Source organism: Methylorubrum rhodesianum (assembly GCF_014199985.1).
Taxonomy (GTDB): Bacteria; Pseudomonadota; Alphaproteobacteria; order Rhizobiales; family Beijerinckiaceae; genus Methylobacterium; species Methylobacterium rhodesianum.
This window is the reverse complement of the sequence record NZ_JACHOS010000013.1, coordinates 1-110,745: the sequence shown is the minus strand read 5'-3', so window position 1 is coordinate 110,745 and position 110,745 is coordinate 1. Positions and strand designations below refer to the sequence as shown.

Annotated in this window: 111 protein-coding genes (1 of these 111 only partly in view); 52 read left to right on the top strand and 59 right to left on the bottom strand. The window is 68.3% G+C overall.

The features are described from left to right. Positions 1-54: the beginning of a S1C family serine protease gene (locus HNR01_RS19155; protein ID WP_026105347.1), read on the bottom strand. 1,092 nt of this gene lie to the left of the window's left edge; 54 of the gene's 1,146 nt are visible here — the first part of the coding sequence; the start codon lies at positions 52-54; the stop codon falls past the left edge of the window. Between the two features lie 561 nt (positions 55-615). Between HNR01_RS19155 and HNR01_RS19150 the strand changes: the two genes are divergently transcribed. Further along, positions 616-831 (top strand): hypothetical protein, encoded by a 216-nt coding sequence (locus HNR01_RS19150; protein WP_017483284.1) that lies wholly within the window; start codon positions 616-618, stop codon positions 829-831. Between the two features lie 8 nt (positions 832-839). Here HNR01_RS19150 and HNR01_RS19145 read toward each other — a convergent pair whose 3' ends face one another. Then, complete coding sequence (locus HNR01_RS19145) at positions 840-1,775, bottom strand: DUF817 domain-containing protein (protein ID WP_183669145.1); 936 nt, start codon at positions 1,773-1,775, stop codon at positions 840-842. A 116-nt stretch (positions 1,776-1,891) separates the two neighbouring features. Here HNR01_RS19145 and HNR01_RS19140 point away from each other — a divergent pair, with 116 nt between their 5' ends. The 3 genes from HNR01_RS19140 to HNR01_RS19130 all read left to right on the top strand — a co-directional run bounded on the left by HNR01_RS19140 (position 1,892) and on the right by HNR01_RS19130 (position 6,280). After that, positions 1,892-2,392, top strand: coding sequence for a hypothetical protein (locus HNR01_RS19140; RefSeq protein WP_183669143.1), 501 nt, complete (start codon positions 1,892-1,894; stop codon positions 2,390-2,392). 104 nt (positions 2,393-2,496) lie between these two features. Further along, on the top strand, positions 2,497-4,662 hold the full coding sequence (scpA, locus tag HNR01_RS19135; protein WP_183669141.1) for a methylmalonyl-CoA mutase: 2,166 nt from the start codon (positions 2,497-2,499) through the stop codon (positions 4,660-4,662). A 184-nt stretch (positions 4,663-4,846) separates the two neighbouring features. Continuing rightward, positions 4,847-6,280, top strand: coding sequence for a mannose-1-phosphate guanylyltransferase/mannose-6-phosphate isomerase (locus tag HNR01_RS19130; protein WP_183669139.1), 1,434 nt, complete (start codon positions 4,847-4,849; stop codon positions 6,278-6,280). On the opposite strand, the gene glpD is transcribed toward HNR01_RS19130, so the two are convergent. From glpD to HNR01_RS19110, 4 genes are all read right to left on the bottom strand, one after another. Further along, positions 6,268-7,782 carry a glycerol-3-phosphate dehydrogenase gene (gene glpD / locus HNR01_RS19125; RefSeq protein WP_183669137.1) on the bottom strand — a complete coding sequence of 505 codons (1,515 nt, stop codon included), beginning with the start codon at positions 7,780-7,782 and terminating at the stop codon, positions 6,268-6,270. The two genes, HNR01_RS19130 and glpD, sit on opposite strands and share 13 nt — an antisense overlap. Continuing rightward, a complete protein-coding gene (locus HNR01_RS19120) occupies positions 7,779-8,087 on the bottom strand; it encodes a hypothetical protein (RefSeq protein WP_183669135.1) in 309 nt (102 codons plus the stop codon). Before HNR01_RS19120 ends, glpD begins: the two co-directional genes overlap by 4 nt. An 8-nt stretch (positions 8,088-8,095) precedes the next feature. Beyond that, positions 8,096-8,281, bottom strand: coding sequence for a hypothetical protein (locus HNR01_RS19115; RefSeq protein WP_017483291.1), 186 nt, complete (start codon positions 8,279-8,281; stop codon positions 8,096-8,098). Between the two features lie 105 nt (positions 8,282-8,386). Then, positions 8,387-8,596: a hypothetical protein gene (locus HNR01_RS19110; RefSeq protein ID WP_183669133.1), complete on the bottom strand. Its 210-nt coding sequence runs from the start codon at positions 8,594-8,596 to the stop codon at positions 8,387-8,389. A gap of 331 nt (positions 8,597-8,927) precedes the next feature. Between HNR01_RS19110 and HNR01_RS19105 the strand changes: the two genes are divergently transcribed. After that, the gene (locus HNR01_RS19105) at positions 8,928-10,571 is read left to right on the top strand and encodes an inorganic phosphate transporter (RefSeq protein WP_183669132.1); all 1,644 of its coding nucleotides are present in this window, start codon (positions 8,928-8,930) and stop codon (positions 10,569-10,571) included. 12 nt (positions 10,572-10,583) lie between these two features. On the opposite strand, the gene glcE is transcribed toward HNR01_RS19105, so the two are convergent. Together glcE and HNR01_RS19095 are read right to left on the bottom strand one after the other, a co-directional pair. Continuing rightward, a complete protein-coding gene (gene glcE / locus HNR01_RS19100; protein WP_183669131.1) occupies positions 10,584-11,774 on the bottom strand; it encodes a glycolate oxidase subunit GlcE in 1,191 nt (396 codons plus the stop codon). Between the two features lie 98 nt (positions 11,775-11,872). Then, positions 11,873-13,333: a lipopolysaccharide biosynthesis protein gene (locus HNR01_RS19095; protein ID WP_183669129.1), complete on the bottom strand. Its 1,461-nt coding sequence runs from the start codon at positions 13,331-13,333 to the stop codon at positions 11,873-11,875. A gap of 211 nt (positions 13,334-13,544) precedes the next feature. Here HNR01_RS19095 and HNR01_RS19090 point away from each other — a divergent pair, with 211 nt between their 5' ends. Further along, positions 13,545-14,186: a MarC family protein gene (locus tag HNR01_RS19090; protein WP_183669127.1), complete on the top strand. Its 642-nt coding sequence runs from the start codon at positions 13,545-13,547 to the stop codon at positions 14,184-14,186. A 42-nt stretch (positions 14,187-14,228) separates the two neighbouring features. Here HNR01_RS19090 and HNR01_RS19085 read toward each other — a convergent pair whose 3' ends face one another. Continuing rightward, complete coding sequence (locus HNR01_RS19085) at positions 14,229-15,233, bottom strand: magnesium transporter CorA family protein (protein ID WP_153873259.1); 1,005 nt, start codon at positions 15,231-15,233, stop codon at positions 14,229-14,231. Between the two features lie 214 nt (positions 15,234-15,447). Between HNR01_RS19085 and groES the strand changes: the two genes are divergently transcribed. The 3 genes from groES (at position 15,448) to HNR01_RS19070 (ending at position 17,960) form a co-directional block, all read left to right on the top strand. Beyond that, positions 15,448-15,738 (top strand): co-chaperone GroES, encoded by a 291-nt coding sequence (gene groES / locus HNR01_RS19080; protein WP_012457015.1) that lies wholly within the window; start codon positions 15,448-15,450, stop codon positions 15,736-15,738. 84 nt (positions 15,739-15,822) lie between these two features. Beyond that, positions 15,823-17,463, top strand: a complete 1,641-nt coding sequence (gene groL, locus HNR01_RS19075) for a chaperonin GroEL (protein WP_017483299.1) — start codon at positions 15,823-15,825, stop codon at positions 17,461-17,463. Between the two features lie 218 nt (positions 17,464-17,681). Beyond that, entirely contained in the window at positions 17,682-17,960 is a 279-nt protein-coding gene (locus tag HNR01_RS19070) for a hypothetical protein (protein ID WP_309236209.1), read from the top strand. A gap of 73 nt (positions 17,961-18,033) precedes the next feature. Here HNR01_RS19070 and HNR01_RS19065 read toward each other — a convergent pair whose 3' ends face one another. Then, positions 18,034-18,567, bottom strand: coding sequence for a hypothetical protein (locus HNR01_RS19065; RefSeq protein ID WP_183669124.1), 534 nt, complete (start codon positions 18,565-18,567; stop codon positions 18,034-18,036). Continuing rightward, on the bottom strand, positions 18,557-19,462 hold the full coding sequence (locus HNR01_RS19060; RefSeq protein WP_183669122.1) for a ParA family protein: 906 nt from the start codon (positions 19,460-19,462) through the stop codon (positions 18,557-18,559). The genes HNR01_RS19065 and HNR01_RS19060 overlap by 11 nt, the downstream gene beginning before the upstream one ends. Before the next feature lie 299 nt (positions 19,463-19,761). On the opposite strand from HNR01_RS19060, the gene HNR01_RS19055 reads away from it, so the two are divergent. Continuing rightward, complete coding sequence (locus tag HNR01_RS19055; protein ID WP_183669120.1) at positions 19,762-20,160, top strand: MAPEG family protein; 399 nt, start codon at positions 19,762-19,764, stop codon at positions 20,158-20,160. Positions 20,161-20,179: 19 nt separating this feature from the next. Here HNR01_RS19055 and HNR01_RS19050 read toward each other — a convergent pair whose 3' ends face one another. Then, positions 20,180-21,247, bottom strand: a complete 1,068-nt coding sequence (locus HNR01_RS19050) for an adenylate/guanylate cyclase domain-containing protein (protein ID WP_017483304.1) — start codon at positions 21,245-21,247, stop codon at positions 20,180-20,182. Between the two features lie 289 nt (positions 21,248-21,536). After that, entirely contained in the window at positions 21,537-23,714 is a 2,178-nt protein-coding gene (locus HNR01_RS19045) for a transglycosylase domain-containing protein (protein WP_183669118.1), read from the bottom strand. A gap of 461 nt (positions 23,715-24,175) precedes the next feature. Here HNR01_RS19045 and HNR01_RS19040 point away from each other — a divergent pair, with 461 nt between their 5' ends. Continuing rightward, positions 24,176-25,468 carry a PepSY-associated TM helix domain-containing protein gene (locus tag HNR01_RS19040; protein ID WP_183669116.1) on the top strand — a complete coding sequence of 431 codons (1,293 nt, stop codon included), beginning with the start codon at positions 24,176-24,178 and terminating at the stop codon, positions 25,466-25,468. A gap of 2 nt (positions 25,469-25,470) precedes the next feature. On the opposite strand, the gene HNR01_RS19035 is transcribed toward HNR01_RS19040, so the two are convergent. From HNR01_RS19035 to HNR01_RS19025, 3 genes are all read right to left on the bottom strand, one after another. Then, positions 25,471-26,253 carry a restriction endonuclease gene (locus tag HNR01_RS19035; RefSeq protein WP_183669114.1) on the bottom strand — a complete coding sequence of 261 codons (783 nt, stop codon included), beginning with the start codon at positions 26,251-26,253 and terminating at the stop codon, positions 25,471-25,473. Between the two features lie 194 nt (positions 26,254-26,447). Then, positions 26,448-26,963 carry a Ros/MucR family transcriptional regulator gene (locus HNR01_RS28165; protein ID WP_017483308.1) on the bottom strand — a complete coding sequence of 172 codons (516 nt, stop codon included), beginning with the start codon at positions 26,961-26,963 and terminating at the stop codon, positions 26,448-26,450. Positions 26,964-27,685: 722 nt separating this feature from the next. Continuing rightward, complete coding sequence (locus HNR01_RS19025) at positions 27,686-28,336, bottom strand: class II aldolase/adducin family protein (protein ID WP_183669111.1); 651 nt, start codon at positions 28,334-28,336, stop codon at positions 27,686-27,688. 325 nt (positions 28,337-28,661) lie between these two features. Here HNR01_RS19025 and HNR01_RS19020 point away from each other — a divergent pair, with 325 nt between their 5' ends. Next, the gene (locus tag HNR01_RS19020) at positions 28,662-31,364 is read left to right on the top strand and encodes a bifunctional acetate--CoA ligase family protein/GNAT family N-acetyltransferase (RefSeq protein ID WP_183669109.1); all 2,703 of its coding nucleotides are present in this window, start codon (positions 28,662-28,664) and stop codon (positions 31,362-31,364) included. A gap of 160 nt (positions 31,365-31,524) precedes the next feature. Here HNR01_RS19020 and HNR01_RS19015 read toward each other — a convergent pair whose 3' ends face one another. Both HNR01_RS19015 and HNR01_RS19010 read right to left on the bottom strand, forming a co-directional pair. Further along, positions 31,525-32,052 (bottom strand): Dps family protein, encoded by a 528-nt coding sequence (locus HNR01_RS19015; protein WP_096487552.1) that lies wholly within the window; start codon positions 32,050-32,052, stop codon positions 31,525-31,527. A 147-nt stretch (positions 32,053-32,199) separates the two neighbouring features. Beyond that, a complete protein-coding gene (locus HNR01_RS19010) occupies positions 32,200-33,984 on the bottom strand; it encodes a L,D-transpeptidase family protein (protein ID WP_183669107.1) in 1,785 nt (594 codons plus the stop codon). Between the two features lie 182 nt (positions 33,985-34,166). Between HNR01_RS19010 and ruvB the strand changes: the two genes are divergently transcribed. The 8 genes from ruvB to tolB all read left to right on the top strand — a co-directional run bounded on the left by ruvB (position 34,167) and on the right by tolB (position 42,095). Continuing rightward, on the top strand, positions 34,167-35,237 hold the full coding sequence (gene ruvB / locus HNR01_RS19005) for a Holliday junction branch migration DNA helicase RuvB (RefSeq protein WP_017483313.1): 1,071 nt from the start codon (positions 34,167-34,169) through the stop codon (positions 35,235-35,237). Next, positions 35,230-36,210, top strand: a complete 981-nt coding sequence (locus HNR01_RS19000) for a metallophosphoesterase (RefSeq protein WP_183669105.1) — start codon at positions 35,230-35,232, stop codon at positions 36,208-36,210. The genes ruvB and HNR01_RS19000 overlap by 8 nt, the downstream gene beginning before the upstream one ends. 284 nt (positions 36,211-36,494) lie before the next feature. Further along, entirely contained in the window at positions 36,495-37,211 is a 717-nt protein-coding gene (locus HNR01_RS18995) for a DUF4142 domain-containing protein (RefSeq protein ID WP_183669103.1), read from the top strand. A 132-nt stretch (positions 37,212-37,343) separates the two neighbouring features. Then, on the top strand, positions 37,344-37,775 hold the full coding sequence (ybgC, locus tag HNR01_RS18990) for a tol-pal system-associated acyl-CoA thioesterase (RefSeq protein ID WP_026105354.1): 432 nt from the start codon (positions 37,344-37,346) through the stop codon (positions 37,773-37,775). 313 nt (positions 37,776-38,088) lie between these two features. After that, the gene (tolQ, locus tag HNR01_RS18985; protein ID WP_026105355.1) at positions 38,089-38,805 is read left to right on the top strand and encodes a protein TolQ; all 717 of its coding nucleotides are present in this window, start codon (positions 38,089-38,091) and stop codon (positions 38,803-38,805) included. A 34-nt stretch (positions 38,806-38,839) separates the two neighbouring features. Next, a complete protein-coding gene (locus HNR01_RS18980) occupies positions 38,840-39,289 on the top strand; it encodes an ExbD/TolR family protein (protein ID WP_012456993.1) in 450 nt (149 codons plus the stop codon). Positions 39,290-39,303: 14 nt separating this feature from the next. Further along, positions 39,304-40,680, top strand: a complete 1,377-nt coding sequence (gene tolA / locus HNR01_RS18975) for a cell envelope integrity protein TolA (RefSeq protein ID WP_017483318.1) — start codon at positions 39,304-39,306, stop codon at positions 40,678-40,680. Between the two features lie 74 nt (positions 40,681-40,754). Next, positions 40,755-42,095: a Tol-Pal system beta propeller repeat protein TolB gene (gene tolB / locus HNR01_RS18970; RefSeq protein WP_183669101.1), complete on the top strand. Its 1,341-nt coding sequence runs from the start codon at positions 40,755-40,757 to the stop codon at positions 42,093-42,095. Positions 42,096-42,769: 674 nt separating this feature from the next. Here tolB and HNR01_RS18965 read toward each other — a convergent pair. Both HNR01_RS18965 and HNR01_RS18960 read right to left on the bottom strand, forming a co-directional pair. Further along, positions 42,770-43,279 carry a DUF3280 domain-containing protein gene (locus HNR01_RS18965; RefSeq protein WP_375373201.1) on the bottom strand — a complete coding sequence of 170 codons (510 nt, stop codon included), beginning with the start codon at positions 43,277-43,279 and terminating at the stop codon, positions 42,770-42,772. Between the two features lie 350 nt (positions 43,280-43,629). Next, the gene (locus tag HNR01_RS18960; protein ID WP_183669099.1) at positions 43,630-44,265 is read right to left on the bottom strand and encodes a glutathione S-transferase N-terminal domain-containing protein; all 636 of its coding nucleotides are present in this window, start codon (positions 44,263-44,265) and stop codon (positions 43,630-43,632) included. A gap of 364 nt (positions 44,266-44,629) precedes the next feature. On the opposite strand from HNR01_RS18960, the gene HNR01_RS18955 reads away from it, so the two are divergent. From HNR01_RS18955 to gltX, 6 genes are all read left to right on the top strand, one after another. Continuing rightward, a complete protein-coding gene (locus HNR01_RS18955; RefSeq protein ID WP_153873247.1) occupies positions 44,630-44,908 on the top strand; it encodes a hypothetical protein in 279 nt (92 codons plus the stop codon). 174 nt (positions 44,909-45,082) lie between these two features. Next, on the top strand, positions 45,083-45,517 hold the full coding sequence (locus HNR01_RS18950; RefSeq protein ID WP_183669223.1) for a DUF4345 domain-containing protein: 435 nt from the start codon (positions 45,083-45,085) through the stop codon (positions 45,515-45,517). After that, positions 45,514-47,550, top strand: a complete 2,037-nt coding sequence (locus HNR01_RS18945) for an FUSC family protein (protein ID WP_183669097.1) — start codon at positions 45,514-45,516, stop codon at positions 47,548-47,550. Before HNR01_RS18950 ends, HNR01_RS18945 begins: the two co-directional genes overlap by 4 nt. 8 nt (positions 47,551-47,558) lie before the next feature. Further along, positions 47,559-47,753, top strand: a complete 195-nt coding sequence (locus HNR01_RS18940; RefSeq protein WP_017483325.1) for a DUF1656 domain-containing protein — start codon at positions 47,559-47,561, stop codon at positions 47,751-47,753. Continuing rightward, positions 47,750-48,829, top strand: coding sequence for an efflux RND transporter periplasmic adaptor subunit (locus HNR01_RS18935; RefSeq protein ID WP_183669095.1), 1,080 nt, complete (start codon positions 47,750-47,752; stop codon positions 48,827-48,829). The genes HNR01_RS18940 and HNR01_RS18935 overlap by 4 nt, the downstream gene beginning before the upstream one ends. Before the next feature lie 56 nt (positions 48,830-48,885). After that, a complete protein-coding gene (gene gltX / locus HNR01_RS18930) occupies positions 48,886-50,235 on the top strand; it encodes a glutamate--tRNA ligase (protein ID WP_183669093.1) in 1,350 nt (449 codons plus the stop codon). On the opposite strand, the gene HNR01_RS18925 is transcribed toward gltX, so the two are convergent. The 5 genes from HNR01_RS18925 to HNR01_RS18905 form a co-directional block, all read right to left on the bottom strand. Continuing rightward, positions 50,232-51,011 (bottom strand): class I SAM-dependent methyltransferase, encoded by a 780-nt coding sequence (locus HNR01_RS18925; RefSeq protein WP_183669091.1) that lies wholly within the window; start codon positions 51,009-51,011, stop codon positions 50,232-50,234. The two genes, gltX and HNR01_RS18925, sit on opposite strands and share 4 nt — an antisense overlap. Continuing rightward, positions 51,008-51,496, bottom strand: coding sequence for a VOC family protein (locus HNR01_RS18920; protein ID WP_153873244.1), 489 nt, complete (start codon positions 51,494-51,496; stop codon positions 51,008-51,010). Before HNR01_RS18920 ends, HNR01_RS18925 begins: the two co-directional genes overlap by 4 nt. 84 nt (positions 51,497-51,580) lie before the next feature. Next, positions 51,581-52,795 (bottom strand): MFS transporter, encoded by a 1,215-nt coding sequence (locus tag HNR01_RS18915; protein ID WP_153873243.1) that lies wholly within the window; start codon positions 52,793-52,795, stop codon positions 51,581-51,583. A gap of 76 nt (positions 52,796-52,871) precedes the next feature. After that, positions 52,872-54,965, bottom strand: a complete 2,094-nt coding sequence (locus HNR01_RS18910) for an OmpA family protein (RefSeq protein ID WP_183669089.1) — start codon at positions 54,963-54,965, stop codon at positions 52,872-52,874. Between the two features lie 159 nt (positions 54,966-55,124). After that, the gene (locus HNR01_RS18905) at positions 55,125-56,129 is read right to left on the bottom strand and encodes a DUF2865 domain-containing protein (RefSeq protein WP_183669087.1); all 1,005 of its coding nucleotides are present in this window, start codon (positions 56,127-56,129) and stop codon (positions 55,125-55,127) included. Between the two features lie 164 nt (positions 56,130-56,293). On the opposite strand from HNR01_RS18905, the gene HNR01_RS18900 reads away from it, so the two are divergent. After that, complete coding sequence (locus HNR01_RS18900; RefSeq protein WP_183669085.1) at positions 56,294-56,839, top strand: CreA family protein; 546 nt, start codon at positions 56,294-56,296, stop codon at positions 56,837-56,839. A gap of 28 nt (positions 56,840-56,867) precedes the next feature. Here HNR01_RS18900 and HNR01_RS18895 read toward each other — a convergent pair whose 3' ends face one another. After that, the gene (locus HNR01_RS18895; RefSeq protein WP_183669083.1) at positions 56,868-57,194 is read right to left on the bottom strand and encodes a hypothetical protein; all 327 of its coding nucleotides are present in this window, start codon (positions 57,192-57,194) and stop codon (positions 56,868-56,870) included. 329 nt (positions 57,195-57,523) lie between these two features. Between HNR01_RS18895 and cysS the strand changes: the two genes are divergently transcribed. After that, positions 57,524-58,912: a cysteine--tRNA ligase gene (gene cysS / locus HNR01_RS18890; RefSeq protein WP_183669081.1), complete on the top strand. Its 1,389-nt coding sequence runs from the start codon at positions 57,524-57,526 to the stop codon at positions 58,910-58,912. A gap of 4 nt (positions 58,913-58,916) precedes the next feature. Here the strand turns inward: cysS and HNR01_RS18885 are convergent, their stop codons facing one another. Both HNR01_RS18885 and HNR01_RS18880 read right to left on the bottom strand, forming a co-directional pair. Beyond that, positions 58,917-59,708 (bottom strand): class I SAM-dependent methyltransferase, encoded by a 792-nt coding sequence (locus HNR01_RS18885; RefSeq protein ID WP_183669080.1) that lies wholly within the window; start codon positions 59,706-59,708, stop codon positions 58,917-58,919. After that, positions 59,708-60,310, bottom strand: coding sequence for an LOG family protein (locus HNR01_RS18880; protein WP_017483337.1), 603 nt, complete (start codon positions 60,308-60,310; stop codon positions 59,708-59,710). The genes HNR01_RS18885 and HNR01_RS18880 overlap by 1 nt, the downstream gene beginning before the upstream one ends. 228 nt (positions 60,311-60,538) lie before the next feature. On the opposite strand from HNR01_RS18880, the gene HNR01_RS18875 reads away from it, so the two are divergent. From HNR01_RS18875 to HNR01_RS18855, 5 genes are all read left to right on the top strand, one after another. Then, the gene (locus HNR01_RS18875; protein WP_183669078.1) at positions 60,539-62,101 is read left to right on the top strand and encodes a LysM peptidoglycan-binding domain-containing protein; all 1,563 of its coding nucleotides are present in this window, start codon (positions 60,539-60,541) and stop codon (positions 62,099-62,101) included. Between the two features lie 108 nt (positions 62,102-62,209). Continuing rightward, on the top strand, positions 62,210-64,144 hold the full coding sequence (locus HNR01_RS18870) for an ABCB family ABC transporter ATP-binding protein/permease (RefSeq protein ID WP_183669077.1): 1,935 nt from the start codon (positions 62,210-62,212) through the stop codon (positions 64,142-64,144). Between the two features lie 75 nt (positions 64,145-64,219). Beyond that, the gene (locus HNR01_RS18865) at positions 64,220-64,930 is read left to right on the top strand and encodes a phosphatidylserine decarboxylase (protein WP_017483340.1); all 711 of its coding nucleotides are present in this window, start codon (positions 64,220-64,222) and stop codon (positions 64,928-64,930) included. A gap of 50 nt (positions 64,931-64,980) precedes the next feature. Continuing rightward, positions 64,981-65,823 carry a CDP-alcohol phosphatidyltransferase family protein gene (locus HNR01_RS18860; protein WP_153873233.1) on the top strand — a complete coding sequence of 281 codons (843 nt, stop codon included), beginning with the start codon at positions 64,981-64,983 and terminating at the stop codon, positions 65,821-65,823. A gap of 101 nt (positions 65,824-65,924) precedes the next feature. Next, on the top strand, positions 65,925-66,977 hold the full coding sequence (locus tag HNR01_RS18855) for an NAD(P)H-dependent flavin oxidoreductase (protein ID WP_183669076.1): 1,053 nt from the start codon (positions 65,925-65,927) through the stop codon (positions 66,975-66,977). A 66-nt stretch (positions 66,978-67,043) separates the two neighbouring features. On the opposite strand, the gene rpsD is transcribed toward HNR01_RS18855, so the two are convergent. Continuing rightward, the gene (rpsD, locus tag HNR01_RS18850; RefSeq protein WP_017483343.1) at positions 67,044-67,661 is read right to left on the bottom strand and encodes a 30S ribosomal protein S4; all 618 of its coding nucleotides are present in this window, start codon (positions 67,659-67,661) and stop codon (positions 67,044-67,046) included. Between the two features lie 286 nt (positions 67,662-67,947). On the opposite strand from rpsD, the gene HNR01_RS18845 reads away from it, so the two are divergent. After that, the gene (locus tag HNR01_RS18845; RefSeq protein WP_183669075.1) at positions 67,948-69,144 is read left to right on the top strand and encodes a lytic murein transglycosylase; all 1,197 of its coding nucleotides are present in this window, start codon (positions 67,948-67,950) and stop codon (positions 69,142-69,144) included. 29 nt (positions 69,145-69,173) lie between these two features. Here the strand turns inward: HNR01_RS18845 and HNR01_RS18840 are convergent, their stop codons facing one another. The 7 genes from HNR01_RS18840 to HNR01_RS18810 all read right to left on the bottom strand — a co-directional run bounded on the left by HNR01_RS18840 (position 69,174) and on the right by HNR01_RS18810 (position 74,950). Next, positions 69,174-69,575 (bottom strand): HEPN domain-containing protein, encoded by a 402-nt coding sequence (locus tag HNR01_RS18840; RefSeq protein ID WP_309236210.1) that lies wholly within the window; start codon positions 69,573-69,575, stop codon positions 69,174-69,176. Then, a complete protein-coding gene (locus HNR01_RS18835) occupies positions 69,572-69,937 on the bottom strand; it encodes a nucleotidyltransferase domain-containing protein (RefSeq protein ID WP_043376547.1) in 366 nt (121 codons plus the stop codon). The genes HNR01_RS18840 and HNR01_RS18835 overlap by 4 nt, the downstream gene beginning before the upstream one ends. 223 nt (positions 69,938-70,160) lie before the next feature. Beyond that, positions 70,161-70,553, bottom strand: a complete 393-nt coding sequence (gene rplS / locus HNR01_RS18830; RefSeq protein WP_012456963.1) for a 50S ribosomal protein L19 — start codon at positions 70,551-70,553, stop codon at positions 70,161-70,163. Positions 70,554-70,683: 130 nt separating this feature from the next. Continuing rightward, a complete protein-coding gene (ppk2, locus tag HNR01_RS18825; RefSeq protein WP_183669074.1) occupies positions 70,684-71,574 on the bottom strand; it encodes a polyphosphate kinase 2 in 891 nt (296 codons plus the stop codon). 157 nt (positions 71,575-71,731) lie between these two features. Further along, positions 71,732-73,126, bottom strand: coding sequence for a L,D-transpeptidase family protein (locus HNR01_RS18820; protein WP_183669073.1), 1,395 nt, complete (start codon positions 73,124-73,126; stop codon positions 71,732-71,734). Between the two features lie 148 nt (positions 73,127-73,274). Then, on the bottom strand, positions 73,275-74,000 hold the full coding sequence (locus HNR01_RS18815; RefSeq protein WP_183669072.1) for a DUF1796 family putative cysteine peptidase: 726 nt from the start codon (positions 73,998-74,000) through the stop codon (positions 73,275-73,277). Beyond that, entirely contained in the window at positions 73,997-74,950 is a 954-nt protein-coding gene (locus HNR01_RS18810; RefSeq protein WP_183669221.1) for an acetyl-CoA carboxylase carboxyltransferase subunit alpha, read from the bottom strand. Before HNR01_RS18810 ends, HNR01_RS18815 begins: the two co-directional genes overlap by 4 nt. 215 nt (positions 74,951-75,165) lie before the next feature. Here HNR01_RS18810 and HNR01_RS18805 point away from each other — a divergent pair, with 215 nt between their 5' ends. Continuing rightward, positions 75,166-75,951 (top strand): 3-hydroxybutyrate dehydrogenase, encoded by a 786-nt coding sequence (locus HNR01_RS18805; RefSeq protein ID WP_017483351.1) that lies wholly within the window; start codon positions 75,166-75,168, stop codon positions 75,949-75,951. A gap of 48 nt (positions 75,952-75,999) precedes the next feature. Here HNR01_RS18805 and HNR01_RS18800 read toward each other — a convergent pair whose 3' ends face one another. From HNR01_RS18800 to HNR01_RS18790, 3 genes are all read right to left on the bottom strand, one after another. Further along, on the bottom strand, positions 76,000-76,356 hold the full coding sequence (locus HNR01_RS18800; protein ID WP_153873227.1) for a CsbD family protein: 357 nt from the start codon (positions 76,354-76,356) through the stop codon (positions 76,000-76,002). A gap of 136 nt (positions 76,357-76,492) precedes the next feature. After that, the gene (locus HNR01_RS18795; RefSeq protein ID WP_183669070.1) at positions 76,493-77,902 is read right to left on the bottom strand and encodes a malonyl-CoA decarboxylase; all 1,410 of its coding nucleotides are present in this window, start codon (positions 77,900-77,902) and stop codon (positions 76,493-76,495) included. Positions 77,903-78,090: 188 nt separating this feature from the next. After that, positions 78,091-78,294 (bottom strand): hypothetical protein, encoded by a 204-nt coding sequence (locus HNR01_RS18790; RefSeq protein WP_017483354.1) that lies wholly within the window; start codon positions 78,292-78,294, stop codon positions 78,091-78,093. A 328-nt stretch (positions 78,295-78,622) separates the two neighbouring features. Between HNR01_RS18790 and HNR01_RS18785 the strand changes: the two genes are divergently transcribed. After that, positions 78,623-79,807, top strand: a complete 1,185-nt coding sequence (locus tag HNR01_RS18785; protein ID WP_183669068.1) for an MFS transporter — start codon at positions 78,623-78,625, stop codon at positions 79,805-79,807. Here HNR01_RS18785 and cobD read toward each other — a convergent pair. Further along, complete coding sequence (gene cobD / locus HNR01_RS18780) at positions 79,800-80,792, bottom strand: threonine-phosphate decarboxylase CobD (protein WP_183669066.1); 993 nt, start codon at positions 80,790-80,792, stop codon at positions 79,800-79,802. The genes HNR01_RS18785 and cobD overlap by 8 nt on opposite strands. A gap of 26 nt (positions 80,793-80,818) precedes the next feature. Between cobD and cbiB the strand changes: the two genes are divergently transcribed. Continuing rightward, complete coding sequence (gene cbiB, locus HNR01_RS18775) at positions 80,819-81,817, top strand: adenosylcobinamide-phosphate synthase CbiB (RefSeq protein WP_183669064.1); 999 nt, start codon at positions 80,819-80,821, stop codon at positions 81,815-81,817. Positions 81,818-81,891: 74 nt separating this feature from the next. After that, positions 81,892-82,995, top strand: coding sequence for a DUF3616 domain-containing protein (locus HNR01_RS18770; RefSeq protein WP_183669062.1), 1,104 nt, complete (start codon positions 81,892-81,894; stop codon positions 82,993-82,995). A gap of 26 nt (positions 82,996-83,021) precedes the next feature. Here the strand turns inward: HNR01_RS18770 and HNR01_RS18765 are convergent, their stop codons facing one another. Together HNR01_RS18765 and HNR01_RS18760 are read right to left on the bottom strand one after the other, a co-directional pair. Then, positions 83,022-84,479, bottom strand: a complete 1,458-nt coding sequence (locus tag HNR01_RS18765; protein WP_183669060.1) for a cobyric acid synthase — start codon at positions 84,477-84,479, stop codon at positions 83,022-83,024. A 71-nt stretch (positions 84,480-84,550) separates the two neighbouring features. Then, positions 84,551-85,372: a cobalt-precorrin-6A reductase gene (locus HNR01_RS18760; protein WP_183669058.1), complete on the bottom strand. Its 822-nt coding sequence runs from the start codon at positions 85,370-85,372 to the stop codon at positions 84,551-84,553. Between the two features lie 54 nt (positions 85,373-85,426). Between HNR01_RS18760 and HNR01_RS18755 the strand changes: the two genes are divergently transcribed. After that, a complete protein-coding gene (locus HNR01_RS18755; protein WP_183669056.1) occupies positions 85,427-86,704 on the top strand; it encodes a DNA polymerase IV in 1,278 nt (425 codons plus the stop codon). A 55-nt stretch (positions 86,705-86,759) separates the two neighbouring features. Here HNR01_RS18755 and HNR01_RS18750 read toward each other — a convergent pair whose 3' ends face one another. From HNR01_RS18750 to HNR01_RS18740, 3 genes are all read right to left on the bottom strand, one after another. Next, a complete protein-coding gene (locus HNR01_RS18750; protein WP_183669054.1) occupies positions 86,760-87,287 on the bottom strand; it encodes a DUF421 domain-containing protein in 528 nt (175 codons plus the stop codon). Between the two features lie 117 nt (positions 87,288-87,404). After that, positions 87,405-88,175, bottom strand: a complete 771-nt coding sequence (locus HNR01_RS18745; RefSeq protein WP_183669052.1) for a potassium channel family protein — start codon at positions 88,173-88,175, stop codon at positions 87,405-87,407. 111 nt (positions 88,176-88,286) lie between these two features. After that, entirely contained in the window at positions 88,287-89,153 is an 867-nt protein-coding gene (locus HNR01_RS18740; protein WP_183669050.1) for a cell envelope integrity EipB family protein, read from the bottom strand. A gap of 527 nt (positions 89,154-89,680) precedes the next feature. On the opposite strand from HNR01_RS18740, the gene HNR01_RS18735 reads away from it, so the two are divergent. Then, the gene (locus tag HNR01_RS18735) at positions 89,681-90,223 is read left to right on the top strand and encodes a GcrA family cell cycle regulator (RefSeq protein ID WP_183669048.1); all 543 of its coding nucleotides are present in this window, start codon (positions 89,681-89,683) and stop codon (positions 90,221-90,223) included. A gap of 280 nt (positions 90,224-90,503) precedes the next feature. On the opposite strand, the gene phoB is transcribed toward HNR01_RS18735, so the two are convergent. The 6 genes from phoB to pstS form a co-directional block, all read right to left on the bottom strand. Beyond that, complete coding sequence (gene phoB / locus HNR01_RS18730) at positions 90,504-91,208, bottom strand: phosphate regulon transcriptional regulator PhoB (RefSeq protein WP_017483366.1); 705 nt, start codon at positions 91,206-91,208, stop codon at positions 90,504-90,506. A gap of 97 nt (positions 91,209-91,305) precedes the next feature. Continuing rightward, complete coding sequence (gene phoU / locus HNR01_RS18725; RefSeq protein ID WP_017483367.1) at positions 91,306-92,019, bottom strand: phosphate signaling complex protein PhoU; 714 nt, start codon at positions 92,017-92,019, stop codon at positions 91,306-91,308. A gap of 132 nt (positions 92,020-92,151) precedes the next feature. After that, complete coding sequence (gene pstB, locus HNR01_RS18720; protein WP_017483368.1) at positions 92,152-92,967, bottom strand: phosphate ABC transporter ATP-binding protein PstB; 816 nt, start codon at positions 92,965-92,967, stop codon at positions 92,152-92,154. Positions 92,968-93,003: 36 nt separating this feature from the next. Then, a complete protein-coding gene (gene pstA / locus HNR01_RS18715; RefSeq protein ID WP_096487498.1) occupies positions 93,004-93,897 on the bottom strand; it encodes a phosphate ABC transporter permease PstA in 894 nt (297 codons plus the stop codon). 56 nt (positions 93,898-93,953) lie between these two features. Further along, positions 93,954-94,928 carry a phosphate ABC transporter permease subunit PstC gene (gene pstC, locus HNR01_RS18710; RefSeq protein ID WP_017483370.1) on the bottom strand — a complete coding sequence of 325 codons (975 nt, stop codon included), beginning with the start codon at positions 94,926-94,928 and terminating at the stop codon, positions 93,954-93,956. 109 nt (positions 94,929-95,037) lie between these two features. Further along, a complete protein-coding gene (pstS, locus tag HNR01_RS18705; RefSeq protein WP_183669046.1) occupies positions 95,038-96,078 on the bottom strand; it encodes a phosphate ABC transporter substrate-binding protein PstS in 1,041 nt (346 codons plus the stop codon). A gap of 333 nt (positions 96,079-96,411) precedes the next feature. Between pstS and HNR01_RS18700 the strand changes: the two genes are divergently transcribed. Continuing rightward, positions 96,412-96,687 carry a hypothetical protein gene (locus HNR01_RS18700; protein WP_017483372.1) on the top strand — a complete coding sequence of 92 codons (276 nt, stop codon included), beginning with the start codon at positions 96,412-96,414 and terminating at the stop codon, positions 96,685-96,687. 47 nt (positions 96,688-96,734) lie between these two features. Here the strand turns inward: HNR01_RS18700 and HNR01_RS18695 are convergent, their stop codons facing one another. The 5 genes from HNR01_RS18695 to HNR01_RS18675 form a co-directional block, all read right to left on the bottom strand. Beyond that, entirely contained in the window at positions 96,735-96,941 is a 207-nt protein-coding gene (locus HNR01_RS18695) for a hypothetical protein (RefSeq protein ID WP_017483373.1), read from the bottom strand. Positions 96,942-97,481: 540 nt separating this feature from the next. Further along, a complete protein-coding gene (locus tag HNR01_RS18690) occupies positions 97,482-97,655 on the bottom strand; it encodes a hypothetical protein (RefSeq protein WP_183669045.1) in 174 nt (57 codons plus the stop codon). A 223-nt stretch (positions 97,656-97,878) separates the two neighbouring features. After that, positions 97,879-98,130 (bottom strand): PilZ domain-containing protein, encoded by a 252-nt coding sequence (locus HNR01_RS18685; RefSeq protein WP_183669043.1) that lies wholly within the window; start codon positions 98,128-98,130, stop codon positions 97,879-97,881. A 209-nt stretch (positions 98,131-98,339) separates the two neighbouring features. After that, positions 98,340-98,702 carry a hypothetical protein gene (locus HNR01_RS18680; protein ID WP_017483376.1) on the bottom strand — a complete coding sequence of 121 codons (363 nt, stop codon included), beginning with the start codon at positions 98,700-98,702 and terminating at the stop codon, positions 98,340-98,342. An 80-nt stretch (positions 98,703-98,782) separates the two neighbouring features. Continuing rightward, on the bottom strand, positions 98,783-99,073 hold the full coding sequence (locus tag HNR01_RS18675; protein ID WP_183669041.1) for a hypothetical protein: 291 nt from the start codon (positions 99,071-99,073) through the stop codon (positions 98,783-98,785). A 227-nt stretch (positions 99,074-99,300) separates the two neighbouring features. Here HNR01_RS18675 and HNR01_RS18670 point away from each other — a divergent pair, with 227 nt between their 5' ends. From HNR01_RS18670 to HNR01_RS18640, 7 genes are all read left to right on the top strand, one after another. Then, positions 99,301-100,179: an NAD(P)H-hydrate dehydratase gene (locus tag HNR01_RS18670; RefSeq protein ID WP_183669039.1), complete on the top strand. Its 879-nt coding sequence runs from the start codon at positions 99,301-99,303 to the stop codon at positions 100,177-100,179. Positions 100,180-100,266: 87 nt separating this feature from the next. Further along, entirely contained in the window at positions 100,267-100,434 is a 168-nt protein-coding gene (locus HNR01_RS18665; RefSeq protein ID WP_183669037.1) for a hypothetical protein, read from the top strand. Positions 100,435-100,867: 433 nt separating this feature from the next. Then, the gene (locus HNR01_RS18660) at positions 100,868-101,122 is read left to right on the top strand and encodes a hypothetical protein (protein WP_026105362.1); all 255 of its coding nucleotides are present in this window, start codon (positions 100,868-100,870) and stop codon (positions 101,120-101,122) included. A gap of 25 nt (positions 101,123-101,147) precedes the next feature. Then, positions 101,148-101,423 carry an adenylosuccinate synthase gene (locus tag HNR01_RS18655; protein WP_153873214.1) on the top strand — a complete coding sequence of 92 codons (276 nt, stop codon included), beginning with the start codon at positions 101,148-101,150 and terminating at the stop codon, positions 101,421-101,423. Positions 101,424-101,450: 27 nt separating this feature from the next. Then, positions 101,451-101,693: a hypothetical protein gene (locus tag HNR01_RS18650; RefSeq protein ID WP_183669035.1), complete on the top strand. Its 243-nt coding sequence runs from the start codon at positions 101,451-101,453 to the stop codon at positions 101,691-101,693. Between the two features lie 177 nt (positions 101,694-101,870). Next, a complete protein-coding gene (locus HNR01_RS18645) occupies positions 101,871-102,245 on the top strand; it encodes a DUF4440 domain-containing protein (RefSeq protein WP_183669033.1) in 375 nt (124 codons plus the stop codon). 1,027 nt (positions 102,246-103,272) lie between these two features. Next, positions 103,273-103,698, top strand: coding sequence for a hypothetical protein (locus tag HNR01_RS18640; RefSeq protein ID WP_183669032.1), 426 nt, complete (start codon positions 103,273-103,275; stop codon positions 103,696-103,698). On the opposite strand, the gene HNR01_RS18635 is transcribed toward HNR01_RS18640, so the two are convergent. Beyond that, positions 103,678-105,009, bottom strand: coding sequence for a Y-family DNA polymerase (locus tag HNR01_RS18635; RefSeq protein WP_183669030.1), 1,332 nt, complete (start codon positions 105,007-105,009; stop codon positions 103,678-103,680). The two genes, HNR01_RS18640 and HNR01_RS18635, sit on opposite strands and share 21 nt — an antisense overlap. Then, complete coding sequence (locus HNR01_RS18630; RefSeq protein WP_446685699.1) at positions 105,006-105,461, bottom strand: LexA family protein; 456 nt, start codon at positions 105,459-105,461, stop codon at positions 105,006-105,008. Before HNR01_RS18630 ends, HNR01_RS18635 begins: the two co-directional genes overlap by 4 nt. A gap of 124 nt (positions 105,462-105,585) precedes the next feature. Between HNR01_RS18630 and HNR01_RS18625 the strand changes: the two genes are divergently transcribed. From HNR01_RS18625 to HNR01_RS18610, 4 genes are all read left to right on the top strand, one after another. Continuing rightward, positions 105,586-105,852: a hypothetical protein gene (locus tag HNR01_RS18625; RefSeq protein ID WP_183669028.1), complete on the top strand. Its 267-nt coding sequence runs from the start codon at positions 105,586-105,588 to the stop codon at positions 105,850-105,852. 10 nt (positions 105,853-105,862) lie between these two features. Next, on the top strand, positions 105,863-106,114 hold the full coding sequence (locus tag HNR01_RS18620) for a hypothetical protein (protein ID WP_183669026.1): 252 nt from the start codon (positions 105,863-105,865) through the stop codon (positions 106,112-106,114). A gap of 495 nt (positions 106,115-106,609) precedes the next feature. Beyond that, the gene (locus HNR01_RS18615; protein WP_183669024.1) at positions 106,610-108,034 is read left to right on the top strand and encodes a glycosyltransferase family protein; all 1,425 of its coding nucleotides are present in this window, start codon (positions 106,610-106,612) and stop codon (positions 108,032-108,034) included. 47 nt (positions 108,035-108,081) lie between these two features. Next, positions 108,082-108,792, top strand: coding sequence for a methyltransferase (locus HNR01_RS18610; protein WP_183669022.1), 711 nt, complete (start codon positions 108,082-108,084; stop codon positions 108,790-108,792). A 19-nt stretch (positions 108,793-108,811) separates the two neighbouring features. Here the strand turns inward: HNR01_RS18610 and HNR01_RS18605 are convergent, their stop codons facing one another. After that, positions 108,812-110,134, bottom strand: coding sequence for a hypothetical protein (locus HNR01_RS18605; protein WP_183669020.1), 1,323 nt, complete (start codon positions 110,132-110,134; stop codon positions 108,812-108,814). Positions 110,135-110,745: the final 611 nt, after the last annotated feature.

Sequence of the window (110,745 nt, the reverse complement as noted above, 5' to 3'; positions counted from 1 at the left end):
GATCAGCAGCCCCAGAGTCACGCCCAAGGCGATCCGCACAAAACGATCCGGCACCGACAACCCCAACCGTTGACCCACGCCTCGCGCGAGCGCCTGCCCGCCGCTCAGGCCTTCTTCGTCCGACCCTCGCGCGTCCGTCGCCCGCACCGAACGTATGGGCCGCGTTCAGACAGAGGCCGCCATACTCCCCGGCATCCGGTTCCTGGCGACGAAGATCGCGGGACCCCGAAGAATGAGACTTAGCTGTGTCCGGTGTGGCCTCCGGTCAACAAATCCCCGCTTTTCCGCACAGGCAGGCTGGGTGCGGCATCGCACGGTCAAGCCTGCTTACCGAGAGTAACCAATTGCATACTGTTTCGTACGCAGTGTCACCCTACTGATGAGAAGGCATCCGTGGGTGGGCCTGAACCAATCTTGGCAAAACCAAGGCAAGGGTACAGGCGAGGAATTGCGACGACGCAGTGTCCGATTGGCCATCGAGCACTCGAATTGATCGCAAAGCCGCCCCAGAGATGCTTCGATCGCCCTTGAAACTTTGAACATACCGTCCCGGCGGCCCCAGTCGTCGCGGTGTCCTTCCACGGACGATGACGGTTCGAACAGGAAGAACCAGAGATGGAAACCGAAGCTCTCGAACGTCCTGCCGACCTCACCATTTGGCGCACGCTGCCGGCCGCCTCTCCGCTGGCGCAGCCGGCGCGTTACGACACCCTGCGCGAGGCGCTTGCCGCCGCGAAGGGCGCGCTCGGTGATCCCTCGCAGCAGCCCTGGATCATCACGGAAGAGGGCGAGATCCTCTCCCCGAACTGGATCCGCACCTACGTCAACTGACCGCGTTCTCAGCGTGCGGGACGCGCCGCGTTCGAACCGGTGGGCCGTTCGGGGGCCAAGGCGGCCTCAGGCGCCGGCTCCGGTCGGTTCACCAGCGTGACCAGCACGTAGGACACGATCATCAGCAGGAACCACGAGCCGAGCTTGGCCGCCGAGACCGGCGACCAGCCGGCCGCCTGGTTCGGATAGAGCCAGACGCGGGTCGCCGTGCCGATGTTCTCGGCGAGCCAGATGAAGAGCGACACGAGAACGAAGCCGAGCAGAAGCGGCATCTGACGATGCACGTGCCAGACCTTGAAGTGCACGACGGTGGCGCCGAACAGCACGCCGGTCGCGATGAACAGCATCGCGCGTAAGTCCGCCATGTAGTGGTGGCTGAAGAAATTGATGTAGATCGCGCCCGCCAGCGGCAGCGTGAGGGCCAGCGGCGGGTGCCGCGTGAAGCGGAAGTCGAACAGGCACCAGACGCGGGCGATGTAGGAGCCGATGCTGGCATACATGAAGCCTGTGAACAGCGGCACGCCGGCGATGCAGAGCCAGCTCGCCTCCGGATAGATCCACGACCCGACACCGGTCTTGAAGATCTCCATCGCCGTTCCGACGACGTGATAGAGCGCGATGACTTTGGCCTCCTCCCAGGTCTCCATGCCGAGCGCCAGCAGCGTGATCTGAATCAGCACGGCCGCGAGCGTGAGGAAGTCATAGCGCGAGAGCGGTGCGTCGGCCGGGTAGAACAGGTGCGTTGCGATCAGCAGGGCGCAGATCAGGCCGCCGAAGAGGCAGGCCCAGCCCTGCTTCACCCCGAACCGGAGGAACTCGTAGACGAAGGCCGGCAGACGGCCCGCGGCGCGGGCACGCTCGCCGACCCGGCGCTCGGCCGCGACGAAGCCCGCCAGGAAGGGCCAGATCCGTGCCGCACTCGGCGCCGCTCGCCCCGTCGTCATCCCAAACTCCGTCGCGCCCGCCGCCTCCCGCGACACGGGGTCGGAAAACGGCGGTTTGACGGTCGCGCTTGCCATGTCCCACACTTCGACCGGTCGAACGCGGGCGAGGAGGGGGCGTGCAGGCGGCAGAGGTGGAGGATCGGGCCTGCGCCCGACGACGGCTGGAACGCGAGTTGCGCCGGCTCGAAGCGCTGGCGGCGCGCAAGCGCTTCCGCAGGCGGAGCCTGAGAGCCCTGCGCGGATCGGCCGGGGCCGCAGCGACCTTCGCCGCTCTCCTGAAAGTGAAGCTGATCGGAACCCTGGCGGGCAAGGCCGCCATCGCCGTCCTCGTCGGCCTCGGCCTCGCGTGGCCGACCCTGGTCATCGGCATCGTCGGCCTCATCGGGATCGTGCTGGCCTTCGTCAGCCTGTTTTCCGGTGAAGGCGGCTCGCATCACCTCGCTTGCGATTGCCCCTGCGACTGCGCCGGCCGCGAGAAGCGGGCCGAGCGGCTCAAAGCCCTGATCGCGCAGCGCCGGGCCTGGCTCGCGGCACCGTCGGGACCGGCCCCGAGCGTGCGCTGGGACGCGCGGGGGCGCCGTCACGTGACAGAAGCCCGGCGCAAGCGCGGCCGGTGAGACCGGCCTTATGGACAGTAGCCGCGTTTGGTGGCTTGCCTATAATGCTCAAAAAAATCATCGTCTCGGCCGAAGCCGAGACCGACGCCAGGAACAGCCGCACGATGAGCTCCCGGATCCCCGATTTCGCCTCCGTCGCCTACGCGACCGACGGCTTCAAGGCGCCGCCTCCGCCGGCCGGGGAGCCGTGGATGACACCCGAGGGCATTCCGGTGAAGGGCTTCTACGGCCCTGAGGATCGCGAGGGTTGCGAGGGGATCGCCTCGTTTCCCGGTCTGCCGCCCTACCTGCGCGGCCCCTATCCGGCGATGTACGTCACCCAGCCCTGGACGATCCGGCAATATGCCGGCTTCTCCACGGCCGAGGATTCCAACGCCTTCTACCGGCGCAACCTCGCCGCGGGTCAGAAGGGCCTCTCGGTCGCCTTCGACCTCGCGACCCACCGTGGCTACGACTCGGACCACCCGCGCGTCTCGGGCGATGTCGGCATGGCGGGCGTGGCGATCGACTCGATCTACGACATGCGCACGCTGTTCTCGGGGATCCCCCTCGACCAGATGACCGTGTCGATGACGATGAACGGCGCGGTGCTGCCCGTGCTGGCCCTCTACATCGTCGCGGCGGAAGAGCAGGGCGTGCCGCCGGAAAAGCTCGCCGGTACGATCCAGAACGACATCCTGAAGGAGTTCATGGTCCGCAACACCTACATCTATCCCCCCAAGGGATCGATGCGGATCATCTCCGACATCTTCGGCTACACCTCGAAGAACATGCCGAAGTTCAACTCGATCTCGATTTCCGGCTACCACATGCAGGAAGCCGGGGCGACGCAGGATCTCGAACTCGCCTACACGCTCGCCGACGGCGTCGAGTACATCAAGGCGGGCCTCGCCGCGGGCCTCACCATCGATCAGTTCGCACCGCGCCTGTCGTTCTTCTGGGCGATCGGGATGAACTTCTTCATGGAAATCGCCAAGATGCGGGCCGCGCGCCTGATCTGGGCGAAGCTCGTCAAGGAGTTCGAGCCGAAATCCGACAAGTCGCTGCCCCTGCGCACCCACTCGCAGACGAGCGGATGGTCGCTGACCGCGCAGGACGTGTTCAACAACGTCACCCGCACCTGCATCGAGGCGATGGCGGCCACGCAGGGCGGGACGCAGTCGCTCCACACCAACGCGCTTGACGAGGCGCTGGCTCTGCCGACCGACTTCTCCGCCCGCATCGCCCGCAACACCCAGCTCTTCCTGCAACAGGAAAGCGGCACCACGCGGATCATCGATCCGTGGGGCGGCTCCTACTACGTCGAGCGGCTGACCCACGACATCGCCGCGCGGGCCTGGGAGCATATCCGCGAGGTCGAGGCGCTCGGCGGCATGGCCAAGGCGATCGAGGCCGGCATTCCGAAGCTGCGCATCGAGGAGGCGGCGGCCCGCGCCCAGGCGCGGATCGATTCCGGCCGCCAGACGATCGTCGGCATCAACAAGTACAAGCCCGACGACGAGATGAAGATCGACCTGTTGCGGGTCGACAATGCCGACGTGCGCGCCAAGCAGATCGACAAGCTCAAGCGCCTGCGCGCCGAGCGCAACCAGGCCGAGGTCGATGCGGCGCTCGCCGCGCTGACGACGGCCGCCGACGGCGAGGGCAACCTGCTCGAACTGGCGGTGAACGCGGCACGGGCCAAGGCCACGGTCGGCGAGATCTCGGAGGCGCTGGAGAAGGCCTGGGGCCGTCACCGCGCCGAGATCCGCTCGATCTCGGGCGTGTACAAGCGGGAGGTGGGCGGCATGTCGCCGGTGGTGGAGAAGGTCCGCGGCCTCGTCGAGGCTTTCGAGGAGAACGATGGCCGGCGCCCGCGCATCCTCGTCGCCAAGATGGGCCAGGACGGGCACGACCGCGGTCAGAAGGTGATCGCCTCGGCGTTTGCCGATCTCGGCTTCGACGTCGATATCGGGCCACTCTTCGCCACCCCCGACGAGGCGGCGCGGCAGGCGGTGGAGAACGACGTGCACATCGTCGGCGTCTCCTCGCTTGCGGCGGGCCACCTGACCCTCGTGCCGGAACTGAAGGCCGCCCTGAAGGCGGAAGGGCGCGACGACGTGATGATCGTGGTGGGCGGCGTGATCCCGCCGGGCGATTACGACGCCCTCTACGCCGCGGGCGCTTCGGCGATCTTTCCCCCGGGCACCGTGATCGCAGAGGCGGCGGTGAAGCTCCTGGGCGAACTCAATGAACGCCTCGGCTACGGCGAGCGGCAGGCGGCCGAGTAAACGGCGCCTCCGGAGGCGGCGGGGACAGCCTCCCCGCCTTCCGTTCCAGTTTACCTGACTCCAAGGCGACGTCGCACCTCGCGTGGTGCCGCCCGGAGAGATCGGCTAAGACGGGGGCATGTTCGCGCCCGCCGGCCGTTCGGCTTTCGGCAGCGCTCCTGTTGTTCTTCGAAGGTGTTGGACGATGGCCGAGGCGGACCGGGAAAAGATCCTGCCCGTGATCCTGTGCGGCGGCTCGGGCACGCGGCTATGGCCGGCCTCGCGGGAGAGCATGCCCAAGCAGTTCACGCCGCTCGTGGATCCCGCGGCCTCGACCTTTCAGGCCACCGTCCGCCGCGTCGCCGATGGGAGCGTGTTCGCCAAGCCGACCGTGATCGCTTCGGCCGAATCCCGCTTCATCGTCGCCGAGCAACTCGCGCAGAGCGGCATCGCCGCCGACATCCTCCTCGAACCCGAGCGGCGCGACTCCGCCGCCGCCGTGGCGGTGGCGGCTCTGCATGGCGCGCGGCGGGGGCCGGAGACGGTGGTGCTGGTGATGGCCGCCGATCACGTGATCGAGGATGCCGCCGCCTTCGCCCGCGCCGCGCTGGAGGCGGCGCTAGGCGCCCGGCTCGGCCAGATCATGACCCTCGGCATCACCCCGACGCGGCCGGCGACCGAGTACGGCTATATCCACAAGGGTGCCGCCATCCCGGACGCGCCGGATCTTCACCGGGTCGAGCGCTTCGTGGAAAAACCCGATGCCGCGGGGGCCGAGCGGCTGATCGGGGAAGGGGCCCTCTGGAATTCGGGCTACTTCCTGTTCCGTGCCGACGTGATGATCGCCGAACTGGAGGCCTACGCGCCGCAGGTGCTGGAGGCCGCCCGCGGAGCGCTCGCCAACGCCGCCATCGATCTCGATTTCGTGCGGCTCCAGGCCGAGTCCTTCGCGCAGGCGCCGAAAACCTCGATCGATTACGCGGTGATGGAGCGCACCACCCGGGCCGGCGTGCTCGCGGTCTCCTTCGCATGGTCGGATGTCGGCACCTGGGACGCGGTCTGGCAAGTGCTGCAGCGCGACGCGCAGGGCAATGCCGTGCGCGGCCGTGTCGAGCTGGTGGAGACGACGGGCAGCCTCGTCCACAGCGAGGGCGACGGGCTCACCACCGTCGTCGGGCTCGACGACGTCGTGGTGGTCGCGACCCCGGACGCGGTGCTGGTCGCCTCGAAGGCGCGGTCAGGCAAGGTCAAGGATCTCGTCGGCGTGCTGCGCGAGAAGGCGCATCCGGAGGCGGATGCGCATCGCCGGATCTACCGTCCCTGGGGCTGGTACCAGCGCATCGATATCGGCGAGCGCTTCCAGGTGAAGCGGATCATGGTGACGCCGGGCGGGCGCCTCTCGCTGCAGAAGCACTTCCACCGGGCCGAACACTGGGTGGTGGTGAAGGGCACGGCCGAGGTGACTCTGAACGATTCAATCATCCTCGTGCATGAGAACGAGGCGGTCTACCTGCCGATCGGCTCGCGGCACCGCCTGACCAATCCCGGCAAGATCCCGCTGGAACTGATTGAGGTGCAGGTGGGCTCCTACACCGGCGAGGACGACATCATCCGCCTGGAGGATGTCTACGGGCGCTGAGCGACGGAACCGACCGGCGCGGCGGTAAGATAGCGCCCGAGCCGTGCGACGCCCTCGCGATCCATGTGGAGGCCGAGTTTCGAGCGGCGCCAGAGGATGTCGTCGGACGCGCGCGCCCACTCGTGTCGCACGAGGTAGTCGACCTCGCGGGCGGTGAGATCGCCACCGAAGATCTCGCCGAGATCGGACGGAGCGCGCGCATCGCCGAGCACGTGGCCGGTACGGGTGCCGTAGGCGCGGGCGAGGCGCCGGGCGGTCGCCGCCGGCAGGAAGGGGTAATCGGCTGAGAGCGTCTCCACGAAAAGATCGAAGTCGGCACCCGCCATGTCGCCGCCGGGCAGGGGCGTCCCTCCCGTCCAGGCCGCCTTCATGTCCGGCAGATGAGGCGTCAGCTTCTCCAGCGCGTGCTCGGCGAGCCGCCGGTAGGTGGTGATCTTGCCCCCGAACACGGAGAGGACCGGCGGCCCCTCGCGATCGAGTTCCAGCACGTAGTCGCGGGTCACCGCCGAAGCGTTCGCGGCCGCATCGTCGTAGAGCGGGCGCAGCCCCGAGAAACTCCACACCACGTCGTCCGGGCCGATCTGCCGCTCGAACGAGCGGTTGATGCAGGCACAGAGATAGCGCGTCTCCTCGCTCGAGATCCGGACCGGGCCGGGGCCGCCCTCATGCGCGACGTCGGTGGTGCCGATCAGGGTGAAATCGCGCTCGTAGGGGATGGCGAAAACGATGCGCCGGTCGGGCTGCTGCAGGATATAGGCCTGATCCCCGTCGTAGAGCCGCCGCACGACGATGTGGCTTCCCTTAATAAGGCGAACCTTCGGCCGGGCCTCGACGGCGAGCGTGCGCAGGAGGGTCTCGCCGACCCAGGGACCGGCGGCATTGACGACGACCCGGGCCCGCACGCTCTCCCGTTGCCGACGCTCGGCATCGTAGAGGGTGACGGTCCAGCCGCCCGCCTCGCGCCGGGCAGATTCCACCGTGGTGCGGGTGCGGATCTCGGCACCGCGCTCGGCCGCATCGAGCGCGTTCAGCACGACGAGGCGGCTATCCTCGACCCAGCAGTCGGAATAGGCGAAGCCCCGCGTCAGCCGCTGCTGGAGCGGCGCTCCGACGCCGGTCCGGTCGAAGCGCAGCGCCTCGGAGCGCGGCAGCGCCTTCAGGCGCGCGAGGTGATCGTAGAGGAACAGCCCGAGGCGCAGCATCCAGGCCGGGCGAAGGCCGGCATCGTGCGGAAGGACGAAGCGCAGCGGCCAGATGATGTGCGGCGCGAGCCGCATCAGCCGCTCGCGCTCGGTCAACGCCTCGCGCACGAGCCGGAACTCATACTGCTCGAGATAGCGCAGGCCGCCGTGGATCAGCTTGGTCGAGGCCGAGGAGGTGTGCTCGGCCAGATCGCCCCGCTCGCACAGCAGCACGCGCAAGCCCCGGCCCGACGCGTCTCGGGCAATGCCGACACCGTTGATGCCGCCGCCGATGACGAGGAGGTCGAAGGGCTGGCTCACAGGCGGCTCGAACCGCTGAGACCGAGACTGACGATGATCCCGATCAGCACGACGGCTCCGAGACAGCGCCGCCACGGATTGACGCCACGGACGATCTCATCGAGCGCCCAGATGGTAAGACTCAGCAGCGCGACGATGCGAAGGCCGGCGAAGACCGGGGCCGGCAGGCCGGGCATCGTGATCTCGAGCAGCCATTCCAGGGCCGAAGCCGCCGCGAAAATCCAGAGCGGCAGGTTCGGCCATTGACCGATCACGACGGCGCCGGTGCGCCGGTCGCGGAAGAACCAATCGAAGGCCTTGTGCAAGCGGCGGCTCAGATCGCGTCCGTGCCCCTTGCGGCACGGATCGGTTCGCAGATCTTCGGGCTGATCTGGTCGAGATGCGGGCAGGCATTGGTCTCGTACCAGCCGCGCAGTTCGGGCTGCTTCGGCGCCACGTACATGGCGGTCAGGACGAAGCCGCCGGCGATGATGACCAGTAAGAGAAGAAGGTTGCGCACGGGATCTCTCCAATCCGGCGGCCCTCGGCGGGGACGCCAGCATCAACGCGGCAGACGCGCGAAGGCCGGGAGAGTTCCCTGGCCGAGCCTCGCCCCAACGCCTCATCAACGGCGCAGATCGTCGACGGTTTGCGGTCGGGTGTGAGTCAGCGGCCCCTGTGAGCCGGGCAGGAGGCCGAGATCCTGAAGCCAGAGCATCGCCAGCAGGGCCGCGAGCAAGCTGCCCACGCTCATCAGGATCGTGAGATTCCGCCTCCGGACGAGGATGAGGACCAGCACGACGAGCAGGGCGAGCGAGAGCGCGAGCGTCAACATGGAGGACGTTGTACGACAATCCGCCCCGCGGCGATCCTCCGGCCACGCGCTTTCGCAAGGGGGACGAGCAGCAATTCATCTCCGAACCGAATCCGATCGAGAGAGAGGCTTATACACCGAAAAGCTGAATTAGCCCGCCGCAAAGCTTGGGGCAGCACCTGTCATCAAAAATTCACGGAACCGCCTGCTGTACCGACATTTGTCAGCTCGGCGGTGGATCGTCGCCGTGGCAGGTCCTGTCAACCGACGTCGGACGATCCGCAGCCGAAAGCCGGCGCGCTCCGCGACCGGGCTGCATCGCTCGCAGCGGTCTTATGTCCTCGGGGTTCACATGTCTGACGCTCTCAGCCTGACGGGCGGCGGCTCGACGCCGACCCGCACCGAAGCGCCCGCCCGAGGCCCGAACCTGGACCGGCGCACCCATCCCGCCGGCATCGGCCTGTTCTTCCTCGTGCTCGCCGGCGGCCTCGGCTACGCGCTCCTCAATCTGATCACCGACATGCGGGCGGCCGGCCAGCCTCCGCTCGCCATCGGCGCGTTCGTGCTGCTCGGGCTCGCACTGCTCATCGCACTCGCCTTCGAGTTCGTGAACGGGTTCCACGACACCGCCAATGCCGTGGCGACGGTAATCTACACGCACAGCCTGCCACCGGTCGTGGCCGTGGTCTATTCGGGCGTCCTGAACTTTCTCGGCGTCGTCGTCTCGACCGGTGCGGTCGCCTACAGCGTGGTGACGCTGCTCCCCGTCGAACTCGTCCTCAAGGCCGGTTCGTCCGCGGGCTACGCCATGATCTTCGCGCTCCTCATCGCCGCGATCATCTGGAATCTGGGCACCTGGGCCCTCGGGCTGCCGAATTCGTCCTCCCACGCGCTGATCGGCTCCGTCCTCGGCGTCGGCCTCGCCAACCAGCTCCTCGCCCCCGAGGGCTCTCAAACGTCCGGCGTGCAATGGGATCAGGCCTGGAGCGTGCTGCGCGCCCTGCTGTTCAGCCCGGTCGTCGGCTTCGTCATGGCGGGCCTGCTGCTGCTGGCGATGCGGCTCCTGATCCGCAACCGAGCCCTGTACCGGGAGCCGGACGGCGACGCACCGCCTCCGCTCTGGATCCGTGCGCTGCTGATCCTGACCTGCGGCGGCGTGTCCTTCGCCCATGGCGGCAATGACGGGCAGAAGGGCATGGGCCTGATCATGCTGATCCTGATCGGTGCCGCGCCCACCGCCTACGCGCTCAATCGCACGATGTCGGAAGCCTCGACGCCCGGCTTCGTTCAGGTCTCCGAGCGCGCTTGGGCGGTTTTCCGGAATCGGGCGGAGACGGCCCCGCTTCCGAGCCCGGCCGCGGCCCGCACACAGATCACCGAGGCCGTGGGCCGAAAGGAGCTCGATCGACCGGAGGTCTACGCCGCCCTGGCCGCGCTCTCGAACGACATTGCCACGCAGGTGAAGGCGTACGGCGCGCTCCGCCACGTCCCGGCGGAAGCGACGCCGAACCTGCGCAACGACATGTTCCTCGCCTCCGATGCCATCCACAGCCTGGCCAAGCGCGAGGGTCTCTTCGCCGGCGCCGAGGCGGAGACGTTGAAGGCCTACGAGAAGAGCCTCAACGACGGCACCCGCTACATCCCCGACTGGGTGAAGGTGTCGGTCGCCCTGGCCCTCGGGCTCGGTACCATGGTCGGCTGGAAACGCATCGTCGTCACCGTCGGCAGCCGGATCGGGAAGAAGCACCTGACCTATGCCCAGGGCGCGTCCGCGGAGATCACGGCGGCCGGCACCATCGGTTTGGCGGAAGCCTACGGCCTGCCGGTCTCGACCACCCACATCCTGTCGAGCGGCGTCGCCGGCACCATGGCCGCCAACGGTTCGGGCCTGCAATGGGCCACCGTGCGCAACCTCGCCGCCGCATGGCTGATGACCCTGCCGGCGGCGATCGTCCTGGCCGGCGTGCTCTACGCCGGATTGCGGTTCGTGTTCTGACGCGGCGTCCCGTCAGACTCCCGCATACATCCGGCCTGGATTGAAGATGCCGGCCGGATCGTGGGCGGCCTTGATGCCGGCGGTGATCCGCATCAGCGGCTCGGGCAGCGGATCGAAGACAGGCACCGCCGCCCGCAGGGTCTCGGGTGCCCGCACCAGCGTCGCGTGGCCGCTGCCGGCCGCCTTCACCGCGGCGCGGATCACGCCGGCACCGGCATCGTCCGCTTCGTCCGTGGCGAGCCAGATCAGGCCGCCGCCCCAATCGTAGAACCAGCGCGCGGCGCGCTCGCCCCCGATCGCCGCGGCGACCGCCGGTCCGCGCGTCGGTGCGGTGGAAATGCGCCAGATCGCGGCGTCCCGCGGCTCGGCGAGCGGGGTCGCGTCGCGCACGGCCCGCCACAGCGCGCCGCTCTCCTCAGCCTCCACGACATGCGCCTCGCCATACCGGCGCAGGAGACGGCGCAACTCGCCGATGCGATAGCTGACCGACTTCGCAAAGCCCTCGACGCGCATCAAGGTGCGCGGTTCCGGGCCGCCGATCCCCGCGGGCAGATGAGCGGCGCCGGTCAGCTCGAACGGCGAGCCGAGGGCCGCGGCGAGCGCTTCGACGGCCGCCGCATCGGCGAGGCCCGGCAGGACCAGGGTCGCGACCTGCTCCTGCACCGGCAGCACCTTGAAGGTCACCTCGGTCAGCAGACCGAGAGTGCCCCAGGATCCGGCCATCAGCTTCACGAGATCGAGACCGGTGACGTTCTTCATCACCCGTCCGCCGGACTTGATCGGCTGGCCGCGCCCGTTGACGAAGCGCACGCCGATCAGACTGTCGCGGGCGGCACCCGCATTGATGCGGCGGGGCCCGGAATTGTTGGCCGCCGCCACCGCGCCGAAGGTCGGCTCGCCGGTCGAGCCGAGGAGCGGGCGGTGATCCATCGGCTCGAAGGGCAGCATCTGCCCACGCCCGGCCAGCAGCGCCTCCACCTCGGCGAGCGGCGTACCGGCGCGGGCCGCGACCACCATCTCGGCCGGCTCGTAGAGGGTGATGCCGGAGAGCCGGGTCGCGGAGAGCGTCGCCTCGTCATGAGGCGGACGGCCGAACGTCGCCTTGGTGCCGCCGCCGACGAGCCGCAGCGGTTCCGAGCGGCCGGCAGCCTGCGCGACGATGGCGGCCGCCTCCTGCTCGTCGGCCGGCGCGTATGAGGTCATCGTTTCCGTCCCGTGGGGTTTCTTATCGGCGTTTCGCCAGAACGTCCGGACACAAACCCCGATTGGACGAAGCTGGCAAGCCGGCCTTCATACACGCGTCAACGGGCCGGCGCGGGGAGCCGTTTCGGAAAACGCTCCCGCGCCACCGTGCGCAGCCCCGCGATGTCGAGGAACCAGACCAGCGCGCCGTAGACCGCCACCCCGGCCACGATGCAGGCCGGCAGAGCCAGCGCCGGCTCCAGGCGGCGGAACGGCAGCACGGCCAGGACCATCGCGAGGCAGGCGCCCGTGGTCAGGGCGAGGTCGCGACCGGGCAGGCGCAGGCGCTCGCTCCCGGCCAGCGCCCGCAGGCCGAGCACCACCACGGCCGCGACGAGACCGAGGGTCTGCGCCACAGCGACGCCCTGCGGACCGATCCACCGCGGCAGGAGGACGAGACCGAGACCGTTGACGGCCAAGCCGACCAGAGCGGCGGAGACGACCGGGCTGGTCCGGCGCCGGATCTGGAAGATCGGATTCAGCGCGAAGTTCATGATCGAGAGGCATAACAGGCCCGGGATCAGCAGGTCGGTGTAGGCGGCGAACGGACCGCGGAACTCCTCCGGCACGATCAGCCCCTGCAGGGCCGCGGTCACCGCCCAGTAGCCGGCGGCGCAGGGCAGGAGCAGCGCCACCACGATGGCGATGTTGCGCGAGACCTGCGTCTCGGCGGCCTCGCGGCCGTGATGCTCCTCGGCCTGCACGGCGATCTGGAACAGCAGCAGGTCGAGCGCGGCGCCGAGCGTCGAGAAGGCCCGGGAGCCGAGATCGGCGGCGAGGGCGAAATAGCCGGCCTCGGCAAAGCCCGCGCTCCCGGCAATGGCGGCGCGGTTGAGAAAGGGCATGATCTGGTAGACCGCGTTGGCGGCGATCAGGGGCAGGGCGTAGGCCGCGAACAGACGCAGGGTTTCCCTCACCCGTCCGCGGGGCAGGGCGGCGGCGTGGCCGAGCAGCCTGTCGCCGAGAACCTTGCGCATCGGGATCACCGCCAGGAACTGGCTCATCCCCCCCGCGATCAGCACCCAGACCGGCTGCGGAAACAGCCATGCGGTGCCCGCCATCAGCACGAAGGCGAGGGCGTTCTTCCACACCACGAGCCGGAGATAGGCGCCGCCGATGAAGCGGGCGCGGGCGAGCGCCGCGTGATAATCGAAGAGACCGATGCCGATCGCCGCGACCATGGTGCCGGCGGTCATCACCAGCCGGCCCTCAGGGGTCGGATCGACGGCGATCCCGAGGCCGGCGCAGAGGGCGGCGGCGGCGAAGAGCGCGAGCGCCACGGCACCGTAGGCCCGGTCGAGCCCCTGGCGGATCCAGGGCTCGGCCTCGCGCACCCGCGCCGAGTAGAACCGCGTCGCCGAGAGCCGCAGCCATTCGAACAGGAGGGTGTTGAGCACGACCGCTCCGGCCGTCGCCAGGGCGAAGCGGCCGAAATCGGCCGGCCCCAGCATCCGGGCGATGGCGATGCCGAGGACGAAGTTGAGCCCGGCATTGAGGACGAAGGCGGCGATGACGGCCATGGGACGGGGTGCGCTGCTCGCTCGGCCTGAGATCTGCCGGCGAGATTCGCAGCTAGCCGCCAACAAAGCCTGAATTGTGGGGCGGTCGCCTCAGCGAGGCCCAGACGCGTCCGGCAGCCGGAGCCTTCACGACCGGTCGATGCCGGCGCGACGGAGCCCGGCCGAGGCCCGAGCCGTGCTATGAGCGGGGCTCTCGACACCGAGGCTCGCGATGTCTGTGGATCTGCCCTTCGTCACGAAGGTGTTCGCCGCCCTCTTCGCCATCATGAACCCGATCGCGAACGTGCCGGTGTTCCTCTCCCTGACCGAGGGCGCCTCCGATGCGGTGCGGCGGCGGGTGGCCGGCACAGCCGCCCTCGGGACCACCATCGGGTGCCTCGTCTCACTGGTCGGCGGACAGGCCGTCCTCGATGCCTTCGGGCTCAGCGTCGACGACTTCCGCCTGGCGGGTGGCCTGATCGTCCTGACGATCGCGCTCTCCATGCTGCAGGGCTCGTCGAGCCGAGCGCATGGACGCAATCCCGGGGGGAAGCAGGACGTGATCGATGTGGAGAGCGTCGCCATCTACCCGCTGACGATCCCTCTGCTCGTCGGTCCGGGCACGATCGCCACGCTCATCGTGTTCGGCCACACCGCCGAGAGCCAGGGCAAGTGGCTGGACGTCGCGGTCGGCGTCGGCGCCTTTCTCGTCCTCCTCACGGCCGCGCTGCTCGCCGCTCCCTGGCTGGGCCGCCATCTGTCGGCGACGGCGACCGCGATCACGCGCCGGCTGATGGGCATGATCCTCGCCGCCGTCGCGATGGAGATGATCGTGACGAGCCTGCGCAATCTTTTCCCCGGCCTCGGCCATTGAGGCGGATGAAGCCGCGAGACGCGGGCGTCCCGCGAAGCCGCGTCAGAGCCAGCCCCGCTTGCGGAAGTACAGCAGCGGCGCGATCGCGGAGATCACGATCAGGGCGAGACCATAGGGATAGCCGTAAGCCCAATCGAGTTCGGGCATGTGCTTGAAGTTCATGCCGTAAATCGAGGCGACCAGAGTGGGCGGAACGCCGACCACCGACACGACGGTCAGGATGCGGAATGCGTTGTTCTGCTCGATGTTGATGAGCCCGAGGGTGGCGTCGAGCAGGAACTGGACGGTCTCGGAGAGCCGTGTCTCGAACTCGTCGATCGAGGCGATGTCGCCCGCCAGGGTGTCGAAACGGGGCAGGTCGCCCTCGCCGAGCCCCTGCTGGCACTCGCTCTTCGCGAAGGCGATGATCCGCCCGAGCCCGAGCAAGCTGGCGCGGACCTTGGCCAGCGACTTGCCGTGGCGCCCGACCGAGCGAAGCAGGCGGCGCAACGCCAGGTCCCGGCGCTTGGGAGCCGTGGTGTCGCCCTTCCGCGCTCCCGGGCGCGCACCGGCATCGAAGTCGAAGATGCGGGTGGAGAGACTGTCGAGGTCGCCCGACATTTCCTCCAGCAGGTCGGCGAGATTGTCGACGAGTTCCTCGACGACGAGCAGGAACATGCGCGTGCTGGTGCTGCCGTCGCCGTCCCCGTCATCCACACGTTTGCGCACCGCCGCGAACGCCCGCATCTCGTGGAAGCGCACGGTGACGAGGTGATCGGCGGTCAGCAGGAAGCCCAGCGGCTTCAGGCTGAAATCCGAGCGATCGAAGGTCACCATCGGCGTCGAGAGCGAGAGTCCGTCGCGGTTGCGCCGCAGGCGGCTCGACGATTCGACCTCGCTCAACGCCGCGCGCGACGGGATGCGGATGCCGGTCTTCCGCTCGACCTGCGCCGCCTCTTCCGCTGTCGGATCGTTCAGGTCGATCCACACCGCGTGATCGGGCAGGCTTGCGCCGTCCGCTCCGCCGCCGTGCTCGACCGCGCCGTTTGCCCCGTGCAGGCTCATCATGGGGAGAGATCGTCCCTGTCGCGCGAGAGGCGCGGAAAAATTCGTGCAGAAACGCCGCAGGGGGAAAGAAGCTGCGCCTTGACTCGAAAACGGCCCGCGCCTATCTCGCGGCCGTCGTTAGCACTCACCGGTTTAGAGTGCTAACAAGCAGGTGGAGCGCGGTCGTCCCGGCCGCATGAAGACCAACCGCCATTTCGAAGCAAGAGGGCAGCTCATGAAGTTCCGTCCGCTGCACGACCGCGTCGTCGTCCGTCGCATCGAGAGCGAAGAGAAGACGAAGGGCGGCATCATCATCCCGGATACCGCCAAGGAGAAGCCGCAAGAGGGCGAGATCGTCGCCGTCGGCCCCGGCGCCCGCGACGAGCAGGGCCGCGTCAACGCCCTCGACGTCAAGGTCGGTGACCGCGTGCTGTTCGGCAAGTGGTCCGGCACCGAGGTCAAGATCGACGGCCAGGATCTCCTGATCATGAAGGAATCCGACATCATGGGCGTCGTCGCCGCCTAAGGCTGCGCCCGCTTCACCGCCCTTGGAGGCCGCTCCCGCTGGCTTCAGGGCTTTCCGACACTCTCATCTGAGGCAGGTACTCACATGGCAGCGAAAGACGTTCGTTTCTCCGCCGACGCTCGCGACAAGATGCTGCGCGGCGTCGACATCCTCGCGGATGCCGTCAAGGTCACCCTCGGCCCCAAGGGCCGCAACGTCGTCATCGAGAAGAGCTTCGGCGCGCCCCGCATCACCAAGGACGGTGTGACGGTCGCCAAGGAGATCGAGCTCGCCGACAAGTTCGAGAACATGGGCGCCCAGATGGTGCGCGAAGTGGCCTCGAAGACCAACGACATCGCCGGTGACGGCACCACCACCGCGACGGTGCTGGCCCAGGCGATCGTCCGCGAGGGCGCCAAGTTCGTCGCCGCCGGCATCAACCCGATGGACCTGAAGCGCGGCATCGACCTCGCGACCCAGGCCGCCGTGAAGGACATCACCGCCCGCGCCAAGAAGGTCGCCTCTTCCGAGGAAGTGGCCCAGGTCGGCACGATCTCCGCCAACGGCGACAAGGAGATCGGCGAGATGATCGCCCACGCCATGCAGAAGGTGGGCAACGAGGGCGTCATCACCGTCGAGGAGGCCAAGACCGCCGAGACCGAGCTCGACGTTGTCGAGGGCATGCAGTTCGACCGCGGCTATCTCTCCCCGTACTTCGTCACGAACGCGGAGAAGATGGTCGCCGAGCTCGAGGACCCCTACATCCTCATCCACGAGAAGAAGCTCTCCTCGCTCCAGCCGATGCTGCCGGTGCTCGAGGCCGTGGTGCAGACCGGCAAGCCGCTGCTCATCATCGCCGAGGACATCGAGGGCGAGGCGCTTGCGACCCTCGTCGTGAACAAGCTGCGCGGCGGCCTGAAGGTCGCGGCGGTGAAGGCTCCGGGCTTCGGCGACCGCCGCAAGGCGATGCTCGAGGACATCGCGATCCTCACCAAGGGCCAGACCATCTCCGAGGATCTCGGCATCAAGCTCGAGAACGTCGCCCTGCCGATGCTCGGCCGCGCCAAGCGCGTCCGCATCGAGAAGGAGAACACCACGATCATCGACGGTCTCGGCGAGAAGGCCGACATCGAGGCCCGCGTCGGTCAGATCAAGGCGCAGATCGAGGAGACCACCTCGGACTACGATCGTGAGAAGCTCCAGGAGCGTCTGGCCAAGCTCGCGGGCGGCGTCGCGGTGATCCGCGTCGGCGGCGCGACCGAGGTCGAGGTCAAGGAGAAGAAGGACCGCGTGGACGACGCGCTCAACGCCACCCGCGCCGCGGTGGAAGAGGGCATCGTTCCCGGCGGCGGCACCGCGCTCCTGCGCGCCAAGAAGGCGGTCGCCGAGCTGAAGTCCGAGGTCCCGGACGTCCAGGCCGGCATCAAGATCGTGCTCAAGGCGCTTGAGGCGCCGCTGCGCCAGATCGCCCAGAACGCGGGCGTCGAGGGCTCGATCGTCGTCGGCAAGATCACCGACAACACCGGCTCCGAGACCTACGGCTTCAACGCCCAGACCGAAGAGTACGTCGACATGATCCAGGCCGGCATCGTCGACCCGGCCAAGGTCGTGCGCACCGCCCTTCAGGACGCGGCCTCCGTCGCCGGCCTGCTGGTGACCACGGAAGCCATGGTCGCCGACGCGCCGAAGAAGGACAGCCCGGCCCCGGCGATGCCCGGCGGCGGCATGGGCGGCATGGACTTCTAAGTCCACGCACTCAGCCAAGGACGAGAGGAGGGGTCGCCGCGAGGCGGCCCCTTTCTCATTGGTGATCCTGGATGCTGCGGGCGAGCACCAGAGTGCTGCAGATCTCACAGCGGGAAAAGCGCGCGGAAAATATCCTATGCAGTGGCCGCGGGCACCGGGTCCCGGCAGCTTCGTCCCAGCCGCCCTCCGATGTTGTCGGCCCGACTTCCGCGAGCACCGTGACGGACCGAACTCCCGCCTCCTCGACGCCGCACATGCATATCCGCGAGGAGATGCTGAGCCTGATGCAGGCGCTGGCGGATGGAATACGGATCGACGGCCTGATGGCCGATCAGCTCTCGCAGATCGCCGATCGGGCCCGGCTCTGCGGTGAAGGGGAGATGGCTGACGGCCTCCTCGGCGTGACCCGCCAGCACCGGGTCGCCGTGCTGGAAGGGCAGGGCCGGCTCGCCGCTCTCGAAGCCCGCTACGCGATTCTGTTCCCCGACGAGGCTTGATCCGTCGCTTCCGCCCCGTCTCATCGAATGAAGTGGCGCCCGTCGTTCGGGACGGCCCCTTCGTGAGGGGCATTCAGCCCTTCTTCTTCTTGCCCTTCCGCTCCTTCTGATCCTTGTCCTTGCCCTTCTTCTCGCGGCCCTCTTTCGCGGCCGGCGCGTCGTGGTCCTTGCCGTCCCACACCGCGGCGAAGGGACGGCTGGCGAGTGCGCGCTCCGGCGGCGGCTCGACGCGACGGGCCGTCGTCGCCGCGTCCTCGGCCCGGGTCTCGCCCTTGCGGAACGGCGCGTCCCCGGCGGCGAGGGCGGCGAGGCGGTGGCGATGCCAACCCGGTGTCGCGGTCTTCAGCGAGGGGTGGTGCGGGTCGAGGCGGGTCACGAGGCCCTTCACCTCCGCCTCCGACATGCCGTCGGCGATCAGGGCGAAGCTCTCGCTGCCCAGGATCTCGCGGATCATGCGCAGCGACGCCACGCGCAAGGTCCGCGCCTTGAGCTGCTTGACGACGAGGATGCGGGCGACCTTGGGGACTTCGGTACGGATGTCGGGAAACGCTTCCGGCGCGGAGGCCATCGCCTGCAGGACGGCGTAGCCATCGACGTCAAGAGCCATGGAGGACTTCCTTCACTTCCGCGACGAGCGGAATCAGCACGTTGGGAACATGGGCGCCGTACTTGGCGGAGAAGGTCGGCGGCGCGCCATCGACGGGAACCAGTGCTTCGGCAAGCGCCGCCGCCTGAGGGATGCGGGTTTCGAGCAGATGGAAGCCGGCGTCGTCGGACCTCGCCTCGGCCTGAAGCCTGGCCAAGGTCCGCTGATGCTGTCGCACCTGGGCCTGGAAGCGGGTGACCAGTACGTGCGGTGCGCTCCTCGGGACGATGTGGCTGCCCTGTCGGGCGGGGCGCCGCCAGATCGACTCGACGAAGGCATTGAGACCGTAGGTTGAGAGAAAATCGGGGATCGAGGTCACGAGCACGAGGTCGGCGGCCCGCACCGCCACTTCCGTCATCGGTGAGATGCCGGGCGCGCAATCGAAGAAGATGTAGTCGTACCGCTCGGCCAGCGGCACGAAATCCTCCTGGAAGATCGACCACAGCTTCTCGTCGATGGCGTGCATCGAGAATTTGCGCTCGGTCAGCTCGTAGAGGATCTCGCGCTCGACGAGGCGCAGATGCGGACCAGACGGGAGCAACGCGAGTGACAACGGCCGGTTCTTGTGGACGGTCAGGCTGACGCCGGGCTGGATCCGGGCGGAGAGGTCCGGCTTGAGGCGGGTGATGAGCTTGAGGGCGAGATAGGCTTCCAGGGTGCGGCCGCGGACGATCATCTCACCGAGCAGCTGGTCGCCCGCGAGGCAGACCGACACGCTCGCCTGCGGATCGAGATCGACCACGAGCACCCGCGCCCCGCCGGCAGCCAGCGCCTCGGCAAGCATGACGACGGTGGTGGTCTTGCCGACCCCGCCCTTCATGTTCGCCACCGCGATCAGCTTTCCGCCCACCGACATCCCCTCTGAAACGGTCCCGGCATCCGGCCCCGCCCCGCGCGCAAGCCGGGCCGTTCGACGGCACTCTAGCGCATCGATCCTTGCCGGAGGCCGTCAACGCCTTTCGGCAGAGTGCCGACTGTCACTCGACGGCGCGCCGGCCGGCGGCGGATCTCGGTGGCCGATCCGCGCCCGTATCGGACGGAATACGCCTTCGTGATCGCGGGTACGGGCGGAACACGCCGCGCATAATCCTATTTTGCGAAGCGCCAACGACATCCGCCACCCGGCGGGAGCCCTTCGATCCGAGGTTCAGCGCTGTGATCTTTCCAACCACCACGGCCTTCTACGGCGCGATCCTGGGGCTGATCTATGCCGGCCTGTCCGGTTGGGTGATCGGCGGTCGCGTCAGCGGCAACGTCCTGTTCGGCGACGGCGGCCAGGATGGCCTCCAGCGCCGCATCCGCTCGCACGGCAACTTCCAGGAATACGTGCCGATGACCCTGCTGCTGATCGCGCTCTACGAGGCGGGCGGCGGCTCCCAGGGGTGGATCCAGGGCCTGCTGATCGTGCTCGTGATCGCGCGCATCCTGCACCCGATCGGAATGTTCGCACCGGAGAACTCGCCGCGCCAGTTCGCCTGCCGCGGCGGCGGAATCCTCGCGACGATCGCCGTCATGGCGATCGTCGCGCTCCTGCTGCTCCTGCGCGTGGGCTGACCGGCCGGCGCTCCCGTGCCTAGGGCGCGGCGGCAACGCGCGGCGCGCTCCCCCTCGCGAGCGGCGCCGCGCCCTCGCGTTCCAGCGTCGCTACGGAGAGCGGCTGGCCGCGCCCGCGCAAGGAATGCGTGCCGAGTGGCCTGACGACGACCCCTTCGGGCAAGCGCGGCAGCCGCTTCAACAGATCCTCGGAGATCAGGGTATCGACGCCGAGGGGGCGGCACAGGGCCTCAACGCGGGCCACCACGTTCACCGCATCGCCGAAATAGGCGATCTTGTGCCGGTCCACGCCGACTTCGGCGGTGATCACCCGGCCGCCATGCAGGCCGGCCCGCAGCCGCGGAACGGTGCCGAACCGCGCCTCCCACGCTTCCGCCTCCGCTTCAATCCGCTCGCGCACGGCAAACAGGCATTCGACGCAGCGCGCGTCCTTCAGGCCGCGCTCCATCGGCCAGGTGATCATGGCGAGGTCGCCGATATAGTCGTCGGTCGAGCCGTAGAACCGGCGCACGGGCTCCGCGAGGGTGGCGAAGACGGCGCTGAGATACTCCTGTGCCCGCAGGTCGCCGTGAGTCTCGGCGAAGGCGGTGGATCCGACGACGTCGAGGAACAGGAAAATGCGCTCCTCCTCCACCGGGCGGTGATAGCGCCCGACGAGAAAGTTGATGAAGACCTCTCCGCCGATCAGGTCGCGCATGCGGATCACGAAAACGAGGAGCGCCGAGACAGCGAGCGCGTAGGCCAGCACCCGTGGCGTGGTGCGCACCGCCTCCTCCAGGCTGTCGCCGGTCAGACCGAGCAGCCAGACGACGAAGCCGCCGAGCGCGTTGCCGACGACGATCATCGCCACGTAGGAGAGCTCCGCCGCCACGACGTACAATCCGGCCGGCAGGCGGCGGATGCGCGACTGGACGCCGGCGAGCAGAACGCCCCGGTCGAAGGCCAGCGCCGAGATGCCGACGCAGAGGCCGTAGGTGAAGCCTGCCAGGGGCGACGCGCCGCCAGCGAAGATGACGTTGTAGAGCAACCCCGCCCCGCCCGAGGCGAGAAGGATGAGGAGCCAGAACCAGCGATGGTGCGGCAGCATCAGTTCGGGCTCCGGCAGCCGTCGGAGGAAGTACCCGGCCCGTGCACGGCGGCCCTGAGGGCAGGCGTGCAACGGTCAGGCAGGCGGGTCGACACGGGGGCTCCTTCCGTCGCCGATCAGGAGGTTCGGGAAAACTTCCGATCCACTTCAGGCCGTCGAAGGCTCATGCCTGCAACGTGGCGCGAATGTGGCGCACAGCCGCACGCCACGTTCGAGGCGGACCATAAATTTTTTCGCCTCCGACCGCGCGGAAGGGATTGAGCGCCCCGCCGCATCGGAAGGGCGAAGCCTATTCGCCGACCCCGAACAGTTTCTCGAGGAAGTTGCGGTCGTCCCGGCTCGGCCCCCGCTCCCGGCCCACGGGGCGGGGGGGGAGGGCGGAGGCGGTCTGCTCCGGTTCGCCGAGCAGCGCGCCGATCAGGCCGCCGGGGCCGGAATCGCGCTCCGGCTGCGCCTCGGGCCGCGGCGCCCGCCAACGGTTCAGGCCCGGCAGGCCCACGGGCTTCTCGCCCTTGAGCGCCGTGGTCATGTAGGCCTTCCAGATGTCGACCGGCAGGCTACCGCCCGAGGCGCGCTTCGTCGGCTCGCCGTCGTCGTTGCCGAGCCAGACCCCCGTCACCAGCGTGGCCGAGTAGCCGACGAACCATGCGTCGCGGAACTCCTGGCTGGTGCCGGTCTTGCCGGCGAGTTCCCAGCCGGAAATATCGGCCTTCTTCGCCGTGCCCATGGTGAAGACGTCGTGCATCATGGCGTTCATCATGCCGACGGCGTTCGGATCGATGACGCGGCCGAGGCCACCCTCTCCGCGCTTGTAGAGCACCTTGCCGGTGGCGCTCTTGATGCCGGCGATGACGTAGGGGATCACGCCGGTGCCGCCGTTGGCGAAGGCGCAGTAGGCTCCCACCAGTTCGAGCGGCGTCACCTCGGAGGTGCCGAGCGCGATCGAGCCGTTGGCCTGGAGCGGCGAGGCGATGCCAAGCCGCTGGGCGGTCTGCACCACCGCCTTCGGACCGACCTCCTGCCCGAGTTTCACCGCGACCGTGTTGAGCGACAGCGCCAGCGCCTCGCGCAGGGAAACCGGACCGCGGTAGTTGTGCGAGTAGTTCTCCGGCGCCCAGTTGCCGATGCGCACGGGCGCGTCGTCTCGGACCGTGTCGGGAGTCAGGCCGCGATCGACGGCGGCGAGGTAGACGAAGGGCTTGAAGGCGGAGCCCGGCTGGCGCCTGGCGGTGGTGGCGCGGTTGAACTGGCTCTGCGCGTAGTCGCGCCCGCCGACGAGGGCGCGGATCGCCCCGTCCGGCCGCATCGAGACCAGCGCGCCCTGCGCAACGTTGTAGCGGGTGCCCTTGGCGTTCAACTCGTCGGTGAGCGCCTTCTCTCCCGCGGCCTGCATGCTGGCATCCACGGTGGTGGCGACGACGATGTCCTCGTCGAATTTCGGCAGGAAGTCGTCGAGCACGTCCATCACAAGGTCGGCGACGTAGTTCTGCGAGCCGCCGCCGCGGGTCGAGGCCGGCCGCGCCGGCTGCGCCAGCGCCACCTTCACGTCCGGGCCCTTGGCAAAGCCCAGCTCCTCCATCGCCGCGAGCACCTGGCCGGCGCGGGCCTGAGCCGCCTTCAGGTTTCGGTTGGGCGCGAGCCGCGAGGGCGCCTGGACGAGGCCGCCGAGCATGGCGGCCTCCGCCAGCGTCACGTTCTTGGCAGGCTTGCCGAAATAGCGCTGCGCCGCCGCCTCGACGCCGTAGGCGCCGGCGCCGAAATAGACTCGGTTGAGGTAGAGTTCGAGGATCTCGTCCTTGGTGTATTTGTGCTCCAGCCACAGCGCCAGGATCGCCTCCTGGATCTTTCGCGAGGCGGAGCGCTCGGGCGTCAGGAATAGGTTCTTGGCGAGCTGCTGGGTCAGGGTCGAGCCGCCCTGCGCCACGCCACGGCGGGTCAGGTTCTGCGCGATGGCGCGGGCGACGCCGATCGGATCGATGCCGAAATGGTCGTAGAAGCGGCGGTCCTCAATGGCGACGAAGGCACGGGGCAGGTAGGGCGGCAGCTCCTTGATCGAGACCACGCGTCCGCCCGTCTCGCCGCGATTGGCGAGCAGGCTGCCGTCACTGGCGAGGATGGCGATGTTGGGCGGCCGCTTCGGCACGGCGAGCTGATCGATCGGCGGCAGCTGCGAGGCGTGATAGGCGATGAGCCCGGCGAGCCCGATCACCGCCCAGATCCCGAGCACGACGCCGGCATAGATCAGCCGCCCGAGCCAGGAGCGCCGCCGCGGCGGGCGCCGGCCTCCACGGCCGCCGGACGCCTTGCGCGCGGGCGCCTTCGATGCCGAGCGTCCGGACGACATGCGCTGGCCACCCGCCGACCGGTCGTTGCGCGACAGGCGCACGTCGAGGCGGCCCGGCTCGCTCCCTTCGGGAATGTCGAAAGTGGGTTCGCTGCGTGGTTTGCGTCCGCGAGACTGCGCCATGCGTTCCGTGCGTCCTGGGCTGCCGCTCGGTCCTCGAAGGATCATCCTTCGAGCCTTCGGGGCCTCCCGCGACCGTGCTCCCCTTGTCGAAATGCCGGCCCAGCTCATCACCGCCGGACCGATCCCTTCGGACGGCGCCGCCGGCCCGCCCTGCGGCACGGCGGTTCCCCCGCTTGCGACAGAGAGAGTAAATGCGGCGGGTTTAAGGGTTGTTAAGCCAGCCGGACGCTGCCGGACCCGGCTTTACCGGATCTTCATGCGTGATCGTCTCGCACGCGATCCGAGAGCCGGCGACGGGCTGGCGCGCCGCGGCAACTGCCTTTATCGAGGGTCCCGCTCCCGCGGCGGCGGCAACCGGCGGCCGGACTGAACTGGACCCAGACAGCGCGTCCGGGGACCGAAGTCCTGCCCGTTTCCGATGGCGCCGGCTGAGCCGCCCAGGAACGAGGCTCGAGGGTTCGATGGTGCGCTCCGTTTTCGTTCTGCTCCACCGCTGGGCGGGTCTGACGGTCGCCGCCTTCCTCCTCGTGGCGGGGCTGACCGGCGCGGTGATCTCCTGGGATCACGAACTCGACGACTGGCTGAACCCGCATCTCCACACGGTCGCGAGCCGCGGCGCGGCGATGCCCGCCCTCGACCTCGCGCACCAGTTCGAGGCCCGGGAGCCGCATGCCCGCGTCGCCTATCTCCCGCTGGCGGCCGAGCCCGGCGAGGCGCTCACCCTGTTCGTCGTGCCTCGGGTCGATGCCGCGACGGGCAAGCTGTATGCCCTCGGCTACAATCAGGTCTTTCTCGACCCCGTGACGGGAGCCGAACTCGGCCGGCGGGAATGGGGTCAGGTCTGGCCGATTACCCGCGAGACGCTGATCTCGTTCCTGTACAAGCTGCACTTCTCCCTGCACCTGCCGGAGATGTGGGGCGAGGAGCGCTGGGGCATCTGGCTGCTCGGAATCGTCGCCATCGTCTGGATGCTCGATTCCTTCGTCGGCTTCTACCTGACGCTGCCGGTGCGCAAGGCCGCCAACCCGGCGCGTCCGGCTGCGGTGGAGCGGCAACTCGGCCGGGGCTGGTGGTCGCGCTGGAAGCCGGCCTGGAAGGTGAAGACCTCGGGCAGCGGCTACCGGATGACCTTCGATCTGCACCGCGCCTTCAGCCTCTGGACCTTCGCGCTGCTGTTCCTGCTCGCCTTCACGGCGTTCTCACTCAATCTCTACCGGGAAGTGTTCCTGCCGCTGATGTCGAGCGTCTCGCAGGTGACGCCCGATCCGACGAACACCCGCCCCTTCGTCTCGCCGCTCAAGCCGATCGAGCCGGGCGTGGATTACGCTCGAATTCTCGATTCGGCGCAGGCGGAAGGTCAGCGCCGCGGCTGGAAGGAGCCCGTCGGCGCGCTGGCCTACACGCCGCTGCAGGGTTTCTACACCGCGCGCTATTTCGAGCCCGGCGACGACCACGGCGCCGCGGGCGTCGGGCCGGCGGCGATCTACTTCGACGGGCGGGACGGCCGGGTGATCGGCGATCGCCAGCCCTGGGTCGGCACCGCCGCCGATCTCTTCGTGCAGGCGCAGTTTCCGGTCCATTCGGGCCGCATCCTCGGCCTGCCCGGCCGCATCCTGATCTCGATCATGGGTCTCGTCGTGGCGATGCTCTCGGTCACCGGCGTGGTGATCTGGTGGCGCAAGCGCGCCGCGCGGCTCTCCGTGCGCCGCAAGGCCGTCGCGCAGCCCTTCGGCCGTTCCGTTCCGGCGGAGTAGCCTCAGCGGCCGACCGTCAGTCCTCGACGTCCGGCCCGGCGTGTCGGCGCCAAGGTCGTAAGATCGTCGTGGTGCAGGAGCAGGACGCCGGTCGTGCCGGCGAGCTTGCGGGCGGCTGGCGTGAACCCGGCATTCGACACCACGGCCGCCATCTGACCGGACCAGTGCAGGGCCGCTGCCGCGACCTCCTGCACCGCCGCGTTGCCGACCGGCCGTCCGTAGCGCTTACATTGCACGACGAGGCGCACGCCCGCCTTCTCGGCGATCACGTCGCAGCCCTGGTCGCCGCTCGCGCCCGTCGGCCGAGCATCCCATCCCGCTTCGCCGAGACGCTCGGCACAGTAACGCTCGTAGGCGATGCCGTCCTCCGGCGTGTCGACCTCGTCGGGCAGTTCGTGCGCGCAGGCGACGCGCTCGACGATCGCCAGCATCTCCTCGAAGCGCGGCTCGGCGTCCTCGGAGAATCCACGCTCCCCGACCAGCGGCAGCACGGTGCGCTCGACGAAGTACGCGCGCTCGCGCAGCCAGCCATCCTCGATGGTGTTGCCGTAAGCGTCGACGAAGCATTCCTGCCGCCGTCTCAGCGCCAGCGTCGGAGCGTGACGCCGGGCGATGCGGCGCACGAGCGCGCGGAACCGGCGCGGGCGATCGAGGCGGTGGAGGAGGATGGCGAGGCAGGCCGCTCCCGTCGCAGACAAGGCCGGCGCTCCGTAGCGGAGGCTGGCGCATCCCCCGATGACGGCGACCCAGAACAGGCGCGTGGCGGTGGGCGACCGGCCGGACATCACATCTCCCGCGAAAGGCCGGCCCCGGGCCCGGCATGCGGGAAGACTGTCCTTTCGAGGAGTTGCCCGACCTCTAACGCCGCTGCCTCACCTCACCATCCCCGTCGGGCGAAGGCGCATCGCGTGTGGATAAGCCCCCCCGCGCGGTTCGCCGAAGCGAGCACGGCCCGGTACATTTTCGCGGAGACTGCGCCTCAGGCCGCGTCACCGGAATGGGCACGGCCGCGGCGGCGTTGCGGTGCAGCATTGCCGTCCTGAACCAGTTCCGAAGCAGCCTCAGGCGGGGTTTTCGCCGGCCATTTCCGGCGCTGCTGGCCGAGCCCCATGGTTCGAGCGAGCTGCGACCGGGTCGCGGCATAGCTTGGAGCGACCATCGGGTAGTCGTCGGGCAAGTTCCAGCGCGCACGATATTCGTCGGGCGAAAGATTGTAACGCGTCCGTAGATGCCGCTTGAGTGACTTGAATTTCTTACCATCCTCAAGACAAACGAGGAAGTCCTGCTGGATCGAACGCCGGATCGGCACGGCCGGTGTGAGTGCCGGTTCCTCTGGCTCGGCCGGCTTATCGGATAATTGTGCCAGAGCCGCGTGGACCGCTGTGATTAGGCCGGGCACCTCTCCGACGGCCAGGGAATTGTTCCCCACATAGGCTGACACGATATCGACGGCCAGGGTGACGTAATCGCCAGTGGAGCGATCCTCAACCGACATGCTCAATATCCCTTCTGATATGTGCAAGCGACGAACATCAATACGCGTCGCGCAGGCGACGCCTTCATTGCCGAGCACGAAGCGACTGCGTTGAATGACGCAGGACTTAACCTTTGATGGATCCGGCCGCAAGGCGGATTTTACGTTCTCAAAAAATTCAATTGAACTTTTGGCGAGGTGATCGGCCGAATTTCGCTTAAACGCGTATAAAAAACTCCACATATACGTGGGATTTGGCGGCACATTCAGGATTATCAATCTGGTAAGATTGCGTAAATCAGCAAGACGCCTTGATGTTGCAGTGCAACAACGGTCTTGTCCTGGAAGCGTCAGGCTGGAGTAGGAATCCGCCAACGCAGTTCTATCACAGCATCATCCATCCAATCTCTTGCTACTTTTACGCATGTTTCCTTTGTGAATCCATTTTTATAGTTGGGTTTAGCATCATGGAGGCTTGGCACTGCGTGAATAAATGTAAATGCAATCTGACGAATATACATTCCGACGACGGCATCGATCAAATTGATTGCAAGCCGGAATCCGTACTTCGGACGTTGTGCGGCGACGGTGAAGCGTCGTTCTCATAGATTACAAAGAAGAGGTATCGTCAGCCGCAAGTCGCCGAAATCGACCGGACCGAGTTCGCACGCACTGCAAATGCGATTCCCGCTCTGCGATCGGGCCGGGGAGCGAAGGAGGCTCCGGCCGCACTTCCTCCTATTTCAGTGCGTGGACTTGTCCCGCGGGCCGTAGGAGCGGAAGCGCTCCACCGTCTCGGCGACCTCGGCGTCGGATAGAACCACCGGCGCGCCGACCTGGAGCGCGATGGCGTACTGGCGACACAGCGCTTCGACTTCGACGGCGAGCCACATCGCTTTCGACAGGTTCGGACCGGTGGCAATCATGCCGTGATTGGCGAGGAGGCAGGCGCTGCGGCCCTCAAGGGCCGAGAGGGCGAGATCCGAGAGGCGCTGCGTGCCGTAGGGCGCGTAGGGAGCACAACGGATGGTCGGCCCGCCGGCCATGGCGATCATGTAATGCACGGCCGGGATCTCACGGCCGCAGATCGCGAAACCGGTGGCGTAGGGCGGATGGGCATGGACCACGGCGCCGATCTCGGGCCGCGCCGCCAAGATGTCGCGATGAAACCGCCATTCGGAGGAGGGCGCGAGCGGGTGGTCCCAGTTCCCGTCGAAATCCATGGGCACGAGGTCGTCGGGGCTGAGCTGCTCGGCCGGAATTCCAGACGGGGTGACGAGAAAGCCCGCACCCGATCGGACCGAAAGGTTGCCCGAAGTACCCTGACTGAGGCCGAGATCGAGCATCCGGCGCATCGCCTCGACCATCGCCTGGCGGGTCGCGAATGACGGCACGGGCACCTCCTCCAATAGGGACGAACCTGCGGCGCGGGCATGGAACGGGCTTCGTCAGGCGCGGCCGGCCCGGCAGGTCCGGGAAAATCGGCGCGACCCTACCCCCGGCAGCCTGCCGGCGAAACAGGAACGGCTCGCCCGCACCGAACTCGCCCGGACGCAGCAGGCCGGGGCGCACACCGAACGATGGTGCTCGAACGGAAGGCGACGGTCGCCGGTTCACTCCGCGCGGATCCCTCGGCATCCTTCGGACTCGAAGCTCTGTCGAAGCCGACTCATGCCGTTTGAGGCTCGGCCTTCCGTCCCGGGATGCTATAGGCGGCCCATGAGCACCTATCGATTCGAGGCTCTGCTCGCGCCGAGCCGCATCGCCGTGGTGGGAGCCGGCGATCGGCCGGGCTCCGTCGGCCGGGCGATCATCGACGGCCTGCGCGCCGGCGGATTCACCGGCGACATCGTCCCCGTGCATCCGCGCGAGGTCAGTGTCGACGGGCTGGCATGCAGTCCGCGCCTCGCCGACATGCCTCGGCCCCCCGATCTCGTCCTGGTGGCGACGCCACCGGCGGCGGTGCCGGCGATCGTGGAGGAGGCGGGCCGGATCGGCGCCGCCGCGGCGGTGATCCTGTCCGCCCATCTCGGGCACGGCGAGGCAGCGCCCGTCGGCGCGGCCCAGGCGGCGGCACGGCAGCACGGCCTGCGGCTGATCGGCCCCGACAGCATCGGGCTGAGCGTGCCGGCGCGCGGCCTGAACGCGACCCTGCTCGCGCGGCCGCCGAAGCCGGGAGATCTCGCCCTCATCTCGCAATCGGGCACCGTCGCCTCGGCGATCGCCGAATGGGGATGGCGGCACGGTGTCGGCTTCTCGGCGGTGATGACGCTCGGCCGCTCCGCCGACGTCGATATCGCCGACTGCCTCGACTACTTCGCCGAGGATTATCACACCCGCGCGATCGTCCTCTCCCTTCATCATGTCGCGGATGCGCGGAAATTCCTCACGGCGGCGCGGGCGGCGGCCCGCGCCAAACCGGTGGTCGTGCTGCGCACCGGCCGCCACGAGGCGCCGGGCCGCCAGCCGGAGACCCATACCGGCGCGCTGGCCCGACCGGGCGCCGTGTACGAGTCCGCCTTCCGCCGGGCCGGCCTCCTCGCGGTGGACGGGCTCGACGCCATGTTCTCCGCCGTGGAGACCCTGGGGCGGCAGCGGCCCTTCCCCGGCAACAGGCTGATGATCGTGTCCAACGGACGCGGCATCGGAGCGCTGGCCGCCGACCATCTCACCGACCGCGGCGGCACCCTTGCGGCGCCGGCGGAGGCGACGCTGGAAAGCCTCGCCTCCGTTCGGCACGGACGGCACGCCAACCCCCTCGATCTCGGGATCGACGCCGTGCCGGGCGACTATGTCCGCGCGCTCGAACCGTTGCTGGCGGGCCGCGACAGCGACGCCATCGTCGCGGTCCACGTGCCGACCGCGCGGGCGGGCAGCCGCGACGTGGCCGAGACCGTGGCCGGCACCGTCGCCAAGGCCCGTTCCGCCGGGCGCCGCAAGCCGGTCTTCGCCGTGTCGATCGGCGAGGACGAGACGATCCGGTCGATCTACGCGGACGCCAAGATTCCGCTGTTTGCCACCGATGCCGACGCGGTCGAGGGGTTCCTGCACCTCGTGCGCTATCGCGAGGCGCAGAACGACCTGATGCGCACGCCGGACGCTCTGCCGCGTGATTTCTCGCCGGACGTCGCCGCCGCCCGCCGGATCGTGGATCAGGCGTTGGCGGAGGGGCGCACATGGCTCGACCCCCACGCCGTGACCGAACTCCTGACCGCCTACAGGATCGTCTCGGTGCCCGTGACGCTGGCTCCCGATCCCGATGGCGCCGCGGCGGCGGCGTGGCCTCTGATCGCCGGCGGCGGCACGGTGGTGCTCAAGCTCGTCTCGCCGGACGTGGTGCACAAGTCTGAAGTCGGCGGGGTGCGCCTCGGCCTCACCTCGGAGGCCGATGTGCGCGACGCGGCGCACGCGATGATCGCGCGGGTGAGGGAACTGCGCCCCGACGCGCGGGTGGCGGGCTTTGCCGTTCAGCCGATGGTGCGCCGGCCGCAGGGGCGGGAGCTGATCGCCGGCCTTGCCGAAGATCCCGTCTTCGGACCGGTCGTCGTGTTCGGCCGGGGCGGGACCGCGGTTGAGGTGATCGACGACCGCGCGCTCGCGCTGCCGCCCCTCGACCTTGCGCTCGCCAGCGAACTGATCCGCCGCACCCGCGTCGCCCGGCGGCTCGAAGCCTATCGCGATGTGCCCGCGGCGGACCTTCCGGCCATCGCCCTGCTGCTGGTGAAGCTCGCCCAGCTCGCCGCCGACCTGCCGGAGGTGCGCGAGCTCGATATCAACCCCCTGCTCGCCGACGCCGATGGCGCGATCGCGCTCGACGCCCGCGTGCGCATCGCGCCCGAGCCGGCCCGGTCCGAACGCCGGCGCGGGAACTGGCACCCGCGCTTCGCGATCCGCCCCTATCCGTCCGACTGGGAGCGGCGCCTCGATGTGGGAGAGCGCTGCGTGCAGGTCCGGCCGGTGCGGCCCGATGACGAGGAGATGTTCCGCACCTTCTTCGCACAGGTGGATCCGGAGGACGTGCGCCTTCGCTTCTTCGCACCGGTGCGCGACTTCAATCACGCCTTCCTCGCGCGGCTGACGCAGCTCGACTATTCCCGCGCCATCGCCTTCGTCGCCATCGACGAGGCGGCGGAGGAGGGCCGGCGCATGCTCGGTGCCGTGCGCCTGCACGCCAACGCCAATCACGACACCGGCGAGTTCGCGATCCTCGTGCGCTCCGACATCAAGGGAACGGGGCTCGGCGTCGCCCTGATGCGCATGATGATCGATTGGGCGCGGGCCGAAGGAATCGGCTGTGTCGAGGGGAGTGTCCTCGCGGAGAACCGGCCGATGCGCGCGGTCTGCCGCCATCTCGGCTTCGCCGAGAAACCGATGCCGGACGATCCGAGCCTCGTGAAGGCAACCCTGAGAGTCGCGAGTTAGGCGGCCGCGGCCCTCCGCCCCACTATCGGCATCGCCCGACGAGGGACGGGTCCGGCCGGATCCGCTCGGTCAGACAACAAAGGGCCGGTACGCGGGACGAGAAAGGCCACCGACCCTTTCGGATCGGCGGCCCTTCGGCGTTCGAGTGTCTTCAGACGGCTCAGTGGCCACTCTCGGTAGCCTCGCGGGTCGACTCGTAGAGGAACCACGTGCGCTCCTCGGACTGGTCGATCCACTCTTCCAGCAGGCTCGTGGTCGAGACGTCGTTGGCCTCGTCGGTGACGGCGTGCAGCTCGCGCATGTTGGCGGTCAGCGCCTTGTTGTCGTCGCGCAGCTCCTTGAGCATCTCCAGCGGGCTGACGTAGTCCGCGTTGTTGTCCGGGACGCGCTTGAGCTGCTCGGCCTGGCCAAGCGAGCGCAGGGTGGTGCCGCCGATCTTACGGGCCCGCTCGCCGACGGCATCGATGATGCCGAAGATCTGCTCGGACTGCTCGTCGAGCAGCAGGTGGTAGTCGCGGAAATTCGGTCCGCTGACATGCCAGTGGAAGTTCTTCGTCTTGATGTAGAGCGCGAAGAGGTCCGACAGGAGGACGGTCAGGCCCTCCGAAATCTTCTTGACGTCGTTCGGATCGAGATCGGTCGGCGTGTTGAGCCGATCGCTGGCGACACGCAGCTTAGCCTTGGCCATGGGGGAAGATCCTAACAATCTGCAACCGAATTCCAGCCGGCGACAACCGCGCCGGCACTCGATCGGCAGAATGAGGAAGCGGGAAGCTTTGTTCCGCTCCGCATGGCAGCGCTGTTGTGGATGGGATGCCGCGGATCGCGGTGCCGGTCAGCCGCGCCCGCCGACGAGGCCGGGCGGCAGCAGGACCGGTTCGCCGTCCTGACCGCGCGCGGGCGGGGCGGCCTTGCGGGCCTGCGGCTTCTGCGGGGCCGGGAGCGCGGTCGCGGGAGGCGAGGCGGGGGGCGAGGAGCTTGCAGGAACGTCTCGGACCACCGGCTTGACCGGCTCGGTCCTGGGCGCCGCCGGCTTCGCCGGCGCCCCCTGCGCTGCGGAGGGCTGAGGACGCGGGGGCGTGCTCGCGGCCGGAGCGCGCGGCATCGGCGCTCGGGGCGTGATGGCGCCGGTGGTGGTGACGTCCGGCGTCGCCGCCGCGGCCGGCGCGGGTGGCGTGTCGAGGCCGTAGATGTCGTCGCGGAAATGCACCCGACCATCCGAGGTGGCGTAGCCGGTGAGATAGACGAAGGCGACCGGCGTCGGCTTCACCAGCTTCACGTCACGACGCTCGCCCGCGGCGATGGCAGTCTCGATCTCGATCGGGCCCCAGGTCGAGCCGGCGCCGTTCGGGCCCTCGGTGCCCTGGAGCAGCCACGCGGCGAACTCCTTCACCTGCCCGACGCGGACGCAGCCGTGCGAGTGGAAGCGCACCGAACCCGCGAACAGGGATTTCGAAGGTGTGTCGTGCATGTAGATCGCGTGGCGGTTCGGCATGTCGATGCGGATCTGCCCGAGCGAATTGTCGAGGCCGGAATCCTGGCGGAGAGTGTAGTTGACCGCCTTCTGCGTGTTCCAGTCGATCGTGGTCGGATCGACCTCGACGCCGCCGGGGCCGAGGATGCGGATGCGGTTCTTGGCGAGATAGCCGGGGTTCTTGCGCATCGTCGGGATGATCTCGTTCTTGATCACCGAGACGGGCACGGTCCAGGTCGGGTTGAGGTTCACGTCGGTGATGCGCGTCTCGACCCCGGGCGTCTGCTTGTCGGGCGAGCCGACCACCGCGACGTAGCGGCGGGTGACGGTTCCGTTCTCCACCGCCTCCACGGTGGCGGAGGGGATGTTCACGGTGACGTAGCGCTCGCCGAAGCCGAAATTCGAACCCATCAGTCGCTGCGCCGAGGCGCGCAGCTGCCGCTGGCGCACGTCAGCCGGAACGTTGAGCGCATTCAGCGTCAGGCGGCCGAGGATGCCGGCATCCGGCAGGCCGTGCCGCGCCTGAAACGACTTCACCGCGGCCACCAGCGGCGGATCGTAGCGGTCGGAGGGCGGCGCATCGGCGGGAAGGTCGCCGGTCAAGGTGAGATGGTGGCGGAGCGAGGGGATCGCCGGATGGCTGTCGCCGGGCTTCGGGGCGAAATCGGCGGGCAGCGTCTTCCAGCCGCCGGCCTCGGCATAGATCTGATAGCGCTCGGCGGCGCGCATGGTGTCCATGAACGTCTGCGCCGTGTAGGTCGGCAGCGGATCCTCCGACACGCGGGCGTAGACGACCGGCGGCAGCTCACGCGACGCCTTCTTCGCCGGCGGAGTCTCGGTCGGCACGGCGACCGTGTCGGCGGTGGGCCGCTCCAGCTTGGGATCGGCCTTGATGTCGGACTTGGGTTCGGCCTTCTCCGAACGCGGTTCCGGCTTCGGGTCGGCCCTCAGCTCGCGCTTCGGCTCGGCTGCCTTCTCGGCCTTCGGCTCGATCCGCAGGTTGATGCGGGATTCGGCCTGAGGCTCGGGCGCAGGCGAAGGCTCGGCCCGGAGCGGGGTGGCGAGCAGGAGGGCGAGCGCCGCCCCGGTCCCGCCGAGGAGCCGGACGCGGCGGGGCCCGCGCGGGGCGAAGGAAACGTTCGGCATCGCGGATCTCGTCGAGAGCACGCGGCGATCATCGGCGGTGTTGGTTACCAACTCGCTGAAGACTTCCCGCGCGGCGTGTGCCGCGGCACGTCGCCCCCATCGCCCGGAGCCGGTCCGCCGCGGTGGCCCCGGCGCGCCGGATGTGCAAAACGCGAGGTCAGCCGACGCCCCGTGAGACCCCCGTGAGCGAAGACAGACCCTCGAAGCCCGGCAAGACCCTGTTGAACCCCGAGCGCAGGGCGGACGACGCCGATCAGTCGATCCGCCCCCTGAGCCTCGCCGAGTTCATCGGCCAGCGCGCGGCGCGCGCCAACATGCAGATCTTCATCGAGGCGGCCAGGAAGACCGGGCAGGCCCTCGACCACGTCCTGTTCGTCGGCCCGCCGGGCTTGGGCAAGACGACGCTCGCCCAGATCGTCGCCCGCGAACTCGGGGTGAACTTCCGCTCGACCTCCGGCCCGGTCATCGCAAAGGCCGGCGATCTCGCCGCGCAGCTCACCAATCTCGAGGAACGCGACGTCCTCTTCATCGACGAGATCCACCGCCTCAATCCGGCGGTGGAGGAGATCCTCTACCCGGCGATGGAGGATTACCAGCTCGACCTGATCATCGGCGAGGGACCCGCCGCCCGCTCGGTGAAGATCGAGCTGCCGAAATTCACCCTCGTCGGCGCCACGACCCGCGCGGGCCTGCTCACCACGCCGCTGCGCGACCGCTTCGGCATCCCGATCCGGCTCGAATTCTACGAGATCGACGAACTCGAACTCATCGTCCGCCGCGGCGCGCGGGTGCTCGGCCTCGGCATGTCGGAGGAGGGCGCCAACGAGATCGCCAAGCGCGCCCGCGGCACGCCGCGCATCGCCGGGCGCCTGCTGCGCCGGGTGCGCGACTTCGCCATCGTGGAGGAGGCGCAGACGGTCAGCCGGGCCATCGCCGACCGGGCGCTGCAGATGCTCGACGTCGATCCGGTCGGCCTCGACGTGATGGACCGCAAGTACCTCACCCTGATCGCCACTTCCTTCGGCGGCGGCCCGGTCGGGATCGAGACGATCGCCGCGGCCCTGTCCGAGCCGCGCGACGCCATCGAGGACATCATCGAGCCCTACCTGATCCAGAAGGGGTTCGTGCAGCGCACGCCCCGCGGTCGCGTGCTCACGCCGCACGCCTTCCGCCACCTGGGCTTCGCCGAGCCCCGGCGCGATCCGAGCACCCAGTTCGGTCTCTTCGGCGGAAGCGACGACCCGGATGCCTGAAGTGGACGGCCGGGGGAGGGCGGGCGGACGCAGCCCTGTCTCCGTCACACGCCGCACGGTGCTGATCGGCCTCGGCGCGACGGCGCTGACGGGAACCGCGACGGGCGCCTACGCCGTCGGCATCGAGCCGATGCGCCTGACGGTCACCCGCTACAGGCTTCATCCGAAGGGCCCCTGGCCGGACGGCCTGACCCTGCGGATCGTCGCGCTCGCCGACATCCATGCCTGCGAGCCGTGGATGTCGGCCGCGCGCATCGCCGGCATCGTCGCCGCCGCGAACGCCCTGAAGGGCGACGTGACGGTGCTGCTCGGCGACTACGTCTCCGGCATGAATCTCGTCACGCGGTACGTGGATGCCGCGGAATGGGGACCGGTTCTGGGACGGCTGCAGGCGCCGCTCGGGGTCTACGCGATCCTCGGCAATCACGATTGGTGGGAGGACAGATCGGCGCAGGCGCGCGGCAGCGGTCCGACGATCGCGGGCGAGGCCCTGCGGCGCAACGGCATCCGCGTGCTGCAGAACGAGGCGCTGCCGCTCGCGGTGCGGGGACACGAGGTCTGGCTCGCCGGCCTCGGCGACCAGATCGCCTTCGTTCCGAGCGCGCGCAAGCGCGGCCATCCAAGGACCGGCGTCGACGACCTGCCCGGCACCCTCGCTCAAATCCCCGAAGGCGCGCCCGCGATCCTGCTGGCGCACGAGCCCGACATCTTCCCTCAGGTGCCGGCGCGGATCGCCCTGACGCTCTCGGGTCACACCCACGGTGGGCAGGTTCGCCTGTTCGGCTACGCGCCGGTCGTGCCCTCCCGCTACAAGAACCGCTTCGCCTACGGCCATGTCCGCGAGCAGGCCGACCTGATCGTCTCCGGCGGTCTCGGCATGAGTATCGCTCCGGTGCGGTTCGGCATACCGCCGGAGATCGTCGTGATCGACCTCGGCGAGGCCGGAACCACAACCTCCCGAGACATGCAGTGATCGCATATCACTCTGATCGTTGAAGCGACGATCCTCATCGTCGAGCGGAGCCATGCGTGCTGTTCCGTGGCAGCGCCTGCCGGCGATCGGCCTTGATCCCTCATCGTTTTTCGAGCCAGCTCCACGGATCGGACGCGCGAAAGGCGCAGCTTCAGACCTGTGATCACAGGATTGTGCGGCGGCGGAACATGCATGCACCGCACAAGTTGAGGCCGCGACCCCGCTCTTTCACGGGCGTCGGCCTCAACAACGTATCCAGCACGACCTTCAAGGAAGCATCCGCCATGAAGTCGACCGTTCTGGCCGCCCTCGGCCTGTCCGTCGCCGCTCTTGCTACGCCCGCCCTGGCTCAGGACGCCCTGCCGCTCCGCATCGGCGCCGAGGCGCCGATCGGATCGGCCGCGACCGACACGCGGGAGTTCCGCGCCGAGGCGCTGCGCTCGGACGCCGCGAGCATCGAGGCGAGCCGCATCGCCCTCGAGCGCTCCCGCAACCCGCGCGTGCGCAACTACGCCAACCGGGTGCTGGTCGAGCGTGAGGCCACCACCAGGGCGCTGCTGCCGGAGGGCACCTCGCTCACCGCCAGCGGACGGGTCGTCTCCGATCAGCAGGGAATCCCGACCCGCCTCGACAATCCGGTCGGCGTGGTGCTCGCCCCGGTCACGCTCGCGGCCAACATCGGCACCGGCATCGTCGGCGGCGTGCTCGGCGGCGTCGGCCTGATCGACAACAGCCCGGGCGAGCCCGGCCGCCCCGTCGCGCTCGGCCCGAACGGACAGCAGCGCCTCGAGCGCCTGCGCTCGGCCCGATCCGCCCGCGAGTTCGACCGCACCTACGTCAACGAGCAGGCGCGTTCGGATGCCCGCACGCTCGCGCTCTACAGTAGCTATGCCCGCAACGGCGACAGCGCTGCCGGCCGCACCTTCGCCAACCAGGCGCTGCCCTACATCGCCGACGAGCACGCCCATTCCGCGACGCTCGCCGACCGGATCGGCGGCTGAACGATCCAATTCCGTCGCATTGGCAGGGCCGCTCCCGAAAGGGGCGGCTCTCGCCGTTTCTGGTCTCGGCCGCCCTCGCCACCGCGGTCGAGAGCCGGTAAGAACCCGGACCCTTTTCACTTCCGGATGCTCATGGATCCGATGACCGGCGCCGACGCGCACCGACTCCCGCTGCGCGTCTATTACGAGGACACCGACTTCTCGGGCTTCGTCTATCACGCGAGCTATCTGCGCTTCATGGAGCGCGGGCGCACCGAATTGCTGCGCTCCCTCGCCGGCGACCAGTCGGATCTGCACGCCGACGGCGCCGGGCTCGTGTTCGTCGTGCGCAGGATGACCCTCGATTACCTGAAGCCCGCCCGCATGGACGACCTCATCGAGGTTCACACGCGAACGAGCGAGCTGCGTGGCGCCTCCATGCATCTGGCCCAGGAGGTGCGCCGCGGCGAGGACGTGCTCGTGCGTGCCGAGGTGGTCGTCGCCTGCGTCCGCAACGGGCGGGCGATCCGCCTGCCCGAGAGCCTGCGCCGGACACTGACGCCGTCGGCAGCGAGATCCGCCTGAACTCGTGGCCGGGCCGCAGGACATGTCGTTCGATCCGAGCCCATAATCCATGACCCATGATCCCGGCGGCTGCAGATCCTGGTCCTCTCGTGAAGGGCCGGATGCTGGACCGAGCAACGCTTTCTTAACCCTGTCGCAGGCTTAGACTCGTGTGCGGGCAAGCTAGCACCGCGCCGCAGCAAGGGCCGGGCCGGCTGAGCGTCCGACCCTTACTTTCGACAGATTCGCGAGTGATCTCAGGTCTCATCGCTCAAAGGATCAGTCGGCAGTCCGGCCCGCGGTGGCGCGGCCCTGACGACGCGAGGATCGTTCGATGACTCCAGCCGATGCCATGCAGGCCGCGCCCGTCGCAGACATGAGCCTGTTCGGCCTGTTCTGGCAGGCCCACTTCGTCGTGAAGATCGTGATGCTGGGCCTGCTCGGCGCTTCGGTCTGGTGCTGGTCGATCATCGTCGACAAGACGCTGCTGTTCCGCCGCGTCGAAGCCGAGATGGACGCCTTCGAGGAGGCGTTCTGGTCCGGACGCTCGCTGGAGGAGCTCTACCGTTCCTTCAACGACCGCCAGCCGACCGGGCTCGGTGCCCTGTTCGTCGCCGCCATGCGGGAGTGGAAGCGTTCCTTCGAGGGCTCGGGCCGGCAGATCCACTCGCTGTCGCAGCGCATCGACAAGGTGCTCGACGTGACGATTCAGCGCGAGGTCGAGCGGCTCGATTCCAAGCTCCTGTTCCTCGCCTCGATCGGCTCGGCCGGCCCGTATATCGGCCTGTTCGGCACGGTCTGGGGCATCATGACCGCCTTCACCTCGATCGCGGCTTCCAAGAACACCTCCCTCGCGGTCGTGGCGCCGGGCATCGCCGAGGCTCTGTTCGCCACCGCCATCGGACTGTTCGCGGCGATTCCCGCGGTGCTCGCCTACAACAAGCTCCAGGCCTCCGTCGCCAAGTCGCAATCGCGACTCGAGGGGTTTGCCGACGAGTTCTCGGCGATCCTCTCGCGCCAGATCGACGAGCGCCTCTCGGTCGCCGCCTGATCATCGCAGCTAAACGGAAGCGGGAGCCGGATCGATGGGCATGACGCACGGCGCGGCGCAGGGCGGCGGCAAGCGCCGCCGCCGCGGACGGCGCGGACACGGCGCCATCAACGAAATCAACATGACGCCGTTCATCGACGTCGTGCTGGTGCTGCTGATCGTGTTCATGGTGGCTGCGCCGATGATGACGGTGGGCGTGCCCCTCGACCTTCCGCAATCCAAGGCGAGCCCGCTCAATTCCGACGTCAAGCCGATCACGCTCTCGATCCGCCGTACCGGCGAAGTCTATCTCGGCGAGGTTGAGCTGAAGGACGACGACATCGTGCCCCAGCTCATGCAGACGGCGAAGACGGGCACCGAGGAGCGCGTGTTCGTGCGCGGCGACAAGCGCGTCGATTACGGACGCGTGGCCCAGGTGATGGCGATCGTGACCGGCGGCGGCTTCAAGAAGGTCGCCCTCGTCACCGAACCGGAATCGAATTAGCGGAGCGGGACAAAGTGGCTCTGCGCTGGCCCGAGTCTTTTCGAAATCGCGAACCGGGCGTCTGGATCTCCGCCGGCGCGCATGCCGCCGTGCTCGGACTCGCGCTGTTCGCGGTCGCCGCTCCGGCGCTGCCCGACGCGCAGGAGGGCGTGCCGGTCGAGGTGCTGACCGAGCAGCAGTTCTCGGAACTCACCCGCGGCGAGCGCAACGCCGAGAAGCCGCAGAACAATCCGAACCGCGCCGATCGCGTCTCCGAGAAGATCGAGCAGCGCGAACCGGAGAACGCCAAGACCGACGCGCCGGCCGCGCCGACCCGCACCGCCGACACCAAGCTCGCCGCCGTCGATGCGATGCCCCTGCGCGCCGACACCGCCGACCCCGTCAAGGAGGAGGCGGAGGCCGCCGCGGCCAAGGCGGAAGCCGCGAAGGCCGAGGCCGAGAAGGCGGCTGCGGCCAAGGCCGCCGAGGCGAAAGCCAAGGCCGAAGCCAAGGCGAAGGCGGATGCCGCGGCCAAGGCCGAAGCTGCCAAGGCCGAGGCCGCCAAGGCGGCGGAAGCCAAGGCCGCCGCTGCCAAGGCGGAGGCCGAGAAGCGCGAGGAGCTCCAGAAGCTGGTCGAGCGCGAGCAGGCGGAAGCCGAGGCTGCGGCGAAGGCGGCGGAAGCCAGGGCCAAGGCGCGGGCGGACGCCAAGGCGAAGGCCGACGCCAAGGCGAAAGCGGAGGCCGAGGCCCACGCCAAGGCGGAAGCGGAGGCAAAGGCCAAGGCGGAAGCGGCGGCCAAAGCCGAGGCGGAAGCCGAGCATCGCAAGCAGGTCGCGGAGGCCAAGGCCAAGGCGGAAGCCGAAGCGAAGGCCAAGGCCGAGGCCGCCGCGAAAGCCAAGGCGAAGGCGATGGCCGAAGCCAAGGCGAAGGCGGATGCCGAGGCCAAGGCGCGCCAGCAGGCGGAACTCGCCAACAAATTCAGCCCAGGAGACATCCGGCAGACGCTCGCCTCGAAGGCCGCCTCGCAGTCGACGGGCTCCACCGGCCGCGAGGTCCAGCGCACGGCCTCGCTCGGCACGGCGACGGGCAATGCCCAGCGCCTCTCGCCGTCCCTGCGCGATGCCCTCGTCGGCATGCTGCAGCAGCAGATCGAGCGGTGCTACTCGGCCCCGCCCGGCGCGACGCAGGGTGTGGTGCTGCCGATGCTCGATATCCGCCTCAACCCGGACGGTTCGCTCACGAGCGAGCCGCGGGTGATGCGCGCTGGAAACAATTCGGTCGATCAGTCGATCGCCCAGGCGGCGCTCCGGGCCGTGCGGCGCTGTGCGCCCTACAAGATCCCGACCCAGTACGCGCCGTATTACAACGACTGGAAGGCCATCAACGCCGAGTTCGAGTTCTCGCCCGTGTGATCCGCTCCCGCCGATCACACCGCATCCTCGCGGCCTTCCCTCCTCGCACTCCCTGACCGACCTGGACTCGTCCCATGCCTGGAACAGCCTTCACCCGGCGCGCCCTCCTGCCGGCTTTCGCGGCCGCGCTCGGCGTCTTCGCCCTGGCGCTTCCCGCTGCCATCCCGGCGCAGGCGCAGCTCCAGCTCCGCATCGGCAGCGGCGCCTTCCAGCCGATGCCGATCGCGATCGCCGACTTCGCCGGCGATGCCAGCCTCGGGACGCTGGTCTCCAGCGTCATCACCAATAACCTGCGCCGTTCCGGCTACTTCACGCCGCTGGAGAAGGGGCGCTTCCCCGAGAATCCGAGCTTCGACGCGGCGCCGAACTTCGAGGCGTGGAAAGGCGCGGGCGTGCAGGCGCTGGTGACGGGACGGGTCGGGCGCGACGCCTCCGGCCGGCTCACCGTCGCCTTCCGCCTCTGGGACGTGGCCTCGGGCCAGCAGATCACGGGTCAGCAATACGGCACCGACGTCGCCAACGCGCGCCGCACCGGGCATCTCGTGTCGGATGCGGTCTACACCAAGGTCACCGGCCTCGGGCCGTGGTTCGACAGCCGCGTCGCCTATGTCGATGAATCCGGCCCGAAGGAGAACCGCCGCAAGCGCCTGATGGTGATGGATCAGGACGGCGCAAATGTCCGCGCGCTCACCGGCGGCGGCGACGTCTCGGTTGTGGCGCCGCGCTACTCGCCGGCGGGGCAGGACATCGCCTTCATGACCCAGGCGCCGGGCCAGCAGCCCAAGGTGCAGATGATCGACCTGGAGACCGGCAAACGCCAGACCGTCGGCAACTTCGCCTCGATGAGCGCGAGCCCGCGCTTCTCGCCGGACGGGCGCCGATTGGTGATGAGCGTGCAGCAGGGCGGAAACGCCGACATCGTCACCGTCGATCTCGCCTCGAAAGCGCAGACGCCGGTGACGCAAGGTCTCGCCATCGACACCTCGCCCAGCTACTCGCCGGACGGCAGCCAGATCGTGTTCGAATCCGACCGCGGCGGCTCGCAGCAGATCTACGTCATGGGCGCCGACGGCTCGAACCCGCGCCGTCTCTCCTTCGGCGAAGGCTCCGCCTCGCAGCCGGCCTGGTCGCCGCGCGGCGATCTCATCGCCTTCACCCGGCAGCGGAAGGGCGGCTTCGCCATCTGCGTGATGAAGCCCGACGGCTCGGGCGAGCGGGTGCTGACCGAGGGCTTCCACAACGAGAGCCCGACCTTCGCGCCCAACGGCCAGTACGTAATGTTCTTCCGCGATCCCGGCGGCCAGGGGGGCGGCAAGCTTTACATGGTCGACATCACCGGAAAGGTGGAGCAGCCGGTGCCGACGCCGTCCTTCGCCTCAGACCCGACATGGTCGCCATTGCTTTCGGGCAAGTAGCCGGCGGCCCGGAGACGACCGGCCCCGCCCCGCGAGGCCGGTGACGAATGCTTCCCGGACGATGCGGACGGGGACGGTAGCGGGAATCTCCGTCCCCCGACGCGTTCCGGCGCTGCCGACTTCGGCCGGACTGTCATTCCGTCGAGCTAGGACTCCGCAGCAATGACGAAATCCGCGCGAGCCTCAACGGCTGGCACGGTGCAATCGTCTCTCTCGCAATAGAAACCGCGGCGGAAGCGGTCCGCAGGTGGGGCTGATGCGTGTTCGAAGTCGCGCCGTGTCGGCCGCTTCTGCGCCCCTAGGGAGCCGCTTCCGTCCGGTGTTCGTGGCGGGCCACTAAGTCCGAGACCGAACGGGTTCTCAGGCTATCGTCGCGGCTTTGCGCTGCGGTGGAGTCATTCCTGTCTCCTCCAGCTTTCGCCAACAAACCGTGCGCGGACCAGCGGTTTCTTGGCCGATGTGCTTGCGAATGCGAAGCACGCAGAGAGACTGCGTCGGTATTGGCAGGTCGTCAAGAAGAAATCTGCTGCCAAGCCGACTGTTTTTTATCTCGACGAATTACTGACCGGCAAAATCGTTCGCCGGCAACGGCTTACTGCGGCCCAGGGATAAAGTCCTGTGCGTCCTGGGAGAAAACACTCCGTGCCTCTTCGCGAGGCGCCGGGCTCCCGGTCTCAGCGTGCCTCGAGAAGGCGGTTCTTGACGAGGTAGCGGATGCCCCGGTCGAAGGATTCGTCGGTATTTCCGCGCAGGTCGACGCTGTAGGCCCGCTCGGGCGCACCGGCCGCGAGGGGCTTCACGTAGACATTGATGTTGAGGATCAGGTTCGAGACCTTCTGAACCTCGCCGGTGACGACCGTGTGGGCACCGAGACGGCGGGCGAAATCCTCCGCGCAGCCGTTGCAGGCGCGCAGGTCGGCACTCTTGGCCACCTCTTCCCGAACCGGATCCGTCGAAACCAGCGTGTAGCGCCCGCTCTCGGCCATCAACGCGCGCAGGGTCTCGCTGGTCCGCCTCAGTCGCTCGTGCTCGGCCTCCGAGGGCTCGGTCGGCGCGCCCTTGGCGAATTGGAAATCGAAGACAGCGGCCTTCTCGGGCTCGGCGCGCGCGACACCGACGAAGAGGCTGAGGCCGCCGACGAGTGTCAGAGCCGCGAGCATGCAACGAGCTACGAACCGATCCATGTCCATCCGGGTCTCCGGCCGCGGCTGAAGAGGCCGCTGGTGGACATCACAGGGGGCGACCTCGGAGTTCCGTCGCACAGGCCGGCGATGGCCCGACGCGGTGCCCTGGCTGCCCGTGCGATCCGCGCCGGTCGGACCCGCCGACGACTACAGCGGATCGCCGCGGCGGGCGGACACAAACCAGAATCAATCCGGCGTGAAGATGGAAACCCTGTCGCCACCGCTTCCCCCCGGCGGCGGGACGGTTTCGCGGGCCGGTACGAAGCGCCCCAGCAGATGTGCCGGCCCGTGGAACGCGCGCTGCCGCGGGTGCGCTGGGGTGGGGAGGGTGGTCTCGGGGCCGCCTCCGGTCAGATCGCGGCAAGGCCGCGCTGTACCGCCGGACGGGCGAGGAGCGCATCGAGCCAGCGACGAACGTTCGGGAGGCCGTCGAGCTCGATGCCCTGCTTGCCGTGGAACTTCGCCCAGGTCAGCGCGGCGATGTCGGCGATCGAGTAGGCGTCGGCGAGATATTCGTGCGCCGCCAGCCGCCGGTCGAGGACGCCGTAGAGGCGCTTGGCTTCATCCGTGAAGCGCTCGATGGCGTAGGGGATCTTGTCCTGGGCGTAGATGCGGAAATGGTGGGCCTGTCCCAGCATCGGGCCGAGGCCGCCGACCTGCCAGAACAGCCACTCATCGACCGCCGTGCGGGCACGCTCGTCGCTCGGATAGAGGCAGCCGGTCTTGCGCCCGAGATACTGCAGGATCGCGCCGGACTCGAACACCGAGATCGGCGCTCCGCCCGGGCCGTCCGGATCGACGATGGCCGGGATCTTGTTGTTCGGCGAGATGGCGAGGAAGTCGGGCGCCATCTGCTCGCCCTTGCCGATATTCACCGGCACGACCCGATAGGGCAGCCCGCACTCTTCGAGCATGATCGGGATCTTCCACCCGTTCGGTGTGCTCCAGGTGTAGAGTTCGATCGGCTGCGCCGTCGTGACCGCCATGCTGGCATCCCGGGAAAGCGGGCCCGCGCCCATCCTCGGCCCATGAGGTAGCGCGGAAAGCCTCGAAGGCTCAAGCCAAAGGCCAAGCTCGCCAAAGGCCAAGTTCGCCAAAGGCCAAGCTCGCGACGGGACCGCGATGACGGCCACGCCCGTCGCGCCCAGCCGGCTCTCCGGGATCCCGGTTCCGAAATGGCCTCGTGCGCGGCCGAACCCTGGGCGCAGGGGCATGTGCCGGGGATCGAGGCCGAGACAAAAGCGGGGCTTTCCTACGCAAGTTGCAGAGAACGCTTGCTCTTTGCCCGCCGATGCGGCTGTGATGCGGCGTACGGCGACGCTGCCGAATCCGTCCCACCGGAGTTGCCTGATGCTCTCTCGTCTCCTCGCCGCCGCCATGATGGCCCTGCCGCTGCTCCTGGCTCAGGCCGCGACGGCCAAGGAGGCCTGGAGCGCGCCGACCGCCAAGGAGACGGCGAAGGAGACCGGGAAGGAGCCGAGCGTCGCCCAGTCCGCCGCCCGCGAGCGGCAGAAGAAGTGCGGCGCCGAGTGGCGCGCGCTCTCGGCGACCGAGAAGGCCGCCCAGGGACCGAAATGGCCGCAATACTACAGCAAGTGCGTCAAGCGCCTGAAGCAGCAGAAGGCCTGACCGGTCGGAACGGCGGTCCGGGAACTGCTCGCAGGGTCGAGGGGCCAAGCCGCGGGTGAACCGAACGACGGCGGGCGTGTTGCCCTGCCGAACTGATCTGAAACGCTACCCGCCGAAGCGGAGGCCAACTCCGCGCGGGAGCGAATGAGAGCATCGACGGAAAGCCTGACCGAGATGGAGCGTGAACGCCGCATCCTGCAGCGCACGGTGGCGGTTGCGGCGGTCGTGCCCGTTCTGGCGGGACTCTACGGTGTGTTGTTCGGCATCGACGGCATCGGCGGCGGCACGTCGGTCAACGTTTCGGCCGACAGCCATTTCCGCTACCTGTCCGGCCTGCTGACCGGCATCGGCCTCCTGTTCTTCACCTGCGTGCCGGGGATCGAGGACAAGTCGCGGCTGTTCCGCTTCCTCACGCTCGTCGTGGGGCTCGGCGGTCTGGCACGCCTTCTCGGGCTCGCTCTCACGGGCGTGCCGTCACTGACCATGCTGGCGGCGCTCGCCCTCGAACTCGTGGTCACGCCGCTGCTGTGCCTGTGGCAGTTGCGGGTCGCGCGCCTCGCCCGGGATCAGCGGCAGGCTCTGCAGCCCGGAGCCGGATTCGCGGGATGAGCGGGGCCCTGCGACGGGCCGAAGGGGACAGTCCCGGCGCGCGCCTGCTCGACATCCTCGATCGCTGGGTCCCCAAGCCCGCCGCCTGGGCCTTCGCCCTCCGGATCTGGCTCGCCATGATGCTGGCGCTCTACGCCGCGTTCTGGCTCCAGCTCGACAGCGCCTCCTCGGCCGCCGTCTGCGTGGCGATCCTGGCCCAGCCGAAGCGCGGCCAAGCCCTCTCGAAGGCCGGCTACCGCTTCCTCGGCACCGTCATCGGCGGCATCGTCGGCATCCTCCTGATGGGGCTGTTCGGGCAGGATCGCGTGCTCCTGCTCCTCAGCTTCGCCTGCTGGCTGGGCCTGTGCGTCTTCGTCGCGCAGTTCCTGCAGGACACCCGCGCCTACGGGGCGATGCTGTCCGGCTACACCGTGGCGATCGTCGCGATCGCGCATATCGACGCGCCGCAGACGGTCTTCGATGCCGCCATCGGCCGCGTCGCCGCGATCGCGGTCGGCATCGTCGCGATCACCTTCATCAACGACGCGCTGGCCTCACCGAGCACGTGGCAGGCCCTGCTGCCGCGCCTCGCCGGCGCCCACGCGGAGGCCCGGACTTTCGCCCGCGAGAGCCTGACCCGGGGCGATCCCAGACCGGAGCGCACCGCCGCGCTGATCCGGCAGGTCGCGCCGATGCGGGCCGATGCGAGCGCCATCGCCGGCGAACTCGACGACGGCATCCATCGAGCCGCGGGCGCCCGCAGCGCGATCGCGGCGCTCTACGTCCTGACCGCCGCCAGCCGGGCGCTGGCGGCGGCGACGGCGCGTATCCACGCGCCGGGAGCGCGGGTGCGTGAGGCGCGGGCACTCGCCCTGGCTTCGGTCGCGGAAGGCGGGGAGACTCGGTCCGCGGCACTCGCCCGCGACGGCGACAGACTGCGCGACCTCGTGGATGAGGGGATGCGCGATTCGGGCGCCTCCCTGAACGAGATCATGGTGCTCCAGCGCGCTCTGGACGTCGTCAACGCCGCAACCCTCGCGGAGGACGGCGCGCGCGCCCTCGCGGACGGCCACGCGCCGATGCGCGACGTCGCTCTGCCGACCCATCGCGACTTGCAGGTCGCCCTGCGGGCAGCCCTGCGGGTGATGATCGCCTTCGGCCTCGCGGCGGCGCTCTTCATCCTTCTCGGGCTGCCGCAATCTTCCTTCGCCCTGGTCCAGGTGGCGGCGACCTGTTCCCTGTCCTCGGTGACGCCGGACCTGCGCAAGTTCGCGCAAGGGGTGCTGATCGGGATGCCGCTCGCCGCGCTCTGCGCCGGGTTCGTGCTGTTCGTGATGCTCAACGGCAACCAGGGCTTCCCGCTCCTCGCGATCGCCATGGCGCCCGTGGTCTTCTTCGGCTGTCTCGTCTCGCTTCACCCGCCGAGCTTCACCATCGGCTTCATCACCCTCGTGTTCACGCCGGCGCTGATGGCGCCGGAGAACCCGCAATCCTACGATCCGCAGACCTTCCTCATGAACGCGCTGCTGGTCGTTGTCGCCGCCGTGATCCTGTTCCTGACGATCCGCCTCGTCCTGCCGATCTCGGCGTCGCAGCACCGCGCCTTTGCCCTCGACGAGGCCCGCCGTGACCTAGCCGAGGCTCTGGCGGGGGAGGGGGGCGACGCCACCACCCGCACCAGCCTCAATGCCGACCGGCTGTTCCAGTTCTCGGCCTGGAATTCGGGCAGCGGCGCGGTGCGGCGGGCGAGCCTGCATCACGCCTTCGCCGTGGCGCAGTTGGAGGCGGCCGCCGCACGCGCCCATGCGCAGCTGCGCACCTTGAGCGAGATTCGCCCCCTCGCTCCGCTGATCGGGCAGGCCCGGACGGCGCTCGCCTCCGCCTGCACCGCAGACCTCGATCGTGCGGCGACCGCCCTGATCGATGCGCCGAAGCGAGAGGACCGTCCGGTGCGCATGCAGCTCGCCCGTGCTGTGACAGACCTTGCCACCGCCTCGCGCGTTATCAGGCGGCACGGTCGCTTCTTCCGGCGCCTTTCCCTCCCCCGTTCCTGACGACGCAGATGCAGCACGACCTCACCATCGGCGGGATTTTGGTCTCGCCCTTCGTCGCCTACGCGCTGCTCGCCTTCGCGCTGCTCGTAGCGCTGCGGGTCGTATTCCGCCGGATCCGGTTCGGGCGATACGTCGCCAACGCGCCGCTGGCGGAAGCCGGCATCTATGTCTGCCTGCTGGCGCTCGTGGTGGTGCTGCTGTGAGGCGCGAGGACGACGCACCCGCCGACCACCGGAACCGGGAGGAGGCCTCCTCCGACGACACTCCCTCCGACGAGCCGCGTCCCGGACGGCAGGAAGGTACGAAGCCGGCGTCCGGCCGGCGTCGACGGTGGAACCGCCTGCTGCGGCTCGCCGCCACCGGCCTCGTCCTCGCCCTCGCGGCGGTGGCGGCCTACGTGGTGTGGCAGTTCTACGTGACCGCCCCCTGGACCCGCGACGGACGGGTGCGGGTGCAGGTGGCGAACATCGCGCCGCAGGTCGCCGGGACCATCGTCGAGCTGCGGGTCGCCGACAATCAAGAGGTGAAGAAGGGGGACGTCCTCTACGTCATCGATCCGTTCGACTACCAGGAGGCGGTGGTCTCGGCCGAAGCCGCGATCAAGAACCGCGAGGCCGACCTCTCGGTGAAGGAGGCGCAATCGGCCCGGCGCGCGGCGCTCTCCACCGTCTCGACTTCGGTCGAAGAGAAGCAGCAATATGCCGGCACCGCCAAGATCGCCGAGGCGGCCCTGGAGACCGCCAGGTCGCAGCTCTCGCAGGCGCGGAAGAACCTGGAGCGCACGCAGGTGCGCTCGACCGTCAACGGCCGGGTGACGAACCTGCTGCTGAGGGTCGGCGACTACGCCCAGACCGGCACCGCCAACATACGGATCATCGACACCGATTCCTTCTGGGTTGATGGCTATTTCGAAGAGACCAAGATGGCCCATATCCGCGTCGGCGCGCCCGCCGAGATGGCGCTGATGGGCTATGGCGAGCCCCTGCGCGGTACGGTCGAGAGCCTGACGCTGGGCATCTCGACCGCCAACGCCGCGACGAGCACGCAAGGGCTGCCGAATGTCGATCCCGTCTATACCTGGGTGCGGCTCGCCCAGCGGGTGCCCGTGCGCATCCGCATCGACCACGTGCCGCCGGAGGTGACCCTGGTGGCGGGCATGACGGCCACCGTCGTCGTCGGCGACGGCCGCGAGGGCCAGCCGCTCTGGGTCCAATCGCTGCGCGACCGGTTTCTCGGCCGTCCCGATCGGACGGAGCCCGGCGGCGAGCGGAGGAACTGAGACCACACGAGCGCGCAGACGGTGCGAGACCCAACAAAATTGGGTAAGGCGGCGTCATGGCCACCGCTCCTCTCGTCCGCTTCGCTCCCTCGCCGACCGGTTTCCTTCATATCGGCAATGCCCGGCCGGCGCTGCTGAACGCCCTGTTCGCGCGCCGCGAGGGCGGTCGCTTCCTGCTGCGCCTGGACGACACCGACCGGGAGCGCTCCACGGAGGAATTCGCCACGGCCGCGGCCGAGGATCTCGGCTGGCTCGGCATCGAGCCGGACCTGTTCTTCCGCCAGAGCGACCGCACCGCGCTCTACGACGCGGCGGCCGAGCGACTGAAGACGGCGGGCCGTCTCTATCCCTGCTACGAGACGCCGGAGGAATTGGAGCGGCGGCGCAAGCGTCAGCTCGGCCGCGGCCTGCCGCCGATCTACGACCGCGCCGCGCTCGCCCTTACCGACGCCGACCGGGCTACCCTGGAGGCGGAGGGCCGCCGCCCGCACTGGCGGTTCAAGCTCGATCACCGCATCGTCGCCTGGAACGACCTCGTCCGGGGCGAGAGCCACGTCGATTGCGCCTCGCTCTCCGATCCCGTGCTGGTGCGCGCCGACGGGAGCTACCTCTACACGCTGCCCTCGGTGGTGGACGACGCGGATGTCGGCGTCACCCACGTGATCCGCGGCGAGGACCACGTCACGAACACGGGTGTGCAGGTGCAATTGTTCGAGGCGCTCGGCGCCCTCGTGCCCGTCTTCGGCCATCACAACCTGCTGACCACGGCGGACGGGGAGGGGCTGTCGAAGCGCCTCGGCCACCTGTCTCTGCGCTCCCTGCGCGAGGCCGGCTACGAGCCCGCGGCGGTGCGCTCGCTCGCGGTGCTGACCGGCTCGGCCGAGGCCGTGCGCCCGATCGCGTCCCTCGACGAGTTGGCGGGCCTCGTCGATCTCGCCCACCTGTCGCGCGCCCCGGCCCGGTTCGATCCGGCCGAACTCGACGGGATCAACGCGCGCCTCGTCCACGAGATGCCGTTCGGGGCCGTGCGCGAGCGGCTCGCCGCCCTCGGCGTGCCGTCGGAGCAGGCCGAGCCGTTCTGGCTCGCGGTGCGGGCCAATCTCGGCCGCGTCTCCGAGGCCGCCGAGTGGTGGCGCGTGGTGGCGGGACCGGTCACGCCGCAGATCGCCGAACCGGACTTCATCGCCGGGGCCGCCCGCCTGCTGCCGTCGGCCCCGTTCGATGCCGGTACGTGGAAGGCGTGGACCGACGCCGTCAAGGCCGAGACCGGCGCCAAGGGTCGTGCCCTGTTCATGCCGCTGCGCCTCGCCCTGACCGGTCTCGACCACGGGCCGGACCTCTCGGCGCTGCTCCCGCTGATCGGGCGGGAGAGCGCGCTGCGGCGGCTCGCCGGAGAATCGGCTTAGTCCAGGACCCCATCGGGCTCGGCCTCGATCATCATCACGTCGAGGGTGAAGCTGCCGTCGTCCTCGATCGCGAAATGCGACCGCACCAGCTCGGGCGCTCCCCCCTGGAGGGCGCGGATCGCCGCCGCGCTCGCCTCGGGCGTGCCCATCCGCGCGATCCAGGACGGGAAATCCATGCGAACCCGCCAGCGTCGGACGGCGCCCGGGACGAAACCGGCCTCCGCCAGCATCCGGCGCCATTCGGCCTCGCCGTAATCGCGCACGTGGGACGGGTCGCGCAGCAGCTCCCAGGCCTGGAGATGGGTGTCGAGAAGCGGAGGGCCCGGATGCACGACATCGACCAGGCCGAGGCGACCGCCCGGCGCGAGCACCCGGTGCGCCTCCCGCAAGGCGGCGGGCACGTCGCCCCAGTGATGGGCGCTGTAGCGCGAGAGCACGCACTCGAAACTCGCATCCGCGAAGGGGAGCGCCTCGACGCTGGCCTGCCGGGTGACGACATTCGTCAGTCCGCGGCGCCGTGCCTCCGCAGAGACGGCGTCGAGCATGGCCTGCGACAGATCGAGGGCGGTGACGGCGCGGACATGAGAGGCTACCGCGTAGGTCACATGGCCGCCGCCGCAGCCGAGATCGAGCACGGCCGCATGGGGGAGGGCGCCGAAGCGGGCCAGCGCCGCGAGATCCTCGCCCGCCGCGTGGACGGCGCTCGCGACGTAGTCATCGGCGCGGCTGCCGAACTGGCTTTCCGTGTGGGCGTCGTGGCTCAGGGGTGCTGTCACGCCGTCGCTCCTTCCCTCGCGGCGCGTTCGAGCGCGGCGACATCGAGCTTCACCATGTCCTGCATGGCGGTGAAGACGCGGGACGCCACGTTCGGATCGGGATCGGCGAGGAGGCGCGGCAGGATCTCCGGCACGATCTGCCAGGGTACGCCCCAGCGATCGCGCAGCCAGCCGCAGGCGATCTCCGCCCCGCCCCCGGCGGTGAGCGCCGACCACAGCCGATCGACCTCGGCCTGATCCCGGCAGGTGACCGAGATCGACGCGGCGGTCCCGTAATCGGCCGGACTGCCGCCGTTCAGGGCCTGGAAGCTCTGACCACCCAGGGTGAAGACGATCAGGATCGGCTCGCCGGCCTCGCCGCCCGGCCAGGGGCCCGGGGCGCGCTGGATATGGTCGATCCGCGAATCGGGCACGAGCGAGACATAGAGGCGGACGGCCGCCTCCGCGTCCTTGCCGAACCAGAGGCAGGTACTGACGTTGGCCATGCCGGGCTCTCCCACTCCGTCGGCAGGATAGCGAGAGCGCCGCCCGGTATTCAACCGCGGTCGGCCGGCCGGCTCATTGGACTGTCATCCGCCGGCGGGCGGAAGCGGCGCGAGGCGCGTCAGGCGCAGCGCGACCAAAAGGGCCGCCACGTAAAGGCTGCCGAAGAAGCCCGCGACCCCCGGCCAGCCGAAATGCAGGAAGAACCAGCCGCCCGCCGTGCCGAGCAGGGACGAGCCGAGATAGTACATGCAGAGATAGACCGCCGAGGCCTGTGCCCGGTCGCTCAAGGCCCGGCGCCCGACCCAGCTCGACGCGACCGAATGCGCGCCGAAGAAGCTGACCGTGACGACGACGATGCCGGCGATGATGAGAAGGAGATTGTCGGCGAGGGTCAGCGCGATACCACCGATCCCGAGCAGGATCGCCAGCCACAGCACCTTGCGCCGCCCCAGCAGGCCGGCGACGTGACCGGTGATGGCCGAACTCGCCGTGCCCGCGAGGTAGACGATGAAGATCAGGCCGATCTCCGTCTGGCTCAGCGAGAAAGGCGGATCGAGAAGGCGAAAGCCGATGTAGTTGTAGACGCAGACGAACCCGCCCATCAGCAGGAACGGTTCGAGGAACAGCCAGGGCAGCCCGGCGTCGCGGAAATGGTGGCTGAAGGTGCCGGGCACCTCGCGCCAGCGCATGCGGTGGGCGAGGAAGTGGCGCGAGGCTGGCAGGGCGAACTGGAAGGCCAGGGCCGCGAACAGGGCCAGGACGCCGATGACGCCGAGCCCCCAGCGCCAGGAGGCATGGTCGGCGATGACGCCCGCGAGCAGACGCCCGACCATGCCGCCCAGCGCGTTGCCGCCGATGAGGAGACCCATCGACAGTCCGATCGCGCGCCCGTGCATCTCCTCGCTGAGATAGGCCATGGCGACGGCGGGCAGGCCGCTCGCGGCGATGCCGGTGAGTGCCCGCAGGACGAGGAAGCCGTGCCAGCTCGGCATCAGCACGGCGCCGATGGTGAGGAGCGCCGAGGTGAAGAGCGAGGCCGCCATCACCCGCTTGCGTCCCCAGACCTCGGAGAGCGGGCTGACGATCAGCAGGGAGATCGCGAGCGTGGCGCAGGGCAGCGACAGCGCGAGGCTGCTCTCGGCCGGCGAGACAGCGAAGGTGTCGTGAAAGACCGGCAGCAGCGGCTGAACGCCGTAGAGCACCGCGAAAGTGGAGAAGCCCGCCGCGAACAGGGCGAGCGTCGCCCGGCGGAAGGTCGGCGTCCCGGCCTCGATGAACCGGTCGCTGTCGTCCGCCATCGCCGTCCCGTGCTCTCGAACCCACCCGCAACCTCCCCCACCTGCGCCGCAGGAGGGGGAGGGTCAAGAGCTTCGGTTAACGCGGTGCCGGCGCCTGTTGCCCCTCCGCCTGCTGCTGGAGCAGCGGCGTGATGCGGCGCACCGTGACGCGGCGATTCTCGCGGTTCGCCTCCTGCGTGTTCACCTTCAGATACTGCTCGCCGTAGCCCTGCGTGGTGAGGTTCTCCGGCGGGACCTGGAAGTTCTGCGTCAGCACCGCCGCAACCGACTGTGCCCTGCGGTCGGAGAGCGAGAGGTTGTCGATGTCCGACCCGACGGCGTCGGTGTAGCCCTCGATCAGGAAGACCTCCTGCGGATTGTCCTTGATCGTCCGATTGATCGCCTCCGCGATGGTCGACAGGCGCTTGGCCTGATCCGGCGTGACCGTGAAGGAGCCGGTGTCGAAGGTGATCGTGTTGATGTCCACCGAGGGCATGCGCGCGCGCAGCTGCGGGCTGTAGCGCACCTGATCCAGGGTGTAGCGCCGATCGAGCTTCTGCACCGGCGGGGCGGAGAGCGCCTCGTAGACGGTGCGCTCGTCGGCCTGATCGTAATCGACGACGTAGCGCTCGCGCGGGATGCGGATATCCGGCGGCGGCAGTTCCACCACGTCCTCGTAGATCGGCCGGGGTGCGCCCCCGTAGGCGTTGTTGATGAGAACGACCTCGCGCCCGTCCCGGTATCGGCGGGATCGGCGCAGCAGCCGGCCGTCGTCGTCCACGACGGTGATGATCTGGCCGCCCGCCGGGCTGTCGACGTAGCTGTAGATCTCGCCTCCGCGACGCTCGCTGCGGTAGCCGCGCTCGCCGTAGAGGGTGCGGAAGCGCTCGTTCTCGTCGTGGCGGATGAAGGTGGTGTCGCGATCACGCACGATGATCCGGCCGGGCTCGCGGTAATAGGTGCGGCCGTCGACGTCGTACTCGCGGCGATCCCGGCGGATCGTGTCGTAGTCGCGCACGCGATAATCGTCGTCGCGGAAGCCGCCGGGAACGTAGGCGGGAGTGCCGGGCACGTTGAAGCGGTCACGGCGGTCACCACGCCGGTCATCGTCGCGGCGGTCGTCGTCACGGCGATCGAAACGGTCACCCCGCCGGTCGCCGTCGCGCCGGTCGCCGTCGCGGCGATCTTCGAGGCTGCGCTGATCCGAGCGGCCGTCCGGCTGGTTCGGCGCCGCTGCGTCAGGCGGCGTGCCCGGAGGCTGGACCGGACGGCCGGGGATGCCGGGCTGCTGGTTCGGAGCCACCGGGCGGCCAGGAACGCCCGGCTGCTGGTTCGGCGCCGTGCGGCCGCCGGGCGCCTCGCGGGCGCCGTCGGGCTGGGCCGCCGAAGGAGGGGTCGGTTGATCCGGACGGGCGGGCTGCTGCGCGTTGGGCGCCACCGGGCGCCCGGGAACGCCGGGCCGCTGGTTGGCCGGAGGTTCGGGCTGGGACGGGCTCGGGACGGCCGGCGGCGTCGGACGCACGGGACGTTCCGAGGCGGGCGGCGTCGGCGCATCCGGGGCCCGGCGCTGGCTCGGGGCGGCATCCGGACGTTCGGTGTCGCGATCCCGGCCAGTGGGGCGCGCCGGACGATCGGTGCCGTCGCGATCCGGCCGGTCCGGCGCGTCGCGACGGGCCGGTGCCTCACGTTCCGGGGCTTCGCGGCGCGCGGGCGCCTCGCGATCCGGAGTCCGCTCGCGGGACGCCGGCGGGGTCGGGCGCTCCTCGGACCGGTCCGGCCTCTGGGCGGGGGCCGGCGCACGCTCGGGACGCTCCTGACGGTCCGGGCGCTCCTGTCGTTCCTGGGATGCCGGCCGCTCGGGACGGGTCGGACGTTCGGCGGGCTCCGGCCGCTCGCGGGCCGCGGGCGCCTGACGCGGCTCGGGCCGCTCCGGACGCTCGGATCGGTCCGGCCGCTCCCGTGCCGGCGGTCCGCCGCGCTCGACGCCACCACGCTCGGCCGGACCGGGGCCCCCGGGCGCACCCGGTCCACCCGGCCCGCGTCCGCCGCCGCGTGGACCCTCGCCGCTCTCCTCGCGCTGTGCGAGCTCGATCCGCCCGCCATCGCCGAGAGACCGCGCCAGGGACAGATCGGACAGGACGAGCGCCGGCAGTATCGTGCCGGCCAGGAGCAGCGAGCGGGTTATCCGCATGAAGACAGCCTCGTGAAACGCAATCGGCGGTTCCGAACACAATCGGACCGGATTGGTTCCCCGTTCTCCCAGATCGAGGGGCAACGGAGATTGGTCGAGGCGAAGAGATCTTCTGTGGTTTTCCCGTCGATAAAGCCGGCTGGAATCGGCGGTCCCTGTCTACGGAGCGGGCGTCAGCGCCGGGGGCGGAAGGAGGCTCGGGACGATGATGCGGATGCCGTTGCGGCTCTCGACGGTCGAGCCGGTCTGCTCGGCGGCCTCCTTCGAGGAGGGCGTGACCGCCACCCCCTCCCGGCTGGCCGCGTCGGCCGCGAGAGTCGCCGCCGTCCGGTCGGCACGTCCCACGAGCGTCAGGCGCACCTTCGGGGCGCGCGAGAGCCTCTCCGCCGTCATGGGCGTGACGAAGATATCGCCCTTGTGCCGCACCAGCATGCTCTCGGCCTTGGCGAGCGACTGCGCCCAGCTCTGGCCCTCCCGCTTGCAGGAGCAGTCCGGGGTGAAGCTCTTGCGGAATTTGAAGGCCGCCGGCAGCGCGGTGTAGGCGCGGTTGCCCTTGATCGTGGCGGCGTATTTCAGCGCCTCGTCGCCGTGCGGCATCGAGTAGGCCACCGCTTCCGTGCCGGGGCAGAGCGCCTGGCACATCTCGTCCGCCCCGCCGCGCCCGTCGGGCAGGTTCGCCATCGGGAAGTAGGAGCCGTCGCAGGTCTTCACGCAGATCACCTGCGCGCCACCGCGGGCGGTCTGGTTCCCGGCGGTCTGTCCCTCCTGCCCCTCGCCGGGGATCAGGCCGGTGCAGGCGCTCGAAACGGCGGCGACGAGCTGCCGGCGGCGGGCGGCGACCACCTCGCCGTCGCCCCCGCCATAGGTGGCGTTGAGCGAGCGGATCCGCGCTTCGACGGCCCCGCATTGCGGCGGCCGGGTATCGAAGAACAGGAACTTGCCTCCCTCGCAATTGAGGCTGCGATAGTAGGTCTCCAGGCGCGCGACCTCGCTCTGCAATGCGGAGGCCGTCGAGGCGCTCGCGTTGAGGTTGGCGAGTTCCGTGCGGTATCGCTGGCAGGCCCACACATCGGGTGCAGCCGCCGCCGGCGACGCCCCGCCGAGGGTGAGCACGGCGAGCGCGAGGGCGAGCACGCGGCGGAACTGCGGTCCGATCATCGGCATGGTGCGGATGCTGGGGATCTCGGGCAGGAGGTCGCGGGGGTCACGGAGAGGATGCCCGGCCGTGCGCGACGGCCCAAGCGATCTTCGACATGTGTTAAAGCCCCTCGCCCTTTCGGGACAGAGACACCATGTCTCTGCGGCCAAGCTTTGGGGGGATTGCGTCGATGATGTGGCTCACGGGCACCAATGGGGATCGCCGCCGGCGAGCGGCGGCCGGCCTCGCCGCCTGCCTCGTCTCTTGCTTGGCCTTGGCTGCCCCGGCTCGGGCGCAGGAGCCCGACCGGGTCTTCGATAAATCGACCGTTTGGCGTCCGCTGACGCCCAACGACAAGCTCGTGGTCTACGGCATCGACGACCCGGCAGTGGCCGGCGTCGCCTGCTGGTACACGCAGCCCGAAAAGGGCGGCATCAAGGGCACGCTCGGCTTGGCGGAGGATGTGTCGGACATCTCGCTGGCCTGCCGGCAGGTCGGGCCGGTGCAGTTCAAGGAGAAGTTCAAGCAGGGCGAAGTGGTGTTCAGCGAGCGGCGCTCGCTGATCTTCAAGTCGATGCAGATCGTCCGCGGTTGCGACGTCCGGCGCAACACGCTGATCTACATGGTCTATTCCGACAGGGTGATCCAGGGTTCGCCCAAGAACTCCACCTCCGCCGTGCCGCTCGCCCCGTGGGGAACCGAGCCGCCGCCGAAATGCGCGGATTTCGTGAAGTAGGGCGGCCGTGGCCTGAATCCGGCCGGCCTCAGTCCTGGCAGGTGATGCGCAGCGGGCGCGGCGCGCTCTTCACCGGAGCGGCGTCGCCGATGGCACCGGTGTACTCGTCCTGCGCGGCGACACCGTAATTGGCAGCACTGGCAAAGCCTTGCGACTCGCACCACGCGTTGGCGACGACTTGGCCGCACTCGCTCGGACCGCCGCTCAGGCACTCGCCGACGCCGTAGCCGTCCTCGGTCGGAATCAGGAAGGTCTTCTCGACGGGCTTGCGCGCGACCGGTTCCGTGCCGGCGCTCGCCGGCAGGGCGGTGGAGGCGAGAACGAGGGCAAGAAGAGCGGCGGCCGGACGGCGCATGGTGAAAACCTTGTGAACGGGTTCGTTCGAGTTCGGAGTGTTCGGACGGCGCGGTAAACAAATCCTTGCCGGATCCGGTCACGGTCGGTTGAGAGGCGGAGGAGCGGTCGCCCTTCTCGAATTCATCACCGTTTTGGGTTAGCCCAACCTCGTGGCGGCGACCGTCGCGGCGGCGCAACAGCGGCGGGCGGCGGCTCGGGCGACACTGTGGCGGGGCCGCGCTCCGGCTCCGCCCGGCGGTCCGCCGAAGGTGCTGCGCCGCAACGACAAACGACGAGGGCGGCACGCGCCGCAGGGGAGGCCGGATGAGCCCGGCAGGAACGCAGTCGATGACGCCGATGTTGCGCCTCTACAACACGCTGATCCGCGAGAAGGCGGTCTTCACGCCGATCGATCCGGCGAACGTCCGGATGTATGCCTGCGGACCGACGGTCTACGACGCGGCGCATATCGGCAACGCGCGGCCGATCATCGTCTTCGACCTGCTGTTCCGGCTGCTGCGTCACCTCTACGGCGCGGCGCATGTCACCTACGCCCGCAACGTCACGGACGTGGACGACAAGATCAACGCCCGGGCGCTGGAGCGCGGCATCACCATCCGCGAGCTCACCGACGGGACGCTGGCGCAATTCCACCGCGACATCCGCGACCTCGGCGTGCTGATGTCCGACGACGTGAATCGCGCCGGTGAGCCGGCCCGGTTCATCGAGCCGCGGGCGACCGACCACATCGCCGAAATGCACCGGCTGATCGAGGGCCTCGTCGCGGCCGGCCACGCCTACGTGGCGGAAGGGCACGTGCTGTTCGACGTGCCCTCCATGCCCGATTACGGCGCGCTCTCGAAGCGCCCGCTCGATGAGATGGAGGCGGGGGCCCGGGTCGAGGTCGCGCCCTACAAGCGCTCGCCGCTCGATTTCGTGCTGTGGAAGCCGTCGAAGGCGGGGGAGCCCTCCTGGCCGTCACCCTGCGGGATCGAGGTACCCGGCCGGCCCGGCTGGCACATCGAGTGCTCCGCCATGTCCTGGAAGCACCTGGGACAGACCTTCGACATCCATGCCGGCGGAATCGATCTGATCTTCCCCCACCACGAGAACGAGGTGGCGCAGTCCCGCTGCTGCTTCGGCACCGACGTGATGGCCAATGTCTGGCTTCACAACGGCTTCCTTCAGGTCGAGGGGGAGAAGATGTCGAAGTCGCTCGGCAACTTCATCACCATCCGCCAGGTGCTGGACGATTGGCCAGGCGAGGTCGTGCGGCTCAACATGCTCAAGACCCATTATCGCCAGCCGATCGACTGGACCCTGCGCGGCCTGGAGGAGTCGAGCCGGATGCTCGACCGCTGGTACGAGGCGGCGGGCGAGGCGGCGCCCGACGCGGCGGTGCCCGCCGGCGTGGTCGAGGCGCTGAGCGACGACCTGAATACGCCGGCCGCCCTCGGCGAGCTGCACCGGCTCGCCGGCGCCGATCCCGGAGCGCTCAAGGCCGGTGCGGGGCTGATGGGCTTCCTTCCGACGACGAAGGCGCAGCGCGAGGCGGACCGGGTCGGCGCGGCGGGGATCGACGTGGGGCGTGTGGAAGCGCTGATCGCCGAGCGCAAGGCGGCCCGCGCCGCGAAGGACTGGGCCGCCTCCGATCGGGTCCGCGACGCCCTCACCGCCCTCGGGGTGAGCGTCAAGGACAACAAGGACGGCACCACCACCTGGACGGTGGCGGGCTGAAGCATCAGCCCGTCAATCGCTGCAGCCAGCCACCGCCATGGGCGTAGGACCGCCCGCCGAGGCGGCGCAGCGCCTCCTCCGTCGAAGTGAGCGGGGACTCGGCATAGATCTGCGCGATCTCTTCCGCCGTGTTGGGCAAGCGCGAGAATTCCTCGACGATCGCGTCGTGGTTGGTCTTGAGCGTGCGCGAGGAGGGATCGAGCCCGGTGACGATGACGAGACCGGTGGGCGGGGCATCGACCAGCATCACGTCGAGATCGGGCCGGTAGCGCTTCAGGATCGGTACGATCTTCCACACGTCGCCGGTCCACCAGCCCTCGAACGGCGTGCCGCGCGCGCGGATATCGGCCTGCATCGGGTCGCGATCGGCCATCGGCTCGGCCACCGGCAGGCAGTCGTGCATCACGATGATCGAGTCACGCCGGCAGATCGCCTCGGTGTTGAAGAAATCCCGCAGCAGGAACTCGAACAGGTGCATTCCGTCGAGGAAGGCGAGGTCGATCCGTCCGCCGATGTCGCGGCGCAGGTTCAGGTGGGCGAAGAAGACGTCGCTCATCACCTGAAACAGCGAGACCTTGTTCTTGTTGGCCGCGATGTTGGTCTTGAGCCGGAATTCCGGATCGACGGCGATCCCGTGACGGCAGGCGATGCCGGAGAAGATGTCGCCGAAGGCGACGCCGATCTCGAGGTAGCGCCGCACGGCGGCGTTACGGGAGAGCTTGGCCAGCACGTCCGCGTAGTGCTCGCCCCGGTGCTCGCCGGCGATCGTCTGTCCGGGCTCGGTCAAAGCGGTCATCAGAAACGCTTCTCGATCAGTTCATCCGCCAACGGCGCCGGCTCCGACTGGGCCAGGACCTCGCTCAGCGTCGCCACCACGCGGTCGGGATCCGTGCCGACGAGATAGTTCAAGTCGAGGCCCTCTCGGATGAAGCCGTGGGCGCGCATATGGTCGATCAGGGTGATCAGCGGGTCCCAGAAGCCGTTCACCGAGAGGAGCAGGATCGGCTTGCGGTGCTGTCCGAGTTGGGCCCAGGTGAGCTGCTCGACCAGTTCCTCCAGCGTGCCGATGCCGCCGGGCAGGGCGACGAAGGCGTCGGCCCGGTCGAACATCAGCCGCTTGCGGGTGTGCATGTCGGAGACGACGATGGTCTCCTGCACCGCGTCGAGCATGCGCTCGCGCGATTTCAAGAAATCCGGAATGATGCCGGTGACGTAGCCGCCCGCATCGAGCGTCGCGCCCGCGACGGTGCCCATGAGGCCGACATTGCCGCCGCCATAGACGAGCTTGACCCCCGCCCGGGCGAGGGAGGTGCCGAGCCGGCGCGCGGCCTCGGCGAAGGCCGGATCGCCGCCGAAGCCGGAACCGCAATAGACACAGACGGAGGTGAGCCGCGCCATCACGCATCTCCCCGACGGCGAGGGGGGGACGCATCGAGGCGGAGGTACATGCACCCGTCCAGGCGAAAGAATGCTGAGTTCACGCGGGAAAAATGGGTACCCGCCCGTTCGAGCTTTGGTGTTCTTCTCATGTTCGTTAATATGTCACCGGATTTAGACGGGTTGTCGACAAACGGCGGCGCAGCGCGCGCATCCGCGGCAACCCGAAGCGTACGGGAGTGTGCGGCCATGACGGCTGAGGTGCGGCGAAGCATCGTCCTCGCGGTAGCGGGGCTGCTCGGCGGCTTCGCCATGGTGGTCGCGCTGTTCGGGACCGGGGAGCTTCTCAAGCGCAACGCGGCGGTCAATCCTTCTGCCGAAACACCGGCGACGCCGGGGGAACCTTCGGCCGGAGCGGAGACCGGCGACCGTGCCGGCAAGACATCCTCGGACGCACCCGCGACGGACTCCTCTCATGCCGCCCTCGGAGCCCTATCGCAAGGGGGCGTCGGGCAGGGGGGCGTCGGGCAGGAGGCGTCGCCGGCCGGCCAAGCGAAGGTGCGCGAGGAGGACGGAGCGCCGAGCTTCGACATCGTGCGGGTGGAGCCGGACGGGGCGAGCGTCATCGCGGGGCGCGCGGCACCCAACAGCCGCATCGCGCTGTTGCGCGACGGAAAACCCTTCGCCACGGCTCAGGCCGACGCCGCGGGTCAGTTCGCGCTGACGCCGCCGGATCTGCCCCCGGGCACGAGCGAGATCGCCCTGCAGGCCACCGGCCCCGACGGCAAGCCGCTGCCGGGCCGGGAGAGTGTGACGATCGTGGTATCGGACAAGCGCGATGCCAAGCCGCTGATCGCCCTGAGCGCGCCGGATGCGCCGACGCGGGTGCTGTCCCAGCCCGACGCGCCCGAGGCCGGAGGCAAGGAGGCCGGGGAGAGCCGCTCGGCTGCGAACGATCCGGTCCGCGAGGCGGACAAGCCGGCCGGCAAGGCGCCCGCGCCGGGGGCCGTCCGCATCGTCAGTGTGGACGCGCAGGAGGGCGGGCGCCTCCACGTCACCGGTCAGACGACGGCGTGGAGCAGTCTGCGCCTCTATCTCAACGACACCATGGTGGCCTCCGGACGGTCCGGAGCCGACGGGCGGGTCGCCTTTACAATCGGGCGCGGTGTGAAGCCAGGCGCCTACCGCATCCGCATCGATTCGGTCGATCAGGCCGGCAGCAAGGTGAAGGCGCGCGCCGAAGTCGCCTTCGCCTATCCCGATAGCGGGCCGCCGACCCGGTCTGCGGAGGCCGGCACCGACGACCCGGCGAAGCCCGGCGTCGCAGCGACGAAGCGCCCGGCAACGCAGCCGATCCCGAGCCGGGAGCGGGCGGCCGAATCGCGCGCCGTCGCGCCGCAGCAGCCCGAAGCGGACCGCTCGGCGCCACCAGCCAGAACGGCGGGAATCGGTGCCGCTCCGAGCCTGGCCGCGCCCCCGCCGGCGGCAGCGGGCACGCCGACGCCGGCGGCCTCTTCGAGGGCCGCCGCGCCCGCGTCGAGCCCTCTGGCGGGCGCGGCCCCTCCGGCCGATGCCGGCGCCGTGTTCGTACCGGAGGTGAACACCGCGCGGATCACCCGCGGCGACAGCCTGTGGCAGATCAGCCGGCGCACCTATGGCCGCGGCAACCGCTACACCGTGATCTACGACGCCAACCAAGATCAGATCCGCGACCCGAATCGGATCTATCCGGGTCAGATGTTCGTGCTGCCGAAGGACGCACCGGCGCGGGAAACGCCGTCGGCGCGAAGCGGCATCGATCGCCGGAGCTGACGGGGAGACCGGAGGGTCGGGAAGGGGGAGGGTGCGCGATCGTTCGCAAGCGCCTATATGCGCCACGCGACGGCCGCCCCGTGCCGAAAGATCCTTCCGAACCCCACAATGGCAAAAGCACCCGTCCAGGCGGGGGAGGGCGCGCCCGCGCCCCTCGAACGTCCCGGCCTCCTGACGACCTATCGCCGGCTCTGGCCCTATCTCTGGCCCCACGGCCGCGCCGATCTCCAGCGCCGGGTGTTCATCGCCTTCGGGCTGCTCTTCGTCGCCAAGGCCGCGACGATGGTGATGCCCTTCACCTTCAAATGGGCCACCGACGCGCTGGTCGCGGCAGTCGGCGCCAAGGATGGGGCAGGCGACGCCACCGCCGCGGTGCCGGCGGGCCTCGTCTCGGCGCCCTTCCTGCTGATCGCCCTCTACGGCCTGTCGCGCATCGCCATGGCCGGGCTGACGCAGGTGCGCGACGGGCTGTTCGCCAAGGTGGCGATGCATGCCGTGCGGCGACTCGCGCTGCAGACGTTCGAGCACATGCACCGGCTCTCTCTGCGCTTCCATCTGGAGCGCAAGACCGGCGGCCTCACCCGCGTGCTCGAGCGCGGCCGCTCCGGCATCGAGGAATTGTCGCGCCTGATGGTGCTGACGCTGGTGCCGACCATCGTCGAGCTGGTCCTCGTCCTCGGCATCCTCGCCTACGAGTTCGACTGGCTCTACTCGGTGGTCGTCGCGACGATGATCGCCGCCTATCTCGGCTTCACCTGGAAGGCGACCGAGTGGCGCATCGGCATCCGCCGCCGGATGAACAACTCGGACACCGAGGCCAACACGAAGGCGGTCGACTCGCTCCTCAACTTCGAGACGGTGAAGTATTTCGGCGCCGAGAACCGGGAGACCGCCCGCTACGACGCCTCGATGGAGCGCTACGAGAAGGCCTCCACCCAGACCTACGTCTCGCTGGCGGTGCTCAACGCCGGTCAAGCGGTGATCTTCACCCTCGGCATGACCGCGGTCATGTGGCTGGCCGCGCGTGACATCATGGCCGGCCGGACAACGATCGGTGGTTTCGTCCTCGTCAACACGATGCTGGTGCAGCTCTCGATCCCGCTGAACTTCATGGGGATGATCTACCGCGAGATCAAACAGGCGCTGATCGACATCGACGACATGTTTCTGATCCTCAAGCGCAATCCCGAGATCGCCGATCGTCCGGGGGCCGCGCCGCTCAAGGTCGAGGCCGGCACCGTCCGCTTCGAGGACGTGCGCTTCTCCTACATCCCGGAGCGGCCGATCCTGCGCGGGATTTCCTTCGAGGTGCCGGCCGGCCGCACGGTCGCCATCGTCGGCCCTTCGGGCGCGGGCAAGTCGACCCTGTCGCGACTGCTGTTCCGCTTCTACGAGCCGAATGCGGGCCGCATCACCATCGACGGACAGGACATCGCGAGCGTCCGCCAGAATTCCCTGCGCGCGGCGATCGGCATGGTGCCGCAGGATACCGTGCTGTTCAACGACACCATCGGCTACAACATCCGCTACGGCCGCTGGGACGCCAGCGAGGCCGAGGTGCGCGAGGCCGCCCGCCTCGCCCAGATCGACCGCTTCATCGAGAGCCTGCCGGAGGGCTACGACACGCCGGTGGGCGAGCGCGGACTGAAGCTGTCGGGCGGCGAGAAGCAGCGCGTGGCGATCGCCCGCACCATCCTGAAGGGCCCGCCGATCCTCGTCCTCGACGAGGCGACCTCCGCCCTCGACTCGTTCACCGAGCGCGAGATCCAGGCGGCGCTCGACCGCGTCAGCCAGGGTCGCACGACGCTGGTGATCGCCCATCGTCTCTCGACCGTGATCAACGCCGACGAGATTCTCGTGCTCGATCACGGCCGCGTCGTCGAGCGGGGCGACCACACCAGTCTGCTCGCGCGGGACGGCGTCTACGCCGCCTTGTGGAACCGCCAGCGCGAGGCCGACGCCGCCCGCGAAGCGCTGAAGCGCGCCGAGGACGAGGGCGCCCTGCCCGAAGCAGACCAGCAGGAGGCCGAGCCGGCGCTCTAGCCGCCGGTTGACGGAACCGCGCCCCCCTGCCATCCGGCGGGGAAGATTCGCCCCGCCGGAGTCCAACGGGAGCCCATGACCGACCTCATCGAGACGATCCGCCGGACGCTCGTGCCGATCCACAAGGAGGGCTACCCCTTCATCCTGATCGGCATCGTGCTGACCGTGGTGCTCGGCTACTTCTCGCAGTTCTTCGGCTGGATCTTCCTGATCCTGACCCTCTGGGTCTGCTACTTCTTCCGCGATCCGGAGCGGGTCGTGCCCGTCGGCGACGGCCTCGTCGTCTCACCCGCGGACGGGCGCGTGAACCTGATCTCGACCGTGCTGCCGCCGCCGGAGCTCGACCTCTCGCACGAGCCGATGCTGCGGATCTCGGTCTTCATGAACGTGTTCGACTGCCACGTGAACCGCGTGCCGGTCTCCGGCAAGATCGGCCAGATCCACTACACGCCGGGCCTGTTCCTCAATGCCGAGCTCGACAAGGCGAGCGAGGACAACGAGCGCAACGGCCTCGTCATGGAGACGACCCATCGCGGCCAGCCCCTGCGCATCGGCGTGGTGCAGATCGCCGGTCTCGTGGCGCGGCGCATCGTCGGCTTCGTCTCGGCAGGCGACAGCAAGCAGGTGGGCGAGCGCTTCGGCCTGATCCGCTTCGGCTCGCGCGTCGACGTCTACCTGCCCGTCGGCACCCGCGTGATGGTCGGCCTCGGCCAGAAGGCCGTGGCCGGCGAGACGATCCTGGCCGATCTCGGCGGCGGCCCCGAGCGCGCCTTCCGCCGCATCTGACCTCTCTGCAGAAGGGCGACATGGCCAGAAGCGACGAGTCGAGAGACGACATGGACGATCTCTTCCCGCCCTTCGCGCCGGAAGCGAACGACCGGCCGCGCCGGTTCCGGCCGGTCCCGTTCCGGATGATCGCCCCCAACATGATCACCCTTCTCGCGCTCTGCCTCGGGCTGACCGCGATCCGGCTGGCCTTCGAGGGCCGGTTCGAACCGGCGGTGATCGCGGTGATCGTCGCCGCCGGTCTCGACGGGATCGACGGGCGCGTGGCGCGCCTGCTGAAGGGAACCTCGCGATTCGGCGCCGAACTCGATTCGCTGGCCGACTTCGTCAATTTCGGCTGCGCTCCGGCCCTGATCCTCTACAGTTTCACCCTGCACAATCTGAAATCCGTCGGCTGGATCGTGGCTCTCGTCTTCGCCATCGCCATGTGCCTGCGTCTCGCGCGCTTCAACGCGATGCTCGACGACCCCAACCGCCCGGAGTGGAAGAAGGACTATTTCGTCGGCATGCCGGCGCCGGCCGGCGCCATCACCGGCATGCTGCCGCTCTACCTGCATTTCCTCGGCCTCGACTTCAGTGCCTGGGGCACGCCGGTGATCCTCATCTACGTGCTGGTTATCGCGCTTCTCGTGGTCTCCACCGTCCCGACCTTCTCGGGCAAGACCTGGGGCAAGCGGGTGCCGCGCGACCTCGTGGTGCCGATCTTCCTCGTCGTCGTGGTCGGCTTCGGCCTCGTCATCAGCTTCCCGTTCGAGGCGATGGCAGCGGTCAGCGTCGCCTATCTGGCGGGCCTGCCCTTCGGCGCGGCGCAGTACCGCAAGCGCCTGAAGCAGGAGGCTGCGCGCACGACCACCTCCGCAACGACGGAACAGCCGGCGGCGCCGGGGGCCTAACCCTCCGCCCTCGCGACGATCCCTCCGCTGACCGGGATCTGGCCCCGCGCCCCGTCCGGCCTTCTCCCGTTACCCGCATCGGGGCGTGCGAGGAGACAGCCATGGCAGGTGAGACGGATCTCGTCCGGCGAATCGGAATCGCGCATCCGATCATCCAGGCCCCGATGGTCGGGCCGAAGGCGCCGCTCGCGGCCGCCGTCAGCGCGGCCGGCGGGCTCGGCTCCCTCGGCTGCGCCGCGCTGACACCCGATCAGATCCGCGCCGAGGTGGCCGCGATCCGGGCGGTGACGGATGGGCCGTTCAACCTGAACTTCTTCTGCCACGCGCTGCCCGCCCTCGATCCGGCACGTGAGGCCGCGTGGCGGTCCGCCCTCGCGCCCTACTACGCAGAGTTCGGCCTCGATCCGGCGGCTCCGGTGGCGATGGCCAACCGCGCCCCCTTCGATGCCGCGATGGCCGAGGTGGTGGAAGAGCTGCGCCCAGCCGTCGTCAGCTTTCATTTCGGCCTGCCGGCGGAGCCGCTGCTGCGGCGGGTGCGGGAGGCCGGCTGCCTGATCCTGTCCTCGGCGACTACGGTGCGCGAGGCACGCTGGCTCGCCGAGCGCGGCGTCGATGCGGTCATAGCGCAGGGGGCGGAGGCCGGCGGCCATCGCGGCATGTTCCTCACCGACGCGGCGGCCTCGCAGGTCGGCACCATCGCCCTGGTGCCGCAGATCGCCGACGCGGTGAACGTGCCGGTGATCGCGGCGGGCGGCATCAGTGATCCCCGCGGCGTGGCGGCGGCCTTCGCCCTGGGCGCCAGCGCGGTGCAGGTCGGGACCGCCTATCTGCGCTGCCCCGAGGCCGGCCTCTCCGCGCCCTACCGCGCCGCCCTGAGCACGGCCCGGGACGAGGACACGGCCCTCACCAACGTGTTCACCGGCCGCCCCGCCCGCGGCCTGCTCACCCGCGCGGTGCGGGAACTTGGGCCGATCAGTGCGGTCGCGCCGGCCTTCCCCGGTGCTGCGGTCGCGCTCCAGCCCCTGCGCCCGGCCGCCGAGGCGCAAGGCTCGGGCGATTTCTCGCCGCTCTGGTCGGGGCAGGCGGTCGGCCTCTCGCGGGAGCGGCCGGCGGCCGACCTGACCCGCCTGCTGGCCAGCGGCGTTCCGGGCTGAACCACCAACGAGGAAGGGCCGCCCCGAGGGGCGGCCCTTCCACAATCCGAGACGGATCTCGAAAAATCAGCGCGAGTAGAACTCGATGACGAGGTTCGGCTCCATCTGCACCGGGTAGGGCACCTCGGAGAGGCCCGGGATCCGGGTGACGCGGGCGGTCATCTTCTGATGATCGACCTCGATGTAGTCCGGCACGTCGCGCTCGGCGAGCTGCGAGGCCACGACCACGATCTCGAGCTGGCGGGAGGCTTCCTTCACCTCGATCACGTCGCCGGCCTTGACCTGGTAGCTCGGGATGTTGACCCGGCGGCCGTTGACCTTGATGTGCCCGTGGTTGACGAACTGGCGCGCGGCGAACGGGGTCGCGACGAACTTCGAACGGTACACCACGGCGTCGAGGCGGCGCTCGAGCAGGCCGATCAGGTTCTCGCCGGAGTCACCGCGCAGGCGGATCGCCTCGGCGTAGTAGCGGCGGAACTGCTTCTCGGTGATGTTGCCGTAGTAGCCCTTGAGCTTCTGCTTGGCGCGCAGCTGCGTGCCGAAGTCGCTCATCTTGCCCTTGCGGCGCTGGCCGTGCTGGCCGGGGCCGTACTCGCGGCGGTTCACGGGGCTCTTCGGGCGGCCCCAGATGTTCTGGCCCATGCGGCGATCGAGCTTGTGCTTCGCCTGGACGCGTTTTGACATCGCTGTTCCTCTGGAACAAATTTTTGAGGAACGCGCCCTCCTCTCCCTCTTCGCCGGAGCGGCGAGGACGACAGGGCGGCTGTTACCGCCCACGGGTGCGCATGAAATGCGACGGGGCCCCAAACCGGAGCCCCGTACACGAGCGGGTGCCTAGACGAGAACGCCGGCACGGTCAATGCCGCGGCCCCTGTCACCCTCGGCCGCAGCCGATCCTCACCTTTCATTAACCCTCGTATCGCCTGAATCAGACGAGAAATTCCCCCGAGCATCGACGGAGCGCCGACCCATGCCGACGCCAACCACCCGCGCCAGCCTCATCGGCCTCGCGCTGACCGGAAGCCTGATCGCCGGCCCGGCCCGCGCGGACTTTCAATCCTGCCTCTCCGGCATCCAGGCGCAGGCCGCAGGCGCCGGCGTCTCGGCACAGACCTTCCGCACAGCGACGGCCAACATCGCCTACGACGAGAAGGTGATCGAGCTCTCTCAGGCCCAGCCCGAATTCAAGACGCCGATCTGGGACTACATGTCGGCGCTGGTCGACGAGGAGCGGGTCGAGGACGGGCGCGCGGCCATGCGCCAGCACGCCCAGGCGCTCGCGAATGCCGAAGCGCGTTACGGGGTCGACCGCTACACCATCGCCGCCGTCTGGGGCGTCGAATCGAATTTCGGCAAGAACCTCGGCAAGATGCCCCTGGTGCAGTCGCTGGCCACGCTCGCCTGCTCCGGCCACCGGCGCCGCGAGTTCTTCCGCACCGAGCTGATCGCGACACTCAAGATCATCGAGCGCGGCGACATCGAGGCTTCGCGGCTCACCGGCTCCTGGGCCGGTGCCTTCGGCCAGACGCAGTTCATGCCCACCACCTATCAGCGCCTCGCAGTCGACGGCGACGGCGACGGGCGGCGCGACGTGGTCGATTCGGTGGCCGACGCGGTCGCCTCCACCGCCAACTTCCTGCGCGTCGCCAAGTGGTCGAACGCCCAGCCCTGGGGTTACGAAGTGCGGCTTCCCCGCGGCTTCAACGTCGCCGCCGCCGGCCGGAAGAACAAGCACGCCGTCGGCCACTGGGCCTCGCTCGGCGTCACCCGCGTCGACGGCCGGCCGCTGACGGGGGAGGGGCCCGCCGGCATCCTGGCGCCGGCCGGCATCAACGGCCCGGCCTTCCTCGTCACCAAGAACTTCGACGCGATCTACTCCTACAACGCCGCCGAATCCTACGGTCTGGCCATCGCCGTACTGTCGGACCGCCTGCGCGGCCGCCCCGGCGTCCAGGCCGATTGGCCGACCGACGACCCGCCGCTCTCCCGCGCCGAGCGCCGTGACCTCCAGAGCCGCCTGATCGCCCGCGGCTACGATGTCGGCGAGCCGGACGGCAAGGTGGGCTCGAAGACCCGCGAGGCGATCAAGGACGTCGAGCGCCAGCTCGGCATGCCGGCCACGGGCCGGCCGGGCGGCAAGGTGCTGGAGGCGCTGCGGCGGGGGTGAGGTCTCTCACCCTACAGCTTCGGCTTCGCTCAGAGCTCCGGAAAGCGGACTTTCACCACGTTGACGAAGGTTTCCGCCTGCTCGACGGCCCATAGGCCGTCCTCCGCCGGCAGCACGTCGCCGAAGTAGTCGGAGGAGAGGCGAAGCTTCTCGACTTGGTTCAGCGAGCGTCCGAAAGCGGGGTCGATCCGGTCCGTGGCGACGAGATACTGGCCGAAGGCCATGATCAAGCCGCGATGCGTTTTGATCGTGGCGATCGGCGCGGTGCCTTCGGGAAGAAGCATCAACGCAGCGCGGGCGGCATCGAACATCGCGTAGTACGCCCGGTTGCAGGCACCCTCGGCATCACCGGCATGGAGAAGCACGCGTGCGCTCGCCAGAGCGCGCTCCGCCTTCCGCATGAAGGAGGAGGGGTCGGGCGTCTGGCTCACAGACGCACCCCGTCGCGCCAGATCGCGTCGATGAGGGCCGGATTGCTGAATGCGACCCGGCCCTCTAGCTCGTCTTCCCAGAGCGGAAGCGGATCAACGAGAACACCCGTTTCCATCAGGATGTCGAAGGCGATCCCGGCCATGTCTCTCGACGCGGAACGTCGGTCGCCTGAAGTGCCAGTGCCAGCGAGCACGACGGCCAAGTCCGCGTCGCTGTCCTTGCCATGGCTGGCGCGCGCCCGGCTTCCGAACAAGATCCCGCCCCGCACCGGATAACGGCCATCGAGCCTTTTGAGGAAGATCCCGGCCACGTCCAGGATCTTGCGCTCAACCAACCTCTTAGATGTGCTGTTCGTCCTCATCGCGGGCGCGTCCAATGCCGAGCGTGCTTGGGCGGCATTCAACTTACACAACGCAGTCGAAGGGCCAAGGTGCGCCGTCCCTTCCTTTGAAAGCGCTCTCCTGCGGGGATCCCGTTGCCACCGGGCGCCTCGCACGGTGCCGGCCAATAAAAAACCCGCCCCGAGCATCTCGGGACGGGCGCATCGGCGGAAGCGGCTCCGCGGAACCGCTCCTCGAAACGGATCACTCCGCGGCGGCGGGCGCCTTCTCGGCCTTGGCGGGGCGGTCGTTGCGCTCGACGATGCGGGCCGACTTACCGCGGCGGTCACGCAGGTAGTAGAGCTTGGCGCGACGGACCTTACCGCGCCGGACCACCTTGATCGAATCGATCATCGGGGAGTGGACCGGGAACACGCGCTCCACGCCCTCGCCGTAGGAGATCTTGCGGACGGTGAAGCTCTCGTTGAGGCCGCCGCCGTTGCGGGCGATGCAGACGCCCTCGTAAGCCTGGACGCGGGTACGCTCGCCTTCCTTCACGCGGACGTTGACGATGACCGTGTCGCCCGGCTCGAAATCCGGAATGGTCTTGGCGAGGCGGGCAATCTCTTCCCGCTCGAGCTGCTCGATGATGTTCATGGAAATGCTCCGGCCGTTAGCGCCCGTCCGGTGAGGTCCGGGCGTCAGGATTTCGGCATCCTGTTGTGAGTTGGCCGGGCCTGTACCCGATGCGCGCGGCTTTGTCGATGGGCTCGCGCGAACGGCGACGTCAGTAGCGGGAGGGGATGATCATCGAGGGCGCGATCGGCGCCCGGATGTAGTCGGCGTGCCGCACGCGGTCCGGAAGCACGACCGGCGGCTGATCGACGGCGCCGTAGGGAACCTGCTCCAGCAGGTGGCTGATGCAGTTCAGGCGGGCCCGGCGCTTGTTGTCCGCCTCGACCACCCACCAGGGCGCCTCCGGGATGTGGGTGCGCGCCAGCATATCCTCCTTGGCGCGGGTGTAGTCCTCCCAGCGGCGGCGCGATTCGACGTCCATCGGCGAGAGCTTCCACTGCTTGAGCGGGTCGGCGATGCGCATCCGGAAGCGCAGGGCCTGCTCGGCATCGGTGATCGAGAACCAGTACTTCACCAAGCGGATGCCCGAGCGCACCAGCATGCGCTCGAATTCCGGCACGGAGCGGAAGAACTCCTCGACCTCGGCCTCGGTGCAGAAGCCCATGACACGCTCGACGCCGGCGCGGTTGTACCAGGAGCGGTCGAACAGCAGGATCTCGCCCGCGGCCGGGAGGTGGGCGACGTAGCGCTGGAAGTACCATTGCGTGCGCTCGCGCTCGCTCGGGGCGGGCAGCGCCGCCACGCGGCAAATGCGGGGATTGAGGCGCTGGGTGATGCGCTTGATGACGCCGCCCTTGCCGGCCGAATCACGGCCCTCGAAGATCACGACGACCCGCAGGCCCTCGGTCTTCACCCAATCCTGCAGGAGGACCAGCTCGTGCTGGAGCCGGAGCAGTTCGCGGAAATACGTGCGGCGGGGCAGCGTGTCGCCGTCATCATGGTCCTCGTCGAAGCTGAGTTCCAGCTCCTCGTCGTAGCTGTCGGCCAGTTCGCGACGGATCGCCTCGAAATCACGGGCGTGGAGGCGGCTGTCGTCGCGCATGGAGGCCCTGTCCGGTCGTCGGCTCTTGCACGACGCGTTAGAGCATCCTCGTGTGACAGACCGGCGAAGGCGGCCGGCAACTTCCGGGCCCCGCGTCCGTTGAGTCGCCGCTCGGCCGCGCTGATCCGCTCTCCGCTCCGATCCGGTGCAAGCCCGATCAGTTGCGGACGGAGCCGGTCGTGGTCACGGCCGCGTGGGATTTCGCGGCGGAGGCTGTCTCCTTGGACGCCGGTTTCGGTTTGGACGACTCGGCGGCCTTCTCGTCCTTGCCCGGCTTCTCGTCCTTGCCCGGCTTCTTGGCGAGCACCTTGCTGAAGGCGCTCACATCGCCGTCGGCATCGGCGACCGCGATGCGGTTCGATTTGGCGGAGCCCGCCTTGGCCTCACCCGCCTTGGCCGGCTCCTGCACCGCCACCACCGTCGTCGGCTTCTCGTGCGCCTTGCGGGCGGCCGCGGCCTTGGTCGGGCCGGGCGCGTCGGCTGAGGCCGCCGCGACAAGGACGGGCTTGCCCTTGGCATCGACCTCGAACTCGTTCGGTCCGAGTGCGAGGCTTTCCGGCCGGCTGACCTCGCCGAGGTGATAGCGGCCGTACTCCTTCGCGGTGTAGGCCAGTTCCTTCTCCTTCTCCTTCTCGTTCTCGATCAGGCTGGCGAAGGTCGGCCCTTCGGGCTTCTGCGGACGGAAGACCGGGTTCTGTCCGCCGTCGTCGTAGACGACGCGGGTCGCGGGCGTGCCCTTGGCGATCAGCTCGGCCACGTCGTGGCTGTCGCGGTCGCGCTTCTCGGCCACCAGCGGATCGACCCGCGGGGTGCAGTTGCCCGCCGCTACGTCGGCGCCGCCGAACACGTATCGGGTGCCGCAGGCCGCGACCCGCGGCTCCTCCTTGAGGGTCTCGAAATAGTCCGAGCCCTCCTTGAGGTTCTTCCAGAACGGCGCGTTCGGGTCGTTGCGGAACTTGGCGATGTTCGCCGCCGTCATCCGGAACGGGTAGGACTGGAACTGGAAGGCGCGCTGACCGCCGTTGAAGGCCTCGCGGGCGATGGCGTAGATCTCGGCCATCGAGGCGTCGGTCATGGCAAAGCAGCCCGACGACGAGCAGGTGCCGTGCACCATGATGTAGTTGCCGGTGCCGCCCTTGGCCCGGTCGACGGCGTTCGGGTAGCCGACGTCGAAGGACAGGTAGTAGCTGGAATTCGGGTTCATCTGACCCGGCGTGATCGTGTAGAAGCCCTCCGGCGCCTGGCGGTCACCCTGCTTCAGCTTGGGGCCGAGCTGACCCGACCAGCGGCAGATCGGGAAGGTCTTCAGCAGCGCGTACTGGCCGTTCGCGCCGCGCTTCCACACCTCCATCTCCGCTTCCTTCTTGAAGGCACGGATCAGGATCGGGTCCGATTGGCTCATGCCCTTGGTCTGCATGAGCGCGAGCGTCTGGGGCGGGATTGGGGTGAGGCTGCGGGTCGAGGCGCCGCCGAGCATGGCGCTGTCCTGGCAGGCACCGAGGGTCATCGCGAGGGCGACGGCAGCAGCCGCCACGAACGGACGCACAGCCATGGGGAACCCGTCCTTACGTGTCCTTGCCCGCCGGGCACCTTCCGGCCCTTTTGCGGACGTCACTCCCCGAACCCAATAGCCTCGCTAAGCTTACCCGGAGCTTACCGCAATGCGCTCATCCACATTGTGGACAGGCGTTGCAGGATGGTCACGGTTCCGCTGAAAACCGCCTGCGCTGTCGCAGCAGATCTTTCACGAAGGCGTCATCGGCGGGATCGGCGAAGCGGACACCTACGGAGGACGAGCGGACCTCGACCCTGAGCCAGTCGAGATGGGGCGCCTGCTCGAGAACGCTCGCGGCCCGATCGTCACCCTGGTGAAGCTCGAGCATGGTGAGGTGGTTGTCCGCGCCGCGCGCCTGCGCCCGCGTCGCGAGCGCGTCGTGGATGGAATGGACCGTCGCCGCGTCGGTCGGGAGGGCGGTCATCAGATAGAAGCGGTTGCGGGCGCCGGGCCGGTCCAGCGCCGCGCGAAGCCGCCGCACGCCGGCCTGCAGGAAGCGGTAATCCTCGTCGCTGGCCGCCGGATCGTGGTGGTTGAACACGAAGGGAATCGCGTGCCGCTCGCGGTAGAGGAGATGGCGGCACCGGGTCTCGTCGGGGACACGGCGCTCGCCGAGCGGTGTGCTCTCGTAGTGGCGCCGGTCGAGCAGATCGGAGAAATCGTCGGCGAGGCAGTCGCGCACCATGCCCGGCGACGAGAAGATCCAGTCGAACGGGGCCGACCAAGTCCGCAGCCCGAGGGTCTTCAGGATCTGCGCGGTGTGACAATGGCTGCCGAGCGAGATGTGATTGACGGGGCCGGGCTCGCGGGCGTCGCGCCGGCCGAGGCGGCGCAGGCTGCCGAGCAGGCCCGCGCCGAAGACCCGCGTCACAGCTTGCGGCCGATCTCGAGGAATTTCTGGGCGCGGCGGTCGCGGATCTCGTCGCGGCCGAGGCCCTCGAACTCCGACAGCGCGCGGGCGATGGCCTCGCCGGTCGCGTCGAGCGCCATCTGACGGTCGCGGTGGGCACCGCCGGTGGCCTCCGGCACGATCGCGTCGATGATGCCCAGTCGCAGCAGGTCCTGCGCCGTGATCTTCATGGCGGTGGCCGCGTCGTGAGCGCGGCCCTGGTCGCGCCATAGGATCGAGGCGGCGCCCTCCGGCGAGATCACGCTGTAGATGGCGTGTTCCAGCATCAGCACCGTGTTGGCGGTGGCGATGGCGATGGCGCCGCCCGAACCGCCCTCGCCGATGACGACGGCGACGTTCGGCACGCCGAGGGCGAGGCAGGCCTCCGTCGAGCGGGCGATGGCCTCGGCCTGGCCGCGCTCCTCCGCCTCGATGCCGGGGAAGGCGCCGGCGGTGTCGACGAAGGCGAGGACCGGCAGGCCGAAGCGGTCGGCCGTTTCCATCAGGCGCACCGCCTTGCGGTAGCCCTCCGGACGGGCCATCCCGAAATTGTGCCGCAGGCGCGCCTCGGTGGTCGCTCCCTTCTCCTGGCCGATCACGCAGACGGGGCGTCCGCGGAAGCGCCCGAAGCCGCCGAGAATCGCCTCGTCCTCGCCGAAGCTGCGGTCGCCGGCGAGCGGTGTGAATTCATCGATCAGCCCGGCGCAGTAATCAACGAAGTGAGGGCGTTGCGGGTGGCGGGCGACCTGCGTCTTCTGCCAGGGGGTCAGGGCGGCGTAGATCTCGGCGAGAGCCTGGGCCGCCTTGCCTTCGAGCCGCCCGACCTCCTCGCTGATCGAGACCGCGCCGTCTCGTTGGCCCAGGGCCTTGAGTTCCTCGAGCTTCGCTTCGAGTTCCGCCACGGGCTTCTCGAAGTCGAGATAGGAGCGCATCACCGCCATCGATCGTCGGTCCAACTCTTGTTCGGCAGCCGCGCATCCGCCCGGCATCCTGCGGCCGGCTGGCGCGAGGTGTTCGGGGAAGCGGGCATGGGTGTCAACCGTCGCTTTGCGTCAGGGCGTGCGGCGCAGCAAGATCGACTTCACCGGTCCGATGAGGCAAGCCGAGAGCGAGAGGGTCCGCGCGGCCCGCGAACCGGAGGGAATCCATGAGCCTGAAAGGGAAAGCCGCCGTCGTCACCGGCTCGACGAGCGGCATCGGCCTCGCCATCGCCCGCGGCCTCGCCGGGCAGGGCGCGAACGTGGTCCTCAACGGCTTCGGCAAGCCCGAGGAGATCGAGCGGACCCGGAGCGGCATCGAGAGCGAGTTCGGGGTCAAGGCCGCCTACTCGCCCGCCGACCTCACCCGGGCCGATGCGATCGGCGGCCTGATCGAACTCTCGGTCGAGACGTTCGGCAGCATCGACATCCTCGTGAACAACGCGGGCATCCAGTACGTCTCGCCGATCGAGGAGTTTCCGATCGAGAAGTGGGACCAGATCATCGCGCTCAACCTCTCCTCCGCCTTCCACACCCTGCGCGCGGCCGTGCCGCACATGAAGGCGAAGGGGTGGGGCCGGGTCATCAACACGGCCTCGGCGCATTCGATGGTCGCCTCGCCCTATAAGTCGGCCTATGTCGCGGCCAAGCACGGCATCGTCGGTCTCACCAAGACCGCCGCCCTCGAACTCGCCACCCACGGCATCACCGTCAACTGCATCTCGCCGGGCTACGTCTGGACCCCGCTGGTCGAGAGCCAGATCCCGGACACGATGAAGGCGCGTGGGCTGACCAAGGAGCAGGTGATCGAGGACGTGCTGCTCAAGGCGCAGCCGACCAAGGAATTCGTGACCGTCGACCAGGTGGCGGCGCTCGCCGTGTTCCTGTGCTCGGACGGTGCCAGCCAGATCACCGGCGCCAACCTCGCTATGGACGGCGGCTGGACGGCGCAGTAGCGCCGCCGACGCGGAGCGCGGCAGGGATGCCGCGCTCCTGTGCCCGGCTCAGCGGCGGGAATGCAGCAGCAGGGCGAGACCGTAGCCGACCGCACCGGCGATCAGCAGGGCGAGGAACGGGTTCTCGCCGACCTGGGTCTCGACGCGCTCGCGCCCGTCGCGCAGATAGGTGCCGCCGTGGCGGCTGACGCGGTCATAGGCGTCCTCGGCATAGCCGCCGACATCGTCGGCGATGTCGCGCACGGCGTCCTTGGCCTGACCGTAGATCCGCTGCGCCCGGCCCTCGGCCTCCCGATAGCGGCCCTCCAGCGAGTCCCGGTCGGAGCCGAGGGCGTCGCCCACCGCACCCTGCGCCCGGCCGCCGAAATCTTTCGCAGCACCGACGACGCGATCCGTATCAACCATGGCGGAACTCCTGTTCTTCCCTTGCCCGCCACCTTGGGAGTTTCGGGCGGGCGTCGGTCAGAAGAACGTGCGAGGACCGGATCGGTCCCGCGCCGCAGCGAAAAAGCGGTGATCGGGGCGCGGTTCGCGGCGCCGGCTAGCCCGCCTCCGCCAGCACGACGGCCCGTGGCGGCGGCAAGTTGGAGCGCAGCTCGCGGCTGACCGCCGAGGAGGTCGCGACCGTGCCGAGATTGACGTAGGTCTCGTGGTTCTTCTCGATCGCCGAGAGATCGTAGAGGTAGTTCACCATCAGTCCGTAGGACTGCTTCATGCCCTTCTTCGAGGTGTCGCCCAGGAAGTTCATCCGCTCCAGCCGGGCGCCGTTGCCGAGGTGGAAGCGGGCGACCGGATCGAGCGGGCGGCCCTTCTCGTTCTTGGCGCGCAGGAAATAGGCGGCCGCCGCCGGCAGCATGGCGCGCCGCACGGCCTCGCACTTCGCCTTGTCGCCGCGCCAGTCGTCGGTATCGAGCAGGCGAAGCGTCTCCACATCCTCCCGCGTCAGCCCCTGCGGGGCGTCGGCGCCGCGCTCGCGGTCGAGCCAGGTGCGGAATCCGGGCACCGGCGAGAGCGTGACGAAGGTCTTCAGCGAGGGGATTTCGCGGGCCAGATCCTCGACCACCTGCTTGATCAGGAAGTTGCCGAAGGTGACGCCGGCCAGACCTTTCTGGCAGTTCGAGATCGAGTAGAAGATCGCGGTCGTGGCGGCGCGCGCCAGCACCGGCTCGCGGCCATCGGCCAGGATCGGCTGGATCGCCGGAGCGATGGCGTTGGTGAGCGCCACCTCGACGAAGATCAGCGGCTCGTCGAGCAGGGCCGGGTGGAAGAAGGCGTAGCAGCGCCGATCCGTCGGCTCGATGCGGCGGCGCAGTTCGTCCCAATCGGCGATTTCGTGGACCGCCTCGTAGCGGATGATCTTCTCGAGGATGTGGGCCGGCGTCGACCAATCGATCGGCCGCAGCACCAGGAAGCCCCGGTTGAACCACGACGCGAAGAGGTGCTCGAAATCGCTGTCGAGGCTCACCGCGGCGTCGATCGTGTCCGGGGCCGCGCCGCGATCCTTCAGGCGCTTGCGCAGGGCGAACAGGTCCTCGCGCATGCGCACGAGCGCCAGGGTCCCGCCACGGGCGAGGTTGAGCCGGCGGATCAGTTCCTGCGAGCGGGGCTCGGCGGCCTCGTGCAGCAGGCCGAGGCGCGCCCGGGTCGGCTCGGCCCGGTAGGCGGCGATCGCCGCATCGACCGCATCGTGGTCGGCGCCGAACTCCGTCGCGACCAGTTCGAGGAAGGCGAGCCGTTCGTCGATGGGGAAGGCCGCGTAGCGATCGAGGATCAGGCGGGCGAGCGCCACTCCGGATGCCTCGCCCCGGCGGGAGATCAGATCCTCGCACAGCCGCGCGAGGTCGGCCGGACTCGCCGTCCGAGCCAAGTCGGTGCGGGCCAAGCCGATGAGATCGCGGCCCCGATCGCTGATGGTCTGGATGAGATCACCGAGGAACGAGATCGCCGCCATGACCGAACAAGCCCTTGGATCTGTCGAGCCGACCCGTGGCAGGCTCGGCTGTTGCCGGAACCTAGGGCCTCGGCCGTGTCGGCGCCAGACATGCGCGGTATGACAATCCCGTTTCGATTCCGCCCGCGTATGCCCGCCAGCCGGGTTTCACCAAAAAAAAGCTGCTTCAGCCGGCCGATCGATGCCGCTCAGAGATCCGCCTCCGCATGCGGCGCGAGATCCACCGTGTCGGCCCGCTCGCGCCAATCCGTCACGCCACGTGCGCGGGCGAAACGGATCTCCGCCGCCCTCAGGGCGCGCTCCGGATCGCGGGCGCGGGCGATCTCCACGAAACCGACCGTGAAGGGAACTCCGAGGATCTGCTTCGCGAAGTGGACGCGGTAGTTCGGCATACACGACTCCTTGTGTTGAAGCGGCTGCCAGGCGCTTGGAGAAGATGTGCGCTATCGCGCTTCCATCCGCAACCGCCGGCCCGGCCAAGCCGCTGCAAAGGCTGTGCCTTTTTCCGTGCAAACCATCATATGGGTGTGGCACCGAAGGGATGCTACCATCAGGCGTCTGAACGGAAACGGACACTCTGCCGCGCGGCAATCGCAGGGGCCCTTTCCCGGCAGGGGCTGGCCTTCCGGTTCAAGCCTGCCGTATGGGGCGGTCCATGCAGCCTGCTCCCTCCCTCGGCGCCCCGCCGGCCCGTTTCCCCGCGCTCCCGGCGCCGCAGCGATGAACGGCGACACGAGGGATGGACGCGCCATCCCGCCGACGACCCGACTCGGGCTGACGCTGATCGCGGGCGGCGCGGTCGCCAACATCTACTACAATCAGCCGCTTCTCGCGGTCCTCGTCGCGGAGTTCGGTGATCGGGCGGCCCTGCTCGTGCCGACCGCCAGCCTCGTCGGATACGGGCTCGGCATCCTGTTCCTCGTGCCCCTGGGCGACGCGCTGCCGCGGCGCGACCTCATCGTGTGGCAGTTGCTCGGCTTGGCGGTGGCGCTGGTCGCCGCCGCGCTGAGCCCGAACCTCGCCGTTCTCGCGGCGGCGAGCCTCGTCACCGGCGTGCTCGCCTGCGCCGCGCAGCAGGCGGTGCCCTTCGCCGCCGAACTCGCCCCCGATGCGAGCCGGGGGCGGATCGTCGGCGGCGTGATGACGGGTCTGCTCTCCGGAATCCTGCTCGCCCGTACCGCGAGCGGTTTCGTCGGCGCGCATTTCGGCTGGCGCGCCGTGTTCTTCGCCGCGGCCGGCCTCGCGCTGGCGATGGCGGGGGTGGCGCTGCGCACCCTGCCGCGCAGCGCGCCGACGCGGCGCCTGCGCTACCGCGCGCTGATGCTCTCGCTGCTGCATCTGGTGCGCAGCCAGCCGGTCCTGCGCAACGCCAGCCTGTCGCAGGCGCTGCTGTTTGCCAGCTTCAACGCCTTCTGGGCGACGCTGGCGCTCCTCGTCGAGGCACCGCCCTTCGATCTCACGGCGGCGGGCGCGGGGCTGTTCGGCGTCATCGGCGTCGCCGGAGCATTGATCGCCCCGTATTCCGGCCGCTACAGCGACCGGCGCGGCGCCCGGCCCGTGGTCATCGCCGGAAGCGCGTTCGTCGCGGCGGCCTTCGTCGTGCTCGCTCTGGCCGGACAGGTGTCGCTCGTCGCCATCGCCGCGGGCGTGCTGCTCCTCGACATCGGCATCAACGGCGCGCTGATCGCCAATCAGACCCGCGCCTACGCCCTCGCGCCGGGCGCGCGCGGTCGAGTGAACACCGTGCTGTTCACCGCGGTCTTCATCGGCGGGGCGGCCGGTGCCTTCCTCGGCTCGCGGGCCTTCCTCCTCGCCGGCTGGCCCGGCGTGTGCGCCGTCGGCGGTGCCTTCGCGCTCGCCGCGCTGGCCGTGTCCTGGCTCGGCGGCCGGCCCCGGCCTACTTGAGCACCCGCGAGAGGCGGCACCACGCCGCCTTGTCGGGGGGCAGGCCGAAGCGCAGTCGGGAGGGCGATTCGGCGAAGCGCCGAACATAGATCCCGGCCTCGCCCAGCGCTCGGAACAGGCCGGGACCGTCAGAGAACTCCGCGGTGCGGAACAGGGCGGTGCCGCCGACGAGGCGCCCACCGGCCCGCCCGATCATCCGGTCGAGGCGGGCCGCGTCCTGCGCCCGCGCCGCGGCAGCCTCCCGGCGCCACGCCGCATCCGGCAGCGCAGCGAGGCCCGCCACGATCGCCGGACCCGAGACCGCCCAGGGACCCAGCGCAGTTTCAATGCGCCGCGCCAGCGCCGGCTCGGCCAGCGCGAAACCGAGCCGGATTCCGGCGAGTCCGTAGGTCTTGCCGAAGGAGCGCAGGACCACAAGGCCGGGCCGCGGCGAGACCGCCTCCACCGGCTCCAGGTCGGCGAAGGCTTGATCGAGCACGACGAGGCCGGCACCGGCGCACCCCAGCGCGGTGGTCGAGAACACGCGCCCGTCGGGATTGTTGGGGCTCACCGCGACCAGAACCTCGGCGTTCCCGGCTTCCGCCGGATCATCCACCATCCGCACCGCATGGCCGGACCGGGTCCAGGCGGCGGCGTGCTCGGCATAGGTCGGCCCGACCACCGCGACCCGGCAGGGCGGCCGCAAGCGCGGCAGGGTCTCGATCAGGATCTGCGTGCCGGGCGCGGCGACGATATGGTCCGGCCCTGCCGCGCCGTAGGCCGCCGCCGCCGCGGCCTTGAGCCGCGCGAGGTCGCCGGGGGAGGGCAAGCGGTGAAGGACACTGGCTTCAAAGGGCGGCAGCGGATAGGGCACCGGGTTGATGCCGGTCGAGAGGTCGAGCCACGGCTCGGGTGCGGCCGGAAACAGTTTCCGGGCCGCGTCGAGATCGCCGCCATGCGCGATGGCGTCCGTCGAACCGTCCTCCAGCACCTCGCGTCCGTCCATCCCGCCCTGCACCGACCCTGCCAACGATGCCCTGGATCGCCCTGACCCACCCGCCCGACACCCTCGGCGTCCTGGCGCTGGCCCTGCTGCTCGAGGCCTTGGCGGGCTATCCCGACCGCCTCTACAGGGCGCTCGGCCACCCTGTCACCTGGATCGGCCGGCTGATCGCCGCGCTGGAGCGCGGGCTGAACCGGGGCGGCGCCGCCGCGCGCCGGCTCGGCGGCATCCTGGCGCTCGCGCTTCTGCTGACGGTCACGGCCGCTTTCTCTCTCACCCTGACCGCGCTCGCCGCACTCGCCGGCCACGGCTTCGGCATGGTGCTGCTGGCCTTGCTCGCCGCGAGCCTGCCGGCGCAGCGCAGCCTGTTCGTTCATGTCCGGCGCGTCTCCGCCGCCCTACGGGCGGAGGGGCTTCCCGGCGGTCGCGCGGCCGTCTCGATGATCGTCGGGCGCAATCCCGACAGTCTCGACGAGGCGGCGGTGTGCCGCGCTGCGATCGAGAGCCTTGCCGAGAATTTTTCCGACGGCATCGTCGCGCCGGCCTTCTGGATCGGCGCCGGTGGCCTCACCGGCGGCGCACTCTACAAGGCGATCAACACCGCCGACAGCATGATCGGCCACCGCACCCCGCGCCACGAGGCGTTCGGCTGGGCCTCCGCCCGCCTCGATGACCTCGTCAACCTGCCGGCCTCGCGGCTGACGGCCCTGCTGCTGGTCGTGTCCGCTGCCCTGAGCCGGGACGTGTCCGCGGCGGGCGCGTGGCGGGCGATCCGCCGCGACGCCGGCCGCCACCGCTCGCCCAATGCCGGCTGGCCCGAGGCGGCGATGGCGGGGGCGTTGGGCCTGCGGCTCGCCGGTCCGCGCATCTACGGCGCCACCCGCGTCGAGGATGCCTGGATGGGCGACGGGCGGGCGGAGGCCGGCCCCGACGACATCGTGCGGGCGCTGAAACTCTACCGGACGGCCTGCGCGCTGCAATTCACCCTGGTCTTTGCCGGAGCCGGCATCTGGCTCTACGCTTTCTGAAGAGCGCCGGCCGCTGACCGGATACCTCCGAAGATCGAGTTCCAATTGCTCGAACTGAACAGGAGATTGCGGCCATGCGCCCCGTCAGTTGCATCTGTCTTGCCCTCTTCCTTGGATCTGGCCTGACCGCGGCGAGCGCCAAGGACACGATCCTGGAACCCGAGGGCAAACCCTATAGCTTCAAGGAAGACTTGCGCGGATCGGGCAAGAAGGACGACGCAGCGGCCTATGACGTCAGCGGCATCGCCTGCATCCTGCGCGCCTCGGGCAAGCGGCGCTGCCTCGTCGTGAACGACGAGGGGCGCAAGGCTCAATTCCTGACGATCGACGACCGCAGCATCGAGCCCAAGAAGTCGATCGACCTGATCGGCAAGGCACCGGACCCTGCGACGCGTGGAACGGTGTTCGCCGGCAAGCAATGCCCGGACAAGAGCCCCGCCAAATTCAAGGAGTTCGACGGCGAGGGCGTCGCCTACGCCAGGCCGTACTTCTACGTCGTCGGCTCGCATGGCTGCGGCCGCAGGAAGGACACACTCAACACCTCGGCGATGATCCTCGCGCGCATCCGCGTCGATGACGAGGGCAAGCCGGATGTGGAGGACGACGAGAGGCCGGAGGCCGCCGTCGAGACCACCTATCGCCTCGGCGAGGTCCTGGCGGGGGCGGACCGCGTGGGCGCGTCCTTCCTCGAGAGCCTGAGCGAGGCGAACGGCCTCAATATCGAGGGGATCGCGGTGGTGAAGGACCGGCTCTATGCCGGACTGCGCGCGCCCACGATCGAAGGGGACGCCTTCCTCGTCGAGGCCGACGTCGATGCCCTGTTCGCCGACGGGCACGGCCCCTACCAGGGAAAACGGCGCACGATCCCGATCAAGGTCGGCAAGGATGCCGGGATCCGCGACCTCGCCGCCCTCGACGACGGGCGCCTGATCGTGCTCACCGGGCCGGCCCAAGAGCAGCCGAAGGTCGCCTACAAGCTCTTCCTGTTCGATCCCGGCAAGGGCGGCGACCCGCAGCCTCTCGGGGAGTTGGACGAGCTCGACGATGCCGAGCGCGCCGGCAAGCCCGAGGCGGTGACGGTGATCGGGCCGAACCGCGTGCTCGTCCTCTTCGACAGCCTCCGCAACGGCGGGCCGCGTGCCTACAAGGTGCCGGCCAAGCTGATGCCCGAGGAGTGACACACAATCCGTCTGAGGCGCGGCGTTCAGCGCAGGCGCAGCAGCCCGTCGCAGTCGAGATGGGCCTCGAGATGGTCGGCGAACCGGTCGAGCACCTCGTCGATGCCGGCCTCGTAGCGCGTGTCGCCCGGCGCGGCGCCGAGCCGGGTGAGCCAGGCGGCGCGCTGGCGGTCGTCGGCGAACAGGCCGTGGACATAGGTGCCGGCCACCAGCCCGTCGCGCGAGACCGCCCCGTCGGCCCGGCCATCGGAGAAGCGCAATAGCGGCCGGGCGGTGTCCGGTCCGCTCGTATCGCCGACATGCATCTCGTAGCCCGAGAACGGCTCGCCATCCGCGAGCGTCGTGCCGGTGACGGCGACGAGACGCTTCGCGTCCGTCATCACCGTCTCGACATCGAGCAGTCCGAGGCCCGGCAGAGCGCGCGGCGCGCCCTCGATGCCCTGCGGGTCGGCAATCGTGCGTCCGAGCATCTGGTAGCCGCCGCAGAGCCCCAGCACCCGCCTCCCGCGGCGGAGATGCGCGCGGATGTCGATGTCCCATCCCTGCGCGCGCAGACAGTCGAGGTCGTCGATCGTGGTCTTCGAGCCCGGCAGCACGATGAGATCGGCCTCCGCCGGGACCGGCGTGCCGGGGGGAACGAAGACGACGCCGACGCCGGGCTCCTGCCGCAGCGGGTCGAGGTCATCGAAATTGGCGATGTGGGGAAATCGAAGGACCGCGATCAGCGGTCCGGCGCCATCGCGGGGCGCCCGCACGGCCTCGAGCGCCACCGCGTCCTCCGGCGGCAGGCGGGCTGCGTCGGGGAAGAACGGCACGAGACCGAACGGAGACCAGCCGGTTCGCTCGGCGATCAGGGCCATGCCGTCGGAGAACAGGGTCGGGTCGCCGCGGAACCGGTTGACGATGAAGCCGCGGATCATCGCCGCGTCCTCTGGCTCCAGCACGGCCTGGGTGCCGACGAGGCTGGCGATGACGCCGCCCCGGTCGATATCGCCGACGAGCACCACCGGCGTGTCGGTCGCTCGCGCAAAACCCATATTCGCGATGTCGCCGCTCCGCAGGTTCACTTCGGCGGCCGAGCCCGCGCCCTCCACGAGCACGATGTCGGCCTCCCTGCGCAGCCGCTCGAAGCTGTCGAGCACCGATGCCATCAGGCGCGGCTTCCATGCCTGAAACTCGCGCGCCTTGGCGGTGCCGATCATGCGCCCCTGCACCACCACCTGCGCGCCGACCTCGCTCTGGGGCTTGAGCAGCACCGGGTTCATGTGCACCGACGGCGCCACCCGCGCGGCCCGAGCCTGCAGCGCCTGGGCGCGGCCGATCTCACCGCCATCGGCGGTGACGGCGGCGTTGTTCGACATGTTCTGCGGCTTGAACGGACGTATCGTCAGGCCGCGCCGAGTGAAGGCACGGGCAAGACCCGCCACCAGCAGCGACTTGCCGACATCGGACCCGGTCCCCTGGATCATCAGGGCGCGGGTCATGGGCGGTTCCTCGTTTCAGGCGCGGACATGGCTCTGCCATGGCACCGGCGCCGGGCCGCGTCGAGCCGGATCTATACGCGGTCGCGTCGAGCGAGCTTGGTCTCGAGCCAGTTCAGCGCACCGGCGGCGTCGGGGACAGCGGGCACCTCCGGCAGGGCGGGGCGGGCAACGATCACCACCGGCAGCCCGAGCCGGCGCGCGGCCTCGATCTTCGGATAGGTGGCCGCGCCGCCGGAATTCTTCGTCACCAGGACCTCGACCGCCGCCTCGCGCATGAAGCGAATCTCGTCCTCGAGGGTGAAGGGGCCGCGGGCGCTGACCGCCACGAGGTTCGGCACCGGCAACGCGTCGCCGACCGGCTCGATGCTGCGCACGATGTAGGCGTGATGCGGGGCGTGGGCGAAGACGGACACTTCCTGCCGGCCGATGGTGAGAAACACCCGTCTCGGCGCGGGCCCGAGGGCCGCGACACAAGCGGCGACGTCTCGAACCTCGCTCCAGTCGTCACCGGGCAGCCGCTTCCAGGCCGGACGGCGCACGGCGAGCAGCGGCACGCCGCCGGCCCCGCACGCCGCGGCCGCATTGGCCGAGATCCGCGCGGCGAAGGGATGGGTCGCGTCGATCACCGCCTCGATGCCGTTCTCGGCGACCCACCGCGCCAAGCCCTCGACGCCGCCGAACCCGCCGACGCGCATCGGCACCGGCTCGGGCCGAGGGGCGGCGGTACGGCCGGCCAGCGACAGGGTCACCGCGAAGTCCGTTGCGCGGGCGAGGCGGGCGACGAGCGCGCTGGCCTCGGTCGTCCCGCCGAGCACGAGGACCCGCCTCGCCCGATGATCGGGATTCGACGCGGGATAGAGAGCGGGAGAACCCTGGTCGGCGGCCCCGGACATTCGTACAACCTGTCTCGCCCGCGAAAGCCCGGAAGGCCGGGCAAGGTTTTCGACGTGAGACCCTTCTGCCGCGATTGCCTGACGATGCAAGCCGAGGGCGCCCTGCGCTGTCGCGGCTGCGGCTCGCCGCGGCTTCTCGCCCATCCGGCCCGCGATGTCCTCAGCATCGCCCATGTCGATTGCGACGCCTTCTACGCGGCGATCGAGAAGCGGGACGACCCGTCGCTTCGGGACAAGCCGCTCATCATCGGCGGTGGCCGGCGCGGTGTCGTCTCGACCGCCTGCTACCTCGCGCGGATCTCCGGCGTGCGCTCGGCCATGCCGATGTTCGAGGCGCTCAAGCGCTGCCCCGACGCCACCGTGCTGCGGCCCGACATGGAGAAATACGCCCGCGTCGGGCGCGAAGTGCGGGCGATGATGCTGGCGCTGACGCCGCTGGTCGAACCCGTCTCGATCGACGAGGCGTTCCTCGACCTCTCCGGCACCGAGCGCCTGCACGGCACGAGCCCGGCCCTGACGCTCGCCCGCTTCGCGGCGCGGGTCGAGGCGGAGGTGGGCATCACCGTCTCGGTGGGATTGTCCGCCAACAAGTTCCTGGCCAAGATCGCCTCCGACCTCGACAAGCCCCGCGGCTTCTCGATCATCGCCGGCGAGGAGGCCGCCGCCTTTCTCGCCGACAAGCCGGTCGGCATCCTGCCCGGCATCGGCGACAGCACCCGCAACCGGCTGGCCGCGCTCAACATCCATCGCGTCGGCGATATCGCGCGTGCCGATCCGGTGCGGCTCCAAGCCTCCCTCGGCCGTGACGCGTCACGTCTCGCCGATCTCGCCGCGGGCCGTGACCGGCGGCCGGTGCGCCCGACCCGGGAAGCCAAGAGCGTGTCGGCCGAGACGACCTTCGCCACCGATCTCGCCCGGTTCGAGGATCTGCGGCCGATCCTGTGGCGATTGTGCGAGAAGGTCTCGGCGCGGCTGAAGCGGGCGGAGCTCGCCGCCGGCAGCGTCACGCTGAAGCTGAAGGATGCCCGTTTCCGGCTGCGCACGCGGACCCGCGGCGGCTTGAAGCCGACGCAGCTCGCCGACCGGCTGTTCCACGAGGGCGAGCCGATGCTGCGGGCGGCCTGCGACGGCACCGCCTTCCGGCTGATCGGCATCGGCGGCGGCGACCTGTGCGGGGCGATCCATGCCGACCGCGGCGACCTCGCCGACCAGGGCATCGAGCGCGTCGCCCGCCGGGAGGCGGCCCTCGACCGGCTGCGGGACAAGTTCGGCAGCGCCGCGATCCAGCGCGGCCTCGTCTTCACCGGCGAACCGGAGCGACGGCGGACCTGAAGGAACCCGTGTCCGGGTGCTGCGTCGCGCGGCTCACCCGAAACGGCGCATCGCCTCAGGGCAGCTTTCGGCGATCCTGCGGTTCGGCACCGGTCTCCTCGCCGTCGCGGCGGATGACGCTGATGCTGCCGTCCCCCTCCAGCGAGGCGAGCCGCACGAGCGCCGGGTCGTCGATCCCCTGCAGGCGAAGCTGCGTCATCAGCTCGGAATGGGTGATCATCTCGCGGCGCATGTTCCGCCAGCAGAGGCGGCCATCGACGACGAGCGGCAGCCGCTTCGGTGTGATGAAGCGCTCGAAGGCCGGAGAGCGGAAGGCGAGCCAATCGATGGCGTAGTTCCAACCGACGATCGTGAGCACCAGCAGGACCCCTTCGGTCAGCGACTTGTACTCGTTCGAGAAGGCGTTCTGCGACACGTCGGCGATCAGGACGATGACCAGCAGGTCGGCCAGGCTCACGGCACCCGCCTGACGCTGCATGACGAAGCGCATGATGAGGAAGAGGACGAGGTACATGACGCTGCCGTGCAGGGCGATCTCCACCAGGGAGTGCTCCGGCACGAACAGCGCTCGCCAATCGGGCATCCGGTCCTCCGCCTCGCTCAGCCGCCCGGGACGACCCTTCGCCCATCGCGCCGTCGGGTCCATGGGACGCGGCCGTCATCCGACGAGGAACGCGTCCCGGACCGGGGCCGATGCGGCTCAGTCCGAGCCCTCGTCGGGAATGTTGAGCAGGGTGCCGCAGGCCTTGCAGTGCACCGCGTCCGCCTCGTGCCGCTGCAGGCCGCAGGCCGGGCAGGGGAAGCGCACCTTGTAGGGCCGGAACAGCACCTGGGCGAGGCGCAGGAACAGCGTGACGCCGCAGATCATCACCACGACGGAGATCAGGCGCCCGGCCGTGCCCTGAAGGGTGACGTCGCCGTAGCCCGTCGTCGTGAGCGAGGTGACGGTGAAGTACAGTGCATCGACGTAGTTGCCGATGTTCGGGTTCGAGCTGTGCTGCGTCGCGTAGACGATGCTCGTCATGATGAAGATGAACACCGCGAGGTTCACCACCGCGATGATCACCTCCTCGTTGCGGCGGAAGAACCGAAAGTCCGCTCTCAGGCGGTCGAGCAGCTGGTAGGTCCGCAGAAGCCGGAGCGTGCGCATGATGCGCAGGAAGCCGGCGCCCTCGCCGACGATCGGGGCCAGGAAGGAGGCGATCGCCGCCACATCCGCCCAAGTCGTCGGCCGCAGGAACTCCCGGACCGGCCGCGGGCAGATGGCCAGCCGCGAGAGAAAATCGGCCGCGACAGCGACACCGATGAGGACGTCGATCCCCTCGACCAGCGGCTGACGCGGCAGGAAGGAGGAGACGATGATGAAGACGAGGGTGGACAGGTCGAAGGCGAGCAGCCCGTAGCGGAAGCGGTGCGCGCGGTCGCTGCTCCCGTCGTAGAGTTCCCGCAGCCTCTGCCTCACGCCCGCCATCTGCCACAGAGCGCCCGTCCGCCATCCGGGAGCATGAACGTTGCACGCGACCGGCTCGATCCACGGCGGACGCCGCTTCTGCGGGGGAGGGGTGCGCCCCCTGGCAGACCGCTACTTCCGGCAGGCGCCCTCGGACTTCGGATCCAGCTTGGCGAGGTCGAGGCGGCTCATGTTGCCGTCGATGGCAAAGTCTCCGTAATCGAGGTGGAGCCGCCCGCTGACGCCATCCTCGTAGAGGTCGAAGGTGAGGGTGTAGATCGGTGTCCGCTCGCCCTCGCCGGGGGTGAAGTAGCTCAGGGTCACCGGCCAGCGCCGCATGCCGGCATGGTCGCCCTCGCGCAGAGGCTTGTCGCGCTCGGTGTCGGCGGCGGGCGCCGCGTTCGGACGGCCGATGATGGCCAGCGTGTCGTAGACCTTGCGCCCGTCGTCCGAGCCGTCGAAGACCTTGGCCGGGACAGTGGTCTGGCCCGCTTTGGCCGCTTCGATCAGCCGGATCATATGGTGGATCGGGAACAGCACCGTCCCCTCGGCCTGGAACTGGTCGCGCTTGGGCTCCTTCAGCTTCACCTTCAGCGCGTCGCCCGCCTCGGCCGTCCCGTCCACCGCCGGCGACGGCGCATTGTTGAGGATGGTCGTGGTGCGGAAGCGGAAGCTCTTGCCATCGCCGTTCTCGAAGGTCGTGCTGCGCAGGTCCGAGGTGCGATCGCCGGACTCGCCGGAATTGAGCATCGTCACCTGACGCGTCTGCATGGTGTAGCCGCGGCAGGCGTCGCCCGAAAAATCGATGACGATGCGCCCGCGCACGCCCTCCACCGCCCGCGTACCCGTCGAGCGAGCGAGCGACAGATCGTAGACTGCCCGGTGATTGGTGAGCCGGATCGCGGTCTCGTCCGGTACCGGTGCGGCCGGCCCGGCCGCCAGAGCAGAGCCGGGCAGCGCGGCGAGAAGGAACAGGGCCGGCGCGAGGCGCAGTCGCATGCGATCTCCAAAGATCCGTTTCGAAGACCTGCTTCAGGTCGGTTGTCCACAGGCGCCCGGCCGGCGGAGCCCGCCCGTCACATAGTCATTGCGCCTCTTTGGACAATCTTTTTCGCGGAGCGTTCAAAGCGGGGCAGAGGCGCTGTCCCGGCCTTTGCGACCCGTCGAACGGCCTACGGCAACGGGCCGCGAGCGACCGCTCAAAGCGAAAAAGAACAATTTTATCCAGTTCGTTAAGGGACCCCGGCAAGGATCGTGGACATCCCGCCGTGACGGCTCCGAGCCCGCGGCCGCGAACGCGGATTGCCGGTGGAAACCGGCCTGTGAAACGCGCCGACCCTTGCTCCGCGGCCGAGCTGTCCTGTAGTCTCCACAGCGTCGCCATCCGAAGCTTTGGCGTCTGTTAACCGACATGTGCAGGGCCGGATTGCGGGTCCTGGCGAGGGTTGCTGTCGCTCCGCGCGGCTGCGGTGCCGCGCGGTCGGTCGGTTTTGCGTACATGAGGACGTTTCGACGTGGAGGGGGCAATGACGGAAGCGGTCCCGAGCTGGACGGATGAGCGCGTCGAGCTGCTTCGTCGCTTGTGGGACGATGGCTTGAGCGCCAGCCAGATCGCCCTCCAGATCGGTGGCGTCTCTCGCAACGCCGTCATCGGCAAGGTCCACCGCCTCGGCCTCGCCGGCCGCGTCAAGCCGATCGGCCCGGCCGCGGCTCAGGGACGTCGCAAGGATGACCTGCCCGCCGAGGTCGAGGTGGAGACGTTGGTCGTCGAGGAGCCGACGCTGCCGGAGCCGCCCGCGATCGTGGCGCACCGCCCCGCACCGAACTTTCCGCTGCGGCCGTCGCCGGCCCCGGAGCCGGTGGCGCTCGCCGTTTCCGAGCGGGTCACCATCATGGACCTGCGCGACTCCATGTGCCGCTGGCCGATGGGCGACCCCACCTCTCCGGAATTCCGCTTCTGCGGGGCACGCTCGATCACGGGCCTACCCTACTGCACCCAGCACGCGCAGGTCGCCTATCAGCCGGCGGCCGAGCGCAAGCGCGACCGCCGCGTCGCCGGCTTCCGCTGAGGTCTTCCGGACTCAACACGATCTTCGTGACGCGGCGCGATGTTCCGATCGCGCCGCCGAAATCGGACGCGACGACGGCTGAAGCTGCCTTCGGCTGATCGCCTCGGCTCTCGCGCCGCTCCGTCATCGCGAGCGCCCGCAAGGCGATCCACGGCGGGACATTTCCGGACCATGCGCAGCCCTGGAGGGCTTCGCGCGAACCGTCGGCACGAAGAACTCGGGTGCCGTCAGCCGATCGCGCGCGACGGGCTCGCGTCATGCGCCTACGAGATGATCGGTCTCACTCCGCGCCCGCGAACATCTCGTCGAACGAGTAGCCGGAGCCGCGGACGGTGCGGATCGGGTCGCTCTGGCGCGGGCGGTTGATCGCCTTGCGCAGGCGGCCGACATGGACGTCGACGGTGCGCTCGTCGATATAGACGTCGTGACCCCACACGCCGTCGAGCAGCTGCTCCCGCGAGAAGACCCGACCGGGGCTCTGCATCAGGTACTCGAGCAGCTTGAATTCGGTGGGCCCGAGATGGATCTCGCGGCCCTGGCGGCGGATGCGGTGGCTGACGCGGTCGAGCTCGATATCGCCGGCCACCAGCATGTCGGCGACGTGGGCGGGCTTGGCACGGCGCAGCAGGGCGCGCACGCGCGCGAGCAGTTCCGGCACCGAGAACGGCTTGACGACGTAGTCGTCGGCCCCCGTGGAGAGACCCCGGACGCGGTCGGCTTCTTCGCCCCGGGCAGTCAGCATGATCACGGGCAGCCGCTCGGTCTCGCGCCGCGCTCGGATGCGGCGGCACAGCTCGATGCCCGAGAGACCCGGCACCATCCAGTCGAGCAGGACGAGATCGGGCGTCATTTCGTGCAGACGCAGATCCGCCTCGTCGCCGCGGATGGCGACATCGACCGCGAAGCCTTCCGCTTCGAGGTTGTAGCGCAGCAGCGTCGTCAGCGATTCCTCGTCCTCGACGATCAGGATGCGCGCGCTCGTCATCGTCCGTCTTTCCATCCGTCGCGCCCGGCCGAGTCCTTCGGGAGATCGGCCGGAAGCGCCTGTTGGACGCCTCTCGCGTCCCGAGCGTCGCCCGGCGTCAGGCGCCGGGCGTCACTGTCGCGTAGTTCGAAGCGTCGTTCTTGGGCCGCTCGCCGGCCGGCGTCTCACCGGTAACGAGATACTCGATCGTCTCGGCGACGTTGGTGGTGTGGTCGCCGATGCGCTCCACGTTCTTGGCGCAGAACAGAAGGTGCGTACAGAACGAGATGTTGCGCGGATCCTCCATCATGTAGGTCAGGAGTTCGCGGAACAGCGAGTTGTAGAGCGCGTCGATGGCGCTGTCGCGCTCCCACACTTCGTGGGCGGCAGTGACGTCGCGGCTGGCATAGGCGTCGAGCACGTCCTTGAGCTGTTCCTGCACGAGGTCGCTCATGTGCTGGACGCCGAGCACGATCTTCTGCGGCTGCGCCTGATCGCTGATGGCCACGACGCGCTTGGCGATGTTCTTGGCGAGATCGCCGATCCGCTCGAGGTCACCCGAGACGCGGATGCCGGAGATCGTCTCGCGCAGGTCGATGGCGAGGGGTTGGCGCCGGGCGATGAGGAGAACGGAGCGCTCCTCGATCTCGCGCTGGAGCGTGTCGAGGCGCTTGTCGGCGACGATGACCGCCTGGGCCAGGGTCGTGTCCCGACGCACCAGCGCCTCGGTGGCATCGGTCATCATCTTCTCGGCCACGCCGCCCATCTCGGCGATCGAGCGGCGCAGGTTCTCGAGGTCGGTGTCGTAGGAGGAGACGATGTGCTCGGCCATGTCGCGAATTTCCCGATCAGGCAGTCGGACGAGAGCGCTCCCGGGTCGAGGCGGATACCGGTCCGGCCTCGGAGGAAGCGTCGAAACGAGGAGGCGGAGTGGGTCGCGACGGCTGCGCAGTCGCGACCGGGCTTAACCGAAGCGGCCGGTGATGTAGTCCTGGGTCTGCCGCTTGGCCGGATTCATGAAGATCTTCGTGGTGGCGTCGAACTCGATCAGCTCGCCGAGATACATGAACGCCGTGAACTGCGAGATGCGCGCGGCCTGCTGCATGTTGTGGGTCACGATGACGATGGTGAAGTCGGCACGCAGCTGCTCGATCAGCTCCTCGATCCGTCCGGTCGAGATCGGATCGAGAGCCGAGGTCGGCTCGTCGAACAGGATCACCTCGGGGCGCTGCGCCACGGTGCGGGCGATGCACAGGCGCTGCTGCTGACCGCCGGACAAGCCGGTGCCCGGCTGTTTCATCTTGTCCTTCACCTCATCCCAGAGCGCCGCCTTGCGCAGGGATTCCTCAACGCGCCCGTCCAGCTCGGACTTGGGCAGCTTCTCGTAGAGCCGCAGGCCGAAGGCGACGTTGTCGTAGATCGACATCGGGAAGGGCGTCGGCTTCTGGAACACCATGCCGACCCGCGAGCGCAGCTCGTTGAGGTCGACCTTGGAGTCGAGGACATTCTGCCCGTCGAGGAGGATCTCGCCCTCGGCGCGCTGCTCCGGATAGAGGCTGTAGATGCGGTTGAAGGTGCGCAGCAGCGTCGACTTCCCGCAGCCGGACGGCCCGATCAGCGCCGTGACCTGCCGGTCGCGGAAATCGAGGTTGATGTCCTTCAGGCCGTGGAAGCTGCCGTAGTAGAAGTTGAGGTCCTTGACGGCGATGCGCACGGGCGCCTTGACGTCGGCCGGGCTGCGGCCCTCGAACTGGCTTCGGATCGCGGGGGAGGCGCTCATCGGATCTCTCGTCGGTAGGAGGTCTGTCCCAGCGGCTCAGCGCGGCCGCTGGTCCTTGATCACGAAGCGGGCCACCACCGACAGGGCGAGGATGGTGACGGTGATGAGAAGCGCGCCGGACCAAGCGAGGCTCTGCCAGTTCGGATAGGGCGAGAGGGCGAACTGATAGATCATCACCGGCAGGTTCGGCACGCCGCCGAGCAGGTTCGCATTGAACCAGCTGTTGTTGTTGAGCGCCGTGAACAGGAGCGGCGCGGTCTCGCCGGCGATGCGGGCGAGCGCCAGGATGATACCGGTGACGATGCCCGCGCTCGCCGCGCGCCAGGTCACCGCGCGGATGACGAGGGAGCGGGGCGCGCCGAGCGCCGCTCCGGCCTCGCGCATCGGCCCGGGGACGAGGCGCAGCATGTCCTCGGTGGTGCGCACGATGACGGGGGTGGCGATGATGGCGAGCGCCACCGCGCCGGCCCAGCCGGAATAGGTGCCCATCGGCCGGACCATCAGCGTGTAGACGAAGAGGCCGATCAGGATCGACGGCGCCGAAAGCAGCACGTCGTTGAGGAAGCGGATGATGTCGGCGAGCTTCGAGGTCCGGCCGTACTCGGCCAGGAAGGTGCCGGCCATCAGCCCGATCGGGGTGGCGATGAGGATGCCGAGGAACGTCATCACGAGGCTGCCGAGGATGGCGTTGGCGATGCCGCCGCCCTCGGATCCCGGGCCCGGCGTCGGCGCCGTGAACAGGGAGGGCGAGAAGCCCTTCACGCCCTCGACGATCAGCATGAGCAGGATCGAGCCCAGGACGACGATGCCGAGCAGAGTGGCGATCGTGCTGGCAAGGATCAGCACGCGGTCGGCGATCCGCCGGCCGGGGCGCACGCGGCTGGCCGTCGGCGCGCGTCCGGCCGTCGCGATCGGGTTGCTGGCGTCCATGTTCGGCGTCCCTCGGGCTCGGGCAGTCTCGTACGGTGTCGCTCGGGCCGCTCGGCTCAGGCGACCTTGGCGCGCCGCACCAGCAGGCGGGCGATGATCAGCACGAAGAAGGTGATGATGAAGAGCAGGCAGCCGAGCGCCATCAGCGAAGAGAGCTGGAGCCCGTCCGCCTCATTGAACTCGTTGGCGATGCGCGAGGCGATGGTCGAGCCCGGATCGAAGATCGAGGCGGAGAGGCGGTTGGCGTTGCCGATCACGAAGGTGACCGCCATGGTCTCGCCGAGCGCCCGGCCGAGGCCGAGCATGATCGCGCCGATGATCGACACCGAGGCCTGCGGCACGAGCACGTGGCGCACGACCTCCCAGGTGGTGCAGCCGATGCCGTAGGCGCTCTCGCGCAGCACGGTCGGGATCTGGTCGAGCATGTCGCGGGTGATCGAGGCCACGAAGGGCACGATCATGATGGCGAGGATGATGCCGGCGGTGAGCACGCCGACGCCCGAGGGGATGCGGGCGTAGAGGATCGTGCCGAGGATCGGCATGCCCTCGACGAGGTTCGAGACCGGCACCTGCACGAAGCGGGCGAAGAGCGGGGCGAAGACGAACAGACCCCACATGCCGTAGATGATGCTGGGCACCGAGGCGAGCAGCTCGATGGTCATGGCGACCGGCTTGCGCGCCCAGCCCGGGCAGAGCTGCGTGAGGTAGACCGCGATGCCGAGCGAGATCGGCACGCCGATGATCAGCGCCAGCATCGCGGCCGCGACCGTGCCGATGACGGCGGGCAGGGCGCCGAACTGCTCGGTGCCGATGTTCCAGGCGCTGGAGGTGAGGAAGCCGAAGCCGAATTCCGAGAAGGCCGGCCACGCTCCGTAGATGATCGAACCGAGGATACCGGCCAGCACGAAGAGCACGAGCAGGGCGGAGGCGTAGGCGGCCCCCTGGAAGAGACGGTCGGCGCCCTTGCTCGGAGCGATACGGGCCACCGCGGTCTGGCGGTCGACGGCGAGGGTCTGGGTCAAGGCGGTCATCCGCGGAGGCTCTTCGGCTGGGGAGCGTGTAGCGCGCCGTCGCGCGCGAGGCGAGCGGATCACTTCAGGAAGAGCCCCCTCCCGAGCGGGAGAGGGCTCTTCTCGACACTCAGTTACCGGCGAAGACGGGCTTGCCGTCCTTCTTCACGGCCTTCCACTCGTCGTGGATCAGGCCGACGACGTTGTCGGGGAGCGGCACGTAATCGAGCTCGGTCGCGAGCTTGTCGCCATTCTTGTAGGCCCAGTCGAAGAACTTCAGCACGTCGGCGGCCTTGGCCGCGTCCGCAGGCTCCTTGTAGACCAGGATGAAGGTGGCGGCGGTGATCGGCCACGCGTCGTCACCGGCCTGGTTGGTCAGGGCGATCCCGAAACCGGGGGTCGACTTCCAGTCGGCGCTGGCGGCGGCGGCCTGGAAGGCCTTGTCGTCGGGCTGCGGGAACTTGCCGGCCTTGTTCTCGATCAGGGCGTAGGCAAGCTTGTTCTGCTTGGCATAGGCCGACTCGACGTAGCCGATGGAATTCGGAACCTGCTTGACGGTGGCGGTGACGCCCTCGTTGCCCTTTCCGCCCTGACCCACCGGCCAGCTCACGGTCGTGGCGGCGCCGAACTCCTTCTTCCAAGGATCGGAGACCGAGGAGAGATAGGTGGTGAAGATGTTGGTCGTGCCGGAGGCGTCCGAACGGTAGACCGGGGTGATGTTCGCCTCGGGCAGCTTCAGACCGTCATTGAGCTTGGCGATCTTCGGATCGGACCACTTCAGGATCTTGCCGGCGTAGATCTCGGCGATGATCTCGCCCGTCAGCTTGAGCTTGCCCGGCTCGAGGCCGGCGATGTTGACGACCGGAACCACGCCGCCCATCACGGTGGGGAACTGGATGAGGCCGTCCTTCTCGAGCTGGGCCGGCTTGAGGGGCGCGTCGGTGGCGCCGAAGTCAACGGTCTTGGCCTGGATCTGCTTGATGCCGCCGCCCGAGCCGATCGACTGATAGTTGAGACCGGTGCCGGTCTCCTTGCGGTAGGCTTCGGCCCACTTCGAGTAGACCGGGAAGGGGAAGGTGGCACCGGCGCCGGTGATGTCGGCGGCCACGGCCGAGGTCGCGAGCTGAGCGGCAGCGAGGCCGACCGCCAAGGCGTAAGCGAAAGGTTTCACAAGCATCTCCGTAGGGTGTCGGGCGCATTGTCGGGACCGATCCTGGATATTGGGACCGATCTCGCTGCGACACTGCTGCCATCTAGTGCGCCGACGCGCCGCCTCTATGACGCCCACATGACGGTGACATGACAGCCCCGGCGGAGACGGAATTTGATTGAGGATGGGACCGTCGGATGCTCTCGAGCGTTACGTGAACAGGTCCTGTGGCCGTCGTCCCAGCTGCTGTTACCCCCAAGGTACTGTCGCTGGAGGCTGCCTCAGCGATCTGGAACCCCGCGCGATCCGGGACCGCGGCGGGTTCATGCCAGTGAGTTCGAGGAGACCGTCGGCGTGACGGAACCGCATTCATCGCGCGAGGAGGATCCTGCGCTGGATCCAGCCGATCCTCAGGAGGCGGCCTATCGGGCGCTTCACGCGGAGCGGGCTGCCCTCGAAGAAGAGCTGACGCTGCAGCAGCAGCGCCAGCGGTTCGGCAGCGACGAACAGGAGATCGCCTCGGCACGGGCAACGGAATCCTCGCTGCTCAAGGATCTCGACCGCGTGCTGACGATGATTCGCGCCGCCGAGGTCCGGCGTCAGCAGCCGAAGGCGCGGCGCTGGCAGTAGCGCGGGCCGGCCCGTTCATCGCAGCGGGCCCGTAAGGTCCGGGCGGATCAGGGGCTGCGACGCCGGTCGCGCTCCTTCTGCCGCAGGCGCAGCAGCATCTCGACCTGCTCGGCCGTGATCGGCTGGGCGTCGCAGCGCTCCACATAGGCTTCGCGCAGGCCCTGCCCGATGCGGTCGCGGCTCTCGCCGTTCAGGGCCGGCATGGCGGCTTCGACGATCGCTCCGCTGGGATAGTCCGTCGCGAGATGTGCCATGGCTCGACCGGGCCAACTGTTCAGGATCCGTAACGCAACCGGCCAGCGGAAGCGATGATGCCCAGAATTGCACGAAGGTGGTTAACGGAGCCTTAAATTGCGAACGGCCTCACCCCTTCCCGGCAAAGCCGCCCTCAGCTCCGGCGGCTCCGCGCTCCTCTCCCAGATCTTCCTGCGCATCCTCTCCCGCACGAGCCCGCTCGGACGGGAACGCCTCCCGACCCGGTCGACGGGCGACGCGAGGGTGAAATGAAGCGGGCGGAGTGGGTGTGCTGGCGCACATCGGCGTGCCAATCCCGTCCAACCGGCAGCAGCCAACTCCCGAAGGCCCACACTTTTTAAGCCGCTCGGCAGGCGGAACGAGGCCATCATTCCTTTGCAGCGCCTGGGATGACGGACCGCTTCCGCGCCGTTTGCTCAATGTCGTTGGGCTGCCCGCCCCCATGCGGAACGCAGGCGACAGGCGGGTCGGCATTCTTCCGAGAATCCGGCCCGCCACGCCTCTCCGGCCAAGGCAGTCCGCGATAACCGAGCCGCTGATCAGCGCTCCGCCTCGCGCCGCTCTCCCTCCGCCTTGTCGCCCTGTCCCTGCTTTGCGCCGCCCTGGGGGTCGGTGTCGTCCTGGCCCGATGGCGTTCCGCTGCTATGACCCTGCGGCGTCAGCCGGGGGCGATCCGGCGCTTCGACTTCGTCCGGCTTTCTCGACTCGGCCATGGCATACCTCCACGGTGGCAACCCGAACCCCGGTCGAGAGTTCGCCGATCACGGACTGGCCGCGTGCCGGCAGGAGGCTGACTCACCTCGTAAGGGCAAGCCGGGAACGGGGAGCGCGACGAGAGGACCCACCGGAGCAGCCCCTCCGTCGTTGACCGAAGATGATGACGGACAGGACAACAATCCGCTCCCGCTCCGGCGCGCCGAGGAAGCAACGCGGGTGCTAACGGTAGCGCGCTCCGATCACCTCGTCCGTCCGCCAGACCGTCCGGCAAACCTTGAGCAGCTCGCGGGCCGGGGATGTCAGCATGAACACGTCGGGGACACACGATGTGTCCAGGACGGTGATCTCGATCTCCGTTCCCGAGAGGTCGTTCACCCAACATCCGATCGAGGTGTGTTCATCGACGGCGATCAAACCCGCCTCGCCGGTCGCAAGCGTTGCGTCGGGGTTGATCGCGGCTTGTCTGGACATCGATGTCCTCACGTGACCGCGCAAGCTTGGCAGGCACCATATAAGATGTCGTTTCGCGCCTCGTTAAAGTTGCAGCAAACGACCCTTGTCCACTCCGACACCGTGCAGGAACGGGATTGGGCGGTCCCAAACCCACCGGTTTCGGAGGCCGTCGCGACTCGGTTCCCCACCTTGGCACCGAACCCATCGTTCGGGCTCAGGCGGCGGGCTCAGCGCAGGAACCAGATGACGAGTCCGACCGTCAGGGCAGCCGCTGCGATGATACCGTAATAGGCGGACATGACCCCACGGTTGGTGCCGTGTCCCGTCCGCATTCTGCCGGCCCTGACGCGACGGGGCCCGGTCTCCTCGTCCCGCGCCATGGCAATGCGCGATGAGGACGAAGGCCTGCCGGCCGCCTCGTCATCGGTGCCGAGGGGCGACAGCCCGGGATCGTGGGCGGGGATCTTGTCGCCAGTGCGCCCGGAATCGATCTCGGCCTTCAACTGCGCGCTGGTCGGTCGCGTCGAGGCGGCGGGCGCTTCCGGCACACGGTCGGCGGGCGGGGGCGGCGTTTCGGATCGGAGGGCCATCGGTCAAACGTCTCCTTCACAACGCCCGCTGCCGTGATCACGGTGTGGACCGGCTCCTTCGGCGTGCGTCCGCGCTCAGGTCACTGAGCTCCGGCACCGCCGCTCCCGCCGCCGCCGCTGCCCTGCGGGACCGCGCGCTCGGGCTGGTTCGCGTTGCCGCCGGCCGCGGAGTTTCTGTTGATGGTGCCGGCCCCGGTCGCGCCGCGGGAGATCGTTCGGTCCCGACCACGCCCGCCCGTGACGCTGCCGTCGTTCGTGACGACTCCGCGGCTCTTGTGACGCGAGCGGGCATCGGCCGGCCCCGCCGTCAGCGGCACGAGACTCGCGGCGGCCAAGCCGACGGCGCTTGCGCAGATCAGGAAGGTCTTCATGGCTCGTCCCAGTGATCCATCCACCGGGGAACCCGGCGCGGCGGCTTTGTATCCAATCACCGGCCATTTGCGATCGATGGTGCTTTTCGCAGGGAGCGACGCTTCATCGCTTTGGAGCCGGAGGGATACGGCCGTGCCGTCACGGGCTTTCCGCTCCAGCGCCGCCCGCGCGACCGCGGAGGGCGCGGCATGATTTCGGCCGCCACGACCGCGAACACAGCTGCCCAATGACCCAGAACCACCTGACGCTCGATCACCTTCGGCAAACGCCTCTGCCGATGCCCCAGGAGGGCGGCAAGGAGCAACGCGGCACCGTTCTCGTCGTCGGCGGGTCCGTCGAGGTTCCGGGCGCCGCCCTCCTGGCCGGGATCGCCGCGCTCCGGAGCGGAGCCGGCCGCCTCCGGATCGCGACCGTCAGGACGGCCGCGGCGAACCTAGCCGTCGCGGTGCCCGAGGCCCGTGTCATCGGGCTCGCCGAAACGGACGAAGGCGCGATCGATCCGGCGGATGCCGTGGCGCGCCTGCCGGCCCTGGCGGAGCGCTGCGACGCGGCGCTGGTCGGCCCGGGCCTGAACGCCGACGCGGTCGCAACGGCCCTCTCCCGCACGCTGCTGGCGGCCCATTCGACGGCCGCGCTGGTGCTTGATGCAGGGGTGATCGCCGGTCTCGGCGGACAGGCCGAGGCGGTTCGGTGCTGCCGCGGTCGCGCGGTGATCACACCCCATGCCGGTGAGATGGCCCGGCTGCTCGACATCGATCGCGGGGCGGTCGAGGCGGATCCTCTGGCAGCCGCCCGCCGGGCCGCCGCGCTTCTCGGATGCGTCGTGATCATGAAGGGGGCCAAGAGCTGGATCGTCGATCCCGGCGGTGGGGCTTGGCTCTACGACGGTGGCGGTGTGGGGCTTGCCACCTCAGGCTCCGGCGATGTTCTCTCGGGCATCGTCGCAGGCCTCCTCGCACGGGGCGCCGAGACGGCGACGGCGGCCGCCTGGGGCGTCTACCTGCACGGGCAGGCGGGGCGGCGCTTGGCCGAACGAGTGGGACCGATCGGCTTCCTGGCACGGGAGATCGCCGGCGAAATCCCCGCCCTCTTGCGCGAGGCCTAGGGCGCGTCGCTCGGCACACGCTTCGATGCCGGGAACATGGCCCCAAGCGCGAAGGTTTTGCCCTACCTCAGACCAGGGAGGGCGATCATGACGCAGTCGGAGCCAGTGAAACCCGGCGATGACGCGCCGCCCGGAACGCCCGGTACGGGCGAGAACCTGTGCCCCCGGTGCGGGGGGAGCGGTCGTGTCGAAGCCAAGAGCTGCCCGGACTGCAACGGCACCGGCAAGGTCGTCACCGGCATCGGCGGCGGCTGACGATCCTCTGCCGAGGTTTGCAGAGCGCTCAGCAAGCCAAGGAGAGGCCTCTCACAAGCTGTCAACCGGCCTAAGCGCGTCAGAGAACGCGCCGCGCCGTCTGCCTCTCAGCCAGCCAGTTCGATCCCTGCCGACCGAGTGATCTGGACTGCCCCGGACCGCCGCGCGCTGACCCGGGACGGGATCCGCTCCGACCGTCTGGAGCGTCCCGCTTCTCGACCGGTATCGCCGCGATGGGGCAAGAGCGCGCCGTCTGCAGCGAATCATCTTTCGCAAAATTGGCTCACCCGACGTCGCCTTCTGTGCTAGAACGAAAACGGAACAGACGTGTGGCCTGTCTCCAGGCGGCAGGAAGGTGACGGTCGCACGCCGTCCGTACCGCTGCGGCAAGCCTGGATGACGGCCGATCCGGCCTCAGCGAGGGAGAACGCGGGTGACGATGCGGACGACCTATCTCGTGCAGACCTTCGTGCTGAAGCGCAAACGCCTGTGTCCGGGCGATCAGCAGGTGTCGCCGACGGTAAGCGGTGCGCTGAAGCGCGCGGAGGCGATGGCGGCGCGGCTGCCGGGCACGGCCGCTATCCAGATCGTGGCCGACGACGAGACCGGGGAGCTGGAAAGCGCAACGATTCTCGGCCGGTTCGGCGACGTGCCGGATGATTTTGCCGACACGCTGCAAGCCGCCTGACGCGGGGATCGAAGAGAGGAATCACATGGCCTTCAAGCCGAAATCGGCCGCGGAGACGAAAGCGCGCGATCTGGGTTTGGCCCTAGCACGCATCGCCGAGAGCGAGGGCATGCCCGCCCATGTCGGCGTGGATGCCCTGCGTCGCGCCAGTCCGCGCCTGACGCCGCTGGCGATCGGACAGATGGTGCGCAAGCACCGCGACATCGTCGAAGAGACGCTGACCGAGCGCGGGCTGACGCTCATCGACTATGCCGATCAGGGACCGGGACGCGGAATGGAATTCACGGTCGTCGACGCGTGAGGCGCCACCACTTAGAAGAACCGAGCCATGGACGCCGTGCGCCGGGTCGGCGCCTACCTGCAGGTTCAGGACGGTGACGGCTGCCGTCACCTGCTGCGCGTCTCCAGTGTGCAGGCGGTCAGCGACACTGATCTGATGCGCAACGAGACCTTCATCACCGCGGCGGGACGCACGATCCGCGTGCCGCAGCCGCTCGACGAAATCGTGCCGCTGATCTCTCCGGGTGAACGGTTGCCGGTCGATGAGGACGCGAAGCCCTGGCCGTTCTGAATGATGATCGGGGAAGAGAGCAAAGGTCCATTCGCGGCCTCGAATCCAGGCAACGCGGCTGAGCCCTCTCTCGCTCATCCGGCAAGAGGACTGTTGCCGCGCGATAAGTGGCGACCTCAGGAACGATCGGCGCGGGCCGGTCTTGTCTCGGCACGTCGAGAACCTGAGGAGAGCCGCGTGGACGATGATCGTGTCTGGTCGTTCGAAAAAAGCCTCTGGACCGGAGGGTCGGACCATTATCGTGAATTGGTCGATGACGAGTGCCTGATGGCGCTGCCGCATCCGCCCTACGTCTTCGGCGGCGCGCAGGCGATCGAGGCGGTCTCCGACACGCCGCGCTGGTCGGAGGTCGTGATCGACGACGGCCGGATCGCCCGTCCCCAGGAGGGCCTCATCGTCATCGCCTATTCGGTGACGGCCAAACGGGGCGAGGAGACCTACGAGGCGCACTGCACTTCGACCTACCGCCGGCTCTCCCATGAGGAGTGGCGCGTCGTGCAGCATCAGCAGACCCCACGCATCCTCGCGCCGGCAGTCGATGAGGGACACTGACGGACCTGTCGCGTTTCCCATGGCAGCCGTCGACGGATAGGTCCGCCTTCTGCGGGGAGCCGGCTGTTGACAAACCGCAACAACGGGTAGGGCGGCCGCACGACTGCTCGATGGCTCCGTCTCCGGTTTGAACGGCGAGCGATCCGCCCAGCCAGCTTGGCTGATTGGTCGGAAAAGCGGCCTCGCATCCGAGTGAACGTGCCCCGCAGCGCTGAATGAGCGATGAGGTCACGGTGCGATTGCGGGTGACGTTCCAACCCGTAAGACGGCTGTTCAACCGTCGGAGGCGGCGCAAATATGCGGCCTTCAAATCATGTTGAAAGATTTGGCTCCCCGAGCAGATCGCGAATAAGCTAGCTGCTGCAGCAACTTAACCCCCGCACCCGGGGGTAACAGCACCCTTTGACGCAAAAGGGAAATTTTTGGCTTGCCCCGCACCATCTGCGGAGCGTTTTCCAATTGCGCACCTCGCTGACCCGAAGACCGACGCCCACCCGATCACAGTCGTGTACAGCCCTCGGTCTCGTTGACACGGCCGCCGGCTGCCAGTTGGGGGAGAAGGGTCGTCGCTAATCTCGAGACCGGCGCGAGCCTCAAGCGCAGCGCGTTATGCACTGCTATCCTGATCGCGCGGTCGCATCAGGATTGAAGTCACTGACGCACGTTATATTGCATCTGGCTGATGCATGATATTTCATGCGGGCGGAGGTAGGCGTCGTGACACACCAACAGACCCAAGAGGACCGGATCAAAGCAGTTGCAGAGATCTTGTCGCGGCTGCGACTGGATCAGCGGCCCTTACCGTCATCTGGCCGCCTTCCTCACGACATCGCACGCGCCCTCGCTGAGCAGGTTGTCGACGTGCTGGCTACCTTTGATCGGCGGACTCACGGGTAGTGGTGTGAGCAAGCTCTGGCTCGAGCTCCAGGGCGCGCCTTCGATGAGCCAAGTCGGGTTTCCATGTCAGTAGGCCTGAGGCAAGCTGGCGCCCCTATGCCGTCGGCCCCGCCATCAGCCGGCAGCCGCAATGCTCCTTCCCGAACTCGCGTCCGATCCCTTCCCGCCCGAAGCCGCCGAGTGGCGTAAGGCCTTCGGCATTCTCCGCTCTACCAGCCCGCAGTGCCGCTACGTCAGCGCGGCTGCCTGGGCCAACGTCCACGACGCCTGCTCCGACTTCATCGCGCGATTCGGCGCCGAGGCCGTCCGCCTGGGCTGGACAGCAACCGGGCTTTTCGGCGTTCATCCCAAGCACGGCACGCTGCGAGTCGATTGGTGCGGGGGGATGATCACGGGCGGTCACAAGGCGATCGGCATCGAGCCGAACCGGATCCTGTTCGGCAACGTGAGCGGCTACCGGAACGTGCCGGGCGCACCGGTCGGCGTTCTGATCTGCGCTTCGCGGCTCCGGCGCAGATGGCTTGAGCCTGGCGGATCAGGCGTGCGCCACGGGTAGCTCGTTCACCTGCGTGGTGTAGCGCGGCGTGCGCATCGCGAACTTCGTCGTCCAGGTATGCCGCTGCCGCTCTAGGCCAGCCCGCGCCGGCACCACGCTTCCGCGGCCGAAGCGGGCGTTGCAGGCGTCCATCGCGCCCATGAGCCGCGTCGAGCGCTCGCGGTCAAGCCGACCGATCAACGCCCGCTGCGAGGCGGCCAGCGGCACAAGGTCGACCGTCACCACGCCCGCCTTCGCGTAGCGCCAGGGCGGGTTGTCCTGTTCGCGCCAGGTGCGGGCCACGCCATGCAGCGCCGCAGGGATCAGCGCCAGCGTGTCGTTGGTCGCCTCTGGCAGCGTCACCATCGTCGAAACCGAGCGCGTCGGCTCGCCGCGGTCGTGTTCGCTCGTGTGGTAGAAGACGGTGATGTGATCGGTCCCCAGCCCTTCCCGCCGTAGCTTCTCGCCGAGCCGCGTGGCGTGAGCCGCTACCGCCTGCTCCAGTTCGGATCGCTCCGTCATCCGGCCGGAGAACGAGCGCGTCACGGCGCAGCCCTTGCGCCGGGCCGGCACGAGTTCGAGCCCAAGGCATGAGAGGCCGCGCAGCTCGTGGATCATGCGCTCGCCCACCACCGTCAGAGCCTTGCGCACCGGCCGCGGGTCGATATCGCGCAGGTCTGCCACGGTGTCGATGCCGAGGGTTTCCAGCTTCGGCAGCGAGGCCCAGCCGACGCCCCACAGTTCGCCAAAGTGGATCCGGCAGAGCCAGTGCTCGTAAGCCGCCGGCTCGGTCAAGTCGCACACGCCGTCGAGCTCCGGCACGGTCTTGGCGATGTGGTTGGCGAGTTTGGCGAGCGTTTTGGTCGGGCCGATGCCGACGCAGGTCGGGATGCCGGTCCAGGCCCGCACGGTGGCGCGGATGTCCCGGGCGAGCGCGACACGAGTCCGGCGCACGAAGCCGGACAGATCGAGGAAGCTCTCGTCGATCGAGTAGACCTCCACGTCGGGCGTGGCGTCGCGATAGATCGCGTTGATGCGCGCCGACATGTCTCCGTATAGGGTGTAGTTCGAGGAGAACACGCGCACGCCCTGGGCCTCGCAGAGCCCGCGGATCTTGAAGTTGGGGTCGCCCATCTTGATCTCGAGCGCTTTGGCCTCGGTGGTGCGGGCGATGGCACAGCCATCGTTGCTGCTCAGCACGATCACCGGCACGCGGGCGAGCCTTGCGTCGAACACGCGCTCGCACGAGCAGTAGAAGCTGTTGCCGTCGATGAGCGCGAGGGCGCGGCCGCCACCGATCCGGTCGCGCAGACGAGCGTCGGCGCCGCTCATCGGCCTTGTCCGCCGCGGGCGACGTGCCAGCGGATGGTGAAGCGCACCACGCCCCAGACATCGACCTCGGCCAACTCATCGAGCGCGTAGACGGGCAGGGCCGCATAGTCGAAGGCAAGGCGTGCGGTGTTGCCCTCGACTACCATGCGCTTGATCGACATTTCGCCATCGACCGCCGCGACGACGACGCTGCCATGGCCAGGCTTGAGGCTGCGATCGACGCAGGCAAGGTCCCCGTCGAAGATCCCAGCATCACGCATCGAGTCGCTGGCGATGCGCCAGAGGAAGGTGGCAGGCGGGTTCGGCACGAGCCAGCGCGGCAGCTCCAGTGCGTTCTCCACGAAGTCATCAGCTGGCGAGGGGAAACTTGCACAGAGTGCCGGTCCCATCAGCGGCACACGGAATGTGGAAAACCCTTCCTGCGGTAGCTCCGTGGCCGTGTGCAGCCTCACCCGAGCCCCCATCTGCGCTAGAACAGATGAGGAACAAACGGCACGCGCGCCGCTGGTTCAATCGAGTCGACAGACCAAGCGCAAACGGCTGTGGGCGCCTGTGGATAACGGGGATGAAGGGGTGATGACGACGTCGCAGGAGCGCTGCCACGTCCACTGCACGGACGGCCTCGATGTCGTCTTCGACCTGAAGGGGCGCGCCGTGTCCGATGAAGATCTGCGCCCAGTTTGCGCCACCGTGGCGTTCGAGCTGATGCAGAGCTGCGCTGCGCCGCTCGACTGGTCAGCTTGGATTGTCGACGTGCACGACGCCTACGGGCAGCACGTGATGACGATGGGCTTCGACGAGATCGCGAACGAGGTCGGCTGCCTGCCGGCGCTGGCAGCCTGAGGAGAGCACCATGGCAATGAAGACGGCCCTCCTCGTGCAAACCTTTGCGCTGAAGCGGAAGCGGCTCGTCCCCGGCGATCGGCAGGTCTCAAACACCAACAGCGGTGCGATGAAGCGGGCCGAGGCGATGGCCACGCGCATGCCGGGAACGGCCGCCCTCCAGATCGTGGCCGACGACGAGATAGGCGAGCTGGAGAGTGGGCCGATCCTCGGCCAGTACGGTGAGGTGGACGAATCTGTCGAGAGCCTGCGGGCTGCGTAACCGTGGCGGCGAGTACGGGCCTCCCGACCCACCGTTACCTGTTCCTAGCCCTACCCGATGATCCGCCGTCGCGCGATGTGGTGCGTCTCCACGTCGAAGAGGCCGACGAGAAGATCGCGATCAACGGGCTGTGGCCTCGGAGCCGCTAGATCTCCGGACACTTATCTGTGCGCCGATCAAAGGCCAGACGACCGCCGACAAGCTGCTGGAGTTGCCTGCCAAGCATTTTCTTCGGCGTGAGGCGCACAGGCTCCAAGGCGGCTGGTCAGATAACGATTTAGGCTTAGGAGCGCCAGCCGAGGTACGGAAGCGGATGCTGGCGGCGGCGTGATAGCGACCTTTGGCTTAAAACCGAGCCCGTGCGTACGAGGATCTGAGCACAGCCTGTCCTCCAGAGCCTCAACCGTGCCAGGCTCGACGGCCATCTACGGTCTGGACAATCGAACAAACGTCATGTCTGGCTTCACCAAGGTCCAAGCCGCATCAGCGTGAGGCATGGAGATTGGAACGAGCGGCGTGTGGCTTGCGGCCATGCCGCCTGAGCGAGGGCGTACCGTGGATCAAGGCTACAAATGCATCTCCATCCATGGGGGAGTACTATATTTTTCGGAAGCTGAAAAAGCTCTGCGCGCAGGCGAGGACATAAACCATCCGCAAGTGGTTCGCGTCATAATCGAGGGAAATTCGGCATTTTTTTCGTACAGAGACAGCTACGGCGACGTCCGCTACGTCATGCCAAGTAACCACGGCTTGACCACTTATAAGTCAAAAGACTTCATAGCAGATCCCATGAGAGCTATCGCCTATGTTGATACATATATGTATTTTGAAAAAAATAGGTTCTTTTTGTCGTGCAACCCAGATGGCTCGGTAGATTTTAAGGTTTATATGGAAATCTATGAACGGTTTTTCTTGTTGCCTGACGATTCTTTGCACTCAAGCATTCTCAGCAACGACTGGTATTCACAGGAAAGAAAGGCTGTCGTGCGAAAATCACAAATCGCGATTGCAGATAATTTCCGCATAAATTTCGGCGGCGTGTACTTATCATTTGACTCTCTGACAAATTATACATCGATGGGCGACAAAGAGTTCAGCGTCGTTTATGATGAATTTAAAATTGATCGCATCTCGCTATACAATCCAGCGATATATTTTTCTGCCTTCGGGAGAGAGCAATCTTTTACTTTGCTGAACATGTGCATCCGAAGCATTGAGGCGCATGGCAACTTCGATGGTAGGTATTTGATAATTAGCAATAGAGATGAAGATTATATTTATACATTACTAGATTTTATCGAGCCAGAACGCCTCGAAATAATTGCAATGCCTGTTATTGATGAAATCGATATGGTTTGTGCGCGCTTCAAAATTTCGGGCCTATCAACTATCCAGCAATATCAGCCAGTTCTTTATATGGACACCGATATTATCTGCAACTCACCGATCGATAATCTCTTTTTAGAAATCATGGCCGGCAAAAGCAACATTTTCGTTAAAGCCGAAGGCGAGCTGTCATTGGACCCCTACGGAGGCGTTCTAACCTCGAAAGACGAAAATGCCGAGATTACATACCCAAATGTTGGATTTAGCACCGGTGTCATCGGATTTAGAAACACTCAGCGGGTGAAAATAGACTTCGAGTCGATCGTAAACTGCATTTATCTTCAAATTCAGACTGGAACGGACAGGCACAGCCATCAGGTCTATGATCAACCAGTCGCGAACTATTATTTCAACAAGCTGTCAAGTTACGATGTTGTCGCTGTCGACCGTTTCATACATGGATGGCCACCAATCGAAAACGATCAGATCACTGGCAAAGGGCTGATTCACTTCTGCGGTGGCGTAGGCCCAATGCACAAAATTGACCGCATAAAAAGCTACTTCGAACACGTCATGGCACCGGATACACTATAGCTGACAAAACCGTAATTATATGCATATGGACCTTGTGGAGAATTCCGATGGATAGAACGCGTCTCAACAATATCGTTATCAACGCGACAGGCTCGATCGTGCAACATGGCCCATTTAAGGGGATGAAACTCATCAACAAATTTTCGTGGGGTGACGGAGATATTAGTACGAAGCTATTGGGCATGTATGAGCAGGAGCTACACCCCGCTTTGATCGAAGCGTCAAATGAACGGTATGGCTCTGTCGTAGATGTCGGCTGCGCGGAAGGGTTCTACGCAGTTGGTCTAGCAAGAATGTTTAAAGATCTAAGTGTTTATGCCTTCGACTTAAACGACCGGGCATTGGCGGTGGCGCGGGAGGCTGCCGAAGAAAACGGTGTTGCGAGTCTCATAGCCTTTGGAAATGATTGCACACGGGAACACTTACGAGATATTGTCCTAAAGCAAGGGCGTTCTTTTATACTTTGCGACTGCGAAGGGTACGAATTTGACTTGCTTTGCAACCCAGAGGCTGCGGGTTACCTTCGGTCATCTGATATCCTGATAGAATGTCATGACTTTATAAATGGTCATATAACACCAAGCTTGTTTGCGCATTTCCTCCCGACTCATCAAATCGAAGTAATTTGGGCGGCTGGCAGAAACCCAAATGCCTTCCCGATACTTGCAAATCTAACAGACCCAGAGCGGTGGAATCTGGTGTCTGAAAATAGGATGTGTCAACAACACTGGCTTTTCATGCGAGCTAAAGAGCGGTAGCCGCAGTTCCTACTTGTCGCTACCAACTAGCAAGCGCAGCACGCTTCCACGTATTCTTGGCTACACAGGCATAGATATAATCACCGCTGAACCGCAGGTCGCCAGCGTTGCATGGCGACCTTGATGACGAAGGCGTTCCAGTACCCACGTTTAGTCCAGCGACACGCGCGAACCCCTGCGGGTCTACTGTGAACCCTGGACTCTGAATAGCATATCCCGAATAGGTGCCCTCCAGCTTTAACCCCACTGGAGATGCGGACTTATCGTTGATGCTAGCCGTAGAGTGGGAGCAGGTTGTGACGCCCGAAGAGCAAACACCAATTCCTACTGCGCCAGAGCTTTCGGTGATGATGTCTGCGATCTTTGAGGCTTTAGCGCCAGCAATGCGGATACCGAAGTAGGCGGCATAGGAGTTACCAGACACAGGCTCGCCATCTACCTGAATGTGTCCCGTCAGCATATTTTTACCTCCGGAACGCATGAAGAGATTGAAGCAGTCGCCGTTGCCAAATCCACAATTAGTACCGCTGTTATTTCCAAAATCAAGCTCCGTATTGACGTGAAAACTTGGCATCACGCCAGGTTTTAGCTCGACATTATGTGCTTGCGCCCAAGTGGAGCCTGCGCCCGTTTTGACTGTCTGCTCGTTGTAGAAGTTCGCTTTCACGGCGATTGCGGGATCGTTGATCCATTCCCAGACCACTGTACCGTCGGCGAAGGTAGACGGCAGGCTTGCCGGACGTACGGCAGGCGGTGCCGATGTGCCGCTCGTACCAGCCTTCACCGCGCGGTAGACTGCCCCGGTTCCATTCGGCTCGATCCGATTGATGTTGTCCCCGATCGCGTACGAGTAGCGCGGTTTCCATGGGGTGGAGCGGCCGGTTGCTACGGTCCCGACAATAGCGAGAAGCTGTTCCTGAGCTACACCGTCCAGTTGCGAAGAGCCTGAGATGAGAAGGCTTGCTCGCTGATGGTCGAAAAAGCTCGGCACGACCGAACCGTTGGTGGGACCACGGACACAAGAAAGCTCGGGACAAAAGCTTATGCGGTTTCCGAGTCCGAAGCTGATCGCTGCAGGGTTGTAAATCCCAGAAATCGAGAGATCTGGTTTTTTTCGGCTACTATGAACCGTTAGTCCGGACTCCATGAAGCTGATGATGGGCGGAACGATATCGGCGCACAGTGTGGCAGCAAGTGTTCCAGTTCCTGGCTTGTTCATCTCCGGCATACTGCAAAGCTGGGCCGCCACGCCTGACTTGTCGGGCTGCTGTTGATCAAAAGCATTTGCTGATAAAGTCATAATCAACTGCAATACGAGTATAGTCGGTATGAACCTAATCATCTCTCATACTTCCGTGTTTTCAGCGTCGCTGCTGGCGGCGCAACGTGCGCTTTGATGTTCTGCAACCAGCATACCGGATTGGTGATAATCTGTAGCCTGCCCGCCTGAATATAGCCCTCTGTCGATACCATCACGAAAAAGCCCCAAGGCCGGAGCCTCGGGTCGGTGTGTCGACGGATGTTAACGGCCGGCATTAGCCTCCGCGCCCAGGTTGCCCCTGCCGCTCCTGCCTGGTCACGCGAAGCAACTCGATCATCATAGACATTTGCTCTTCGATCCGGTCTAAGCGCTCCTCGAACTTCGGCAGCCTGTCCCGATCGCGTTCCTGATTCGAGCCCGCTCGGCGAGACGGAGATCGTTCTCGGTGAGGCTTCCGATCTTGCTGTCAAGCCCGGCCGTATAGTTGCAGGCACAATAGATCTGACCTGCCACGGCCGCTGCGAGCCCGCACACCGCCCAGACGGGGGCGCGCCGCGGCAAAGTCCCGATGCCATCGGTCGCGTTCTCGGAAGCCTATAGAGCCGTGCCCGTTCACGTAGCGACGGCCAAGTCTGTATCGTAACCGGCTGCGGCGAGGCAGTTTCGGCACTCATCGGCTGTGAAGCGAGGGC

What these genes read in the sequence shown, in the direction of transcription:
- HNR01_RS18605 (WP_183669020.1), bottom strand. Translation starts at nt 110,134, where the DNA reads ATGATTAGGTTCATACCGACTATACTCGTATTGCAGTTGATTATGACT.
- HNR01_RS18785 (WP_183669068.1), top strand. Translation starts at nt 78,623, where the DNA reads ATGAACGGCGACACGAGGGATGGACGCGCCATCCCGCCGACGACCCGA.
- HNR01_RS18845 (WP_183669075.1), top strand. Translation starts at nt 67,948, where the DNA reads ATGCCGACGCCAACCACCCGCGCCAGCCTCATCGGCCTCGCGCTGACC.
- HNR01_RS18810 (WP_183669221.1), bottom strand. Translation starts at nt 74,950, where the DNA reads ATGCGCTCCTATCTCGACTTCGAGAAGCCCGTGGCGGAACTCGAAGCG.
- HNR01_RS18895 (WP_183669083.1), bottom strand. Translation starts at nt 57,194, where the DNA reads ATGCGCCGTCCGGCCGCCGCTCTTCTTGCCCTCGTTCTCGCCTCCACC.
- HNR01_RS19040 (WP_183669116.1), top strand. Translation starts at nt 24,176, where the DNA reads ATGGTGCGCTCCGTTTTCGTTCTGCTCCACCGCTGGGCGGGTCTGACG.
- HNR01_RS18820 (WP_183669073.1), bottom strand. Translation starts at nt 73,126, where the DNA reads ATGGCTGTGCGTCCGTTCGTGGCGGCTGCTGCCGTCGCCCTCGCGATG.
- HNR01_RS18905 (WP_183669087.1), bottom strand. Translation starts at nt 56,129, where the DNA reads ATGCCGATGATCGGACCGCAGTTCCGCCGCGTGCTCGCCCTCGCGCTC.
- HNR01_RS28165 (WP_017483308.1), bottom strand. Translation starts at nt 26,963, where the DNA reads ATGTCGGTTGAGGATCGCTCCACTGGCGATTACGTCACCCTGGCCGTC.
- glcE (WP_183669131.1), bottom strand. Translation starts at nt 11,774, where the DNA reads ATGACCTCATACGCGCCGGCCGACGAGCAGGAGGCGGCCGCCATCGTC.
- HNR01_RS19010 (WP_183669107.1), bottom strand. Translation starts at nt 33,984, where the DNA reads ATGCCGAACGTTTCCTTCGCCCCGCGCGGGCCCCGCCGCGTCCGGCTC.
- HNR01_RS18915 (WP_153873243.1), bottom strand. Translation starts at nt 52,795, where the DNA reads ATGGCGGACGACAGCGACCGGTTCATCGAGGCCGGGACGCCGACCTTC.
- ybgC (WP_026105354.1), top strand. Translation starts at nt 37,344, where the DNA reads ATGGATCCGATGACCGGCGCCGACGCGCACCGACTCCCGCTGCGCGTC.
- HNR01_RS19050 (WP_017483304.1), bottom strand. Translation starts at nt 21,247, where the DNA reads ATGCTGCCGCACCATCGCTGGTTCTGGCTCCTCATCCTTCTCGCCTCG.
- HNR01_RS18920 (WP_153873244.1), bottom strand. Translation starts at nt 51,496, where the DNA reads ATGGCCAACGTCAGTACCTGCCTCTGGTTCGGCAAGGACGCGGAGGCG.
- HNR01_RS19085 (WP_153873259.1), bottom strand. Translation starts at nt 15,233, where the DNA reads ATGATGAGCCTGCACGGGGCAAACGGCGCGGTCGAGCACGGCGGCGGA.
- HNR01_RS18745 (WP_183669052.1), bottom strand. Translation starts at nt 88,175, where the DNA reads ATGGCGGGCGTGAGGCAGAGGCTGCGGGAACTCTACGACGGGAGCAGC.
- cobD (WP_183669066.1), bottom strand. Translation starts at nt 80,792, where the DNA reads ATGGACGGACGCGAGGTGCTGGAGGACGGTTCGACGGACGCCATCGCG.
- HNR01_RS18670 (WP_183669039.1), top strand. Translation starts at nt 99,301, where the DNA reads ATGACCCAGAACCACCTGACGCTCGATCACCTTCGGCAAACGCCTCTG.
- HNR01_RS18695 (WP_017483373.1), bottom strand. Translation starts at nt 96,941, where the DNA reads ATGGCACATCTCGCGACGGACTATCCCAGCGGAGCGATCGTCGAAGCC.
- HNR01_RS18965 (WP_375373201.1), bottom strand. Translation starts at nt 43,279, where the DNA reads ATGGATCGGTTCGTAGCTCGTTGCATGCTCGCGGCTCTGACACTCGTC.
- cysS (WP_183669081.1), top strand. Translation starts at nt 57,524, where the DNA reads ATGACGCCGATGTTGCGCCTCTACAACACGCTGATCCGCGAGAAGGCG.
- HNR01_RS18735 (WP_183669048.1), top strand. Translation starts at nt 89,681, where the DNA reads ATGACGGAAGCGGTCCCGAGCTGGACGGATGAGCGCGTCGAGCTGCTT.
- HNR01_RS18950 (WP_183669223.1), top strand. Translation starts at nt 45,083, where the DNA reads ATGGAGCGTGAACGCCGCATCCTGCAGCGCACGGTGGCGGTTGCGGCG.
- HNR01_RS18770 (WP_183669062.1), top strand. Translation starts at nt 81,892, where the DNA reads ATGCGCCCCGTCAGTTGCATCTGTCTTGCCCTCTTCCTTGGATCTGGC.
- pstA (WP_096487498.1), bottom strand. Translation starts at nt 93,897, where the DNA reads ATGGACGCCAGCAACCCGATCGCGACGGCCGGACGCGCGCCGACGGCC.
- HNR01_RS18625 (WP_183669028.1), top strand. Translation starts at nt 105,586, where the DNA reads ATGACGACGTCGCAGGAGCGCTGCCACGTCCACTGCACGGACGGCCTC.
- HNR01_RS18750 (WP_183669054.1), bottom strand. Translation starts at nt 87,287, where the DNA reads ATGCCCGATTGGCGAGCGCTGTTCGTGCCGGAGCACTCCCTGGTGGAG.
- HNR01_RS19150 (WP_017483284.1), top strand. Translation starts at nt 616, where the DNA reads ATGGAAACCGAAGCTCTCGAACGTCCTGCCGACCTCACCATTTGGCGC.
- HNR01_RS18650 (WP_183669035.1), top strand. Translation starts at nt 101,451, where the DNA reads ATGGACGCCGTGCGCCGGGTCGGCGCCTACCTGCAGGTTCAGGACGGT.
- HNR01_RS18805 (WP_017483351.1), top strand. Translation starts at nt 75,166, where the DNA reads ATGAGCCTGAAAGGGAAAGCCGCCGTCGTCACCGGCTCGACGAGCGGC.
- HNR01_RS19110 (WP_183669133.1), bottom strand. Translation starts at nt 8,596, where the DNA reads ATGTTGACGCTCGCGCTCTCGCTCGCCCTGCTCGTCGTGCTGGTCCTC.
- rpsD (WP_017483343.1), bottom strand. Translation starts at nt 67,661, where the DNA reads ATGTCAAAACGCGTCCAGGCGAAGCACAAGCTCGATCGCCGCATGGGC.
- HNR01_RS18955 (WP_153873247.1), top strand. Translation starts at nt 44,630, where the DNA reads ATGCTCTCTCGTCTCCTCGCCGCCGCCATGATGGCCCTGCCGCTGCTC.
- HNR01_RS19015 (WP_096487552.1), bottom strand. Translation starts at nt 32,052, where the DNA reads ATGGCCAAGGCTAAGCTGCGTGTCGCCAGCGATCGGCTCAACACGCCG.
- phoU (WP_017483367.1), bottom strand. Translation starts at nt 92,019, where the DNA reads ATGGCCGAGCACATCGTCTCCTCCTACGACACCGACCTCGAGAACCTG.
- HNR01_RS19000 (WP_183669105.1), top strand. Translation starts at nt 35,230, where the DNA reads ATGCCTGAAGTGGACGGCCGGGGGAGGGCGGGCGGACGCAGCCCTGTC.
- HNR01_RS19145 (WP_183669145.1), bottom strand. Translation starts at nt 1,775, where the DNA reads ATGACGACGGGGCGAGCGGCGCCGAGTGCGGCACGGATCTGGCCCTTC.
- HNR01_RS18960 (WP_183669099.1), bottom strand. Translation starts at nt 44,265, where the DNA reads ATGGCGGTCACGACGGCGCAGCCGATCGAACTCTACACCTGGAGCACA.
- HNR01_RS18940 (WP_017483325.1), top strand. Translation starts at nt 47,559, where the DNA reads ATGCAGCACGACCTCACCATCGGCGGGATTTTGGTCTCGCCCTTCGTC.
- HNR01_RS19095 (WP_183669129.1), bottom strand. Translation starts at nt 13,333, where the DNA reads ATGGCCGTCATCGCCGCCTTCGTCCTCAATGCCGGGCTCAACTTCGTC.
- HNR01_RS19060 (WP_183669122.1), bottom strand. Translation starts at nt 19,462, where the DNA reads ATGTCGGTGGGCGGAAAGCTGATCGCGGTGGCGAACATGAAGGGCGGG.
- gltX (WP_183669093.1), top strand. Translation starts at nt 48,886, where the DNA reads ATGGCCACCGCTCCTCTCGTCCGCTTCGCTCCCTCGCCGACCGGTTTC.
- HNR01_RS19105 (WP_183669132.1), top strand. Translation starts at nt 8,928, where the DNA reads ATGTCTGACGCTCTCAGCCTGACGGGCGGCGGCTCGACGCCGACCCGC.
- HNR01_RS18675 (WP_183669041.1), bottom strand. Translation starts at nt 99,073, where the DNA reads ATGAAGACCTTCCTGATCTGCGCAAGCGCCGTCGGCTTGGCCGCCGCG.
- HNR01_RS18875 (WP_183669078.1), top strand. Translation starts at nt 60,539, where the DNA reads ATGACGGCTGAGGTGCGGCGAAGCATCGTCCTCGCGGTAGCGGGGCTG.
- HNR01_RS19065 (WP_183669124.1), bottom strand. Translation starts at nt 18,567, where the DNA reads ATGGCTCTTGACGTCGATGGCTACGCCGTCCTGCAGGCGATGGCCTCC.
- groES (WP_012457015.1), top strand. Translation starts at nt 15,448, where the DNA reads ATGAAGTTCCGTCCGCTGCACGACCGCGTCGTCGTCCGTCGCATCGAG.
- pstB (WP_017483368.1), bottom strand. Translation starts at nt 92,967, where the DNA reads ATGAGCGCCTCCCCCGCGATCCGAAGCCAGTTCGAGGGCCGCAGCCCG.
- HNR01_RS18685 (WP_183669043.1), bottom strand. Translation starts at nt 98,130, where the DNA reads ATGTCCAGACAAGCCGCGATCAACCCCGACGCAACGCTTGCGACCGGC.
- pstC (WP_017483370.1), bottom strand. Translation starts at nt 94,928, where the DNA reads ATGACCGCCTTGACCCAGACCCTCGCCGTCGACCGCCAGACCGCGGTG.
- phoB (WP_017483366.1), bottom strand. Translation starts at nt 91,208, where the DNA reads ATGACGAGCGCGCGCATCCTGATCGTCGAGGACGAGGAATCGCTGACG.
- HNR01_RS19090 (WP_183669127.1), top strand. Translation starts at nt 13,545, where the DNA reads ATGTCTGTGGATCTGCCCTTCGTCACGAAGGTGTTCGCCGCCCTCTTC.
- cbiB (WP_183669064.1), top strand. Translation starts at nt 80,819, where the DNA reads ATGCCCTGGATCGCCCTGACCCACCCGCCCGACACCCTCGGCGTCCTG.
- HNR01_RS18620 (WP_183669026.1), top strand. Translation starts at nt 105,863, where the DNA reads ATGGCAATGAAGACGGCCCTCCTCGTGCAAACCTTTGCGCTGAAGCGG.
- HNR01_RS18855 (WP_183669076.1), top strand. Translation starts at nt 65,925, where the DNA reads ATGGCAGGTGAGACGGATCTCGTCCGGCGAATCGGAATCGCGCATCCG.
- tolB (WP_183669101.1), top strand. Translation starts at nt 40,755, where the DNA reads ATGCCTGGAACAGCCTTCACCCGGCGCGCCCTCCTGCCGGCTTTCGCG.
- HNR01_RS18640 (WP_183669032.1), top strand. Translation starts at nt 103,273, where the DNA reads ATGCTCCTTCCCGAACTCGCGTCCGATCCCTTCCCGCCCGAAGCCGCC.
- HNR01_RS18790 (WP_017483354.1), bottom strand. Translation starts at nt 78,294, where the DNA reads ATGCCGAACTACCGCGTCCACTTCGCGAAGCAGATCCTCGGAGTTCCC.
- HNR01_RS18740 (WP_183669050.1), bottom strand. Translation starts at nt 89,153, where the DNA reads ATGCGACTGCGCCTCGCGCCGGCCCTGTTCCTTCTCGCCGCGCTGCCC.
- HNR01_RS18860 (WP_153873233.1), top strand. Translation starts at nt 64,981, where the DNA reads ATGGACGATCTCTTCCCGCCCTTCGCGCCGGAAGCGAACGACCGGCCG.
- ppk2 (WP_183669074.1), bottom strand. Translation starts at nt 71,574, where the DNA reads ATGCGCGACGACAGCCGCCTCCACGCCCGTGATTTCGAGGCGATCCGT.
- HNR01_RS18795 (WP_183669070.1), bottom strand. Translation starts at nt 77,902, where the DNA reads ATGGCGGCGATCTCGTTCCTCGGTGATCTCATCCAGACCATCAGCGAT.
- HNR01_RS18835 (WP_043376547.1), bottom strand. Translation starts at nt 69,937, where the DNA reads ATGAGGACGAACAGCACATCTAAGAGGTTGGTTGAGCGCAAGATCCTG.
- HNR01_RS18655 (WP_153873214.1), top strand. Translation starts at nt 101,148, where the DNA reads ATGGCCTTCAAGCCGAAATCGGCCGCGGAGACGAAAGCGCGCGATCTG.
- HNR01_RS19045 (WP_183669118.1), bottom strand. Translation starts at nt 23,714, where the DNA reads ATGGCGCAGTCTCGCGGACGCAAACCACGCAGCGAACCCACTTTCGAC.
- HNR01_RS18870 (WP_183669077.1), top strand. Translation starts at nt 62,210, where the DNA reads ATGGCAAAAGCACCCGTCCAGGCGGGGGAGGGCGCGCCCGCGCCCCTC.
- HNR01_RS18615 (WP_183669024.1), top strand. Translation starts at nt 106,610, where the DNA reads ATGGAGATTGGAACGAGCGGCGTGTGGCTTGCGGCCATGCCGCCTGAG.
- HNR01_RS18765 (WP_183669060.1), bottom strand. Translation starts at nt 84,479, where the DNA reads ATGACCCGCGCCCTGATGATCCAGGGGACCGGGTCCGATGTCGGCAAG.
- HNR01_RS18665 (WP_183669037.1), top strand. Translation starts at nt 100,267, where the DNA reads ATGACGCAGTCGGAGCCAGTGAAACCCGGCGATGACGCGCCGCCCGGA.
- HNR01_RS18880 (WP_017483337.1), bottom strand. Translation starts at nt 60,310, where the DNA reads ATGGCGCGGCTCACCTCCGTCTGTGTCTATTGCGGTTCCGGCTTCGGC.
- HNR01_RS18980 (WP_012456993.1), top strand. Translation starts at nt 38,840, where the DNA reads ATGGGCATGACGCACGGCGCGGCGCAGGGCGGCGGCAAGCGCCGCCGC.
- HNR01_RS19035 (WP_183669114.1), bottom strand. Translation starts at nt 26,253, where the DNA reads ATGTCCGGCCGGTCGCCCACCGCCACGCGCCTGTTCTGGGTCGCCGTC.
- HNR01_RS18690 (WP_183669045.1), bottom strand. Translation starts at nt 97,655, where the DNA reads ATGGCCGAGTCGAGAAAGCCGGACGAAGTCGAAGCGCCGGATCGCCCC.
- HNR01_RS18910 (WP_183669089.1), bottom strand. Translation starts at nt 54,965, where the DNA reads ATGCGGATAACCCGCTCGCTGCTCCTGGCCGGCACGATACTGCCGGCG.
- tolQ (WP_026105355.1), top strand. Translation starts at nt 38,089, where the DNA reads ATGACTCCAGCCGATGCCATGCAGGCCGCGCCCGTCGCAGACATGAGC.
- HNR01_RS19130 (WP_183669139.1), top strand. Translation starts at nt 4,847, where the DNA reads ATGGCCGAGGCGGACCGGGAAAAGATCCTGCCCGTGATCCTGTGCGGC.
- HNR01_RS18995 (WP_183669103.1), top strand. Translation starts at nt 36,495, where the DNA reads ATGAAGTCGACCGTTCTGGCCGCCCTCGGCCTGTCCGTCGCCGCTCTT.
- scpA (WP_183669141.1), top strand. Translation starts at nt 2,497, where the DNA reads ATGAGCTCCCGGATCCCCGATTTCGCCTCCGTCGCCTACGCGACCGAC.
- HNR01_RS18610 (WP_183669022.1), top strand. Translation starts at nt 108,082, where the DNA reads ATGGATAGAACGCGTCTCAACAATATCGTTATCAACGCGACAGGCTCG.
- HNR01_RS18900 (WP_183669085.1), top strand. Translation starts at nt 56,294, where the DNA reads ATGATGTGGCTCACGGGCACCAATGGGGATCGCCGCCGGCGAGCGGCG.
- HNR01_RS18760 (WP_183669058.1), bottom strand. Translation starts at nt 85,372, where the DNA reads ATGTCCGGGGCCGCCGACCAGGGTTCTCCCGCTCTCTATCCCGCGTCG.
- groL (WP_017483299.1), top strand. Translation starts at nt 15,823, where the DNA reads ATGGCAGCGAAAGACGTTCGTTTCTCCGCCGACGCTCGCGACAAGATG.
- HNR01_RS18800 (WP_153873227.1), bottom strand. Translation starts at nt 76,356, where the DNA reads ATGGTTGATACGGATCGCGTCGTCGGTGCTGCGAAAGATTTCGGCGGC.
- rplS (WP_012456963.1), bottom strand. Translation starts at nt 70,553, where the DNA reads ATGAACATCATCGAGCAGCTCGAGCGGGAAGAGATTGCCCGCCTCGCC.
- HNR01_RS19020 (WP_183669109.1), top strand. Translation starts at nt 28,662, where the DNA reads ATGAGCACCTATCGATTCGAGGCTCTGCTCGCGCCGAGCCGCATCGCC.
- HNR01_RS18885 (WP_183669080.1), bottom strand. Translation starts at nt 59,708, where the DNA reads ATGACCGCTTTGACCGAGCCCGGACAGACGATCGCCGGCGAGCACCGG.
- HNR01_RS18635 (WP_183669030.1), bottom strand. Translation starts at nt 105,009, where the DNA reads ATGAGCGGCGCCGACGCTCGTCTGCGCGACCGGATCGGTGGCGGCCGC.
- HNR01_RS18945 (WP_183669097.1), top strand. Translation starts at nt 45,514, where the DNA reads ATGAGCGGGGCCCTGCGACGGGCCGAAGGGGACAGTCCCGGCGCGCGC.
- HNR01_RS18680 (WP_017483376.1), bottom strand. Translation starts at nt 98,702, where the DNA reads ATGGCCCTCCGATCCGAAACGCCGCCCCCGCCCGCCGACCGTGTGCCG.
- HNR01_RS18865 (WP_017483340.1), top strand. Translation starts at nt 64,220, where the DNA reads ATGACCGACCTCATCGAGACGATCCGCCGGACGCTCGTGCCGATCCAC.